Source organism: Andreprevotia sp. IGB-42 (genome assembly GCF_009848685.1).
Taxonomy (GTDB): Bacteria; Pseudomonadota; Gammaproteobacteria; order Burkholderiales; family Chitinibacteraceae; genus Andreprevotia.
In genome coordinates this window covers 228710-341330 of sequence record NZ_WXTX01000003.1, presented here as the reverse complement: position 1 = coordinate 341330, position 112621 = coordinate 228710, and the positions used below count along the sequence as shown (strand labels likewise).

General features: G+C 61.1%; 116 protein-coding genes (1 of these 116 only partly in view). 95 read left to right on the top strand and 21 right to left on the bottom strand.

From position 1 onward, the window contains the following. The 4 genes from IGB42_RS06575 to IGB42_RS06560 form a co-directional block, all read left to right on the top strand. Nucleotides 1-390, top strand: partial view of a response regulator transcription factor gene (locus IGB42_RS06575; protein ID WP_159668753.1) — the 3' portion only. 294 nt of this gene lie to the left of the window's left edge; only the last 390 of its 684 coding nucleotides appear in the window; the start codon falls outside the window, past its left edge; it ends in the stop codon at nt 388-390. Next, entirely contained in the window at nt 387-1748 is a 1362-nt protein-coding gene (locus IGB42_RS06570; protein ID WP_159668750.1) for an ATP-binding protein, read from the top strand. The genes IGB42_RS06575 and IGB42_RS06570 overlap by 4 nt, the downstream gene beginning before the upstream one ends. 253 nt (nt 1749-2001) lie before the next feature. Further along, nucleotides 2002-2652, top strand: a complete 651-nt coding sequence (locus IGB42_RS06565) for an energy transducer TonB (RefSeq protein WP_159668747.1) — start codon at nt 2002-2004, stop codon at nt 2650-2652. A gap of 98 nt (nt 2653-2750) precedes the next feature. Next, complete coding sequence (locus IGB42_RS06560) at nt 2751-3233, top strand: hypothetical protein (protein ID WP_159668744.1); 483 nt, start codon at nt 2751-2753, stop codon at nt 3231-3233. 52 nt (nt 3234-3285) lie between these two features. Here the strand turns inward: IGB42_RS06560 and cydX are convergent, their stop codons facing one another. From cydX to IGB42_RS06535, 5 genes are all read right to left on the bottom strand, one after another. Beyond that, nucleotides 3286-3465, bottom strand: coding sequence for a cytochrome bd-I oxidase subunit CydX (gene cydX, locus IGB42_RS22640; RefSeq protein WP_159668741.1), 180 nt, complete (start codon nt 3463-3465; stop codon nt 3286-3288). A gap of 216 nt (nt 3466-3681) precedes the next feature. Continuing rightward, on the bottom strand, nt 3682-4818 hold the full coding sequence (gene cydB, locus IGB42_RS06550; RefSeq protein WP_159668738.1) for a cytochrome d ubiquinol oxidase subunit II: 1137 nt from the start codon (nt 4816-4818) through the stop codon (nt 3682-3684). Between the two features lie 10 nt (nt 4819-4828). Beyond that, complete coding sequence (locus IGB42_RS06545; protein WP_159668735.1) at nt 4829-6436, bottom strand: cytochrome ubiquinol oxidase subunit I; 1608 nt, start codon at nt 6434-6436, stop codon at nt 4829-4831. Further along, entirely contained in the window at nt 6433-6675 is a 243-nt protein-coding gene (locus IGB42_RS06540) for a hypothetical protein (RefSeq protein ID WP_159668732.1), read from the bottom strand. The genes IGB42_RS06545 and IGB42_RS06540 overlap by 4 nt, the downstream gene beginning before the upstream one ends. A gap of 2 nt (nt 6676-6677) precedes the next feature. Then, entirely contained in the window at nt 6678-7229 is a 552-nt protein-coding gene (locus tag IGB42_RS06535) for a GbsR/MarR family transcriptional regulator (protein ID WP_159668729.1), read from the bottom strand. 157 nt (nt 7230-7386) lie between these two features. Here IGB42_RS06535 and IGB42_RS06530 point away from each other — a divergent pair, with 157 nt between their 5' ends. The 4 genes from IGB42_RS06530 to IGB42_RS06515 all read left to right on the top strand — a co-directional run bounded on the left by IGB42_RS06530 (nt 7387) and on the right by IGB42_RS06515 (nt 10879). Next, entirely contained in the window at nt 7387-7689 is a 303-nt protein-coding gene (locus IGB42_RS06530; protein ID WP_308419210.1) for an FmdB family zinc ribbon protein, read from the top strand. Nucleotides 7690-7730: 41 nt separating this feature from the next. Beyond that, nucleotides 7731-8441: a DUF502 domain-containing protein gene (locus IGB42_RS06525; RefSeq protein ID WP_236822511.1), complete on the top strand. Its 711-nt coding sequence runs from the start codon at nt 7731-7733 to the stop codon at nt 8439-8441. An 18-nt stretch (nt 8442-8459) separates the two neighbouring features. Beyond that, a complete protein-coding gene (gene aspS / locus IGB42_RS06520; RefSeq protein ID WP_159668722.1) occupies nt 8460-10262 on the top strand; it encodes an aspartate--tRNA ligase in 1803 nt (600 codons plus the stop codon). 134 nt (nt 10263-10396) lie between these two features. Next, complete coding sequence (locus IGB42_RS06515; RefSeq protein WP_159668719.1) at nt 10397-10879, top strand: hypothetical protein; 483 nt, start codon at nt 10397-10399, stop codon at nt 10877-10879. A 117-nt stretch (nt 10880-10996) separates the two neighbouring features. Here IGB42_RS06515 and glnE read toward each other — a convergent pair whose 3' ends face one another. Next, nucleotides 10997-13723 carry a bifunctional [glutamate--ammonia ligase]-adenylyl-L-tyrosine phosphorylase/[glutamate--ammonia-ligase] adenylyltransferase gene (gene glnE, locus IGB42_RS06510; protein WP_159668716.1) on the bottom strand — a complete coding sequence of 909 codons (2727 nt, stop codon included), beginning with the start codon at nt 13721-13723 and terminating at the stop codon, nt 10997-10999. 157 nt (nt 13724-13880) lie between these two features. Between glnE and IGB42_RS06505 the strand changes: the two genes are divergently transcribed. From IGB42_RS06505 to IGB42_RS06470, 8 genes are all read left to right on the top strand, one after another. Next, complete coding sequence (locus IGB42_RS06505; protein WP_159668713.1) at nt 13881-17714, top strand: YhdP family protein; 3834 nt, start codon at nt 13881-13883, stop codon at nt 17712-17714. 8 nt (nt 17715-17722) lie between these two features. After that, entirely contained in the window at nt 17723-18523 is an 801-nt protein-coding gene (locus IGB42_RS06500) for a carbon-nitrogen hydrolase family protein (protein ID WP_159668710.1), read from the top strand. 227 nt (nt 18524-18750) lie between these two features. Then, nucleotides 18751-20190, top strand: a complete 1440-nt coding sequence (gene tldD, locus IGB42_RS06495; protein ID WP_159668708.1) for a metalloprotease TldD — start codon at nt 18751-18753, stop codon at nt 20188-20190. Nucleotides 20191-20357: 167 nt separating this feature from the next. Next, nucleotides 20358-21431 carry an enoyl-CoA hydratase/isomerase family protein gene (locus tag IGB42_RS06490; RefSeq protein ID WP_159668705.1) on the top strand — a complete coding sequence of 358 codons (1074 nt, stop codon included), beginning with the start codon at nt 20358-20360 and terminating at the stop codon, nt 21429-21431. Nucleotides 21432-21576: 145 nt separating this feature from the next. Then, complete coding sequence (locus IGB42_RS06485; protein ID WP_159668702.1) at nt 21577-22017, top strand: hypothetical protein; 441 nt, start codon at nt 21577-21579, stop codon at nt 22015-22017. Between the two features lie 97 nt (nt 22018-22114). Next, complete coding sequence (locus IGB42_RS06480) at nt 22115-22864, top strand: Bax inhibitor-1/YccA family protein (RefSeq protein WP_236822510.1); 750 nt, start codon at nt 22115-22117, stop codon at nt 22862-22864. 109 nt (nt 22865-22973) lie between these two features. Further along, complete coding sequence (locus IGB42_RS06475) at nt 22974-25265, top strand: PAS domain S-box protein (RefSeq protein WP_159668699.1); 2292 nt, start codon at nt 22974-22976, stop codon at nt 25263-25265. After that, nucleotides 25265-25879, top strand: a complete 615-nt coding sequence (locus tag IGB42_RS06470) for a response regulator transcription factor (RefSeq protein ID WP_159668696.1) — start codon at nt 25265-25267, stop codon at nt 25877-25879. The genes IGB42_RS06475 and IGB42_RS06470 overlap by 1 nt, the downstream gene beginning before the upstream one ends. A gap of 66 nt (nt 25880-25945) precedes the next feature. On the opposite strand, the gene gspN is transcribed toward IGB42_RS06470, so the two are convergent. The 4 genes from gspN to trxB form a co-directional block, all read right to left on the bottom strand. After that, nucleotides 25946-26668, bottom strand: a complete 723-nt coding sequence (gene gspN, locus IGB42_RS06465; protein WP_159668693.1) for a type II secretion system protein N — start codon at nt 26666-26668, stop codon at nt 25946-25948. Nucleotide 26669: 1 nt separating this feature from the next. Beyond that, complete coding sequence (gspM, locus tag IGB42_RS06460) at nt 26670-27143, bottom strand: type II secretion system protein GspM (RefSeq protein ID WP_159668690.1); 474 nt, start codon at nt 27141-27143, stop codon at nt 26670-26672. Next, a complete protein-coding gene (gene gspL, locus IGB42_RS06455) occupies nt 27140-28231 on the bottom strand; it encodes a type II secretion system protein GspL (RefSeq protein WP_159668687.1) in 1092 nt (363 codons plus the stop codon). The genes gspM and gspL overlap by 4 nt, the downstream gene beginning before the upstream one ends. A gap of 117 nt (nt 28232-28348) precedes the next feature. Then, a complete protein-coding gene (gene trxB / locus IGB42_RS06450) occupies nt 28349-29302 on the bottom strand; it encodes a thioredoxin-disulfide reductase (RefSeq protein ID WP_159668684.1) in 954 nt (317 codons plus the stop codon). A 294-nt stretch (nt 29303-29596) separates the two neighbouring features. Between trxB and IGB42_RS06445 the strand changes: the two genes are divergently transcribed. The 24 genes from IGB42_RS06445 to IGB42_RS06330 all read left to right on the top strand — a co-directional run bounded on the left by IGB42_RS06445 (nt 29597) and on the right by IGB42_RS06330 (nt 52307). Next, nucleotides 29597-30301, top strand: coding sequence for an ABC transporter permease (locus IGB42_RS06445; protein ID WP_159668681.1), 705 nt, complete (start codon nt 29597-29599; stop codon nt 30299-30301). Further along, entirely contained in the window at nt 30283-30846 is a 564-nt protein-coding gene (locus IGB42_RS06440; RefSeq protein WP_159668678.1) for a hypothetical protein, read from the top strand. Before IGB42_RS06445 ends, IGB42_RS06440 begins: the two co-directional genes overlap by 19 nt. After that, complete coding sequence (locus IGB42_RS06435; RefSeq protein ID WP_159668675.1) at nt 30843-31811, top strand: MlaD family protein; 969 nt, start codon at nt 30843-30845, stop codon at nt 31809-31811. The genes IGB42_RS06440 and IGB42_RS06435 overlap by 4 nt, the downstream gene beginning before the upstream one ends. Before the next feature lie 14 nt (nt 31812-31825). After that, nucleotides 31826-32635, top strand: coding sequence for a hypothetical protein (locus IGB42_RS06430; RefSeq protein ID WP_159668672.1), 810 nt, complete (start codon nt 31826-31828; stop codon nt 32633-32635). 162 nt (nt 32636-32797) lie between these two features. Next, entirely contained in the window at nt 32798-33517 is a 720-nt protein-coding gene (rpsB, locus tag IGB42_RS06425; protein WP_159668669.1) for a 30S ribosomal protein S2, read from the top strand. An 86-nt stretch (nt 33518-33603) separates the two neighbouring features. Then, nucleotides 33604-34482 carry a translation elongation factor Ts gene (gene tsf, locus IGB42_RS06420; RefSeq protein WP_159668667.1) on the top strand — a complete coding sequence of 293 codons (879 nt, stop codon included), beginning with the start codon at nt 33604-33606 and terminating at the stop codon, nt 34480-34482. Nucleotides 34483-34664: 182 nt separating this feature from the next. Beyond that, complete coding sequence (gene pyrH / locus IGB42_RS06415) at nt 34665-35384, top strand: UMP kinase (RefSeq protein WP_159668664.1); 720 nt, start codon at nt 34665-34667, stop codon at nt 35382-35384. Between the two features lie 88 nt (nt 35385-35472). Next, nucleotides 35473-36030, top strand: coding sequence for a ribosome recycling factor (gene frr, locus IGB42_RS06410; protein ID WP_159668661.1), 558 nt, complete (start codon nt 35473-35475; stop codon nt 36028-36030). 34 nt (nt 36031-36064) lie between these two features. Further along, nucleotides 36065-36817 (top strand): polyprenyl diphosphate synthase, encoded by a 753-nt coding sequence (gene uppS, locus IGB42_RS06405; protein WP_159668658.1) that lies wholly within the window; start codon nt 36065-36067, stop codon nt 36815-36817. A 2-nt stretch (nt 36818-36819) separates the two neighbouring features. Then, the gene (locus IGB42_RS06400) at nt 36820-37644 is read left to right on the top strand and encodes a phosphatidate cytidylyltransferase (protein ID WP_159668655.1); all 825 of its coding nucleotides are present in this window, start codon (nt 36820-36822) and stop codon (nt 37642-37644) included. A gap of 29 nt (nt 37645-37673) precedes the next feature. Further along, complete coding sequence (gene ispC / locus IGB42_RS06395) at nt 37674-38873, top strand: 1-deoxy-D-xylulose-5-phosphate reductoisomerase (RefSeq protein ID WP_159668652.1); 1200 nt, start codon at nt 37674-37676, stop codon at nt 38871-38873. A gap of 18 nt (nt 38874-38891) precedes the next feature. Beyond that, nucleotides 38892-40241, top strand: a complete 1350-nt coding sequence (gene rseP, locus IGB42_RS06390) for an RIP metalloprotease RseP (protein WP_159668649.1) — start codon at nt 38892-38894, stop codon at nt 40239-40241. Between the two features lie 31 nt (nt 40242-40272). After that, complete coding sequence (gene bamA, locus IGB42_RS06385) at nt 40273-42558, top strand: outer membrane protein assembly factor BamA (protein WP_159668646.1); 2286 nt, start codon at nt 40273-40275, stop codon at nt 42556-42558. 25 nt (nt 42559-42583) lie between these two features. Then, a complete protein-coding gene (locus tag IGB42_RS06380) occupies nt 42584-43069 on the top strand; it encodes an OmpH family outer membrane protein (protein WP_159668643.1) in 486 nt (161 codons plus the stop codon). Then, nucleotides 43066-44112 carry a UDP-3-O-(3-hydroxymyristoyl)glucosamine N-acyltransferase gene (lpxD, locus tag IGB42_RS06375; RefSeq protein WP_159668640.1) on the top strand — a complete coding sequence of 349 codons (1047 nt, stop codon included), beginning with the start codon at nt 43066-43068 and terminating at the stop codon, nt 44110-44112. Before IGB42_RS06380 ends, lpxD begins: the two co-directional genes overlap by 4 nt. After that, nucleotides 44109-44561, top strand: a complete 453-nt coding sequence (gene fabZ, locus IGB42_RS06370; protein WP_201799843.1) for a 3-hydroxyacyl-ACP dehydratase FabZ — start codon at nt 44109-44111, stop codon at nt 44559-44561. Before lpxD ends, fabZ begins: the two co-directional genes overlap by 4 nt. A 33-nt stretch (nt 44562-44594) precedes the next feature. Next, nucleotides 44595-45371, top strand: coding sequence for an acyl-ACP--UDP-N-acetylglucosamine O-acyltransferase (gene lpxA, locus IGB42_RS06365; protein WP_159668637.1), 777 nt, complete (start codon nt 44595-44597; stop codon nt 45369-45371). A 167-nt stretch (nt 45372-45538) separates the two neighbouring features. Continuing rightward, nucleotides 45539-46720, top strand: a complete 1182-nt coding sequence (gene lpxB / locus IGB42_RS06360; protein ID WP_159668634.1) for a lipid-A-disaccharide synthase — start codon at nt 45539-45541, stop codon at nt 46718-46720. Further along, on the top strand, nt 46711-47289 hold the full coding sequence (rnhB, locus tag IGB42_RS06355) for a ribonuclease HII (protein WP_159668631.1): 579 nt from the start codon (nt 46711-46713) through the stop codon (nt 47287-47289). The genes lpxB and rnhB overlap by 10 nt, the downstream gene beginning before the upstream one ends. A 152-nt stretch (nt 47290-47441) precedes the next feature. Further along, nucleotides 47442-48302 carry a flagellar motor stator protein MotA gene (gene motA, locus IGB42_RS06350; RefSeq protein ID WP_159668628.1) on the top strand — a complete coding sequence of 287 codons (861 nt, stop codon included), beginning with the start codon at nt 47442-47444 and terminating at the stop codon, nt 48300-48302. Between the two features lie 70 nt (nt 48303-48372). Then, the gene (gene motB / locus IGB42_RS06345; RefSeq protein ID WP_159668625.1) at nt 48373-49257 is read left to right on the top strand and encodes a flagellar motor protein MotB; all 885 of its coding nucleotides are present in this window, start codon (nt 48373-48375) and stop codon (nt 49255-49257) included. Beyond that, nucleotides 49257-49970, top strand: a complete 714-nt coding sequence (locus tag IGB42_RS06340; protein ID WP_159668622.1) for a bifunctional 2-polyprenyl-6-hydroxyphenol methylase/3-demethylubiquinol 3-O-methyltransferase UbiG — start codon at nt 49257-49259, stop codon at nt 49968-49970. Before motB ends, IGB42_RS06340 begins: the two co-directional genes overlap by 1 nt. Next, complete coding sequence (locus IGB42_RS06335) at nt 49958-51439, top strand: HDOD domain-containing protein (RefSeq protein WP_159668619.1); 1482 nt, start codon at nt 49958-49960, stop codon at nt 51437-51439. The genes IGB42_RS06340 and IGB42_RS06335 overlap by 13 nt, the downstream gene beginning before the upstream one ends. 97 nt (nt 51440-51536) lie before the next feature. Beyond that, nucleotides 51537-52307 (top strand): RNA methyltransferase, encoded by a 771-nt coding sequence (locus tag IGB42_RS06330; protein WP_159668616.1) that lies wholly within the window; start codon nt 51537-51539, stop codon nt 52305-52307. 21 nt (nt 52308-52328) lie between these two features. On the opposite strand, the gene IGB42_RS06325 is transcribed toward IGB42_RS06330, so the two are convergent. Then, nucleotides 52329-53111, bottom strand: coding sequence for a carbonic anhydrase (locus IGB42_RS06325; RefSeq protein ID WP_159668613.1), 783 nt, complete (start codon nt 53109-53111; stop codon nt 52329-52331). Nucleotides 53112-53216: 105 nt separating this feature from the next. Here IGB42_RS06325 and IGB42_RS06320 point away from each other — a divergent pair, with 105 nt between their 5' ends. The 7 genes from IGB42_RS06320 (at nt 53217) to IGB42_RS06290 (ending at nt 62509) form a co-directional block, all read left to right on the top strand. Next, on the top strand, nt 53217-53699 hold the full coding sequence (locus IGB42_RS06320; protein ID WP_159668610.1) for a PilZ domain-containing protein: 483 nt from the start codon (nt 53217-53219) through the stop codon (nt 53697-53699). Continuing rightward, entirely contained in the window at nt 53699-54379 is a 681-nt protein-coding gene (gene ung, locus IGB42_RS06315; protein ID WP_159668608.1) for a uracil-DNA glycosylase, read from the top strand. Before IGB42_RS06320 ends, ung begins: the two co-directional genes overlap by 1 nt. A gap of 3 nt (nt 54380-54382) precedes the next feature. Continuing rightward, nucleotides 54383-55264 (top strand): ROK family protein, encoded by an 882-nt coding sequence (locus IGB42_RS06310; protein ID WP_159668605.1) that lies wholly within the window; start codon nt 54383-54385, stop codon nt 55262-55264. A gap of 23 nt (nt 55265-55287) precedes the next feature. Next, a complete protein-coding gene (locus IGB42_RS06305; protein WP_159668602.1) occupies nt 55288-57087 on the top strand; it encodes a glycoside hydrolase family 9 protein in 1800 nt (599 codons plus the stop codon). Continuing rightward, complete coding sequence (rfaD, locus tag IGB42_RS06300) at nt 57084-58085, top strand: ADP-glyceromanno-heptose 6-epimerase (RefSeq protein ID WP_159668599.1); 1002 nt, start codon at nt 57084-57086, stop codon at nt 58083-58085. Before IGB42_RS06305 ends, rfaD begins: the two co-directional genes overlap by 4 nt. A 203-nt stretch (nt 58086-58288) precedes the next feature. Next, on the top strand, nt 58289-61024 hold the full coding sequence (locus IGB42_RS06295) for a M16 family metallopeptidase (protein WP_159668596.1): 2736 nt from the start codon (nt 58289-58291) through the stop codon (nt 61022-61024). Between the two features lie 111 nt (nt 61025-61135). Continuing rightward, complete coding sequence (locus tag IGB42_RS06290; protein WP_159668593.1) at nt 61136-62509, top strand: esterase-like activity of phytase family protein; 1374 nt, start codon at nt 61136-61138, stop codon at nt 62507-62509. 132 nt (nt 62510-62641) lie between these two features. Here the strand turns inward: IGB42_RS06290 and IGB42_RS06285 are convergent, their stop codons facing one another. Next, the gene (locus IGB42_RS06285; RefSeq protein ID WP_159668590.1) at nt 62642-63379 is read right to left on the bottom strand and encodes a DUF899 family protein; all 738 of its coding nucleotides are present in this window, start codon (nt 63377-63379) and stop codon (nt 62642-62644) included. 160 nt (nt 63380-63539) lie between these two features. Beyond that, the gene (locus tag IGB42_RS06280; RefSeq protein ID WP_201799842.1) at nt 63540-63962 is read right to left on the bottom strand and encodes a GFA family protein; all 423 of its coding nucleotides are present in this window, start codon (nt 63960-63962) and stop codon (nt 63540-63542) included. A 352-nt stretch (nt 63963-64314) separates the two neighbouring features. On the opposite strand from IGB42_RS06280, the gene IGB42_RS06275 reads away from it, so the two are divergent. From IGB42_RS06275 to IGB42_RS06190, 18 genes are all read left to right on the top strand, one after another. Further along, entirely contained in the window at nt 64315-65250 is a 936-nt protein-coding gene (locus tag IGB42_RS06275) for an NADP-dependent oxidoreductase (protein WP_159668583.1), read from the top strand. A gap of 106 nt (nt 65251-65356) precedes the next feature. Beyond that, nucleotides 65357-65938 (top strand): hypothetical protein, encoded by a 582-nt coding sequence (locus IGB42_RS06270; protein WP_159668580.1) that lies wholly within the window; start codon nt 65357-65359, stop codon nt 65936-65938. Nucleotides 65939-66039: 101 nt separating this feature from the next. After that, on the top strand, nt 66040-66957 hold the full coding sequence (cysM, locus tag IGB42_RS06265; protein ID WP_159668577.1) for a cysteine synthase CysM: 918 nt from the start codon (nt 66040-66042) through the stop codon (nt 66955-66957). Then, nucleotides 66954-67289 (top strand): SemiSWEET transporter, encoded by a 336-nt coding sequence (locus IGB42_RS06260; RefSeq protein ID WP_159668574.1) that lies wholly within the window; start codon nt 66954-66956, stop codon nt 67287-67289. The genes cysM and IGB42_RS06260 overlap by 4 nt, the downstream gene beginning before the upstream one ends. Further along, nucleotides 67286-68128 carry a 3',5'-nucleoside bisphosphate phosphatase gene (locus IGB42_RS06255; protein WP_159668571.1) on the top strand — a complete coding sequence of 281 codons (843 nt, stop codon included), beginning with the start codon at nt 67286-67288 and terminating at the stop codon, nt 68126-68128. The genes IGB42_RS06260 and IGB42_RS06255 overlap by 4 nt, the downstream gene beginning before the upstream one ends. Next, complete coding sequence (locus IGB42_RS06250) at nt 68125-68655, top strand: dihydrofolate reductase family protein (protein ID WP_159668568.1); 531 nt, start codon at nt 68125-68127, stop codon at nt 68653-68655. Before IGB42_RS06255 ends, IGB42_RS06250 begins: the two co-directional genes overlap by 4 nt. Before the next feature lie 18 nt (nt 68656-68673). After that, nucleotides 68674-69297: an L-threonylcarbamoyladenylate synthase gene (locus tag IGB42_RS06245; protein WP_159668565.1), complete on the top strand. Its 624-nt coding sequence runs from the start codon at nt 68674-68676 to the stop codon at nt 69295-69297. Between the two features lie 26 nt (nt 69298-69323). Beyond that, the gene (locus IGB42_RS06240) at nt 69324-69977 is read left to right on the top strand and encodes a site-2 protease family protein (protein ID WP_159668562.1); all 654 of its coding nucleotides are present in this window, start codon (nt 69324-69326) and stop codon (nt 69975-69977) included. 40 nt (nt 69978-70017) lie between these two features. After that, nucleotides 70018-71220: a tryptophan--tRNA ligase gene (locus IGB42_RS06235; protein WP_159668559.1), complete on the top strand. Its 1203-nt coding sequence runs from the start codon at nt 70018-70020 to the stop codon at nt 71218-71220. A gap of 149 nt (nt 71221-71369) precedes the next feature. After that, a complete protein-coding gene (locus IGB42_RS06230) occupies nt 71370-71741 on the top strand; it encodes a hypothetical protein (RefSeq protein ID WP_159668556.1) in 372 nt (123 codons plus the stop codon). Next, entirely contained in the window at nt 71738-72583 is an 846-nt protein-coding gene (locus IGB42_RS06225; protein WP_159668553.1) for a ScpA family protein, read from the top strand. The genes IGB42_RS06230 and IGB42_RS06225 overlap by 4 nt, the downstream gene beginning before the upstream one ends. Then, entirely contained in the window at nt 72580-73149 is a 570-nt protein-coding gene (scpB, locus tag IGB42_RS06220; protein WP_159668550.1) for an SMC-Scp complex subunit ScpB, read from the top strand. The genes IGB42_RS06225 and scpB overlap by 4 nt, the downstream gene beginning before the upstream one ends. Before the next feature lie 297 nt (nt 73150-73446). After that, nucleotides 73447-74043: a hypothetical protein gene (locus tag IGB42_RS06215; RefSeq protein ID WP_201799841.1), complete on the top strand. Its 597-nt coding sequence runs from the start codon at nt 73447-73449 to the stop codon at nt 74041-74043. Nucleotides 74044-74113: 70 nt separating this feature from the next. After that, on the top strand, nt 74114-75112 hold the full coding sequence (locus tag IGB42_RS06210; protein ID WP_159668547.1) for a hypothetical protein: 999 nt from the start codon (nt 74114-74116) through the stop codon (nt 75110-75112). 1 nt (nt 75113) lies between these two features. After that, on the top strand, nt 75114-76811 hold the full coding sequence (gene recJ, locus IGB42_RS06205; RefSeq protein ID WP_159668544.1) for a single-stranded-DNA-specific exonuclease RecJ: 1698 nt from the start codon (nt 75114-75116) through the stop codon (nt 76809-76811). Nucleotides 76812-76986: 175 nt separating this feature from the next. After that, nucleotides 76987-78255, top strand: a complete 1269-nt coding sequence (locus IGB42_RS06200) for a chitinase N-terminal domain-containing protein (RefSeq protein WP_159668540.1) — start codon at nt 76987-76989, stop codon at nt 78253-78255. Then, complete coding sequence (locus IGB42_RS06195) at nt 78252-78620, top strand: gamma-glutamylcyclotransferase (RefSeq protein ID WP_159668537.1); 369 nt, start codon at nt 78252-78254, stop codon at nt 78618-78620. The genes IGB42_RS06200 and IGB42_RS06195 overlap by 4 nt, the downstream gene beginning before the upstream one ends. 104 nt (nt 78621-78724) lie before the next feature. Further along, nucleotides 78725-78955, top strand: a complete 231-nt coding sequence (locus IGB42_RS06190; protein ID WP_159668534.1) for a DUF2789 domain-containing protein — start codon at nt 78725-78727, stop codon at nt 78953-78955. 72 nt (nt 78956-79027) lie between these two features. On the opposite strand, the gene serB is transcribed toward IGB42_RS06190, so the two are convergent. Together serB and IGB42_RS06180 are read right to left on the bottom strand one after the other, a co-directional pair. Then, complete coding sequence (gene serB, locus IGB42_RS06185) at nt 79028-79867, bottom strand: phosphoserine phosphatase SerB (protein ID WP_159668531.1); 840 nt, start codon at nt 79865-79867, stop codon at nt 79028-79030. A gap of 109 nt (nt 79868-79976) precedes the next feature. Further along, a complete protein-coding gene (locus tag IGB42_RS06180; RefSeq protein WP_159668528.1) occupies nt 79977-80768 on the bottom strand; it encodes an SPOR domain-containing protein in 792 nt (263 codons plus the stop codon). 225 nt (nt 80769-80993) lie between these two features. On the opposite strand from IGB42_RS06180, the gene ndk reads away from it, so the two are divergent. The 17 genes from ndk (at nt 80994) to IGB42_RS06095 (ending at nt 97028) form a co-directional block, all read left to right on the top strand. Next, nucleotides 80994-81422: a nucleoside-diphosphate kinase gene (gene ndk, locus IGB42_RS06175; protein WP_159669083.1), complete on the top strand. Its 429-nt coding sequence runs from the start codon at nt 80994-80996 to the stop codon at nt 81420-81422. Between the two features lie 16 nt (nt 81423-81438). Beyond that, entirely contained in the window at nt 81439-82566 is a 1128-nt protein-coding gene (rlmN, locus tag IGB42_RS06170) for a 23S rRNA (adenine(2503)-C(2))-methyltransferase RlmN (RefSeq protein ID WP_159668525.1), read from the top strand. Between the two features lie 12 nt (nt 82567-82578). Continuing rightward, nucleotides 82579-83340, top strand: a complete 762-nt coding sequence (gene pilW, locus IGB42_RS06165) for a type IV pilus biogenesis/stability protein PilW (protein ID WP_159668522.1) — start codon at nt 82579-82581, stop codon at nt 83338-83340. Further along, nucleotides 83337-84269 carry a RodZ domain-containing protein gene (locus IGB42_RS06160; protein WP_159668519.1) on the top strand — a complete coding sequence of 311 codons (933 nt, stop codon included), beginning with the start codon at nt 83337-83339 and terminating at the stop codon, nt 84267-84269. The genes pilW and IGB42_RS06160 overlap by 4 nt, the downstream gene beginning before the upstream one ends. Nucleotides 84270-84292: 23 nt before the next feature. Next, nucleotides 84293-85570 (top strand): flavodoxin-dependent (E)-4-hydroxy-3-methylbut-2-enyl-diphosphate synthase, encoded by a 1278-nt coding sequence (gene ispG, locus IGB42_RS06155; protein ID WP_159668516.1) that lies wholly within the window; start codon nt 84293-84295, stop codon nt 85568-85570. Nucleotides 85571-85618: 48 nt separating this feature from the next. Then, nucleotides 85619-86911 (top strand): histidine--tRNA ligase, encoded by a 1293-nt coding sequence (hisS, locus tag IGB42_RS06150; RefSeq protein WP_159668513.1) that lies wholly within the window; start codon nt 85619-85621, stop codon nt 86909-86911. A 54-nt stretch (nt 86912-86965) separates the two neighbouring features. Further along, entirely contained in the window at nt 86966-87592 is a 627-nt protein-coding gene (locus tag IGB42_RS06145; protein WP_159668510.1) for a tetratricopeptide repeat protein, read from the top strand. Nucleotide 87593: 1 nt separating this feature from the next. Next, the gene (gene bamB, locus IGB42_RS06140; RefSeq protein WP_159668507.1) at nt 87594-88733 is read left to right on the top strand and encodes an outer membrane protein assembly factor BamB; all 1140 of its coding nucleotides are present in this window, start codon (nt 87594-87596) and stop codon (nt 88731-88733) included. A gap of 10 nt (nt 88734-88743) precedes the next feature. Next, nucleotides 88744-90105 (top strand): ribosome biogenesis GTPase Der, encoded by a 1362-nt coding sequence (gene der / locus IGB42_RS06135; RefSeq protein ID WP_159668504.1) that lies wholly within the window; start codon nt 88744-88746, stop codon nt 90103-90105. Between the two features lie 117 nt (nt 90106-90222). Continuing rightward, nucleotides 90223-90486, top strand: a complete 264-nt coding sequence (hfq, locus tag IGB42_RS06130) for an RNA chaperone Hfq (protein ID WP_159668501.1) — start codon at nt 90223-90225, stop codon at nt 90484-90486. Between the two features lie 192 nt (nt 90487-90678). Then, the gene (gene hflX / locus IGB42_RS06125; protein WP_159668498.1) at nt 90679-91791 is read left to right on the top strand and encodes a GTPase HflX; all 1113 of its coding nucleotides are present in this window, start codon (nt 90679-90681) and stop codon (nt 91789-91791) included. Then, nucleotides 91788-92963: an FtsH protease activity modulator HflK gene (hflK, locus tag IGB42_RS06120; protein ID WP_159668494.1), complete on the top strand. Its 1176-nt coding sequence runs from the start codon at nt 91788-91790 to the stop codon at nt 92961-92963. The genes hflX and hflK overlap by 4 nt, the downstream gene beginning before the upstream one ends. 13 nt (nt 92964-92976) lie before the next feature. After that, the gene (gene hflC / locus IGB42_RS06115) at nt 92977-93852 is read left to right on the top strand and encodes a protease modulator HflC (RefSeq protein WP_159668489.1); all 876 of its coding nucleotides are present in this window, start codon (nt 92977-92979) and stop codon (nt 93850-93852) included. Next, the gene (locus IGB42_RS06110; RefSeq protein WP_159668486.1) at nt 93849-94034 is read left to right on the top strand and encodes a DUF2065 domain-containing protein; all 186 of its coding nucleotides are present in this window, start codon (nt 93849-93851) and stop codon (nt 94032-94034) included. The genes hflC and IGB42_RS06110 overlap by 4 nt, the downstream gene beginning before the upstream one ends. Nucleotides 94035-94104: 70 nt before the next feature. Beyond that, nucleotides 94105-95253, top strand: coding sequence for an ATP phosphoribosyltransferase regulatory subunit (locus IGB42_RS06105; protein ID WP_159668483.1), 1149 nt, complete (start codon nt 94105-94107; stop codon nt 95251-95253). A 122-nt stretch (nt 95254-95375) separates the two neighbouring features. Further along, nucleotides 95376-96671 (top strand): adenylosuccinate synthase, encoded by a 1296-nt coding sequence (locus tag IGB42_RS06100; protein ID WP_159668480.1) that lies wholly within the window; start codon nt 95376-95378, stop codon nt 96669-96671. Between the two features lie 150 nt (nt 96672-96821). Beyond that, complete coding sequence (locus IGB42_RS06095) at nt 96822-97028, top strand: bacterioferritin-associated ferredoxin (RefSeq protein WP_159668477.1); 207 nt, start codon at nt 96822-96824, stop codon at nt 97026-97028. 89 nt (nt 97029-97117) lie between these two features. Here IGB42_RS06095 and bfr (IGB42_RS06090) read toward each other — a convergent pair whose 3' ends face one another. Next, nucleotides 97118-97591, bottom strand: coding sequence for a bacterioferritin (gene bfr, locus IGB42_RS06090; RefSeq protein WP_159668474.1), 474 nt, complete (start codon nt 97589-97591; stop codon nt 97118-97120). Nucleotides 97592-97602: 11 nt separating this feature from the next. Further along, nucleotides 97603-98073 (bottom strand): bacterioferritin, encoded by a 471-nt coding sequence (gene bfr, locus IGB42_RS06085; protein ID WP_159668471.1) that lies wholly within the window; start codon nt 98071-98073, stop codon nt 97603-97605. Nucleotides 98074-98300: 227 nt separating this feature from the next. Between bfr (IGB42_RS06085) and IGB42_RS06080 the strand changes: the two genes are divergently transcribed. Both IGB42_RS06080 and IGB42_RS06075 read left to right on the top strand, forming a co-directional pair. Continuing rightward, a complete protein-coding gene (locus tag IGB42_RS06080; protein WP_159668468.1) occupies nt 98301-99083 on the top strand; it encodes an inositol monophosphatase family protein in 783 nt (260 codons plus the stop codon). A gap of 34 nt (nt 99084-99117) precedes the next feature. Continuing rightward, a complete protein-coding gene (locus IGB42_RS06075; RefSeq protein WP_159668465.1) occupies nt 99118-99315 on the top strand; it encodes a DUF3460 family protein in 198 nt (65 codons plus the stop codon). 60 nt (nt 99316-99375) lie between these two features. On the opposite strand, the gene IGB42_RS06070 is transcribed toward IGB42_RS06075, so the two are convergent. Together IGB42_RS06070 and IGB42_RS06065 are read right to left on the bottom strand one after the other, a co-directional pair. Then, nucleotides 99376-101004, bottom strand: coding sequence for a methyl-accepting chemotaxis protein (locus tag IGB42_RS06070; RefSeq protein ID WP_159668463.1), 1629 nt, complete (start codon nt 101002-101004; stop codon nt 99376-99378). A gap of 192 nt (nt 101005-101196) precedes the next feature. Further along, nucleotides 101197-101862: a VIT1/CCC1 transporter family protein gene (locus IGB42_RS06065; protein ID WP_159668460.1), complete on the bottom strand. Its 666-nt coding sequence runs from the start codon at nt 101860-101862 to the stop codon at nt 101197-101199. A 371-nt stretch (nt 101863-102233) separates the two neighbouring features. Between IGB42_RS06065 and purT the strand changes: the two genes are divergently transcribed. Further along, the gene (purT, locus tag IGB42_RS06060; RefSeq protein WP_159668457.1) at nt 102234-103442 is read left to right on the top strand and encodes a formate-dependent phosphoribosylglycinamide formyltransferase; all 1209 of its coding nucleotides are present in this window, start codon (nt 102234-102236) and stop codon (nt 103440-103442) included. Then, nucleotides 103435-103827, top strand: a complete 393-nt coding sequence (locus IGB42_RS06055) for a group II truncated hemoglobin (protein WP_159668455.1) — start codon at nt 103435-103437, stop codon at nt 103825-103827. Before purT ends, IGB42_RS06055 begins: the two co-directional genes overlap by 8 nt. A gap of 68 nt (nt 103828-103895) precedes the next feature. Here the strand turns inward: IGB42_RS06055 and IGB42_RS06050 are convergent, their stop codons facing one another. Both IGB42_RS06050 and IGB42_RS06045 read right to left on the bottom strand, forming a co-directional pair. Further along, nucleotides 103896-104582, bottom strand: a complete 687-nt coding sequence (locus IGB42_RS06050) for a ParB-like protein (RefSeq protein WP_159668452.1) — start codon at nt 104580-104582, stop codon at nt 103896-103898. Nucleotides 104583-104612: 30 nt separating this feature from the next. Beyond that, complete coding sequence (locus IGB42_RS06045; RefSeq protein ID WP_159668449.1) at nt 104613-105077, bottom strand: tRNA (cytidine(34)-2'-O)-methyltransferase; 465 nt, start codon at nt 105075-105077, stop codon at nt 104613-104615. A 100-nt stretch (nt 105078-105177) separates the two neighbouring features. Between IGB42_RS06045 and IGB42_RS06040 the strand changes: the two genes are divergently transcribed. The 9 genes from IGB42_RS06040 to typA all read left to right on the top strand — a co-directional run bounded on the left by IGB42_RS06040 (nt 105178) and on the right by typA (nt 112547). Further along, entirely contained in the window at nt 105178-105420 is a 243-nt protein-coding gene (locus IGB42_RS06040) for a hypothetical protein (RefSeq protein WP_159668446.1), read from the top strand. Between the two features lie 176 nt (nt 105421-105596). Next, on the top strand, nt 105597-106448 hold the full coding sequence (gene purU / locus IGB42_RS06035; protein ID WP_159668443.1) for a formyltetrahydrofolate deformylase: 852 nt from the start codon (nt 105597-105599) through the stop codon (nt 106446-106448). A gap of 12 nt (nt 106449-106460) precedes the next feature. Beyond that, nucleotides 106461-107657: a type II secretion system inner membrane protein GspF gene (gene gspF, locus IGB42_RS06030; RefSeq protein ID WP_159668440.1), complete on the top strand. Its 1197-nt coding sequence runs from the start codon at nt 106461-106463 to the stop codon at nt 107655-107657. 66 nt (nt 107658-107723) lie between these two features. Next, nucleotides 107724-108149 carry a type II secretion system major pseudopilin GspG gene (gspG, locus tag IGB42_RS06025; RefSeq protein WP_159668437.1) on the top strand — a complete coding sequence of 142 codons (426 nt, stop codon included), beginning with the start codon at nt 107724-107726 and terminating at the stop codon, nt 108147-108149. Between the two features lie 9 nt (nt 108150-108158). Next, on the top strand, nt 108159-108644 hold the full coding sequence (locus tag IGB42_RS06020; protein ID WP_159669080.1) for a GspH/FimT family pseudopilin: 486 nt from the start codon (nt 108159-108161) through the stop codon (nt 108642-108644). Beyond that, nucleotides 108641-109015: a type II secretion system minor pseudopilin GspI gene (gene gspI, locus IGB42_RS06015; protein ID WP_159668433.1), complete on the top strand. Its 375-nt coding sequence runs from the start codon at nt 108641-108643 to the stop codon at nt 109013-109015. Before IGB42_RS06020 ends, gspI begins: the two co-directional genes overlap by 4 nt. Next, complete coding sequence (gene gspJ / locus IGB42_RS06010) at nt 109002-109601, top strand: type II secretion system minor pseudopilin GspJ (RefSeq protein ID WP_159668428.1); 600 nt, start codon at nt 109002-109004, stop codon at nt 109599-109601. The genes gspI and gspJ overlap by 14 nt, the downstream gene beginning before the upstream one ends. Continuing rightward, entirely contained in the window at nt 109598-110551 is a 954-nt protein-coding gene (gspK, locus tag IGB42_RS06005; protein WP_159668423.1) for a type II secretion system minor pseudopilin GspK, read from the top strand. The genes gspJ and gspK overlap by 4 nt, the downstream gene beginning before the upstream one ends. A gap of 181 nt (nt 110552-110732) precedes the next feature. After that, nucleotides 110733-112547, top strand: a complete 1815-nt coding sequence (gene typA / locus IGB42_RS06000) for a translational GTPase TypA (protein ID WP_159668418.1) — start codon at nt 110733-110735, stop codon at nt 112545-112547. Nucleotides 112548-112621 lie beyond the last annotated feature (74 nt).

The window sequence follows — 112621 nt, the reverse complement described above, 5'->3', positions numbered from 1 at the left end:
GATTACATCCCCAAACCCTGTATGCCACGCGAGCTGGTAGCACGGCTGCGCGCCATCTTGCGGCGCACGCGCGGCGCCGAGCCCAATCAGCCGCAGCACGCCGGGCCACTGTCCTTGTTTCCGGAATACCGCCGCGCAGAATGGCAGGGGGTACCCCTGGACCTTACCAACTCGGAATTCCAGCTGCTGGAAATCCTCGTTGCAGCCGGTGGCCGGGTGCTGACCAAGAACGAGCTATGCGAGCGCGGTTTGGGCCGTCCGCATACCCGCTATGACCGCAGCGTGGACGTACACATGAGCAATCTGCGCCAGAAACTGGGCAGCTACGAAGACGGCCGCTCGCCCATCCAGACCGTACGCGGCGTGGGTTACCGGCTGGCGGGGGAATGATGGGGCGTCTGTTCTGGAAGATATTGCTGGGTTTCTGGCTGACGCTGATCATTGTCACCGTGGTGGTGGATACCGTCTCCTATCACTACAGCGAGGCGCGCCAGCGTGCGACCAGCGAGGTGGCGCTTGGCGGGCGGGTATCGATGATGACGGTGGCCGCAGCCACTTCGTTGCGTCATGGCGGCCGCCCGGGCTTGCAGGCGCTGTTCGACGGTTGGCCGCGTTTCGTGCGCGACCGGCTGCTGGTGGTGGACGAAGGGGATCACGATCTGTTCGACCGGCCGGTGCCACCCGGCGCACTGGCAGACGCGCGGCGCGTGCTGCGCGATGGCCTCGTCAGCAACCAGAGCGTGATCAGCGAGCCCACACCTGAAGGCGCAGTGCTGTTCTTCGTGCTGGCAGACAATATCCCCCATCGTGGCCCGCCGCCTCAGCGTGGCCTGCCATTACCGTTGCTGTTATGGTTTGGCGTGGGCAGCCTGGCGTTCAGTGCGTTCCTGGCGTGGTATCTGGCGCGGCCGATCCGTGTGCTGAAAAGCGCGTTTGACCGGGTGTCGGAAGGGGATCTGACGGTAAGAGTGGGGCCACGCATCGGCAGCCGCCGCGACGAGATTGCCGATCTCGGCCACGACTTCGACACCATGACCGGCCGGCTGGCGCAACTGGTGTCGTCGCAAAAACAGTTGCTGCACGATGTATCGCACGAACTGCGCTCGCCACTGGCACGCTTGCAGGTGGCAGTGGGGCTGGCGCGGCAGCAGCCGGAGAAAATGGCGGCAACGCTGGATCGCATCGAGCGGGAAACGCAGCGGCTGGATGTGATGGTGGGCGAGCTGCTTACCCTGTCGCGGCTGGAAGCCGGTGCGCAGCAGGATTGGGAGGACTATTTCGATCCGGTGGAGCTGGCGGAGGAAATCGTCGCCGATGCCAGCTTCGAGGCCGATGCATCCGGCGTGCGCATTGCGCTGGTCAGTGATACCGCCAGCCAGCCTGATGCAGTGGTGCATGGCCGTGCCGAGTTGCTGCACCGTGCGCTGGAAAACATCGTGCGCAACGCGGTGCGCTATTCGCAAAGCGGGCAGACGGTAACGGTCAGCATCCTGCGCGACGGCGTGGCGGACCGTTGCCGCATCCAGGTAATGGATGAAGGCCCCGGCGTGCCGGAAGAGCAGTTGGCGCGCATTTTCGAGCCGTTCATTCGCGTGGGCGAGAACAGCAGCGGTTACGGGCTGGGCCTGGCGATTGCGCAGCGTGCCGTGCATGCCCATGGTGGCACCATTGCCGCCAGCAACAGGCCGGGTGGCGGGTTGACGATTTCAATCACCTTGCCGCTGGTACTGACCACCGATAACCTGTGATGGCTCCTGCGTTCATGGCCTGTGCGGTAGCCAGGCTGATGCTTTGGTGCGGCCGGCGAGGTGCGGCCGGCGGAGTGAGGTGTGGCCAGCGTGGCGCAATCCCGAAGGTTTTGTTGGCTTTTCCGCTGCCGTCAGGGTTTTCTTCCGGGTTGGTACAGAACGCCAATTTACAGATGAGAACCTTTCTTATTAAAATGTGAGAATGACTCTCAATACTGCAACAATGCCCTCTCCCCAGTTCACACTTCCCCGCATGGGCACTGTCGCGCTGGTGATCGGCGTGCATGCCGCGCTGCTGCTGGCGATCTGGTCATCGCACAGCGAACCGGAACCGGAGGTGGAAGCGCCTACGCTGGCCTACGTGGAGTTGCCGGTTGCGATACCGGAAAAGCCGGCGCCAGAGCCCAAGCCGCAACCCAAACCGCAGCCCAAGGTGGAAAAAGCCCCGCAAAAGCCGGCGCCCAAGCCGTTGCCCAAGGCCCCGGTGGAATTGCCCAAGAGCGAAACCGCGCCGGTGATCCCGGAGGAAACCGCCAAGCCCAAACCTGAAGTGAAAGAGGTGAAGGAAGTGGCGGCACCGGTCAAGGCACCGGAAGCGCCCGCCGCGCCGGTACAGGAAACGCCAAGCCAGCCTACGGTACAGGCCGGTTATATGTCGATGCCGCGCAGCTACCCGGCGCAATCGCGCATCCTGGGTGAAGAGGGCACGGTGGTGGTCAAAGTGATGGTCAGTGAAGAGGGCAAGCCGATCTCAGCCGAGCTGTTCACCAGCAGCGGTTTCAGCCGGCTGGATGAAGATGCCAGGCGCACGGTGATGAAGTGGCGCTTCAATCCGGCCAAGCGGGATGGCAAGGCAGTGGCATTGTCGGTCAACGTGCCGGTGCGCTACAGCCTGAGCAAGTAAACGTCAGGTGCGCCGCGGGTGCATCTTGAAAAATGCCGATGTATTGCCGATACCTGTGGATGTGATTCACTCATCTTCCATTCCACAGGATCGGCACCATGGCAGCAATGAAACCCCGCAAAAGCGTGTCATTCAGTCTCGCTGACACGCATGTCCGCTATGACCCGCACGACGCACCCAGCGATCGCACCAATACCCAGATCGGCAAGGTAACGACGGCACCGGTACACCGTTTTGGCCCCTTGCCTGATCCGATCAGCAAGCCTGCGCGGGCCGGCAAGGACTTCACGGTCGACATCCCTAACCGGCAGGTCACCAGCACGCATCAGCATGGGGCGTCGCTGACGGTTGATCCGGCAGCTTCGCCATTGACGGGCAAGTACCGCACGCTGCCACAAGGCTCCCCGATCCCGATGGATATGGAACTGCGCGACGACAATCCCTTCGGGAAGCCGGATAGCCACCATGCGCCTGGCCATGTCAGCCTGTTCAACACCACGCCGATGAGTTTCGAAACCTATCAACAGCGCATGGCAACGGTTACCGCGTCGTTTGATGGTGGCGGTACCAAGGCCAAGTGAGCGTAGCCGCTGGCCCGTTATGGTCAGCGGCAACCTCATGGAAGCTGGGTCCTCACCCTGCCTTTTTCGCGCCCGCGCTCTTGCGCCGCTTCTTGCGGTAATCCTCGAAGCGTTTCTGCGTGGCGTCCGCGGTGCGCCCGCCGAACGCATACTGGCTTTCCAGCCACATCACGTTGACCACGCCAAATGCCAGCGCCAGCCCCAAGCCAAGTATCCAGGCGAAATACCACATCGTGTTGTCCTCTCAGTCAAATATCCAGGTTGCAAAGCTGCCTTCGGGCCACTGACGAGCGCAGCGAGGCTCCCTCGCGGCGGCGAGGGCGGGGGGAGATGGCATCAAGCAGGGGAGCGCCGCTGCTTCACCCGCAAAAACCGGTAAGAACCCGGCTTTGCCGGGGTTTTGATGCAGGTGATCCACGGCTAACGTTAGAGGGTGCATGGCAGGCGCTCAGTAGCTATGCGTATCGGTATGGATACGCTTGATGGTGACCGTGCCGCGCATTACCCGGTACACCCAGCTGGTGTAAACCATGATCAGCGGCACGAAGATCGCCACCATCACCAGCATGATGCCCAGCGTTTTCTTGCTCGATACCGCATCCCACAAGGTCAGGCTGGAAGCGGGGTCGATGCTCGATGGCAGCACGAACGGGAACAACGCAATCGCCCCGGTACAGATGATGCCGGTAATGGCGGTGGCGCTACCGGCCAGCGCGGCCCAGCGCCAGCCCATGGCCGCGCCGAATGCCGCACCCAGCGCGGCAAACAGCCCGCCGATCGGTACCAGCCATAGCAGTGGTTGCGCCAGGAAGTTGAGGAACCAGCCTGCGGCATTGCGGGTGACGGTTTTCTGCAGCGGCGTGATGATGCCGTTGAGGTCACCACCGGCATTGGCAAGGTGATAGCCGCCCATGCCGCCGATCAGGAGCGCGCCCAGGCCAAACAGGAAGGCGGTCAGCAGCCCGAAGATCACCGCAGCAGCCCGCGCCCGCGCTGCTACCGCGCCATCGCTGCGCAGGTACAGGAAGGTGGCGCCATGCAGCGTGAACATCGCCACCGACAGCAGGCCGCAATACACGCCGAACACATTGAACAGATCGAGGACGCTGCCGCTGTAGCTCACCCGCATGGTGTCGTCGTAACGGAAGGGCAGGCCGACGAACAGGTTGCCGATTGCCACGCCGAACACCAGCGACGGGAAAATGCCGCCAACGAATAATCCCCAATCCCAGCCATTGCGCCAGCGCGGGTCGGCCAGCTTACTGCGGTAGTCAAAGCCCACCGGCCGAAGGAACAGCGCAAACAGCGTGAAGATCAGCGCCACGTACAGCACCGAGAATGCCGCCGCGTACACCAGTGGCCACGCGGCAAACAATGCCCCGCCAAAGGTGATCAGCCAGGTCTGGTTACCCTCCCAGGTAGGGCCGACGGTGTTGATGGCCACGCGGCGTTCGTCATCGGTCTTGCCTACCCACGGCAACAGCGTGGCGACACCCAGGTCCCAGCCGCCGGTCAGCGCAAAGCCCAGCATCAGCACGATGATGAGGCCCCACCAGATCAGCTTGAGTGTTTCGTAATCGGGCATGTGGTTCTCCTCAGGCGTGGGCCGGGCCGGTTGATTGGGCCGCCAGTGCATCCTCGTGGTGTGCTGCCGGCGTTTCGCCGTGGTAGCGGCCGGTGTGCAGGCTGGCCGGGCCCATGCGGATGTATTTCTGCATCAGGTACATCTCGATCACGAACAGCACGCTGTAGATGGTGCACAGGCCGATCAGGCTGAAGATCACCTGCTTGCCATCCAGCGACGATGCAGACAGGAAGGTGGGCAACACGCCGGATATCGTCCACGGCTGGCGGCCATATTCGGCCACGAACCAGCCGGCAGAGATTGCTACCCACGGTAGCGGGATGCTGAACACGATCAGCTTGAGCAACCAGCGCTGCGGCGCCAGGTTCTTGCGTGCCAGGAACCAGAACGATGCACCGAAGATGAACAGGAACAAAAAGCCCAGGCCCACCATCACACGGAAGCTCCAGAACAGTGGCGCCACCCGCGGGATGGTGTCGTCGGTTGCGGCCTTGATCTGCGCCTCGGTAGCGTCCACCACGTTGGGCGTGTATTTCTTCAGCAGCAGGCCAAAGCCCAGGTCCGCCTTGTGCTCGTCAAACTGCTTTTGCACCGCTGGGTCCTTGTTGCCGGCGCGCAGCTTGACCAGTGCATCGTAGGCCAGCATCCCGCTGCGGATCTGCAGGTCATGCTTGATCTTCAGATCGTGGATGCCGATCACCTGCTTGTCGGTCGAGCGGGTGGAGATCAGCCCCAGCACATAGGGAATCTGGATTGCGTAATCGGTGCGGCCTTCCGACTGATTGGGAATGCCGAACGCAGTGATCGCGGCGGGCGCGGGTGCGGTTTCCCATTCCGCCTCGATGGCGGCGAGCTTCACCTTCTGCACTTCCCCGGTGGTATAGCCCGATTCATCGCCCAGCACGATCACCGAACAGACGGAGGCCAAGCCGAAACCGGCAGCCACGGCGAACGAGCGGATGGCAAAGCCGGTATCACGCGCTTTCAGCAGGTACAGCGCGGAAATCCCCAGCACGAACATCGATGCTGCGACGTAGCCGGCGGCCAGCGTGTGCACGAACTTGGCCTGCGCCACCGGGTTGAAAATCACCTCGGTAATGCTGACGAGTTCCATGCGCATGGTCAGCAGGTTGAACTCCGCGCCTACCGGGTTCTGCATCCAGCCGTTGGCAATCAATATCCACAACGCCGACAGGTTGGAACCCAGCGCCACCAGGAAGGTGACGAACAGATGCTGCACCTTCGACAGGCGATCCCAGCCGAAGAAGAACAGCCCCACGAAGGTCGATTCCAGGAAGAAAGCCATCAATCCTTCAATGGCCAGCGGCACGCCGAAGATATCGCCCACGTAATGCGAGTAATACGCCCAGTTGGTGCCGAACTGGAATTCCAGCGTGATGCCGGTAGTGACGCCCATGGCAAAGTTGATGCCGAACAGCTTGCCCCAGAAGCGGGTCATGTCCTTGTAGACCTGCTGGCCGGTCATCACATAGACCGATTCGCAGATCACCAGGATCCACGACAGGCCCAGCGTGAGCGGCACGAACAGGAAGTGGAACATGGCCGTCAGCCCGAATTGCAGGCGCGACAGTTCCACCACATCGGCGGCGGGGATCATGGTGTTTCTCCAGGGGTGTTGAGTGTTTGGTGTGCAGCGGCCGATGCGGTGGTCACGCCCAGTATCTGCCGGCTGATGGCATCCTGCGAGACCGACATCTGGTGGCTATGCGTGAGCGGCTTCGAGAACCACAATTGCTTGGCGCCCCACAGCAGGCACAGCTTGATGCAGATGATCAGGGTGATTTCCAGCCACAGCGGCAGGCCAGTCTTGAACAGGGAAGCACGCCGCGGGTTCATCGCTAATCGTCCTTGTTGCCACGCAACTTGTCGGCAAAGCCCAGCACTTTCTGTACTTTGGCGCCCAGCTTCATCAGGTTTTCCAGTGTTTCGGGCGACAGCCGGTGCACCTCGTCGAACCAGCCACTGGCGAGCTCCACCAGATCATGCATTTCCCGCATGCGGGCCTGTGCGTGGCGCTCGTTCTCGTTGGCGGGGGTGTCGAGCAATGCATCACGCAACAGCGACAGCGTGGGTTCGATTTCGCGGCGACGCTTTTCCTCGGCCAGCGTGCGGAAGATTTCCCACACATCCTTGGGAGTCTCGAAGTAATCACGCCGGTCGCCAGCCAGATGCACCATTTTCACCAGTCGCCATGACTGCAGCTCTTTCATGCCCATGCTGACATTGGAGCGTGACATGCCCAGTTGCTCGACGATTTCGTCGGCATTCAGCGGTTTGGGGGAAATGAATAGCAGCGCATAGATTTGCCCGACGGTGCGATTGACCCCCCAGCGGCTGCCCATTTCGCCGAAATGCAGTACGAAGCGCTCGTTCAATGGTGAAAGGTTCATGTGTTCTTGTATTTTCAGTAATTATTGAAAATTGTAAATATTCGCTCGTCGCCAGGCAAGTACTTCACGGAAAGTTCATGTAACCCGTTCGCGGCGATGCGGTCGAAGCAACTGATTTCATGGCGGAATATCCTGATGCGTGCGCAAGCGCGCAGCGATGGCGGCTTCCGGTATAATCGAATGTTTTGAAGAGGAGCACGCCATGCCGATTTATGTTTATCGTTGCGCAGCCTGCGGTCATGCAGACGAGCACATGCAGAAGATCGCAGATGCTGCCCTCACCGAATGCCCGGCCTGCCATGCCGATGGCTACCAGAAGCAGGTTACCGCTGCGGGCTTCCAGCTCAAGGGTACCGGCTGGTACGCAACCGATTTCAAAGGCGGCGCTGCGGCGACGTCAGCACCTGCTGCTTCCAGCAGCACACCGGCGTGCCCGGGTGGCGGCTGCGCTTGCCACTAACCACTGAAAGCTCGCAAGAACAAGTCGCTCCAAGGACATCCGTGCTTAGAAAATACCTGTTTACCGGCCTGTTGATCTGGATTCCGCTGGGCATCACCATCTGGGTGATCCAGCTCATCATCGGCACCATGGATCAGATCGGCAGCATCCTGCCGTCTGCGGTGCGCCCGGATTACTGGTTGCTGCAGCATCTGGCCGTGTATGTGCCATGGCTGCAGGACAAACAGCATATTCCCGGCTTTGGCCTGGTGTTTGCATTGTCGGTATTGCTGCTGACCGGTGTGATCGCCCGCAACATGCTGGGCCGCCGCCTGCTGCTGATCGGCGAGCAGTTGCTGAACCGCATCCCCATCGTGCGCTCCATCTACTCCAGCGTGAAGCAGGTATCGGATACGCTGTTTTCCGATTCCGGCCAGGCGTTCCGCAAGGCGGCGCTGGTGCAGTTCCCGCATCAGGGTACCTGGTCGATCGGCTTCATCACCGGTTCGCCGCGTGGCGAGATCAGCGCCAAGCTGTCCGACGATCTGGTCTCCGTTTTCGTGCCCACCACACCCAACCCCACCTCTGGCTTCCTGTTCATGGCAAGGAAGGCCGATGTGCGCGAACTGGACATGAGCGTGGATGAAGCGCTCAAGTATGTGATTTCCATGGGCGTTGTCACGCCGGGCGGCAACGCCCCGGCCAGCGCCCAGATCATTCTTCCCGTATCTACCACTGAAACCGGCGAGCCTGCGCGCGCCGAACATGTCTGAGCAAGGATTGCCTTTAACATGCGTACCGATTACTGCGGCCTGATTGACACCCGTTTCCTGGGCCAAACCGTCACTGTTCAGGGCTGGGCCCACCGTCGCCGTGACCATGGCGGCGTTATCTTCATCGACCTGCGTGACCGTGAAGGCATGGTGCAGGTGGTGGTGGACCCGGATACCCCGGAAGCATTTGCCACTGCGGACAGCAGCCGCTCGGAATTCGTGCTGGAAATCACCGGCATCGTGCGCGCCCGTCCGGAAGGCACCGCCAACAAGAACCTGATCTCCGGCGAGATCGAGTTGCTGGCCAAGGAAATCACCGTACTCAACAGCGCCGTGACCCCGCCGTTCCAGATCGACGATGAAAACCTGTCGGAAAACGTGCGCCTGACCAACCGCGTGATCGATTTGCGCCGCCCGCAAATGCAGAAGAACCTGCGCCTGCGCTACAAGGTGGCGCTGCTGGTGCGCAACTTCCTCGATGCGCAAGGCTTCATCGACATCGAAACGCCGATGCTGACGCGTTCCACCCCGGAAGGCGCACGCGATTACCTGGTGCCTTCGCGCGTGCATGACGGCCAGTTCTTCGCGTTGCCGCAATCGCCACAGCTGTTCAAGCAGCTGCTGATGGTGGCGGGCTTCGACCGTTACTACCAGATCACCAAGTGCTTCCGCGATGAGGACCTGCGTGCAGACCGCCAGCCGGAATTCACCCAGATCGATATCGAGACCTCGTTCCTGAACGAGGACGAGATCATGAGCATCACCGAATCGATGGCCAGACACGTGTTCAAGGAAGCCATCGGCGTCGATCTTGGCGACTTCCCGCGCATGCAGTACGACGACGCGATGTTCTACTACGGTTCCGACAAGCCGGACCTGCGCGTGGACCTCAAGTTTACCGAACTGACCGATCTGATGAAGACCGAGGAATTCAAGGTTTTCCGCGGCGCAGCAGATATGGAAGGTGGCCGCGTGGTGGGCCTGCGCGTACCGGGCGGCGCCGAATTCAGCCGCTCGCTGATCGACGAGTACACCAAGTTCGTCGCCATTTATGGCGCCAAGGGCTTGGCGTACATCAAGGTCAACGACATCTCCAACATCAGCAACGCCGAGGGCTCCGGCCTGCAGGCGCCGATCGTCAAGTTCCTGTCCAACGACGCGCTCAAGGCCATCATCGAGCGCACCGGTGCACAGAACGGCGACATGATTTTCTTCGGTGCCGACAAGCGCAAGGTGGTGGACGAAGCCATCGGCGCGCTGCGCCTGAAAATCGGCCACGAGAAGGGCGAAGCCGGCGGTTACTTCACCAAGTCGTGGAAGCCGCTGTGGGTGGTGGATTTCCCGATGTTCGAATACGACGAGGATGGCAAGCGTTGGAACGCGTGTCACCACCCGTTCACCAGCCCCAAGGTCGAGCATATCGAGTTCCTCAAGACCGATCCGGGCAAATGTAAGGCTCGTGCTTACGACATGGTGCTGAACGGCTGGGAAATGGGTGGCGGTTCGGTACGTATCCACCGGGCCGACATGCAGTCCACCGTGTTCGAAGCGCTGGGGATTGGTGCGGAGGAAGCACAGAACAAGTTCGGCTTCCTGCTCGATAACCTGCAATACGGTGCACCGCCGCATGGCGGCCTGGCCTTTGGCCTGGATCGCCTGGTGACGCTGATGACGGGCGCTGAATCGATCCGCGACGTGATCGCCTTCCCGAAAACCCAGCGGGCGCAGTGCCTGCTGACCAATGCACCGAACGCCGTGGACGAGAAGCAATTGCGTGAACTGCATATCCGTTTGCGTAACACCACGCAGCCTGCTGCGTAGGTTTTACACCTTACACAAATTGGCCGCTTGTCGGTAATTTGTTGTAAACATGGGAGAGGCGCCGTTGGCGCCTTTTCTTATGCCGGTTAATTCATTACCATGAGATCAAGTAAAAATCCTGTCGGGTTTAAGTAATGGACCGCTTCTCGGGCAGCCTCACTCATCGCTGTGGCCATGCATTGGCAGAGCTGGCTGCTGACTTCGATACGCACGAAGCCTATCTCATCCGCGCGGCATTCCGCTGCCCCGGCTGCATTGCCGACATCACGCGCCGCCTGGGCCTCAATACCCGCGTGTACGTAAATTTGCAGCAACTTTCTCCCGGTATGGCCGCCTTCGTGGCGGAAGTGAGTGAAACCGGTGATGAGCTGGATGATCTGCTGGCTGCCGTAGGTTACGGCCGGCGGGGCAAGTCTGGTGACGAACTGCATCCGGGCGTGGAGATTTCCGATCCGGATCAGGGTAGTGTGTGGCGTAAGGAGTTCTGGTTTTCCACCAATGCTGATCCGCGCCACGTGGTCGCGTTGATCGATCACATCAAGCTTGAAATGAGCTGGCTGAGTGCCTATCTGCCGGAAGGAAAAGACGGCATCGAGTTCTGCGCATTTCCCGAGTAAACAACAGTCTGACAACGTGTTGCCGGGGTTATCCAATACCAGAAATGGGTAATGCCAGAGATGACATAAACAAACGGGCCGCTGATGCGGCCCGTTTCAATGCTGGATCAGCCCCGCTTATCGGGCTGTTGCCTCTTCCGCAAACAACTGCTGCCAAAGTGTACGAACCGCCGTCATGTCCTCTGCCAGCGGCGCAAAGGTCTCGGCTGCCAATGCACTGCCATTGAGCCGGCTGGCGTGTTGCAGGCGGCGCAATTCGCGATAGGCGCGTTGCGCGCGTTCAACCAGCGCACGATCAAGCAAGCCTTCTTCTGCAGCAAAGCCCAGCAGTGCGATATTGCCGCGGTTGGCGGTCATGCGTGGGTGGGCGTTGGCATGTGCAAGTATCAGATACTGCACGATGAACTCGATATCGATAATGCCACCGCGGCAGTGCTTGACGTCCGTGGCACGGGCGGGATGGCTTTCCAGCATCTTGTGGCGCATTTCCACCACCGCCTTGGCAAGGTCCGCCGTATTGCGCGGTTGGCAAAGGATTTTCTCGCGGATCGCTTCGAAGGCCGAGCCGATTTCCTTGTCGCCGGCTGCGTAGCGCGCCCGGGTAATCGCCTGGTGCTCCCACACCCATGCTGATTCAAGCTGGTATTCGGCAAAGGCCTCGGTACTGGAAACCAGCAAGCCCGATGCGCCATTGGGGCGCAGGCGCAGGTCGATCTCGTACAGCAGGCCAGCCGCAGTCAGTGTGCTGAGCCAGGTAACGATTTTCTTGGCCAGCCTGGCGTACAGCTCGCTGGCATTGGGGTGATCGTCGTCGTACAGGTAAACCAGGTCCAGGTCCGATGCGTAGCCCAGTTCCTTGCCACCGAGCTTGCCATAGCCGATCACCGCAAAGCGCGGTATAGGCCGGTGGCGGCCAGGTATTTCCTGCCACGCCTGTTCCAGCGTCACTGCCAGGATCAGGTCGGCCAGATCTGACAGATGATCGGACAGTGTCTCCAGTGGCAACAGACCAGCCAGATCCTGTGATACCAGGCGGAAGACCTGTGTGTGCTGGAAATGCCGCAGGCAATCCATCTTGGCTTCAACGTCGTCTTCCAGATCGCCCAGTTCCTGGCGCAGGATCAGCCCCAGTTTCTTCCAGTCCGGGCTCTGGTAGAGCAGGCGTACATCCAGCAATTCGTCCAGCAAGATGGGATGGCGCGTCAGGTAATCGGATACCCATGGGCTGGCACTGTACAGGCCGGCCAGACGCTTGAGTGTTTGCGGGTGCTCGGCCAGCAAGGCCAGATAGGATTCGCGCCGGCCGATTGCCGCCAGCAGGTCGACGATGCGCAGCAGCGTATCGTCGGGGTTGGGGAAACCGGCAGCTACTTCGATCAATGGCGGCAAAATGGCATCCACACGCTTGCGGCAACGGTCGGGCATTTGCTGGTAGGCGCTGCCGGATGCAAATGCGGTCAGCCTGCGCTGGATTTCTGCCGGTTGGTGATAGCCCAGCTTGCCCAGGTCATTGCTGCCGGCGTCCTGCTCGGCGCTGTCTTCTGCAGGCTGCGCCTGCTGGTTTTGCTGCATCTGCTGCCACAGCGCCGCCTGCGGATGATTTTCGTCCTGGTTGGGTGGCAGCACGAACACTTGTTCGAAATGTCGGGTAACCCGGCCGCGCTGTTTCTCCAGCTCCACCAGAAAAATCGCCCAATCGGCAAAGCCCATGCTCAGTGCAATGCGCCGCTTGTCTTCGTCATTGACGGGCAGATTCTGCGTCTGCGCGTCGTCCAGATACATCAACCGGTGTTCCAGGTTGCGCAGGAATGCATACGCTTCCTGCAACTCGCTGACCGCATCGGGTGGCAGCAAGCCCAGCCGGCCCAATTCATCCAGTATGGCGCGGGTTGGCCGCTGTTGCAGGCTGCGTGTGCGTCCGCCGCGGATCAGCTGGAAGACCTGGCCAATGAACTCGATCTCGCGGATGCCACCCGGCCCCAGCTTGATGTTGTCGGCGCGATCCTTGCGCTCCACTTCGCGGCGGATCTGGCTGTGCAGTTCGCGCATCGAGTGATAGGCGCCGTAATCGAGGTACTTGCGGTATACGAAGGGGGTGACCACCTGCATCAGCCCCTCTGCATCGCCGGTCAGTGCGCGGCCCTTGATCCATGCGTAGCGTTCCCATTCGCGCCCCTGCGTGAGCAGGTAATTTTCCAGCGCGGCGAATGAGCAGGCCAGCGGGCCGGCATCGCCGAACGGGCGCAAGCGCATGTCCACGCGGAACACGAAGCCGTTTTCATCGGTATCGGCAATCAGGTTGATCAGCTTCTTGCCGACCTTGGCAAAATACTCGTGATTGGTGATGTGGCGTGGCCCATCGGTGACGCCATCTTCTGGATAGACAAAAATCAGGTCGATGTCGCTGGAGACATTCAGTTCGCAACCACCGAGCTTGCCCATGCCGACCACGATCAGCTCCTGCGCAGCACCGCTGTCCTCGCCGATGGGAATGCCGATGCGCTCTTCCGGTTGCATGGCCCACGCCAGCGCCTGCTGGACCGCTACCTCTGCCAGATCGCTGACGGTGTGCATGGCCTCGGTCAGCGAGGCCAGGCCCTCGAGCTCGCGCGCAATCAGCCGTGCCATTACCGCCTGGCGCAGTGTGCGCAGCTGGCGGCGAAACGTGGCTTCATCGGCTGCCGGGTGCTTGAGCAGGCGCAACTCCATTTCCGAGCGTGCAAACGGGTGGTAGAGATGGGCTGCCGTTTCATCGGCCAGCGCCGGATCGCGCAGGAACAGGCGTTCCAGATATCGGCTATGGGCTAAGGCGGGGGCGAGGCTGGTGGACAGTAACTCGGTCATAAGCGAAGGTGGGGAATCCGGTAGAATTGGCAACTTAACTACACGCTAGCACAAGCTGGCCGGTTGCCGCGTGGCGATTGGCGCCAAATTGCCCGATGATGTTTTTCTTTTGCGATTACCCAACACCTGTGACATTACCCGCAGCCAAGGCAGGGCAATGACCTTCGGTAGCCGTGCGCGTCGCGCCGGGCGGATCATCCTGGCAGTGCTTGCCTGGCACTCACGCCTGCTGTTGCGTTTACTGCTGGCGGTGCTGGCCATTTTCGTGATCCTGGCGCTGGTTTGGCAGTTCTACCTGTTGCCCAGGCTGGACCAGTATCGGCCAGGCATCGTGGCAGCCATCGCCAAAGCCAGCGGCAGCAATTTATCCGTGGCGCACCTGACCGGGGGCTGGGCCGGCATTTTTCCGCGGCTGAAAATCGACGGTGTGACGGTCAGGGATGCCGGTGGCCAGGTGGCTGTGGAACTGGCATCGATCGATGCGGAAGTGTCGTGGTCGTCGCTACTGGCGTTCGAGCCGCATTTTCATAAACTGGCGCTGACCGCACCCAGATTGGCAGTGGTACGTGATCAGCAGGGTGTGTGGCATCTGGGCGGTTTTGCGCTGCGTGAAGGGCACGGCAAGGACAATCACTTCATTGACTGGCTACTGGCGCAAGGCGAGCTGTCGCTGAGTGGCGGCGAAATCACCTGGCACGACATGTCCAGCGGTGAGGCGCCGCAAACGCTGAGCGATGTGCGCATCAGCATCAGCAAGTTGTTCAGCCGGCATCGTTTTTCGTTGGCTGTTACGCCACCGTCCCAGTTGGCTTCGCCGTTGCTGGTCGATGGCAACTGGTACGGCAACGAAGTGGCCGAGTGGCGGGAGTGGCGCGGTGTGGTGAACGCCAGGATGAGCCGTTTCGACCTCACCAGGCTGGCGCGCTGGTTGCCTGCTGCACTGCAGGGGCCGGTGGCCTGGCAGGGGCAGGGTGGCGGCGAGTTTTCGCTCTCGTTTGCCGCTGGCAAGGCTGAGCAGATGCGCATGGCGCTCAAGGGCAAGAACTGGCAAGGCGATTTCCAGGGGCGCGCGATCAGACTGGCGGAAGTCGATGCCCGCATGAACTGGCGTCAGCAGGCAGGTCAGCAGCGCTTCGAGTTGCAGGCAACCCGCATCGATACCGGTGCCGGGCCGTTCTGCCGCGACTGCAGCCTGACGCTCAAACAGGACAACAAACAGGGCGCCGCCCGGGGCTGGACGCTGGAAGCCCGCGATTGGCAGCTTGCGCCGCTGACGGCGTTCGTGCCGCTGCTGCCTTCACCGTGGAAGGAGCGCTTGGTCAATCTCAGCCTCAAGGGGGATCTCAAGCAGATCCGCTTGCGCAAGCAGGGGGGCCAGTTTGACGGCGAGGGCGAGGTTGAAGCCGCCAGCATTGCCGGTTATCCGGGCTGGCCTGCAGCAAGCGGGATGGATGTGTCGCTGCGCTTCGATGCGCGCGGTGGCCAGTTGCAGGTTGCCAGCGAGCAGTTTCGCCTCGCTGCGCCAGACTGGTTTACCGATGACCTGAACTTCAAGGTGCTGAAGTTCGATACCGACTGGCAAAGGGATCCGCAGGGCTGGCATGCCAACATGAAGCGGCTGCAATTGCAGAACGATGATGTGACCACCAGCCTGAGCGCGCACTACACCGCCAGTCCTGATGGCCCCGGCTTTCTGGACCTGACGGGCGAAATTCCACGATTGAGTGCCAGCCGGGTCAGCACTTACCTGCCGCGCGAGGTGGGTGCCGATACGCTGGCCTGGCTCAGGCAGGCGTTGACCACTGGCGAGGCCTACGATGGCAAGGTGGTGGTCAAGGGTGATCTGGCGCACTTCCCTTTTGCTGGCGACAAGGGGGGGCTGTTCCGCATTACTGCAAAGGCCAGGGACACCGCGCTCAAATACGCGGAAGGCTGGCCGGCCATCGAGGCCATCAATGGCGAGCTGGATTTTCACGGTACGCGCATGGAAATCCATGGCCGCGATGCGGGCCTGTTCGGCACGCGGCTGAGCGCGGTCAGCGCGATCATTCCGGACCTCGATACCACCACGCCTGTGCTGCAGATCGATGGCCAGGCACGCGGCCCCACGCGCGAGTTCCTGCGCTTCCTGAAAGCCAGCCCCATCCGTGAGCGCACCGACAGCTACCTGGGTGACCTCAAGGCCGAGGGCGATGGTGATCTGCAGCTCAAGCTGGATTTGCCGCTGGCCAATATCGAGGCCGCGCGCATTGCCGGTCAGTATCGGTTTGTGGATAACCAGTTCGACTTTGGCGCCAGCGTACCCAGGTTTGCCAATGCGCGTGGGCGTGTGGCCTTTACCGAGAAGCAGATGCAGATCAGTGATGCCACCGCGCAGGCGCTGGGTGGCCCTTTGCGCATTGCCGGTGGTACCGATGCAACTGGCGGGCTCCGGATCGCATTCAATGGCCAGGCGCAGCTTGCGGAGGTGGCAAAGCGTTTCGAGTTGCCGCTGGCCAGCCGCGTGCGCGGTGCTGCCGTATATCAGGGGACGCTCAGCGGCGGTGCGGACAGCTTCGAACTGGCATTGCAATCACCGCTGACGGGCGTACTGCTCGATCTGCCTGCGCCGCTGGGCAAGCTGCCAGCCGACGCTCGTCCGTTGCGCCTGAAAATTACCGGCAGCAAGGCACAGAACCAGTTCGAATTCGCCTACGACAAATTGTTGCAGGGCCTCCTCATCCAGCGCGACAACACAGTGAGCGGGCAGATCGGCCTGAACCGCGTGCCGGGCACGCCGGCACAGCCCGGCGTCACCTTGGTCGGTGGCTGGCGCGAAGTGAACCTGGATGGCTGGCGCAAGCTGGCCGATGAAGTCAAAACCGGTGGCGATGCCGCTGCGGGCATCATATCGGCCGATCTTTCTTTCGGCCGCCTGGCGGGCTGGGGCTATGCACTGAATGATGTGGCACTGAAATTACGCATGGATGGCAATGGCTGGCTGGGCGATATCGCCAGCCGTGAAGTGACCGGCAAGGTGGCATGGAACGGGCAGAATCGTGGCAAGCTCTCGGTGGCGCTCGGACGCCTGCTGCTGCCACTGCCCGAGGATGCCGAAACCATCCTGCCCTCCACGCTGCCACGCAGCGTGGCTGCGGTGCCGCAGGCACAACACACGTTGCCGGCGATGGATCTGCATGTGGAGGATTTCCGCTACAAGACGTGGCAACTGGGCAAGCTGGATGTCGATGCGGTACAACAGGGCGATATCTGGCGGCTCAATTCGGTCAGCCTCGTCAACCCGGATGGCAAGCTCAGCATGACCGGCCTGTGGCGGCAGCGCCCCAATCGCTCTCGCGTCGAAGCCAGATTCAACGTCAGCACCGATAGCTTGGGCAAACTGCTGACACGGCTGGATTACCCGGATACGATGAAACGTGCGCCCGGGCAGTTCAGCGGCGATCTGGCGTGGGAAGGCGATCTGTTTCCCCCCGATCTTTCCACGCTGGAGGGCTCGCTCAAACTGGATGTACAGGCGGGGCAATTCAGCAAGATCGCGCCGGGCGCTGCGCGCTTCCTGTCCATTCTCAGTCTGCAATCGTTGACGCGCCGTGTGCAGCTCGATTTCCGCGATGTGTTTTCGGAAGGGTTCGAGTTCGATACGATTACCGGCGAGGCCACCATACAGCGTGGCCAGGCGCATACCGAAAACCTGATCATCAGCGGGCCGGCGGCGCAGGTGCTGTTCCGTGGCGATGCCAATTTCGTGGCCGGCACGCAGAACCTGCGCGTGCGCATCGTGCCGGTCATCGGTGATTCGGTGGCGGTTGCCACCACGCTGATCAACCCGATTGCCGGCGCGGCAGCCTTTTTGCTGCAACGGATACTGAAAGACCCGCTGGGCCAGCTGGTGGCGTATGAGTACGATATCACCGGCACCATGCGTGATCCGCAGATCACTCCCAACAAGCAGACGCTGACCGATCGCCTGCGCGATGTCCGCCCACGATGAGGCTTCCCATGAAGACATTCTCTGCCGCCGCCGTCCAGATGATCTCCACGCCCGACGTGGCCACCAACCTGGCCACCGCCGCGCGGCTGATCGCGCAGGCAGCCGATGGCGGTGCACAACTGGTGGCGTTGCCGGAGTACTTTGCCATCATGGGGGCGGACGCCACCGACAAGCTTGCGGTGCGCGAGGAATTCGGCAGCGGCCCCATCCAGCACATGCTGGCCGGCGCCGCGCAGCGCCATGGCATCTGGCTGGTGGGCGGCACGCTGCCGCTGACCTCCCGTGATCCGGGCCGGGTGCGCAATGCCAGCCTCGTCTACAACCCGCAGGGCGAGTGCGTGGCGCGCTACGACAAGATCCACCTGTTCGGTTTCGATAACGGCACCGAGCGTTATGCGGAGGCCGATACCATCGAATGCGGCGATACGCCGGTTACGTTTGAAACGCCGTTTGGCCATATCGGCGTTGCCGTGTGCTACGACTTGCGCTTTCCCGAGCTGTTCCGTGCACATGAGGTCGATGCATGGGTGTTGCCCGCCGCCTTTACCGCCACCACAGGCCGCGCGCACTGGGAAGTGCTGCTGCGCGCACGCGCGATCGAGAACCAGTGCTTCGTGATCGCGCCAGGGCAAGGCGGCCTGCACCCCACCGGGCGTACCACCTTCGGTCATAGCCTGATTGCCGATCCCTGGGGTGAATTGCTGGCGCTGGTGGAAGAGGGTGAGGGGATCGCCGCAGCGGAGCTCAAGGCCAGCCAGATCGAACGCGTGCGCAAGGTGCTGCCGGCGCTGCAGCATCGGGTGTTGTGATTTTCCCGCCTGTACTGCGCAATCGGGCCGGTTTGCTTGTTTCCATTGCCGCCAGCCTCATATAGTCAGGATATCCGCCGTACGAGCGCCCGATAAGCGACGCCGGCGCATTGTTTTTTCCATTCTGGTCTTTTTAGAATTGCATCGGGGCGCGGTGCGCGATACCTTGCCCCTGTCCCGATTACACGGCCTGTTGCATTGCACGGGCCCAGCCATGAAGCATAACCATGAACGCACCGCTGACCACTGCCCAACAAACCCTGCTGCTGCCGTTCGATCTGGACGAGAGCCGGCTTGAAAGCGTCTTTGGCGAAATGATGCGCCATGACCTCGACTACGCCGACCTTTACTTCCAGTACAGCCGGGCCGAGGCATGGAGCCTGGACGAGGGCATCGTCAAATCCGGCAGCTTCAATATCGACCAGGGCGTGGGCGTGCGCGCCATCTCGGGCGAGAAAACCGCGTTTGCCTACTCGGACGATATCGGCCTCAACCCGCTGCTGGAGGCGGCGCGCGCTACCCGCGCGATCGGCCGGCAGGGCGGCAACGGCACCGCCATCGTCAGCAAGGGGGGCGTGCGCCACAGCCTGTACGCGCCGGTTGATCCGCTGGCCAGCCTGAACGAGGCAGCCAAGGTGGCGCTGCTGGAAAAGCTGGAGCGCGCGGCGCGCAGCATCGACAAGCGCGTGGTGCAGGTGATGGCCAGCCTGGCATCCGAATACGAAGTGATCTTCATTGCCCGCCACGACGGCCACCGCGCCGCCGACGTACGCCCGCTGGTGCGCCTGTCGGTACAGGTGATCGTCGAGGAAAACGGCAAGCGCGAGCAAGGCAGCGCCGGTGGCGGGGGCCGTTTCGACTATGGCTATTTCAGCGATGAAATCATCCACGATTACGCAAGGAAAGCGGTTGATCAGGCGCTGCTCAACCTCAACGCCCGCCCGGCGCCAGCCGGCGAGATGACCGTGGTGCTGGGTTCGGGCTGGCCCGGCATCCTGCTGCATGAAGCCATCGGCCACGGGCTGGAAGGCGATTTCAACCGCAAGGGCTCGTCCGCGTTCTCCGGCCGTATCGGCGAGCGCGTGGCTGCACCGGGTGTGACGGTGATTGATGACGGCACCATCCCGGATCGGCGGGGCTCGCTCAACGTCGACGATGAAGGCAACCCCACGCAGCGCACCGTGCTGATCGAGGATGGCGTGCTCAAGGGCTATCTGCAGGACAGTCTGAACGCACGGCTGATGGGCGCCGCGCTGACCGGCAACGGCCGGCGCGAAAGCTATGCGCACCTGCCCATGCCACGCATGACCAATACCATCATGCTGGCGGGCGACAAAGACCCGGCAGAGATCCTTGCATCGGTGAAGCGTGGCTTGTATGCAATCAACTTCGGTGGCGGTCAGGTCGACATCACCAGCGGCAAGTTCGTGTTCTCCGCAGCGGAAGCGTGGTACGTCGAGGATGGCAAGATGCTGTACCCGGTAAAGGGCGCTACGCTGATCGGCAACGGCCCGGACGTGCTGACCCGTGTATCGATGATGGGTAACGATCTGGCGCTGGATCCGGGCGTGGGCACCTGCGGCAAGGAAGGGCAAAGCGTGCCGGTGGGGGTGGGGCAACCCACATTGCGTATCGACGGTGGCCTGACCGTGGGCGGCACCGGCTGATACCCTGGTGACCGGGGCTGCTGTGTTCAGCCGCGAAGCCGTCAGTAAATCCACCGCTTAGGTGACATCCCCGATCGTCATGACCGCAACGGCAGCTTAGGCTGCCGTTTGCGTTGCCGGCCCGATACAGTAGCGCTGGTTGTCCTCCATCCCGCAAGGAATATGTTTTGGTTCATTTCGACACCCTCGCTGCGCAGAACGGCTTTTCACTCGGCGTGATCACGCTGGACGCGCCCGCCCGCCTGAATGCGCAAAGCCTGCCCATGGTGTGGGCGATGCAGGAGCAGCTTGACCGCTGGCGCGATGATCCTGCTGTGGTGGCCGTGCTGTTGCGTGGCGCAGGCGAGCGCGCCTTCTGCGCCGGCGGCGATATCAAGGCGCTGTACCACGCCATGTGCGATCCGCTGCTGATCGACGAAGCGGATGCGTTCTTCGCACATGAATACACGCTGTGCATGGAACTGCGCCGCTACCCCAAGCCGGTGCTGGCATGGGGCAATGGCGTGGTGATGGGCGGCGGGTTTGGCCTGTTTGCATCCAGCAGCCATCGCGTGGTGACTGAAAACAGCATGCTGGCCATGCCGGAGGTGGCCATCGGCCTGTTCCCGGATGTGGGGGCAAGCCTGTGGCTGCAGTCATTTGCCGATGGTGCAGGCCGCCTGATGGCCTTGTCCGGCATCCGTATCAATGCCGCGGATGCACTGGCCGTGGGTGCCGCAGATGCGGCGCTGGCGGCCAGTACGTGGCCAATGCTGCTGGCCACGCTGGCCGAGCTGCCCTGGAGCGGCGCTGGCAACGGCGATGCATTGCTGCTGCACGGCACGCTCAATGCGCTCTCCAGCGCGCAACCATGCCCGTTGCCGTCCGCGCAGTGGCCGGACGTACAGGATGAGGTGGTGGCGCTGATGGCCGGCAACGATCTGCAGGCAGTTTCGGCACGGCTGTCCGCGTACGCAGGCAGCAATGCCTGGCTTGCCGAAGCCGCCGCGCAGCACCGCGCCGGCTCGCCGCATTCCATTGCGCTGGCATGGACGATGGCAGAGTGCGCTGCCACGGTCAGTGATGTGGCGTTGCTGGTGCTGGAAATTGCCGCTGCACGCCATTGCCTGCGTCATGGTGATTTCCGCGAGGGTGTGCGCGCCAAGCTGATCGATCGTGACGGCTTGCCGCACTGGCGCGCCTGCACGCTGCAGCAGGCGCAGGCTGATGCACAAGCCATGCTGGCCGCGGCGCGCGTCTGAGCAGGCAAGGGTTTGGCCGACGCAGCTTGCGCAAAGCGCCTGCGTGTGAAAGTACCGATTCGCACAGGGTTTCGCTGGCCCGTCCGCTAAGCAGCAGCAGGATGGAAACGTACATTGGGGGCATCCAAACCAGCGGGAGCCTGCCATGCAACGTACCGTTTTCGGCCTGGGTGCCGGCATACTTGCAGTATCCGCAGTGGCATCGACCTTGATGTTCAGCCAGCCGCAGTTCCATCATGCGGGTACTCAGGCACGCATGCCCGATACCGTGGAAATTCTCCGCCCGGTCATCCATGATCAGGCGGCACTTGATGCACTGCCCGAGGTAGGAGGCGTACGTGGCGCAGCGCAGCCGGTGGTTGCGGATGGCGAGCACGCAGAGAACGCGCAGATTGCCAACGCCACAGCGCCCGATCCAGCCCGCATGGCCAGTTTGGGCATCAGCAGTTGCGTGGATGATACCGGCACGCTGGTGTACCAGAATCGCCCGTGCTCGGGCAATCAGCATGCTGCCAGTAGCGACGACGCGCAACCGGACAACGTTGCAGCCGTGCAGGCAGATGACGACGCCCAACAGCAGCTGTAAGCCATTTTTTTTGCCGCGGTGGCGCCATCTTGCGCGCCGCCCGGCCTGCAACGCGATACGAAAAATGCCGCATGAATGAAATCCTTGTGTTTGCTACTTGAAACTTTTCCGTTCCAAGGCCATCTTATTGCTGCGGACCGACCGCAAACATCATTCAGGAGAACATCTCATGCAATTGAACACCGCCACCTACGGCGGCGAATCGCTGGCCGTAGAGCGTAACAAGGTACTGCGCAACACCTATTCGCTGCTCGCCCTCTCGATGTTGCCTACCGCTGCCGGTGCATTGCTGGGGATTTCGATCGGGTTCCACATGACCGGCTGGATGGGCTTGCTGATTTTCATGGCTGTCGCCTTCGGCTCCTTCTATGCCATTGAAAAAACCAAGGAAAGCGCGCTTGGCGTGTTCATCCTGCTGGGCTTTACCGGCTTCATGGGTCTGTGGCTGTCGCAAATGCTGCAGGTCGCGTTGAAGTTCTCGAACGGCGGCGAGATGATCACCATGGCCGCGGTTGGCACTGCGGCGATTTTCTTTTCGCTGTCGGCCGTAGCGACCATCACCAAGAAGGATTTTTCCTTCTTGGGTAAATTCCTGTTCATCGGTCTGGTGATGGTGATCCTGGCTGCGATTGCAAATATCTTCTTCGCCATCCCGGCGCTTTCGCTGGCGATTTCCGCCGTCGCACTGATCATTTTCTCGGCCTACATTTTGTATGACGTAAGCCGTATAGTGAACGGTGGCGAGACCAACTATGTCAGCGCCACGCTGCAACTGTATCTGGACGTGTACAACGTCTTTGTCAGCCTGCTCAACATCCTGATGATGCTGACCGGCCGCCGCGATTGATTGCTGCGCGATACACGCTGTAATGAAAACGCCACCTCCGGGTGGCGTTTTTTCATCCCTTGGTTATTCCGTATGGGGTGGATGCGTGCATCCGCGCTATCCTGCAAGCATGCGCATCAAGCTGCTTCTCAACCGTTATCTTGGCCAGTGGCCCTGGCTGCTTGCGTACGCCGCCATCGCGCTGACACTGGTTGCGCTGGTCGGCTACACCTGGCTGGCCGAGCATCAGGCTCGCGTGCAGCGCGAAAATACCATGATGCAGGATCTGCTCTGGCAGGAGCAGGGCATCCGCCTGTATCTGCAAACCAATCAGAACGCGCTGGAAAACCTCGCCTATGGTCTGGCCGCCGGCGCCATCCGCCCGCCGGATTTCAATGTCCGTGCCGATGCACTGATGAAAGCCAGCCCGGAGCTGGTTGCGGTCGAGCATATCGATCTCACCGGTCGCCGCATGGGTGGCCTGCCGGTGTACAGCGACCGGCCCAGTCGCCTGCCGGCGCTCGATAGCCAGGCAGTGCGCGAAGGCATCGATGGCGCGGCCACGTTGGGTTACCCGATCTACAGCAACATCATCGAAGGCGATACGCCCGCAGCGATGCTGATCGTGCCTTATTTCCACGGCACCGTGTATCAAGGGGCAGTGCTGGCCAGCTACTCGCTGCCGCAGCTATTGCAGCAGCGGATTCCGTGGTGGATGGTGCAGCGTTACGATCTGGCGCTGCTGGATGGCCGTGACGGCGTGATTGCACCGTACGATGCCGTCGAGCCCAGCGGCGCCATCACCCGCAAGATCGCTTTCGATCCGCCCGGCCATGGCTTGTCGTTGCGCGCCAGCGTGCGCGTGCAGCCCACCAGTTGGTCATTGCCGGCGCTCGTGTTTGCCGTCGCCGTGCTGCTGGCACTGTTGCTGTGGGCGCTGTCGCAGGTGCGGCGGCGCATGCGCGAACGGCAGGCGGCCGAAGTGGCGCTGCACGATGAAATCCGCTTCCGCGCCGCAATGGAGCACTCGCTGATCACCGGCTTGCGCGCCATGGATACCGAAGGGCGGCTGATTTACGTGAACCCCGCTTTCTGCAAGATGGTGGGCTGGCGCAGCGAGGAGTTGCTGAATCTGGTGCCGCCATTCCCGTTCTGGCCGCCGGAGGAGCTCACGCGTTGTGCATCGGTGTATCAGGCGATTCTCAATGGCCAGTCGCCATCGAATGGTTTTCAGCTGCGTTTCATGAAAAAGGATGGCGAGCGCTTCGATGTGCGCCTGTACGCCTCCAAGCTGGTGGACGGCCGTGGCGAGCATCGCGGCTGGATGGCATCGCTGTACGACGTTACCGAAGTCAAACGCGAGCGCGAAGCGCTGGCCGCATCGCGCTCGCAGCTGCGCGCCGTGCTGGAGGGGCTGGAGGCGGCGGTATCGGTCACCGATGCGCATACCGGCCAGCTGCTGTACCGCAACCGGCACCACGCCACTACCTTCGTACTGCCGGTGGATGGCGAGTATTGCCTGCTGACGCTGTTGCCGGGCGATGCCCAGTACGCCGAGTGCTGTGATCCGGTGGATGGCCGCTGGTACAGCGTGCAGCGCCGCAGTCTGGATTGGGTGGATGGCCGCTCGGTATGGCTCGATATCGCTACCGACGTTACCGAGATGCGCCTGGCTGCCGAGGAAACCCGCATCCGCAACGAGCGGTTGCAGCACACCGCACGGCTGGTGAGCATGGGCGAACTGGCATCCAGCCTGGCGCACGAGCTCAACCAGCCGCTGGCCGCCATTGCCAGCTATGCGGCCGCGGGCGATGGCTTGCTGGGGGCGGAGCCACCGGCCTTTTCCCGCGCGCGCGAGGTACTCACCAAAATTGGCGATCAGGCGCGCCGTGCCGGGCAGATCATCCGCGGTATCCGCGATTTTGCCGCCAAGCGCGCACCGCGCGAGGAGCGCTGCCAGATCGATGCCTTGCTGGCGGTGCCGCTGCAGCTGCTGGAGCCGCTGGCGCGCAAGGCACACGTACGTATCATCGTCGACCTGCCGGGCGATTTGCCGGTATTCGTCGGCGATAGCGTGATGCTGGAGCAGGTATTGTTCAACCTGCTCAAGAACGGCGTCGAAGCCATGGAAACCATGCCCGGCAAGCGTGAAATCCGCGTTACCGCCGTCCGCGATGGCGATGCGCTGGAAGTCAGCATTGCCGACCGCGGCCCCGGCTTGGCAGAGCCGGGCAATCTGTTCCAGCCGTTCTACAGTACCAAGGCAGAGGGCATGGGTATCGGCCTGAATATCTGCCGCTCGGTACTGGAACAGCACAAAGGTCATTTACGCGCCGAGCCCAACCCGGGCGGCGGTTTGCGTTTTGTTTGCCGGATACCGTTGCCGGCCAAGATTGAAAAAACCGAGAAGGAAGTATACTGATGCGCCCCATTGCCATCATTGATGACGATATTGCCGTACGTGATTCGCTGGCCATGCTGTTTGAAACCCGCCACTGGCCCAGCCTGGGATTCGAATCGGCGGAAGACTTTCTGGGGGCTGCCAATCCGGCGGATTTCGGCTGTCTGGTGGTCGATGTGCGCATGACGGGCATGACCGGGCTGGAGCTGTTTGCCGAACTGAAAACCGCCAGTTACCTGCCGCCTGTCCTTTTTCTGACTGGCCATGGCGATGTGCCGATGGCGGTGGCGGCGATCAAGGATGGCGCTGCGGATTTCCTCGAAAAACCGTTCGACCATCGCGTACTGGTCAGTAAGGTAGAACAATATCTGGAAACGGACCGCATCGAGCGGGGTGACTGGGAAGTGCGCCAGCACCTGGCGGAGCGGCTGTCCAGCCTGACCCCGCGCGAGCGTGACGTGCTGCGCGAGCTGCTGGTCGGCCGGCTCAACAAGCAGATTGCCGATGTGCTCGATATCAGTATCAAGACCGTGGAAGTACACCGTGCCCGCATCTATTCCAAGCTGCGCGTGCGCTCGGGCGTGGAGCTTGCTGCGTTGCTGCGCGATGTGGACTGGGAAAAAGTCGGCGCATGATGTTTCTGCAAGGGCGGGGCGGCCTGCTGGCCCGGCTGTTCATCGCACTTGCAGGGGGTTACCCCGCTACTGGCCACCCAGTTGCAGGGTGTAACCCGCGCTGCTGCCGCCCAGGCTTGCCATCAAAGGTGCAAATAGCGCTTCCTGACCCTTGGCGGGAACGAAATGCAACTGCCCTTGTGGTTTGCCGCCGGGTTTGATGACCCCTTGTCCGTCGATGTGCAGGATGCCCTGCAAAGGGCGCATTTTCCAGGCAATCCCCTCCGGCTTGCGCTGTGTATCCACCCGGTAGCTGCCAAACGGATTGGCCTGAGGGGTCAGCATTGCGTGGGCATCGCTCAGCGTCAATACCACGCCGTCCCAGTCATGCTCACTGGCTGCTTTCGCCTGTATTGCCAGATTGCCGCCTATCTGCAAAGGCGCCATTTTTGCATCCAGCGCCAGCAACGGTGCCAGTGGCAACAATACATCGACGTTTTCAGCCTTCAGCCCGCCCAGTTCAAGGCCGAGCAACGCATGCCCGGTAGTCTGGTTGTGCAGGGTGGAAATCTGCCATGCAAGCTTGCCGCGCAACAGCTCGGCAGCTTGCCAGTCCCAGCGCAGGTCGGAAACCAGCAACTGGCCATTGGCGCCAAACTGCGCGGCTTGTCCATGCCACAGCGTGCCGCGGACGTCTCCCGCCTGCCAGGGCTTGGGCAGGAACCCGATGAACAGGCTGGCTGGCATGCGTACGATCAGGAACAGCATCAGGAATACGCCGCCCAGCCAGAGAATTTTCTTCGTACGCACCTTAGCGCCCCACGATCATGGACAGTTGCAATTGTCCGGCTACACCGGCCAGCCGTGTTTCCTCGAGTCGCAGGCCGGCACCACGCTCCAGCGCGGTAATCAGTTGCAGCGCCTTGGCGCCATCGAGCTGGCCGGCTGCAAGCTTGAGTTTTTCCTGCGGCAGCGCTTGCAGATCCGCCTTGATGCCATAACGGTCCAACTGCGCCTGCACTGTGCTGCGCAAGTCACCATCGTTGTTCTGGCTGCCGCCGCCCTGCGTTTTCAACAATGCGATGCCCTGTTGCAATTCAATCAGGTTGCGCTGTTGCTGCGGCAGCTGTCTTTTCAGTTTGTCCTGGGCGTTGGCCAGCGGTTGCCACAGCACGCCATAGGCGAACGCCACAAGCAGCACCAACGCACAGGCGATCAGCATTTGTCTTTCGCGCGTATCGCGCGCTTGCCAGAAAGTCAGCAGGGTTTGCTTGAGCGCATTCATCGGCTTTTCTCGCTCAGGGTAATCACGTTCTTGCCGCCTTCGTTGGTAAGCGCCGCATTGAAGCCGGCAGCGATCAGTTTGCTGACTGCACTATTGGCTTCGTTGCCATTCAGGGTCAGCCTGAGCGCGCCATCACGGAAATCCAGTGCGCTCAGCTGTATATCGCTATCGAGCGCACCTTCGATACGGGCCAGCCAGTCACTGAGTTTCTGGCTACCGCCATCTTGCGACAAGCCGGCGGCACGCAGCTTGCTCGCAAGCTGCAGCACCGGATCAACAATGGGCTCGCCGGGAAACGCGGCAGCGAAACTCTGGCGTACTTCTCTTTGTAATGCCGTGGTGGTGGAACGCAATTGCCACCATTGCCCCAACTGGGCAAGGTAAAGCACAGCCAGCAGCACGCCGCCCAAGCAGGCCAGGCGACGCAATGGCTTCCAGTCGATATCCATCACTGCGGTACGTCGGGCAAATTCGCCATGCAGCAATTCGATCGGGTTGGGTAGAGGCGTTTGCAGCAAATCTAGCCAGCTCAGTGTTTGCAGTGCAGCGCCGTCTGGTAGCAGCACATGCGCATCGGCATCGTGATCCAGCCGGGCGGCTTCACCATCCGGCGACAACAGCAGGCCCCCGGCGGCCAATGGCAGCCAGCGCCATGCTTGTGTTGCGGGAACCAGGTCGATCAATGCGTAACCGGCAATCACGGTGCGGCCGGCGGCCTGGCAGTGGGCTTGCCAAGTGCGCAGCCAATGCTTGTCACAGCCGTGGACCTGTGTGGCGCCGTCACGCGCCTGACGGGTGGCCAAGTGCAGCGTATCGGTATTGACCAGCATCCGGTCTTCCAGTGCATGGCGTATCAGGGGTAGCAGCTTGTGTTGCGGGCGGCGCGGCAACGTCAGCTGATAGCTTGCCAGCTGTGGTGGTGCCAGCAGCAGCGTGGTGCGCATCGCGGCGGGCAGCGCAGCCAGCGCTGCAAGTCCTTGCTGGTTGCTGTCCGGTGCAAACCATTGCAATGGTTGCTCTATGTCTGCCGATTCGGGCAGCACCACAAAAAGGCGGGGAAAACTGGAGGCGGAAAGGGGCTCGGTCACGGTCCGTCGCAATAGGTAGGCTTGCAGGCAATCATCGGGCGGAAGTATGACACAGCGGGCAGCCCGGATGCCAAGCATCCGGGCCATGCGCACGGCGGGAGGACCGTGCCGGGGTGATTACTTCAGGGTTTGCAGATACTTGTCTGCATCCAGCGCCGCCTGGCAACCGGATGCTGCCGAAGTGACTGCCTGGCGATAGATGTGGTCCTGCACGTCCCCGGCGGCAAACACACCCGGAATACTGGTAGCGGTTGCGCCGCCCTCGCGGCCACCCTTGGTGATGAGGTAACCAGTGCCATCCATCTCCAGTTGGCCCTTGAACAGGTCGGTATTGGGCTTGTGACCGATGGCGATGAATACGCCGGTCAGTGCCAGTTCGCGCGTGCTGCCGTCCACGGTGGACTTCAGGCGGATACCGGTGGCGCCCGTTGCATCGCCCAGCACTTCGTCCAGCGTGCTGTTCAGTGCCAGCGTGATCTTGCCGGCCTCGACCGCTTCTTTCAGGTGATCAACCAGAATCGCTTCCGCGCGGAAGGTTTCGCGGCGATGCACCAGCGTGACGTGACTGGCAATATTCGCCAGATACAACGCTTCTTCGACCGCGGTATTGCCGCCGCCCACCACGGCCACTTTCTGGCCGCGATAGAAGAAACCGTCGCAAGTAGCGCAAGCAGACACACCTTGGCCAGCAAAGGCTTCCTCGGATGGCAGGCCCAGATATTGCGCGGAAGCACCGGTGGCAATGATCAGCGCGTCGCAGGTGTATTCGCCGGAATCGCCGATCAGTTTTTTCGGGGTCGATTGCAGATCCACCGTGTGGATGTGGTCGAAGATCATTTCAGTGCCAAAGCGCTCGGCATGCTTCTGGAAGCGTGCCATCAGCTCCGGGCCTTGCACGCCTTCGGCATCGGCAGGCCAGTTGTCCACGTCCGTGGTGGTCATCAGTTGACCACCTTGTGCCAGGCCGGTTACCAGTGTGGGCTTGAGGTTGGCACGTGCGGCATAAACGGCTGCGGTATAACCGGCGGGGCCGGAGCCAAGAATGAGCAGGCGGGAGTGGGTGGTGGCCATGGTCGATGTCCTGAAAGGTGAGTGAGCGGTTCGCTGGGAATGGCGCATAGTCTAAAACGTCGGCTCCAAGGGTTCTAATCGATTTTCTCTATGAGTGCGATTGCGTCCAGGCCCGCCAGCAAACTGACTGTGCATGTTCCAGAATCTGGTGCTGGTTTGGCACATTTCAACGGATGGCCCGTGATGCCGGGCCGATATCTGCCGCATCCGGTCGGGTCGCTACAGGGACCGGCAGGTTTGCCCTTGCTTGCAGCCATGCGTTAGTCTGAGGGTTGCTGCTGTAAACCATTGCCAATGCCGCCCATCCAACCATTTCATCGCTCGCTGTTACGCACGTTTGCCGATCTCTGGCGGGCGCCGGTGCGGCGCGTGCTGTTCAAGCAGGTGTACTTCACCGGTATCGAAGCGTTGCTGCTGGTGGTCCTGATCGGCTTCGCACTGGGCGGCATCGTGGTCAGCCAGTTACACGATCAATATGGGCAAAGCCGGGAGGCCGCGTTGCGTCTGCTGGCGGTGCTGACCTTCGGCGAGCTGGCGCCCCTGTTCACCGCGCTGTTGCTGGTGGCGCGTTCCTCATCTGCGGTGGCCAGCGAACTGGCTGCAATGAAGGCGCACGGCGAGCTCGACAGCCTCACTGCGCTCGGCATACCGCTGTCTTCGTACCTGATTGCGCCACGCCTGGTGGGCATGACGATATCGTCTGCAGCGCTGGCGCTCTACCTGGCGTTGTCCGCCATGCTGGGCGGCGCTGTACTGTCGTCAGGCTGGGATATCGGCTATCAGGTATTCCAGCTGGACCGCTTTTTGCATCCGGGCATGTTGCTGACCTGTGTGGGCAAGGCGGCGCTGTTTGGTTTCGTGGCGGTTGCAGTGGCCTGCCGCATGGGCCTGAAGGCCAAACCGTATGTCACGGAAATACCCAAGGCATCTTCCCGCGCGGTGATGCGCGGGATGCTGGCTGTATTCATTCTGGATCTGGCATGGTCGCTGCTCAACTAGACCGCCAGCATGCGTTGCTGGCCGCGCTTGACGAGTGCATGATCGGGCAGCGCTATCGGCTGCCCGGGGATGATGCAGACCTGATCGCTGACGCCATTGCTGCGCTGCACGTCCAAAAGCCGGGGCAGGCCACCCGGCTGGATTTCACCACCAGCTTGCTGAGCAACCTGCGGGTGTGGGAAAACCTGATCTTGCCGGCATGGTATCACCGGCTTGCGGAGCTGCCGGAACTGGAGACGCGTGTGCTGGCTGCGCTGCAGCACCTGCAACTGAGCGAAGACGCAGTCAGAACGCTGCTCGACAGCTTGCCGGCTACCCTGGCTGTCACGCGCAAGCAGGAGCTGGTGCTGGTGCGTACGCTGGTGCTGGCGCCACGCTATATATTTGCTGATGCAGACTGGTGTGCGTGGGTGGAGCGCTCACCGTCGGTGACGGCCCTCTGGCAGGCGATATGCGAGCATTCGATCCTCCTGATGCCGGGGGGCGAAGCGGGCTTGGCACTGCCCGATGCCGCTGTGCAGGATATGGAACGGGAGCAAGGATGAAGTACTTGAAAGACAGCGATCCGCGCTTTCGCATGCTGGGGTGGCGCGCAGGCAGTTTTGCCATGCTGGCATTGGGCCTGATGGTGCTGCTGATTGTGGTGCTGGGTATCCGGCAGGGCTATTTTGTTGCCAAGACGCGTCTCAACTTCGTGGCCGAGAATGGTGCCGGGCTGCTGCCGGGCATGCAGGTGCGCCTGTCCGGCTTCAAGATCGGTGTAGTGGATACCGTGTCGCTCAATGAAGCGGCCAAGGTTGATGTCGATATGCTGGTGGAAACGCGCTACATGAAATGGGTGAAGCCCGATTCGCAGGCCATCCTGCAGCAGGATGGTTTTCTCGGCGACCATTTCATCGAGATCGTTGGCGGCTCGCCCACGCTCGCTCCGGCGGAGGATGGCAGCAAGCTCAACTTCGCGCCAGCGCTGGGGCTGGCGGATATCGCTCTCGATTTGCGCCAGCGCATCATCCCCATCATCGATTCCGCGCAGACCACGCTCGATTACGTGAATGACCCGCGCGGTGAAATACGCCAGACGCTGGTCAACCTGAAAGAATTGTCGGGCGAGGTGCGCCAGACGCGTGCCGCACTCGATCAGCTGCTGGGCAAGGTCGATCACGTGGTCGGCAGCGAATTGCCCAGAACCCTGCAGGATGCACAGAAAACACTGCAGCGCGCCGATCAGACACTGGCCGATGTGCAGGTGCGCCTGCCCAGCGTACTTGATCAGGTCGATCAGACACTGGGCCACGCCAACGACGCCGCCAGCGAGGCCGCTGCATTGATGGGCACTGCGCGCCGCGCGATGGACGAAGCCGCGCCGCGGCTGCCCAGCCTGATCCGTAATGGTGATAGCGTGGTGCGCACAGGTCGCGAGCTGCTGGATGGGGCAGCGCAGAGCTGGCCGCTGAAAAACTGGATGACGCCGCCTTCTGCATCCGCGCCACTGCCTGACAGTCGGCAATAGCCCCGAGTGCAACAATGAAAAGTCTGTTTACATTGATCCTGTCTGCTGCTGCACTGGCGTTGCTGTCCGGCTGCGCCGCGACGCCAGCAGCACCCAAGCCGGTGCGCGTGCAGGCGGCCGAAGCTGCAGTGCTTGCTGCCAACCGCGCCAGTCAGGCCGGTGCTTATGCGGACGCAACGGCGTTCTGGCGCGAGGCCGGTGTTGCCTATGCCAGCATCGACGATTGGGCCGGGCAGGGTGAAGCTGCATTGGGCTTGGCGCAAAGCCTGGTGCGCAGCGGTGAGCGCGATGAAGCAGTGCGTATCCTTTCCGGGCTGCGTGGCGATACGCTTTATCCGGCAATGGTGCGTGCGCGCGCTGCTTATCAGCAGGCGTTGTTGCAGGTGGCTACGCCGGATGTGGCCACGCAGAGCCTGGCAGAGGCACGTGCGTTGTGTGGCGTTGCATGCCCGTGGCGCAGTCGCTTCGATAACCTGGCAGCACGGCTGGCCATGCAGGCTGGCGCCTACCCGCAGGCCGCTGCATTGCTGGCGGGGGTGCTGGCCAGTGATGACCTGCCGCAGGGCGAGCGCGCCCACGCGTTGCGCCTGTCTGCAGAGCTGGCGCTGCAAGGCGGAGACCTTGCCCGCGCCCGCCAGTACATCGACGCCGCCATTGCCATCGACCGGCAATTGGCCGAGCCCGCCTACCTGATCGATGACTACGCATTCCTTCGCCGTTATGCAGGTGCTGCCGGGGATGACGTATTGGCAGGCGAGGCTGGCAGGCGCCTTCAGTCGCTGTGCGCCGCCTCCCCCGATGCCGCCGCCTGCCGCGCAGACTGAAACGTGGCTTGAGCATGTGGGCATAGTTCCGCTATAATCTTGCGTCCTGTGTCCGGATGTCCGGCTCAGGCAATCTTCCCGGTTCGCCCCTTAAGGGTGCTCTGTCTGAAAACAGGGTGTCGCGCGGATCGGTAGGCCATAACCCTTATTGGAGTTTTAGCAATGTCCATCAGCATGCGTGAAATGCTTGAAGCCGGTTGCCACTTTGGCCACCAGACCCGTTACTGGCACCCGAAGATGGGTCAATACATCTTTGGTGCACGCAACAAGATCCATATCATCAACCTCGAAAAGACACTGCCGCTGTTCGAAGACGCGCTGAAGTTCGTGCGTCGTCTGTCGGCCAACAAGGGCACCGTGCTGTTCGTGGGTACCAAGCGCCAAGCGCGCGAAATCGTTGCTGAAGAAGCGCAACGCGCCGGTTCGCCGTTCGTTGATCACCGCTGGCTCGGCGGTATGCTGACCAACTTCAAGACGGTCAAGCAATCGATCAAGCGCATGGAAGAAATCCAGGCTGTGCTGGCTGACGACAACAGCGGCTACGGCAAGAAAGAACTGCTGGACATGCAGCGCGAAGCTGAAAAGCTCGAGCGCTCGCTGGGCGGCATCAAGGACATGAAGGGTCTGCCGGACGCGATCTTCGTGATCGATACCGGTTACCAGCATGGCACCATCGTTGAAGCCAAGAAGCTGGGTATCCCGGTCATCGGCGTGGTTGATACCAACAACGACCCGCAAGGCATCGACTACATCATTCCGGGTAACGACGACTCGTCCCGCGCAATCCGCCTGTACGCCCGCGGTGTTGCAGATGCAGTGCTGGAAGGCCGCAATCAGGCTGTCCAGGAAATCGTTGCTGCAGCAGCAAGCGCAGAAGCGTAATCCGGACGCACTAGCATCCATCGAAAAAGGGGCGAACGCGCCCCTTTTTCGTAACTGACATATTTGAATGAATTCAGGAGACTGACATGGCTGAAATTACCGCAAAGATGGTTGCCGAACTGCGCGAAGCAACCGGCCTTGGCATGATGGAGTGCAAGAAGGCACTGGTCGAAACCGAAGGCGATGTAAAAAAGGCTGAAGAGCTGCTGCGCATCAAATCCGGCAACAAGGCTTCCAAGATGGCTGGCCGTACCGCCGCCGAAGGCGTGGTTGTTGCCTACATCACCGATGACAAGAAAACTGGCGCCATCGTTGAGGTGAACTGTGAAACCGACTTCGTGGGCAAGGACGAAGGCTTTGCCGCGTTCGCTCGCGCTGTTGCCAAGGCAGTGGTTGAAAGCAACCCGGCCGATGTGGAAGCACTGGCTGCCGCACCAACCGATTCGGGCGAAACCGTTGAAGACCTGCGCAAGGCCATCATTGCCAAGCTGGGCGAGAACATGACCCTGCGCCGCTTCCAGCGTTACGAAACCGCTGGCCAGCTGGCTGCCTACCTGCACGGCGCCAAGATCGGCGTGCTGGTTGACTACACCGGTGGCGACGAGCAGCTGGGCAAGGATCTGGCCATGCACATCGCTGCAGCCAAGCCGAAGGCGCTGGATGCATCGGGCGTGGATGCCGAGCTGATCGAAACCGAGCGTCGCGTTGCCATCGAGCGCGCCAAGGAAGCCGGCAAGAAAGAAGAAATGCTGGACAAGATCGCTGAAGGCACCGTGCAGAAGTTCCTGAAGGAAGTCACGCTGCTGAACCAGCCGTTCGTCAAGGACGACAAGGTCACCATCGAGCAACTGGTCAAGTCCAAATCGGCCAGCGTGAACCGCTTTGCAATGCTGGTGGTTGGCGAAGGCATCGAGAAGAAAGTGGTGGACTACGCTGCTGAAGTGGCTGCTGCAGCCCAGCTGTAAGCCTGCCGCAGGCATCGCAGCCTGCATGCAATACCCGGAACGCCGCGCGGAGACGCGCGGCGTTTCTGCGCCTGATTCCTGTCCCTGATCCTGTTCCATTCTGCAATGGCCTGCACGGATGCGCTGCCGCGCGAACCATTACACAATTGAATACTCCAACCGCCTGCTATAAGGAACCCCATATGAGCCAAGCACCCAAGTACAAACGCATTTTGCTGAAACTCTCCGGTGAAGCCCTGATGGGGGATGACAGCTACGGGATCAACCGCGCCACGATAGGTCGTATCGTCGGTGAAGTGAAAGACGTGGTTGACCTGGGCGTACAGGTTGCCATCGTGATCGGTGGCGGCAATATCTTCCGTGGCGTTGCCCCGGCTGCTGCCGGCATGGACCGCGCCACTGCGGATTACATGGGCATGCTTGCCACGGTGATGAACGCGCTGGCGCTGCAGGATGCCATGCGCCACGCCGGCATCGTCAGTCGCGTGCAGTCTGCGCTGACCATCCAGCAAGTGGCTGAACCGTATGTGCGCGGCAAGGCCATCCGCTACCTGGAAGAAAACAAGGTGGTGATCTTCGGCGCCGGTACCGGCAACCCGTTCTTCACCACCGATACCGCTGCGGCGCTGCGCGGCATGGAAATGAGTGCGGACATCGTACTCAAGGCCACCAAGGTCGATGGCGTGTATACCGATGATCCCAAGAAGAACCCGGATGCGGTACGCTATCAGACCGTCACCTTCGACGAGGCCATCGGCCGCAACCTGAAAGTGATGGATGCCACAGCATTTGCATTGTGCCGCGATCAGAAAATGAATATTTCGGTGTTCAGCATCTTCAAACCGGGTGCGCTCAAGCGCGTGGTACTTGGGGAAGACGAAGGCACGCTGGTACACTGCTAAGGTTTTCGTAGCGGCATGCCCTGTGTGGCGTGCCGGTAAACAGGCGGAAGAACCCGCCTGTTTTGTTTTGCCGCAAGGAGTTTTCCGTATGACCGCTGAAATCAGAAAAACTGCAGAATCCAAGATGCAGAAAAGCATCGAATCTTTGAAGGTCAGCCTGACCAAGGTGCGTACCGGCCGTGCGCATACCGGCTTGCTTGATCACGTGATGGTCGATTACTACGGTAATCCCACACCGATCGGCCAGGTTGCCAATATCTCGCTGATCGATTCGCGCACCATCGGCGTGCAGGCATGGGAAAAGCCCATGGTTGCCAAGGTGGAAAAAGCCATCCGTGATTCGGACCTGGGTCTGAACCCGGCTTCGATGGGCGATGTGATCCGCGTGCCGATGCCCATGCTGACCGAAGAGCGCCGCAAGGAACTGACCAAGGTCGTGCGCGTCGAGGCGGAAGACGCCCGCGTGGCAGTGCGCAACGTGCGCCGCGATGCCAACGACCAGATGAAGCGCAAGCTGAAAGACAAGGAAATTTCCGAGGACGACGAGCGTCGTGGCCAGGAAGAAATCCAGAAGTTGACCGACAGATACATCGTCGAGATCGACAAGATCTATGCCGAGAAAGAAAAAGAGCTGATGACGGTTTAAGGCCGCTGTTGCCCAGGAATCACGTCGAGCCCTTATGTTCAAAAGTTCCACTGAAGCCGTTCCCGATCAGGTCAAGGATGTGCCCCGGCACGTTGCCGTCATCATGGATGGCAATGGTCGCTGGGCCAAGCAGCGCTTCATGCCGCGCATCTTTGGCCACAAGCGCGGCGTTGATGCGTTGCGAGAAACGATCAAGGCATGTGATGCACTGGGCGTGGAATTCCTGACCGTCTTCGCCTTCAGCAGTGAAAACTGGCGGCGCCCGCCGGATGAAGTGACCTTCCTGATGGGCTTGTTCATCAAGGTGCTGGGTTCGGAAATCGAGCGCATGCATGCCAACCAGATCCGCTTGCGCATTGTCGGCAATCGTTCGCGTTTCACGCCTGATTTGCTGGCGCTGATCGAAGCGGCTGAAGCCAGTACCGCCGGCAATACCGGGCTGACTCTGAGCGTAGCGGTGGACTACGGTGGCCGCTGGGATGTGATCCAGGCCACACAGGCCATGCTGGCCGATCATCCCGATCTTGCACAAAGCTTTGACGAAGCAGACCTCGCACCTTATCTGGCGATGAGTTACGCGCCTGAGCCGGATCTGTTCATCCGCACCGGTGGCGAACAGCGCATCAGCAACTTCCTGCTGTGGCAGCTTGCCTATACAGAGCTTTATTTCACTGATCTGCTCTGGCCTGATTTTGGCCGGCCCGCACTCGAGGCTGCCATAGACTGGTATGCGGGGCGTGAGCGCCGCTTTGGCCGGATCAGCGAACAAGTCAAACCGGCGTCCTGAACATGCTGAAAACCCGGGTTCTCACCGCGCTGTTCCTGATTCCGCTGATTCTGGCGGGATTGTTCTACTTTCCGCCCTATGCGTGGCTGGCGCTGGTGGCAGTCATTGTCGGGTTGGGGGCGTGGGAGTGGACACGGCTTGCCGGTCTTGGTGGCGTACTGCAAGTGGCCTACCCGCTGCTGAGCGCATCGGGCCTGGTATTGTTGGTATTGTTGGTGCCTTTGAGCATGGCGTACGGCTTGATGCTGGGTGCCTGCGTGTTCTGGCTGGTGATTGCGCCGCTATGGTTGCGCTATCGCTGGCCGCTTGCCAAAGCGGGCAAGCTCAATCTGCTGCTGGGCTGGGCGATCTTGCTGCCCGCCGGCGAGGCCATGGTGCTGCTGCGTAGCGGCGGGCAGGGCGGCTGGGTGCTGCTCAGTATCCTGGCCATTGCCTGGGTGGCCGATTCCTTTGCCTATTTCAGCGGCAAGGCCTTTGGCCGCCACAAGCTGGCGCCGGCGATCAGCCCCGGTAAAAGTTGGGAGGGCGCCATTGGCGGCGCAGTTGCCGTAGCCATCTATGTGGCGGTGTTGCCCAAAAGCCTGTATCCGCATGCGGCGGCGTTGCCGCTGTGGGCGTGGCTGCTGCTCGGAGTGTTGCTGACCGCGGCAAGCATCGTCGGCGACCTGCTCGAATCACTATTCAAGCGCCAGGCGGGCCTCAAGGATAGCAGCAAGCTGTTGCCGGGCCACGGTGGCGTACTGGATCGCATCGACAGCCTGTTGGCCATCCTGCCGATAGCAACCGCATTTTATTTTTTCCCCATCATTTTCCCGGCCCTGCTCTGACAGCCCGTCCGGCGAACGCGAGACCGGCCATGACTTCCCTGCATCACACCCTCACGATACTCGGCGCGACCGGCAGCATCGGCGTAAGCACGCTCGATGTCGTTGCCCGCTATCCGGAGCGCTTCAGCGTCTACGCGCTGACGGGGGCCAGCCAGATCGACAAGCTGTTCGAGCAATCTCTGCAGTTCAAGCCACGCTATGCGGTGGTGCTGGATGATCTGGCCGCTGAATCGCTGCGGGCACGCTTGCACGCTGCCGGTAGCCAGACCGAAGTGCGGTGTGGCGAGGCTGCACTGATTGAAGTATCCACGGCACCGGAAGTAACCGCCGTGATGGCCGCCATCGTCGGCGCTGCCGGCATGCCACCTACGCTGGCAGCTGCGCGGGCCGGCAAGCGCGTTCTGCTGGCCAACAAGGAAACACTGGTGCTGGCTGGCCAGTTGTTCATGGATGCGGTCAATGCCAGCGGTGCCGAGTTGCTGCCTATCGATAGCGAGCACAACGCCATTTTCCAGGTGCTGCCGCGCGCGCACCGTGAACATCCGTATGCGCAAACGTTGCAGGACGTCGGCGTGCGGCGCATTCTGCTTACCGCATCCGGTGGCCCGTTCCGCACCCGCCCCATTGAAACCTTCGATGCCATCACGCCGGCGGAGGCAGTCAAACATCCGAAATGGTCGATGGGCCGCAAGATTTCCGTCGATTCCGCCAGCCTGATGAACAAGGGGCTCGAGGTGATCGAGGCGCGCTGGTTGTTCAACGCGCGGCTTGATGAAATTTCCGTGGTGGTGCACCCGCAGAGCATCGTGCATTCCATGGTTGAATACACGGATGGCTCGGTGCTGGCGCAACTGGGTGAGCCGGATATGCGTACGCCGATCGCCTATGGCCTGGCCTATCCGGAGCGGGTGGATGCTGGCGTCAGGGCGCTTGACCTGTTTGCCGCAGGCCGGCTTGATTTCGAGGCGCCCGATTACGATCGTTTTCCCTGTTTGCGTCTCGCTTTTGATGCATTGCGCGCCGGTGGTGCTGCGCCAGCGGTACTCAATGCCGCCAACGAAATCGCGGTGGCGGCATTCCTGGACGGAAAACTGCCTTTCAACGGCATTCCGGTATTGATCGAAGCGGTATTGGCAGATTGCGTCACCGACTGTCGTGCCGAAACGCTGGCAGACCTGCTTGCTGCAGACACCTTGGCGCGCGAATGCGCCACACGCCGGCTGACGTAATCAGTTGCTGGAGACACCATGCATATCCTGATTACCATTGCTGCTTTCATCGTCACACTGGGCATCCTCGTTACCATCCACGAGTACGGCCACTACTGGGTGGCGCGGCGTTGCGGCATCAAGGTGCTGACGTTTTCGGTCGGCTTCGGCAAGCCGTTGCTCACCTGGCAGCGTGGCGATACGCAATGGCAGATCGCCATGATCCCGCTGGGTGGCTACGTCAAGATGCTGGATGAGCGGGAGGCGCCAGTCAGCGATGCCGAGCGCTCGGTGGCATTCAACAACCAGCACCCGCTGAAGAAAATGGGGGTGGTGGCTGCCGGGCCGCTGGCCAACCTGTTGCTGGCCATCGTGCTCACTGCCGGTGTCTATGCCTACGGCGTGCAGACCATCAAGCCGGTGCTCGGCCTCGTCAGCGCGGATTCGGTGGCGGCCAGGGCCGGCTTGCAGGCTGGCAACGAAGTGCTGACGGTGGATGGCGAACCCGTATCCAGCTGGGATGCGTTCTTCCTGGAGATGCTGGGTACCATCGGGCAGGATACGGCCATGCTCGAGGTTGCCAGTGGATCAGGCGCCCGCCGCGTGGTTACGCTGCCGCTCGATAGTCTCGGCAAATCCGCGTTCGGCCCCGGCATGCTCGGCCTGCTGGGCATGTCGCCATACCCGCTTACCCTCACCGTGGGCGATATCGCACCGGGCCAGCCGGCGGACCGGGCTGGCCTCAAGGTGGGCGATCGCCTGCTGGCGCTGGATGGCAAACCGCTGAGCGACTGGACGCAGATTCCACGCGCGCTGGCCGCTGGGCAGGGCAAAAAGGTGGACTTGCTGGTGGCGCGACAGTCGCAACAATTCACCTTGCACGTGCAGCCCACGCTCGTCACGCAGGGTGATGTACGGATCGGCAAGATCGGCGTCGGCCCGGCAGTGGATGAGGCACGCTGGCAGGCGCAACGCTTTACGGAGCAGTACGGTGCGGTGGATGCCATTGGCGTAGCGGTGCATAAACTCTGGGCGCAGACGCGGATTACCTTCCTTGCCTTCGGTCACATGTTTACTGGTCGGGCCCCGCTTGACCAGATCAGTGGCCCGCTGACAATCGCCAAGTTCGCCGGTGACAGTGCATCGCTGGGCCTGGTGGCATTCATCCAGTTTCTTTCGGTGATCAGCCTGAGCCTTGCCGTACTGAACCTGTTGCCCGTGCCGGTGCTGGATGGGGGGCATTTGATGTATCATACCGCCGAACTCCTGACAGGGCGGCCCGTGCCGGCCCGTATCGAGGAAATAGGTCAACGCGTTGGGCTTGCTTTGCTGCTGGGTCTGATGGCGCTGGCCTTGTTCAACGATTTCCATCGATTCTTACCCGGCTGATCGCGCTGCGGTCAGCCTCCGAACCGAGACAATGACACTCAAACCGCTTTCCTTGCTGCTTGCTGCAGCACTCGGCTCCGTCAGTCTGCATGCCTTTGCCGTTGATTCGTTCACGGTTCGGGATATCCGGGTTGAAGGTCTTCAGCGCACCGATGCCGGCGCGGTTTTCAACTATCTGCCCATCAAGGTTGGCGATTCGTTCGACGACAGCAAGGCCAGCGAGGCCATCAAGGCGCTGTTTGCCACCGGCTTCTTCAATGATGTCCGTGTCGAATCGGAAGGCGACGTACTGATCGTGACCGTGGAAGAGCGGCCGACGATTGCGCAGATCAACGTCTCCGGCTCCAAGCTGATGGAGAAAGACGAGATCAAGAAAGCGCTGAAGATGCAGAACTTCAGCGAAGGGCGCATTTTCGATCAGGCACAGCTGGATCAGGCGGTACAGGAACTCAAGCAACAGTATTACGCGCGTGGCCGTTACTCGGTCATCATCAAGCCCACGGTCACCAAGCTCGAACGCAACCGCGTCGGTGTCGAACTGGAAATTTCCGAAGGTGAAGTGGCGCGCATCCAGCAGATCAATATCGTCGGCAACAAGGTGTTCTCGGATAGCGATCTGATTGGTGAACTCAGCCTGACTACTGGCGGCTGGATGACGTGGTACACCCGCTCGGACCAGTATTCCAAGACCAAGTTTGCCGCTGACCTGGAAAAGCTGCGCTCGTATTATCTCGACCGCGGCTATCTGGAATTCAATATCGATTCCACCCAGGTTGCCGTATCGGAAAATCGTGAAGACATGTTCCTCACGATCAACGTGACCGAAGGGCCGCAATACAAGGTGGGCGAAGTCAAGGTTGTGGGCGATACCATTTTGCCGCACGACGAACTGGCCGCATTTGTCGAGATGGCACAGGGCGACATTTTCTCCCGTGAAAAACTCAACAAGTCCACCGCAGCGATTTCCGAGCGCCTTGCCCAGGAAGGCTATGCGTTTTCCAACGTGAACGCGGTGCCCGAGCTCGACAAGGACACCCAGGTTGCCAGTTTCACGTTCTATGTTGATCCGGGCCGCAAGATCTACGTGCGCCGCATCAATATTTCCGGCAACAACCGCACCCGTGATGAGGTCATCCGTCGTGAACTGCGTCAGGTTGAATCGGCCCAGTACGATGGCGCCAAGATCAAGCGCTCCAAACAGCGCCTGGATCAGCTCGATTTCTTCACCGAAGTCAGCATCGATACCCCCATCGTGCCGGAAGCGACCGATCAGGTAGATCTCAATGTCAATGTGGCGGAGAAGAAAACCGGTTCGTTCAATGTCGGTATCGGTTACGGCCAGACCGATGGCATCGTGTTCGTGATGTCGTTGTCGCAAAACAACTTCCTCGGTAGCGGCAAGCAATTCACTGCCGAGCTCAATACCAGCCAGGCCAGCAAGGCGTTGTCGTTCTCGCTGGTGAACCCTTACTTCACGCCGGACGGTATTTCGATGGGCTATAACGCCTATCTGCGTGACAGCGATGCGTCCGAACTGGATACCGGCGACTACTCGACCTCATCATGGGGCCTTGGCCTGCTGACCGGACTGCCGATCTCGGAAACGAACCGGATCAACTTTGGCGCCAACTACGAAAACATGACGATCAAGGCCAACAAGCAATCGCCATTGCGGGTGCTTGATTTCGTGAAGCAATACGGTGACAACGTACAGACCTATTCGCTGGGCAGTGCATTCGCGCGTGATTCCCGCAATAGCGCCACTTACCCCACCGATGGCATGTACAGCCATGCGGCGATTGAATTTGCGCTCCCCAATTCGACGGTCGATTTTTACAAGGTAACCGCACAGAACCAGCTGTTCTGGTCACCGATCAAGCCCTTCACGCTGATGTGGGACCTTGAGGGTGGCTATGGTGCTGGCTATGGGGATTCCAGCTTTCCGTTTTACAAGAATTTCTATGTCGGCGGTGTGAACAGCCTGCGTGGTTTCAAGTACGGCACGGTTGGCCCGAAAGATGAAAATGGCGATGGTTCCGGTGGCAGCAAATACCTGACCAGCAGCGTGGAGCTGTTCTTCCCCATGCCGGGCATGAAGGATGACAAATCCATCCGCCTGAGCATGTTCGTTGACAGCGGTGCCGCCTGGGCCGATGGCGATCCGGCCGATTTTGCCGATATGCGCTATTCAGCGGGTGCAGCATTTACCTGGACGTCCCCGGTCGGCCCGATCAAGCTCAGCTATGCCCGGCCGTTCAAGGAACAGACGGGCGACAAGATCGAGAAATTCCAGTTCCAGATGGGACGGGTATTCTGATCCGGTCTGATCGGAAGAGGGTGTGATGAAAAAAATTCTGCTTGTACTGTTGTTGAGCGCAGCGGCATCGCTGTCGTTTGCCGAAACCAGGATCGGGTTTGTCGATACCGAGCGCATCCTGCGTGAATCCACGCCGGCACAGAAGGCGGCGAAAAAGCTCGAGCGCGAATTCGATGTGCGGCGTGTCGAAGTGCAGAAGATGTCGCAGCAGGGCAAATCGCTGCAGCAGCAACTGGACCGGGGCGGGCTGGGCGAGGAAGACCGTAAATCCAAGGAACGCGAGCTGATCCGCCTGAACCAGGATTTCCAGCGCATGCAGCGCGAGCTGAACGAAGACCTGAACGCGCGGCGCAACGAAGAGTTGGCCGGATTGCGGGAACGTGTCGACAACGCGATCCAGCTGATCGCCACCAGCGAAAAATACGATCTGATTTTGCAGGAAGCGGCCTATCGCAATCCCAAGATCGACATTACCGACAAGGTGCTGAAACTCCTGTCGGACAAGCAATGACCACCTACCTGCTCTCGGCCCTGGCTGAGCGCTTGGGCGGGGAGCTGCGTGGCGCCGATGTGAGCATCAGTCACGTGGCCTCGCTGGAATCGGCGGGGCAGGGCGCGTTGGCCTTTCTGGGTAATCCACGATTCAAGGCGCAACTGGCCGCCAGCGCTGCCGAAGCGGTGGTGCTCAAGGCTGCGGATGCCGAAGCGCTTGCCCGCCCGCATGTGATTGCCAAAGATCCCCATCTGTTTTTTGCCCGTGCTGCGCGGTTGTTGCATCCCGGGCGTGCCGCGCAGCCGGGTATCGATGCTGCTGCCACGATCAGCCCGGCCGCCCATGTTGATGCCAGCGCCCAGATCGGCCCCGGTGTGGTGGTTGAGGCAGGCGCCAGCGTGGGGCGCAATGCCGTCTTGCTGGCCAATGTGTACGTTGGCCGCAATACGCAGATCGGCGACGATGCGCTGCTTTATCCGAATGTCTGCGTGATGGATGATTGCCTGATCGGCGCGCGGGTGATCCTGCATCCGGGCGCGGTGATCGGTGCAGATGGCTTCGGTAACGCTTGGGCAAGCGACCATTGGGAAAAAATTCCGCAACTCGGCAAGGTCATCATCGGGGATGATGTCGAGATCGGTTCCTGCACGACCATAGACCGCGGCGCGCTGGAAAATACCGTGATCGGGCGGGGCGCAAGGCTGGATAACCTGATCCAGGTGGCCCACAACGTCAGTGTCGGCGAACACACCGCCATGGCTGCTTGCGTGGGTATTGCCGGTTCGACCCGCATTGGTGCCCGTTGCCAGATCGGTGGCGCGGCCATGATCAGCGGACATCTGGAAATCTGCGATAGCGTGGTGGTGCTGGGTGGCACGCTGGTTGCGAAGACCATCCATCAGCCGGGCGTCTATTCCGGCTCGTATCCGATGCAGGAACATGGGGACTGGCTGAAAAATGCCGCCCAGTTACGCCACTTGAATGAACTGGTGCAACGGGTAAAACAACTCGAAAAACAAGTGGCGGCGCTGCAGGCACCGTCCGGAGAGGAAAAGCAATGAGCGAGCAAATGGACGTGATGGAGATCATGAAGTATCTCCCGCATCGTTACCCCTTCCTGCTGGTGGATCGCGTGCTGGCGCTGGTACCGGGCAAGACCATCACCGCGCTGAAAAATGTAACGATGAACGAACCGTTTTTCCAGGGGCATTTCCCCGGCTATCCCGTGATGCCAGGCGTACTGATCCTGGAGGCGCTGGCGCAGGCCGCCGGGGTGTTGTCGTTCAAGACGGTGACTGAAAAACCATCGGAAGATACCTTGTATTTCTTTGCCGGCATCGACAATGCGCGTTTCAAGCGCCAGGTCGTGCCGGGTGACCAGCTGACTTTGCAGGTTGAAATCGTCGCGCACAAACGCGGTATCTGGAAATACAAGGCGCAGGCCTTTGTTGGTGACGAACTGGCTGCCGAGGCAGACCTGATGTGCGCTCAACGCGAAGTGAAGCGCTGATCCACGTTTTTGCATGAATGATTCCGGGCCGCCATGACACTGATACACCCATCCGCCATCGTTGATTCCAGAGCCGAACTCGCGCCTGACGTGCAGGTCGGGCCGTTTTCGGTGATCGGCCCGGGTGTACGTATCGGTGCAGGCACTGTTGTCGGTCCACACGTGGTGATCGATGGTGAAACCACCATCGGCACCAACAACCGCTTCCACCCGTTTGCACATATCGGTTGCCAGCCGCAGGACAAGAAATATGCTGGCGAGCCTACCGGCCTCGTCATTGGCGATGGCAATACCTTCTTCCAGTCGGTGACGCTGTCGACCGGCACCGCACAGGACGAAGGCATCACCCGCGTCGGCAACGATAACTGGGTGATGGCCTATGTGCACATCGCGCATGATTGCCAGATCGGCAGCCATTGCATTTTTGCCAACAATGCCACGCTGGCCGGGCATGTGCACATCGGCGACTGGGTTTTTCTGGGCGGTTTCACCACCATCCACCAATTCTGCAAGGTGGGCTCGCATGCGATGAGTGCATTTACTGCCGCCATTTCGCAGGATGTGCCGCCGTATGTGACAGCGGCTGGCAATCGTGCGGTGCCGGCCGGTATCAATAGCGAAGGGCTGCGCCGTCGCGGCTTCAGTGGCGAGCAGATCACCGTGATCAAGCGTGCCTACAAGACGCTGTACCGGCAGAACCTGCCATTCGATGATGCACGTGCACAAATCGAAGCTGCAGCGCAGGATGCGCCGGAACTGCAGGCTTTCGTCGACTTCTTCGCCACCAGCACACGCGGGCTGATACGCTGATTGCAGCATACGCGCTGCCGGCACAGCAGCTTTTCAGCGCGCATCCGGCATACTCAAGTATCATTCAGCGCTGATGCGGCCTGCCGCGATGGCGCCGGGTAACCGGCGCTGGCAGCACACCGCAAGCAAGTTTCCCCAAAACCCTCTTCAAAAGAATGATCGAGCCGATGACGTATCGACTCTTCGAGCCCGGTGGCAGCGGCCCACGCATTGTGATCGTGGCCGGTGAATCCTCCGGTGACCTCCTTGGCGCGCAACTGATCGACGCGCTGAAGCTGCGCTATCCGAACGCCCGTTTTGCCGGCATTGCCGGCCCCAGGATGTTGTCCGCCGGTGCATCCACCGTGGTCGACATGGATACGCTGGCGGTGCGCGGCTACGCTGAAGTGATCCGCCACCTGCCGCGGCTGCTGAAGCTGCGCAGCAAGCTGAAAGCCGCCATCCTGGCCGAAAAACCGGACATGGTGATCGGCATCGATGCGCCCGATTTCAACCTCAATCTGGAAGCCGCTGCGAAAGCCGCGGGCATTCCCGCCGTCCATTACGTCGGCCCGTCGGTATGGGCGTGGCGGCCGGAGCGGCTGAAGAAAATCGGCCAGGCGGTTTCGCACGTGCTGTTGCTGTTCCCGTTCGAAGAGGCCATTTACCGCGAGGCCGGCATTCCCGCCACCTATGTAGGTCACCCGTTGGCCGACATGATGCCGCGGGTGCCCAACCAGGCCGAAGTGCGCGAGGTGCTGGGCGTACCCGATGGCAAGACGGTATTCGCCATGCTGCCGGGCAGCCGCCAGAGCGAGTTGGACATGCATGCCACGCTGTTCGTGCAGACCGCGCAGAAGTTGTACGCGCAGTATCCGAACGCGGTTTTCCTGGTGCCGCTGATCACGCGTGAAACGCGCCTGCAGTTCGAAACCGAAATGTGGAAGCAGGGCGCGCAGGAGCTGCCATTCCGGCTGCTGTTCGGCCATGCGCATGAGGCGATGCAGGCGGCGGATGCCATCCTGGTTGCATCAGGCACTGCGGCGCTAGAAGCGATGCTGGCCAAGCGTCCCACGGTGGTGACCTATCGCTTGTCGAATACCACCTACCGCATGGTGAAGAAGAAAATCCGCCTGCCGTATGTGAGCTTGCCCAATGTGCTGGATGGGCAATTCCTGGTGCCCGAATTGCTGCAGCATGATGCGACGGTGGATAACCTGGTGCAGGCATTGAGCAACTTCATCGGTGACAAGGGCTTTGTGGCTGAACTCGTCGCCCGCTTCAGCACGCACCACGATGCGTTGCGTTGTGGTGCAGCGGCACGTGCGGCAGAGGCTGTCGCCGGCATACTGGGGCAAAAATGGCGCTGATCTGCGGGGTGGACGAGGCCGGGCGTGGCCCGCTGGTGGGCTCGGTGTTTGCGGCTGCGGTCATCCTGCCGGATGGGCACGGCATCATCGGCCTGGCGGATTCGAAGAAACTCAGTGCACAGAAGCGCGAACTGCTGGCGGTGGAAATCCGCCAGCACGCTATCGCCTGGGCAGTGGCCAGCGCCAGTGCCAGCGAAATAGACAGCATCAATATCCTGCAGGCCACCATGCTGGCCATGCAACGCGCAGTGGCCGCGCTGGCCGTGCAGCCGGAGCTTGCGCAGGTGGACGGCAACCGGGCTCCCAGCTTGCCCATGGCGGTGGAAACCATCGTCAAGGGCGATGCCAAGGTGCAGGCAATCTCCGCCGCATCCATCCTGGCCAAGGTGGCGCGCGATGCCGAAGCGGGCGAACTGGATATCCGTTACCCCGGTTACGCGTTTGCCAAGCACAAGGGCTATGGTACTGCAGAGCACCTGGCGGCTTTGGCGAAGCTGGGGCCGTGTCCGCAGCACCGCATGAGTTTTGCGCCCGTGCGCGCAGCGCACGCACAGGCTACGCTTTGGTAATTGGTGGCGTGCTTGCAACCAAAGGCGCAATAAGGCGCCGCCGGGTTGTCGCTGTCATGACCAGCCACTAAGATACTAGGGCGTATTAGAACAATTCACGTGTGCGCAGCCCCGCGCGGGGTTCAGCCACCGGCCAACAGGAATTCCGGCGCATGTTCGTCATCATCGGTTATGTATTCATGTGTGCGTGCATCCTGGGCGCATACGCTTTCCACGGCGGCCACCTTGGCGTGCTGTGGCAGCCCTCGGAAGTGGTGATCATTTTTGGCGGCGCGCTGGGCGGCATGATTGCCGGCTACGGCGGCAAACCGCTGAAAGCGACATTGAAGGCCTTTCCCACCATCTTCAAGGGCTCGAAATACAGCAAGGCCTTTTACATGGACCTGTTTGCGCTGATGTTCGAGATGCTTTCCAAGGTGCGCAAGGAAGGTCTGATGTCCATCGAAGCCGACGTGGAAGACCCCCATTCCAGCGCTGTATTCTCCAAATACGAAAAGATTTCCCACGATCACCATGTGGTCGAGTTCATTTGCGATTACCTGCGCCTGATGGTGGGGGGCAATCTCAATGCATTCGAAATCGAAAACCTGATGGATGTCGAAATCGATACCCATCACCACGAATCCGAAGTGCCCGCCACGGTGATCGCCAAGCTGGCTGACGGCCTGCCGGCGTTCGGTATCGTGGCCGCGGTGATGGGCGTGGTGCACACCATGGGCTCGCTGCATCTGCCGCCAGCACAACTGGGCGAGCTGATCGGGGCGGCGCTGGTGGGTACCTTCATGGGTATCTGGCTGGCGTACGGTTTTGTCGGCCCGCTGGCCAGTTCGCTGGAAACCAAGGCGGCCGAAGGCACGCAAGTGTTCCAGACCATCAAGGTGACCTTGCTTGCCAGCCTGAATGGCTATGCGCCACAAGTAGCGGTCGAGTTCGGCCGCAAGGCGCTCAATTCCACCGAGCGCCCGTCGTTCAAGGAACTGGAAGAGCACGTCAAGAACGCCAAGGGCAAGTAAGCGTGCCGATGCATCGGCGGCACGTTAGAGCAACGCATAACCACCATCTGTATCCGGCAGGCCCCAGAACATGAGCGATGATTCGCAGCGCCCCATAGTCGTCAAGAAGATCAAGAAAGGTGGCCATGGCCACCACGGTGGCGCTTGGAAAATTGCCTATGCCGACTTCGTGACCGCGATGATGGCGTTCTTCCTGCTGATGTGGCTGCTGGGTTCTGTTTCCAAGGGTAACCTCAAGGGCATTTCGGATTACTTCTCGAACCCGCTCAAGGTGGCAGCCAGCGGTGGCGAAGGCGCCGGCGATGCCACTTCGCTAATCAAGGGTGGCGGCAACGACATCACCAAGCAGGCCGGCCAGGTGAACAAGGGCAGCCCGGCAGCGCAGGAAGCCGCGCGCGACAAACGCCGCCTGTCCGACCTGAAGAAGAAGTTCGAAGCGCTGATGGATGACAAGGCGCAGCAGAACAGCAAGCTCGCGCAATACAAGAGCCAGCTCAAGCTCGACATGGTGGCCGAAGGGCTGCGCATCCAGATCGTCGACGAGCAGAACCGCCCGATGTTCAAATCCGGCAGCAGCGAGCTGGAAGTGTACGCGCGTGACATCCTGGCCGAGATCGGCAAGCTGCTCAACGATGTACCCAACGATCTTTCCGTATCCGGCCATACCGATGCCGCGCCGTTTGCCGGCGGGCAGAACGGCTACAGCAACTGGGAGTTATCCAGCGACCGCGCCAATGCCGCGCGGCGCCAGATGATCGGTGGTGGCGGCATGGATGCGAAGAAGGTGCTGCGTGTGAACGGCTTCTCTGATGAGGTGCCGATCGACAAGGACAATATCTACAACCCGGTGAACCGCCGCATCAGCATCGTGGTGCTCAACAAGGAAGCCGAACAGGATATCCGTGATCAGGTAGGCGCGGCCGAGGCTGCTTCGGCAACCGCCGCCGCACACTGATGCTGCGTTTCCTGCTGATCCAAGTGCTGGCATTTGGCTTGGCTTGTGCACTGGCTTTCCTGCTGGGCTGGCCGGCGCTGGCCGGGGCGCTGCTGGCAGCGCCGATGGCGGTGGGGTTTGCGCACTGCCTGCGCCAGCGCGACTGGTGGCAACGGGTGTTGCATGCGCTGTTTCCGCTGGCGCTGCTGGCCGGCATGCAATTGCAGTTGCCCGGCTGGATCTGGCTGCTGGCATTCGTATCGTGCTGGCTGGTTTACGCGGGCGCCATCCGCAACCGGGTACCGCTCTACTTGAGTAATGCACATGCGCTGCGTTTGCTGTCCGCACAGATTCCCCCGCAGGCACGCTTTGTCGACCTGGGTGCCGGTACCGGTACCGTGCTGGCGTGGCTGGCGCGGTACCGGCCCGACGTGATCGCGCATGGCGTGGAGTTTGCGTGGTTGCCTTGCCTGATCGGACGGCTGCGCCTTTGGCGCACGGCAGCACATTTGCAGCGCGGCGACCTGTTCGCCGTTTCACTGGCCGACTACGATGTGGTGTATGCATACCTGTCGCCGGAACCCATGGCGCAGTTATGGGAAAAAGCGCGCGCGGAAATGAAACCGGGCGCAATCCTGATCAGCAACAGTTTTGGCATCCCCGGCCTGTCGCCCGACTGGATCGGGCCGGTGCAGGACTGGAAAGAAAGTGAGCTGTTGTTATGGCGACTGTGAGCGCCCCGTCCACTGCCGGCAATGCCTGGCTCGGTTACTGGAATGCCCGGCCCTGGCCCGTACTGCGGGAAACCCGCGAACGGCTGCTGCCGATGCTGCGCCGTGCCGAGCGTATCAAGGCCGACGAAGTGGCCGAGGTGGTGCTGGCAGACCCGTTGCTGTGCGCGCAGGTGCTCAAGCTCGTCAACCAGCGTGAAAAGAGCAGCCTTGCCGCTGATGTGGTGACGATGGAAAGCGCCATCATGCTGTATGGGCTGAGCGCATTCCTTGAGCGCTTCGGGCGCGGTGTAACGGTGGAAGATGTGCTGCAGTCGCACCCGGCTACGCTGGCTTTACTCCACGCGGAAATGACCCAGACCGTGGTGATGGCGCGGCTGGCGCGCGATTTTGCCAACCAGCGTATCGATTCCCGGCTGGAAGAAATCTATCTGGCTGCCTGCCTGGCGCGCGTGCCGCAGATACTGGCGCTGCTGGCCAGTGCAGACCCGGCCGCGCCGGCCGCGCAAGGCGGCAGCCTTGCGCTGATTGATGGCTGGAAGCTGCCGGATGCATTGCGCAAGCTGAACGATTTCAGTGGCGACATGCCGGCACGCGTGGCCATGCAGGCAGCGATCGTGCAAGGTTTGCCCGCATTTGCCGATGGCTGGTGGCAGCCACAACCGCAGCACGCCATTGCCAAGATCGCCGAAGTACTGAATGTGCCGGCGGAGGAAATTTGGGCGCCGGTGCGTGATCGCCTGCTCAATGCCGCGCGTTCCGCTACGGCAATACCGCCGTGGCCCGCTGCCCGCTGGCTGCCGATGCTGCCGGGGGATTGGCCGCCACCGCCGGTGGCGAAACCGGTCAGCGTACCGGCGCCCAAGACCGTCCCGCTTCCGGCACCGGCCGCGGTGTCCGCACCGCCAGTCACCCCGGCGCCTGCCCCCGTCGCTGCCAGACCAGCGGCCGCCCCGCTGCTTGCCAAGCCGGCTGATGCCTTCCAGCAAGCGATGCAGGCACTGCAGCTTGCCGGACAGCAGGGCGCGCAGACCAATCAGGTGATGCAACTGGCATTCAAGGCGCTGATCAATGGCCTGGGCATGCGCCGGGTGATGCTCAGCCTGCTCGACAGCGACAAGATCACGCTCAAGGCCCGCTTCACGCACAGCGCTGCCAGTGATGATCCGCTGCGGACATTCTCGCTGGCGCTCGATCCGCCGCACCTGATCACCAAGCTGATGAGCAAGCAGCAAAGCATCTGGCTGAATGCGCAAACCCGCGCCGAGCTGGCCGGGCGCTTGCCACCGCTGTTCCTGCGCCAGGCAGGGGATGGCGACTTCTGTGCGATGTCGCTGTTCGTTGGCCCGCGTGCGGTGGGGCTGATCTACGCGGACCGCAGTGCGGACCATCCGCTGGACGATCACGCCTACCAGCACTTCAAGCAGATTTGCGTGCTGGTGAGCAAGGCGCTGGCGGAACGCGCGCACTAAAGCACATGCGTGCCCGCCAGCACGCGCTGCGCGCATTGCAGCTTGTTGCCGGCTCATGCACCATGTCGCGCCCCGTCTTTGCTTCGGAACACCGGTCATGGATCAGATCCAGTCATTGCAGAACCCGTATTACAAGCTTGCGCACAAGCTGGCCAGCCAGCGGCGTGAACGCCTCAAGCAAGGGTTGATGCTGCTTGATGGTCCGCACCTGATTGCCGCCGCACTCGATGCCGGGCATGCATTGCAGCACATCCTGCTGACACCCGCGGCCATCAATGATGGCGAATGTGCGGCGCTGCTCGGGCGTACCGGGGCCAGCGTGCACGTGGTCGCCGACAACCTGTTTGCAGAGTTGAGCGAGCTGCCCAGCCCGACCGGCATCCTGGCCATTGCGCCCTTCCCGGAAGGGGCTATACCGTTGCGCAATGGCGCGGTATTGGCGCTTGATGGCGTGCAGGACCCGGGCAACGTGGGGTCAATCTTGCGCACGGCGCTGGCAGCGGGCATTGATCAGGTGTGGTTGTCTGCCGGCTGTGCAGATGTGTGGTCTCCCAAGGTGTTGCGTGCAGGCATGGGTGCGCATTTTGCGCTGAGCGTGATTGAACGTGCCGACCTGCCCGAGCTGCTGGCGCCATTTGCCGGGACGGTGGCGGCAACGTTGCTGGATGGCGCCGTCGATCTGTATGCGGCAGATTTGCGCGGTGACCTGGCGCTGGTGCTGGGGGCCGAGGGACAGGGCGTCAGCGTCGAGGTCGCCGGGCTGGCTACGCTGAGATTGAAAATCCCCATGGCACCGGCTATCGAATCGCTCAATGTCGGTGCTGCAGCAGCCATCTGCCTTTACGAGCGAGTGCGGCAGCTCAGATAGCACCGTCAGTCAGCGTTGCAGTTACCAGCTACCTTGCGCATCCAGAATGGCACGCTGGTGCAGTGGCTGTATCGGCCGTGCATTCATCGGGTAGATTTTCCTGAACTGCGCCAGTTGCCGTGCGGACAGCGTGATCGGGGTCTTCAGGATCAGCCAGCGCACGCCTTCGCTGCAGGGCGGCGTGGTCAGCGAGCCCATCAACGTCCAGTACGCCAGGTTGCCTGGCATCAGTGCTTGCGGATTGAGCATCAGGTGTTCGTCCCGCGTGGTTTCGTTGGCGGCCGGCAGCTTTTTCCACAATGAGCGGATCAGCCGCTGGTCTTCCTTGCCTTCCTTCAGGAAGACCGCGATCACCGCCAACTGGCCGGCATCGTTCTTGTGCACGAAGTGCGCCACCATCGGGTAGCGCCGCCCGGCGACGGCTTCCTCGCTGGGCGAGTGGAAATGGAATTGCAGCAATTGGTAGCGATCGCCGCCGATTTCCAGGAAGCTGCCCGGCTCGATATTGTGCTGGATGGTATGCCCGTTGTTCACCGTGCTGATCAGCCCCGGCAGATAGCGCAGGCTCAGCGGCTCCAGTTTTTGCCCATAGGTCACGCTGATATCGATGGGGGATTGCTGCTGGCCGCTGCGGCAGAGCGCATTGGCCGGATCCATATCGGCCCAGTAGCCCGGCCCGGTGCCACCCTCGTAGGTCCAGTGCTTGGGATCGGCCGATGCATGCGCTTCTTTTGCCGCATGCGGTGTTGCTGCGCTGCCGGAAGCAGCCAGGATGGAAAGGACCAGGCAGGCAAGAAGGCGCATGGAATGTGTATCAAAAAGAGGCAGACCTTCCGAGCTTAGCCGTACGGCGCGAAAACACCAATCCGACACGGTATAATCCGGGTTTTCCCTCAGCGCGTGTGCCGTATGGCCGAGTTTCTCGACGGTGTCCATTTTTCTGCCAGCCTGCCACTGTGCTGGCAGGATGCCCCGTTGCAGTCTGCATTCGAGGCCAGCCGTTACTTCGAGGTGCTGAACGCGTTCGAGCAAACCGAAGAGCGCAGCGTGGACGATGCCAAGCTCGACCTGCAGCTGCTGTGGCTGGCGCGGGTGCTGACACCGGCGCTGCCGGCACCCTGCACGCTTACCGTGGGCCTGGAGCACGTGGAATGGCTGGCGACAACGCAGCCAGCCATGCAGGCGGGCTGGCTGGCGCTGTGCTTCAGCAGCACCTTTCCCTACCTCGTCAGCCTGCAGGCGCAAATCGAATCGACGCTGGCCGTGGCTGATGGCTGGCGGTGTACCGCCAGGTGGCGCATCGAGGACGATGCGCTGCGCACCGCCTTCGAGCGCACGGTTTTCCGCCGCCATCGTGAACAGATACGCCGCCAGCACACCCAGGAACATTGATGCCTGTTTTTGAAGAAATCCCGCCAGCTTGGCGCGCGCTGCTGGCTGAAGAGACAGCCAGCCCGCGTTTTGCCGGCCTCCAGCAATTCATCGCGGCCGAAACCGCTGCCGGCAAGGTGATCTACCCGCCGCGAGAACAGCGCTTTGCCGCGCTGGCTGCGGTTGCACCGCAGGACGTCAAGGTGGTGATCCTCGGGCAGGATCCGTATCACGGGGCCGGCGAAGCACACGGTCTGGCTTTTTCAGTACCGCTTGGCGTGAAAACGCCGCCCTCGCTACGCAACATCTGGCAGGAAATCGCCCGTGACCTGGGCATCACGCCGCCGCAGCACGGCAACCTGGCAGGTTGGGTCCGGCAGGGTGTGTTGTTGCTCAACACCTCGCTGACGGTCGAGGCCGACTGCGCCGGCAGTCATGCCAAGCGTGGCTGGGAACAATTTACCGATGCGGTGATCCATGCGTTGTCATCCCGTTACGCGGGCATCGTCTTCCTGCTGTGGGGTGCGCATGCACAAAAGAAAACAGCACTGATCGATACTGCAAGGCATTGCGTGCTGGCTTCACCGCACCCGTCGCCGCTGTCCGCGCACCGTGGCTTCATCGGCAACGGGCACTTTTCTGCTGCCAATGCCTATCTGCAATCCGAACATAAAGCGCCCATCAACTGGGCGGATGCCTGATCCATGAACCTGCTCGCATTCGATATTGGCGGTACCCACATCAAGTACGGCCTGGTGGCCGATACCGGCGCAGTGCTCGATACCACGCTGTGCGATACCGAAGGCGCGCTGGGCGGCAAGTCGCTGCTGGAGAAACTGGTGGCGCTGGCGCGCCCGCTGGTGGCCGCCCACCAGCCGGCCGGCATTGCCGTCAGCTCGCTGGGTTTGATCGAGCCGCATACCGGTAGCGTGCTGGGCGCTGCGGAGGCTGTGCCCGGCTACACGGGCCTGTCGGTACAGGCGGCGTTCGAGGCGGCGTTCGGTGTGCCCGTCACCGTGGAGAACGACGTCAATTGCGTGGCACTGGCGGAAGGCTGGGTGGGCGCTGCGCAAGGCGTGGCACACTATCTGGCGGTCGCTGTCGGCACGGGCATCGGTGGCGGTATCGTTACCGATGGCCGCTTGTACCGCGGCCACAAGTCTGCGGCAGGCGAATGGGGCTATATGCGCATCGCCGGCAAGGTGTGGGAAGACCATGCATCGATGCGCGGGCTGGTACACAGTGTCGCCGCCGCCACGGCCACGAGCGGCTGGGATGGCCGCAAGATTTTTGCCGCGTACGATCAGGGCGATGCGCAGATCCGCGCACTGGTGGATGAGTGGATGGCACTGCTGGCCACCGGCATCGCCAACCTCATCTACGCATTCAACCCGGAGCGCGTGGTGATCGGCGGCGGCATTGCCGGGCGCGGCGAAGCGTTCCGCAGTGCGCTGGACGCCGCAGTACGCAACGAGCTGCAAGCCGATTTCCGCGATATGAGCCAGATTGTGCTCGCCAGTGCCGGCAACCATGCCGGTATGATCGGCGCTGCGCGCAACTGGTTTTTGACCAAACGTTTCTTCTGATATATCCGGCCAGGAGCCCCGAATTGAAAATATTGCTGAATCACGTCGGCTTTGAACCCGGTACCCGCAAACAGGCCATCGTCGAAGCGCCGGCCGGTTTTACCGCCGCAGGCTTCACCGTGTACAACGCCGCCACGCGTGAAACGGTTTACAAGGGCGAACTGGGCGATGCAAAAACAGTCGCCAACTGGGGCGTGGCCGACGGGGCACGCAAGCACTACCGCAGCGCGGATTTTTCCCGGCTCGATAGCGAGGGTGACTATTTCATCGCCATCGACGGCGTCAGCCCGCCGCTGGTTTCGCATACCTTCGGCATCCGCCCGCGCATCCTGGGTGAATTGCTGATTTCGGATATCGTGCATTACATCAAGGGCCAGCGTTGCACCGGCATTTTCGACATTGCCGATCGCTCGCGCCCGCTGTGGGGCAGCAAGGAAGCCGGCCAGGAAATCCGCCGCGATGTACGCGGTGGCTGGTACGACGCCTCCGGCGATGTTTCCAAATACCTGTCACACCTGTCGTATTCGCAGTTCATGAACCCGCAGCAAACGCCCATGGTGGTGTGGAATCTGCTGGAAAGCCTGCAGCAACTGCCATCGCGCCCGAGCTGGGTGACGGAAGTGATGGCCGAAACCGAAGGCGAAGAGGCCGAGAAACACATCGCCTTCTTCTGCAAATGGTTCAACGAGCGCTTTACCGACGAAGCCCTGCATGGCGCGGATTTCCTCATGCGCCTGCAAGACCCGGCCGGCTTCTTCTACATGACCGTGTTCGATAAATGGAGCAAGGACGAAAACGCCCGCGACATCTGCGAATACAAGCAGGGCGGCGAAAAATTCGCCAGCTACCAGGCTGCGTACCGGCAGGGCGGCGGCATCACCATCGCCGCGCTGGCGCGTGCATCGCAACTGGGCCGTGATGGTGAAACCTTCACCCGCGCCGAATACCTTGCTGCAGCCACGAAAGGCTTCGCGCACCTCGAAGCGCACAACGTCGAATACCTGGAAAACGGCGTCGAGAACATCATCGATGACTATTGCGCGTTGCTGGCCGCAACCGAGCTGCTGGCCATTAGCGGCGATGGCGATCATGCCGATGCCGCCACGCGCCGCGTGCTGAACCTGCTGGAGCGCCAGACCGAACAAGGCTGGTTCAATGCGGATTCCAGTGGCGAGCGCAGCTATTTCCACGCTGCCGAGGCCGGCCTTGTCTACCTTGCGCTGCTGCGCTACCTGGAAGTGGTGCCAGCATCGCCGCTGGCTGGGCGTATCCGCGATGCATTGCGCCGTGGTTATGCATTCGAGCTGGCTGCGACCAACGAAGTCAGCAACCCGTTCGGCTACCCGCGCCAGTACGTGAAGCATGCCGGCAAGCCGGGCAAGACGCAGTTCTTCATCCCGCATGACAACGAAACCCGGTACTGGTGGCAGGGCGAAAATGCCCGCCTGGGCTCGATTGCTGCCGCAGCTACACGCGCTGCCGCATTCTTTGCCGACGAAGAGGCAACGTTTGCAGCGGCCATCGCACAATACGGCGACAACGCATTGCACTGGATACTGGGTGCCAATCCGTTCGATGCCTGCATGCTGCAAGGCTGGGGCCGCAACAACCCGCGTTACGAAGCCGGTTTCTTCAACGCGCCGGGTGGCGTATGCAATGGCATTACCGGTGGCTTCGACGATGATGAAGACATCGCCTTCCCGCTCACAAAGGTGGCCACCATGGCCAACAGCTGGCGCTTTACCGAACAATGGATGCCGCACGGCGCCTGGCTACTGCTGGCGCTGTGCACCCGCTTGAACCAACAGGAGCTTGCAGCATGACGATCGTGGTTACCGGCGCTGCCGGCTTTATCGGTTCCAACCTCGTCAAGGCGCTGAACGAGCGCGGCGAAACCGACATCATCGCGGTGGACAACCTCTCCAAGGGCGACAAGTTCCATAACCTGGTCGATCTGGCGATCACGCATTACATCGACAAGCAGGATTTCATCGAGGAGCTGGCGGCCGGCACCTACGACGGCCAGATCACCGCCATCCTGCATCAGGGCGCATGTTCGGACACCATGGAGCATGATGGCCGCTACATGATGGACAACAACTACCAGTACACGCTGGCGCTGTTCGAATGGGCACAGGAACAGCAGGTGCAGTTCATCTATGCATCGTCCGCCGCCACTTACGGCAACGGCAGCAACGGTTTTGTCGAAACGCCCGATTGCGAAAAACCGCTGAACGTTTACGGCTATTCCAAGCTGCTGTTCGACCAGATCCTGCGTCGCCGCATGGAAGATGAGCGCATCACCGCGCAGGTGGCCGGTTTCCGTTACTTCAACGTGTATGGCCCGCGTGAGCAGCACAAGGGCCGCATGGCTTCGGTGGCATTCCACAACTTCAACCAGTACCGCGAAACCGGCAAGGTGAAGCTGTTCGGTGAATACGGTGGCTACGAAGCCGGTGGTCATACCCGTGATTTTGTCTCGGTCGAGGACATCGTCAAGGTCAACCTGTGGTTCCTGGATAATCCGGAAGTGTGCGGCATCTACAACGTGGGCACCGGCCGCGCGCAGCCATTCAACGACATTGCCGTCACCGTGGTGAACACCTGCCGCGCAGCAGAAGGCAAACCGGCGCTCAGCCGCGAAGAACTGCTGGCGCAAGGCCTGCTGGAGTACACCGACTTCCCCGATGCGCTCAAGGGCAAGTACCAGTGCTTTACCGAGGCCGACCTGACCTTGCTGCGCGAGGCCGGCTACGAAGACGCATTCCTCACCGTGGAGCAGGGCGTGCAGCGCTACGTGCAGGCGCTGTTGCGAAAGTAAGCGCCGCACCATCGCGGTCAGTGTCAGGCTGAACGCGATCCATGAAAAAGCCGGCTTGTGCCGGCTTTTTCATGCTGCTGGCGCAGCTGCCATGCGCTTGCACCATTTTGTGCTTACTTATTGCTTGCCATCTGGTTTATGATGTGTTGACATTTTATGTCGAACTGTGTTCATGCACGGGCAATTGCACATCAGGGATATCCATGCTTCGCTATGTACTTGCAGCCACGCTCTGCCTTGCCAGTATTTTTGCATTCGCTACCGACGACCAGAAATCGGGCCAACTGGAAAATGGCCTGCACTATGTGATCGAACACAATGCCAATCCTGCCGGCAAGGTGGAATTGCGCCTGGTAGTGAAAACCGGCTCGCGCGATGAGCTGGACGATGAGCGCGGTATCGCCCATCTGGTGGAGCATATGGCATTCCGCCGCACCACACACTTTGGCGAGGGCGAGATCAACCGTTTCCTCAATAGTCAGGGCATGCGCTGGGGCAATGACAGCAATGCGTGGACATCGTGGGAAGACACCACCTATATGCTGTCCACCGGCAAGGATGGGCTGCAGCAAGGCGTGCAGTTGATGGCGGATTGGGCCGGCGGGGTGACATTCCATGCGGTAGATCTGGCGCTGGAGCGTCGTATCGTGCAGGACGAAATGCGCTTGCGCTCTGCCGACACACGCCTCCTCATGGACTGGAGCGACGCGATCTATCCGGAGCGCGAATATAGCAACCGCATGCCGATCGGCGAGGAAGCGTCGATCAATGGCTTGCCGCTGGACCGGGTGGCGGCGTTTTACCGCCGCAATTATGTGGCACCGCGCATGACCATGATCGTGGTTGGCGATATCGAACCGGCTCAGGTGGAAGAACTGGTGCGGGCCCAATTTGCCGGCGTGGCTGCGGGGCCATTGCCCGCTCCGTGGCCGGTGGCGGTACCGCAAAAAGGGACAGCACTCTTTACCAATGACCAGGCACGCGCGCTTCAGCGTTCGCAAGTGGGCTGGTACTGGATCGAATACTGGGACGGCATCGCCACCGAGGCCGGCATGCAGCGTGATTGGCAACACCAGTTGCTGCTGGTCTTGCTGCAACGCCGTTTGCAAAGCCAGACCTTTGCCAGTTTCGACAATCCGCGCTGGATGAGCGATAACAATGTGTCGCATGCGCAGTTGCGTGGCCTGCAAGTGGACCCCAAGCCCGGGCAGACATTGGCGGCGCTGGAAGCGCTCAGAACCGAAATCGAGCGTGCACGGCGCATCGGTTTTTCCAGCGAGGAGGTGGCCGAAGCACAGCGCGTGCTGACCGGCCTGCTCGAAACCCAGGTTCGCCAGCCGCAGCAGCAGGCAGCGCGTGCGCAGGCATTGGCAGCGTCTGCCGGGTCTGGTGTGGTCGCCGATACGCCAGCGCAAAGCCTGGCCCGCTTCAAACGCTATTTGCCCCTGCTGGATGCAGAGCGCGAAAAACAATTGCTGGACGCAACGCTGATGCATGCCGCGCAACTGGTTACCGCCTTGCACTCGGTGGATGATGCTGCGGCTGATTTTGGCGTCGTCACCGATAGCGATATCAGCGCGATTGAAAACAGGGTACGCATCGCCACGCTGGCTGGCGGCCACAGGCAGCTCAAAGCGGCAAAATTGATGGCGGTCTTGCCCGAACCCGGGCACATCGTCAAAACAGACCTCCTTCCCGGTGGCGGCATCTGGACGCTGGGCAATGGCATGCAGGTGCGCTGGCAGGCGCCGCGCAACAGTAATGAAATGATCGGTATCGCCGCGATCGGCATCGGCGGGCTGGATGCATTGCCGAAAGACTTGCGGCTGGCCGGCGCAGCGTTGTCCGGTTATGACGTCAGGGTTGGTGCGGGCAAGCTGACTCGCCTGCAACTGGACGATGTGCTGGTCACTACATCGGTCAGTCTTGTGCTCAACGTGAACACGGATACGCACGGCTATCAGGGCAATACCGCGCCGGCCGAACTGGAAACCGCGCTGCAATTGCTCAACCTGCACATGCAGCCACTGCCGGAGGATACCGGCGCACGCTATGCGGCAGTTGGCAACGTGGCGAACAAGATGCAGCTGCGTGTTGATCATGCCGATATGCAGGCCTTTGGCGAAAACTGGCCATGGCGCAACTGGGAGGAATCTGACCTTAAAGCGCTGACCACCCGGCAGATTGCCGATGCGCAACGCGCGTTGTTCGGCAATCCGGCCGCGATCAGGGTCACGCTGACGGGGGTTGCCGATCCGGCTATTGTGGCACCGCTGGTTGCGCGCTACCTGGGTAGCCTGACTGCGGACACTGCCCGCCCGGCCTTGCTGCCCGTCAAGGCATCACCGGCTACCGGTGCGCATGTGGCCAGCTACGGCAGCGACAGTGAAGCGCGCTTCAACTGGCGCTTCGTGCAACCGCAGGCTGTGGACGCAGTTGCTTCCTGGCAGGCCGGCGCGCTGGCCGACATCATGCAGCAACGGCTGCTGTCCGCGCTGCGCTTTGACAGTGGCCATGCCTACACGCTGCTTGCCGGGGATGACGTGAGCCAGCAACGCGGCATGGTGCTGTCGGTATTTCATACCGGGCCGGTTTCGCAATGCCGCACCCTGGCGACCAGGGTGCTGGGCGAAATGCAGCGGCTGCAGCAGGAGGGTGTGACCGAGGCGGAAGTTATCGCCGCCCGGCAACGCATGCATCGCAGCGTGGCCGACGCACAGCAGGAGCCGGGCGCCTACGCACGCATGCTTGCCTTCCAGTGGCGCTACATGCCGGAGCGGTCCGCACCATGGCCGGATTTCGACCAGATCATCACACAGGACAGCATGCAGGCAGCGGCGCGCCGCTGGCTGGGGATCGATGGCAGCTACCTTGCCACGCGTGGTTGCGAGAAGTTCTGGGGCGATGACGGACTGAAAGGCCTGCTGGCCGGCAAGTAGCACGATTTTGCCGGCGGCCGTTTGCGCGTTGGCGTGCGCGGACATGTCACGCAGTTTTCATCTGCGGTTTTTATAGTGCCTGCTTTCCGAGCATTCCGAGAGCACCACGCCATGTCCGTTCCCAACCCGTTCAAACTGCTGCCTGCCCTCGTGCTGATCGCTGGTGGAGCCCAGGCCGCCAAGCCGTATTCGATCAAGCCGGTCGAGCATGCGGCAGTAGCCATGGTGGAGCGCTACGAGCTGCAGGTGCCGGCAAGCGAAAACGTGGCGTACAGCGGTGCATTCAAGAGCGCGTTCCCGGCGGGATTTCCGTATGCACCGGGTTCCGGCCTGGCTTTCCGCAAGGTGGACAAGGACGGCAGCCTGATTTTCTGGGGTGTGGGTGATCGTGGTCCCAACGGTGATGCGCCCAAGGTCCGGGCCGCTGACAAGAGCAGCATCGCCAAGGTATTCCCCAGCCCGGATTACGCACCCAGGCTGGCGGAAATCCGCGTGCAGCTGGCAGACAGGGTCAGTGTGGTGCGCAGCCTGCCTTTGCTGATCGATGGCGAAAAAGCCAGCGGCCTGCCGCTGACGCCTGGCAGCACCGGCGCGACTGGTGAAGTGGCGCTGTCCGATACGCTGGGCATGCTGGGCTACAACGCCCGCGGTATCGATCCGGAAGGGCTGGCGCTGGACAAGGCGGGCAACCTCTGGCTGGTGGATGAGTACGGCCCTTTCCTGGCCTACGTGGAAACGGCAACCGGCAAGGTCAGCAAGAAGCTGGCGCCAGGTGCGGGCCTGCCGGATATCCTCAGGTACCGCCAGCCCAACCGTGGCTTCGAGGGCGTGGCCGTCACACCCAATGGCAAGGTGTATGCGATGGTGCAATCCACGCTGGACGTGAATGGTGAAACGCGCAACCTGGCGCGCTTTACCCGTATCGTCGAGCTGGACCCGGCCAGCGGCGCCACGCGCCAGTTTGCCTACCCGATCGATGCGGATGTCTACAAGAAAACCGGTGATGCCAAGCTGGGCGATATCGTTGCCATCGACGACACGCACCTGCTGCTGATCGAACAGGGCAAGGGTGCGGACAAGAAGCTGCGCAACGTGCTGTACGTGATCGACATCGCCGGTGCGGACGACATCAGCGAGCGCAAGACCGCCGATGGCAAAGCGCTGGAATACGCAAAAGCCGATGAGCTGGCGGCCGTGAAGCTGATCCGCAAGCAGCGCGTGCTGGACCTGCGTGAGCTGGGCTGGCAGCCGGAGAAATCCGAAGGCCTGGCGCTGTTCGAGGGCGGCATCGCGGTGATCAACGACAACGATTTCGGCCTGAAGGCCAGCGTGGAAGGTGGCAGCGAGAAAGACCCGGAAGACAATACCGTCGAGGGCAGCAAATTGATTGGTGGTGGCAATTACGTGCTCAAGGCCAGCCAGGAGCCAACCGAGTTGTGGCTGCTGCACCTGAAGCAGCCGCTGAAGGCCTATTTCCCCAAATAAGCCCGACCACGGCCTGGCTGGCAGGTGCTTGCCGCACCGGTTCAGCCAGCAATTGCGTCAATTGCGCCATCAATCGTTGCTGCCGGCCCAGGTCATCGGGTAGCCCGGCCGGCATGGCTTGCCGGGTGCCTGTCAGCTGCTGTGCGCGCAGCCGTCCGTTGCCTTGGCGTACTCCAGCTTGGGATACCAACCGGTACCGCGGCCCTGCGGTGTGAGGTCCAGGAGGTTCCACAGCGGCATCGGGTCTGGCGCGCCACGTGGGTCCTGGCCGGGGTCGGCCGTGTACATGGCCATTTCTTCTCCCCAGAAATGCCGGATCACCCCGTCTTCGTCGCGGGTGAATACATTCAGTGCCGGCACGTCTTCGCCATCCGGGTGTTCATCGGCGTAATCTTGGTTGAAGCGGTTGCCTTCCGATGAATACAGCGGCAGGTGCAGCCAGCCACGTTCGCGTTTGAAGGCGGTCTGCCGCTCTATCGGAGCTCTGCCGATGACCGCGAAGCCCACCCGCTGCAGGATATCCGGTGCTTCGCCATCCCAGGCGGCCAGCAGGCAGGTGCACATCGGGCACGGCCGCTCCCGCCCGGGGCCGAACATCCAGTTGTAGGCGACCAGCGTGGGGTGATCGCCAAACAGCTGCGACAGCCGCACGGGGCCGTGCTCGCCCTGGAACAGGTAATCTTCCGGCACCACGCCACCGGGCGGCATCGTGCGCCGCTGTGCAGCAACACGTTCCAGTTGCCGCCGCAGTTCAATTTCCTGTTCCAGCAAGGCATTGCGCGCGGCGCGGTAGGCCGGGCTTTCACCCGGAAAACGGCGCGGCGATTGCGCCAGCTGATGTGCGGGTATCAATGCAGGTGCGTCACTCATGGGAAACCTCCTTGGTGGTGCTTGCAACGGTGGGGTGAAAGCGCAAGATGGGCCTTGGCGCGCGGCCTGCCGTGAACGCAGGGGATGGCGGTTCGAGGAGGCCGGGGCGCGCAGCGTTCCATCGCCTGGCCAGGCGGCGTGTTGCCAACTGATCCGCTGTTCAATCCTTGCCCGAGAACAAGCCGTGGCGGCGATGCCAGTCCGCCAGCGATTCGTCCGGCCACTTCTGGCAATGCACATGGCCTGCGCCATCCGGCACGTCCACCCACGGTGCCACGTAGGCCAGCGCCGCTTCGACCACCTCCGGCGGCCTGGGTAGCGGGGTATCGATCGCGGATGCGTGCGGGTGCACCAGCTCGGGCCAGCGTGGATCCCACAACCACAGTGCGCTGCCGCACAGGCTGCAGAAATGCCGCTCCGCCGGCGAGCGGGTGGCGCGCTTGCCCGGCTCGCGCATCACCGCGTGGTAGATGGCCAGGTGTTTTTTGCCACGCACTTTCAGCGTGGTGGCGTCTGCCCCCAGGTTGATGGCATAGCCACCGCCGCCGGCTGTCTTGCGGCAGATGCTGCAGTGGCAATGCATGAAAGGCACCGGGGATGATGCCTCCACGCTGAAGTGAACCGCGCCGCAATGGCAAGAACCTTCCAGATGCATGATCGCTACCTGAGGAAACCGGGGGTGACGATGATGCTACTGCGCAGCCGATGGCATGTCGATTTACCGGCGGCGCGATTGCGCGTGCATTTTCCCCTCGGATTTTGGCGTAGCTGGTTTATATGCCGCGGCAGCACAAGACGGTGTTTGCGCGGGCCTCCAGCTGCGCCGGCCGTGTCTTGCAGGGGCAATAAGCACAACGCGGGCCGCTACAAAGTAGGCAGCGTGCCGGCACCGGGCGCTCTAAGCTGCAACAAAGCCCCTTCAGGAGAGAAAACCCATGAAAGCCGTGCGCATACATGAATATGGTGACCGCAGCGTGTTGCAGGTGGAAGAAGCCGTACTGCCGGAAATCGGTGCCGATGATGTGCTGATCCGCGTGGTGGCCACCTCGGTCAACCCGGTGGACTGGAAAATCCGCGAAGGGCATCTGAAAGAGATGATCCCCTACGAATTGCCGCTGACGCTGGGCTGGGATGTATCCGGCGTGATCGAGGCCGTGGGCGAGAATGCCACGCAGTTTGCCGTGGGCGAGGCGGTGTTCTCGCGCCCGGACATCAAGCGCAACGGCACCTACGCGGAATACGTGGCAGTGCGCGCCAGTGAAATCGCACTCAAGCCCCGCACCATTTCGCATGTGGAAGCGGCATCGCTACCGCTGGCGGGTATTGCCGCGTGGGATGCCATCATCAAGGTGGGCAAGGTGACTGCAGGGCAGCGGGTGTTGATCCATGCGGCATCTGGCGGCGTGGGATCGCTGGCAGTGCAACTGGCCAAGGTACGTGGCGCGCATGTGATTGCCACCACCTCCGCGGCCAATGTGAACCTGGTGACCAGCCTGGGCGCGGACGAGGTGATCGATTACCGCAGTACCGCCTTCCAGGAGGTGGTGCGCGATATCGATCTGGTCTTCGATACGCTGGGGGGCGAAGTGCAGCAGCATTCATGGTCGGTACTCAAGCCCGGCGGCCTGCTTGTATCCATCTACAGCCCGCCGTCGGCGGAACTGGCTGCACAGCACGGCGTGCGCAGCGCTTTCATATTCATCGAGCCCGATGCCGCGGTATTGGCCGAGTTGGCCGCATTGGTGGATAACGGTCACCTGCGCCCGGTGGTCGGCGCCGAATTCGCGTTGAAGGACCTGGCTGCGGCACACGAATATTCCGAATCCGGCCGGGCCATCGGCAAGATCGCCATCTACGTCGGGCAGCCCTAGCAAATGTACTTGTCAGCCGCTAAGGGATAGCAGCAGCTTTCATCTGTCATGACTTGCGGCTATCTTGTAAGGGCTGCTCATCATCTTTGCCCAACTGGAGTAACACATGCACAAACCGTTTGTCATTTCCGCACTGCTGGCCGCCATGCTCGCCGCTGCACCTGCCATCGCTGCCGATGCCGCCAAGGCACCCGATGAAGTGATCGCCGTCGCCGACGGCGCCAAGATCTCCGCCAAGATCGAATCGATCGATCCGGCTACGCGCGTGGTTACGCTGGTGCAGCCCAACGGCGAAATCCTCGAAGCGCAGATCGACAAGAAGGTAAAGAACTTCGACCAGCTCAAAGTGGGCGACGTGGTTTCGGTGAAGGTCAACCAGGCTGTTGCCGTTGCGCTGCTCAAGGGCCAGGCCGGTATCCGCAAGAGCGTGGAAGGTGAAGGCACCACCAAGGCTGGCGCAGGTGAAAGCCCGTCCACCACCAAGGTGCAGACTGAAACCATCACCGCTGACGTGCTGGGCGTGGACAAGCAAAAGGGCCTGCTGAAGGTCAAGGGCCCGAAAAACCGCATCGTGACCACCAAGGTGAAGAACAAGGCCTTGCTCAAGGATGTGGAAGTGGGCGACCAGATCCAGGTCAGCTACCGCCGTGCGGTTGCGGTCTGGGTTGAAGTGCCTGCCGCCAAGTAAGCACATTGCGTGGCCGGCAGCCGCCTGCGCTGCCGATGCATGACTGCAACGGCAGCGATGTGAATCGCTGCCGTTTGTCTACCCGGCGTATAATCCGCCACATGAATCCGCCTATCCCTGTTTCCGCACCGCCGGTGCCCGAATTCAAGACGCTGGAAGATTTTGTGGGCAACACGCCGCTGGTCAAGCTCAAGCGTCTGCCCGGCAATACTTCCAATACCATCCTCGTCAAGCTCGAAGGCAACAATCCTGCGGGTTCGGTGAAAGACCGGCCTGCGCTGAGCATGATCCGCCATGCCGAAGCGCGCGGCACCATCAAGCCCGGTGATACGCTGATCGAGGCCACCAGTGGCAATACCGGCATCGCGCTCGCCATGGCTGCTTCGATGATGGGTTACCGCATGGTGTTGATCATGCCGGCCAATTCCAGCCTGGAACGCGTGCAGACCATGAAGGCGTTTGGTGCCGAGGTGATCCTGGTCGAGGGCATGGAAGTAGCGCGTGATCTGGCCGAAACCATGGTGAAAGAAGGCAAGGGCACGGTGCTCGATCAGTTTGCCAACCCGGATAACCCGCTCGCGCATTACGAAACCACCGGCCCGGAAATCTGGCGCGATACCGCCGGCACCATCACGCATTTCGTTTCCAGCATGGGCACTACCGGCACCATCATGGGCACCGGGCGCTACCTGAAGGAAGTGAAGCCCGCAGTGGAAATCGTCGGTGTGCAACCGATGGATGGCGCCAGCATTCCCGGCATCCGCAAGTGGCCGGCAGAGTATGTGCCCAGCATCTGCGATTTCAGCAAGATAGACCGCGTGCTGGAAGTGAACCAGCAGGACGCCGAGGAAATGACCCGGCGCCTGGCACGTGAAGAAGGCATTTTTGCCGGTATTTCATCCGGTGGCGCACTGGCGGCGGCGCTTGAATTGTCGAAGCAGGTCGAGAATGCGGTGATCGTGTCCATCGTCTGCGACCGTGGCGACCGTTATCTGTCCACCGGCGTCTTCCCGGCATGACCCTGATCGACCTGCTGGGTCTGGCTGCCGGGGTGTGCACCACGGCGGCGTTTGTACCGCAGGTGCTGATGGTGTGGCGCACGCGCTCGGCGCGGGATATTTCGCTGGGCATGTACGGGCTGTTTGTAACCGGTGTGGCATTGTGGCTGGTTTATGGTGTGCTGGCCGGCGCCATGCCGGTGATGGTCGCCAACGGCGTCACGCTGCTGCTGGCCAGCGCAGTGCTGCTGATGAAGTTGCGCTTTGACCGCGCTGCCCGGTTGCTGGAGGCGGAAATGCAGCAGCTCACCGCCAGGGTGGCAGACACTTTTGAAACGGACCGAGCGCCATGACCCCGGTAGACCTGCATTGCCATTCCAATGTTTCCGATGGCCTGTTGCCGCCACGCGAGGTCGTGCGCGTGGCCGCCGAACGCGGCTGCAAGATGCTGGCGCTGACTGATCACGACGATACACGCGGCCTGGCCGATGCCGAGGATGAGGCCACCCGGCGCGGCGTACAGTTCATCAATGGTGTCGAGGTATCGGTCAGCTGGGGCAAGCACACCCTGCATATCGTCGGCCTGGGGTTCGATCGTGATCACCCGGCCATGGTGGCAGGGCTGTCGACCGTGCGCGCCGGCCGCTTCGAGCGTGCAGAGCGCATGAGTGCTTCGCTGGCCAAGGTGGGCATAGAGGGTGCGCTCGAAGGCGCGCAAAAGCACGCGGACAACCCGGAAATCCTCAGCCGCACGCACTTTGCGCGCTTCCTGGTGGAAACCGGCCGCGCCAAGGATACCAAGAGCGTGTTCCACAAATTCCTGATCCGCGGCAAGCCCGGCTACGTGGAGCATGAATGGGCGCGCCTGCACGACGCAGTGGACTGGATACGCGCGGCCGGCGGGGTGGCGGTGCTGGCCCATCCGGCGCGCTACGATATGGGCAATGAAACCATGCGCGTGCTGCTGACCGAGTTCAAACGGCTGGGGGGCGAGGCCATCGAGGTCGTTTCCGGCGTGCACGGTGTGCACGAAGCGGCACGATTTGGCCGGCTGGCCGAAGAGTTCGGCTATCTGGCGTCCAGCGGTACCGATTTTCACGCAACCGGCGAGGGCGCGCGCGACCCTGGCCTGAATCCCGATCTGCCCATGGGCTGTACGCCCGTATGGCAACGCTGGCTGGAGGCCGCATGACACGTCCCTTCGTGAGTTTGTACATCGCCACCTCGCTGGATGGCCAGATTGCCGGCCGCGATGGCGGGCTGGACTGGTTGCCGCAAGTGGCGGCAAACGGTGAGGACTATGGCTACAACGCCTTCTACGCCGGCGTGGATGCGCTGGTGATGGGGCGCTCCACCTACGTGCAGGCGGCCGGCATGGGCGATTGGCCGTATGCGGGCAAACCGTCTTATGTGTATACGCACAAGGAAATCAACACCGGCCGCGACGATATCTTCTGCACCGATGTGCCGGCTGCGCAACTGCTCGACGAGTTGCAGGCTGCTGGCCACCGCAAAGTGTGGCTGGTGGGCGGTGCGAATACCGCGCGGCAATGGCTGCAGGCACGGCTGGTGGATGAAATCATCCTGACCCTGGTACCGGTGATCCTGGGCGAGGGCATTCCGCTGTTTTCCAGTTTGCCGCCGCTGCGGCTCAAGCTGGCGGACAGCCGTGCCTACCCGGACGGCCTGGTGCAGCTGCATTACCTGAAACCTGACTGAAACCCGGAGGGGCATCGTTTGTCGCAGTTTTTTGCCATACACCCGGAAACCCCGCAGGCCCGGCTGATCAAGCAGGCGGTGGAGATCATCCGCAAGGGCGGGCTGGTGGTTTACCCGACCGACTCCTGTTATGCGCTGGGCTGCCAGCTGGACAACAAGGACGCGCTCGAGCGTATCAAGCGCATCCGCAAGCTGGACGACAAGCACCATTTCACGCTGGTCTGCCACGATCTGTCGCAGCTTGGCCAGTACGCACAGGTGGATAACCGCACCTATCGCATGCTCAAGGCCGCCACGCCCGGCAGCTATACCTTCATCCTGCGTGCCACCAAGGATGTGCCACGCCGCGTGTGGCACCCGAAGAAACAGACCGTCGGCCTGCGCGTGCCCGATCACCCGGTGGTGCTGGCGTTGCTGGAAGAGCTGGGTGAGCCTTTGCTGTCGAGCACGCTGTTGCTGCCCGATGAAACCGACCCGCTGACCGATGCGTGGAGCATCCGCGAGCGGCTGGAGCATGAGGTTGATCTGGTGATCGACGGCGGCTTCTGTGGTGTGGACCCCACCACGGTGGTGGATCTGTCCGAAGATTACCCGCATGTATTGCGTCAGGGCTGTGGCTCGCTCGCGCCATTCGGCCTTTGACCCCGAACACTGAAACAGGAAGCAATATGGGTGGTTTTGACCTGAGTACTTTCATCCAGACTGTGTGCATCTGGGCGCTGCCGGTGATTTTTGCCATTACCGTGCATGAAGCTGCACACGGTTATGTGGCACGTTATTTCGGCGACGATACCGCCTGGAAAATGGGCCGCATTTCGCTCAATCCGCTCAGGCATATCGATCCGATCGGAACCGTTGCGTTGCCGCTGTTTTTGCTGGCCGTTGGTGGGTTCCTGTTTGGCTACGCGAAGCCGGTGCCGGTGAATTTCGGTCGTTTACGCAATCCCAAACGGGACGGCATGTGGGTAGCGGCAGCAGGGCCTGCCTCGAACTTCGTGATGGCGGTGATCTGGGTTTTGTTGATCCGTCTCGCGATTTCGATGGACGGGTTTGAATTGCAGCAGGCAATGGTGAAGATGGGGCAGGCCGGTGTTTCCATCAATCTGTCGCTGATGGTGCTCAACCTGTTGCCCCTGCCACCGCTGGATGGCAGCAAGATATTGATGTCGTTGCTGCCTTACAAACAGGCTGTTGCGTTATCGCGCATAGAACCGTATGGCTTCTTTATACTGTTGGCACTATTGGCAACCGGGGTGCTGGAAGTCATCATGTCGCCGCTCTTGCAGATTGCCGCAACGCCACTGGCCTGGTTGCTGGGCTGAACCTCATACTACTTACAAGAAATAATCAAGGATTAACACCATGTTCCCCGATCGCGTTCTCTCCGGCATGCGCCCGACCGGCAAGCTGCACCTCGGTCACTATCACGGCGTACTGAAGAACTGGGTCAAGCTGCAAAGCGAATACGAGTGCCTGTTCATGGTGGCCGACTGGCATGCGCTTACCACCAGCTATGACGATGTGAGCATCATCGAGAAAAGCGTGTGGGACATGGTGATCGACTGGGTGGCCGCCGGGGTGGACCCGGCACAATCGGCGATCTTCATCCAGAGCCGCGTGCCCGAGCACGCTGAGCTGCACCTGTTGCTGTCGATGATGACGCCGCTGTCGTGGCTCGAGCGCGTGCCCACCTACAAGGACCAGATCGACAAGCTGTCGCACAAGGATCTGGGCATGTACGGCTTCCTGGGCTACCCGGTGCTGATGAGCGCAGACATCCTGCTGTATCGCGGCAATCTGGTGCCGGTGGGCGAGGATCAGGTGCCGCATCTGGAAATCACCCGTGAAATTGCCCGGCGCTTCAACCACCTGTACGGCAAGGAAGTGGGTTTTGAAGACAAGGCCCAGGCTGCGATCAAGAAAATGGGTGGCAAGAAGGGCAAGCTTTACCAGGAGCTGCGCACGCGCTATCAGCAGGGTGGTGATGTGGAAGCGCTGGAAGCCGGCCGTGCATTGCTGGCTGACGCGCAGAATCTCAGCCACGGTGATACCGAGCGCCTGTTTGGCTACTTGGAAGGCGGCGGCAAGATGATCCTGCCGGAATGCCAGCCGCTGCTGACTGCCGCATCGCGCATGCCGGGGCTGGATGGGCAGAAGATGTCCAAGTCCTATGGCAACACGATTTCGCTGCGTGAAGACGCCGATACCGTCGCCAAGAAAATCAAGGTGATGCCGACCGACCCGGCACGCGTGCGCCGCAACGATCCGGGTGATCCGGAAAAATGCCCGGTATGGCAGCTGCACCAGGTGTATTCGGACGACAGCACCCGCAACTGGGTGGTAGAAGGCTGCAAGACCGCCGGTATCGGCTGTATAGAGTGCAAGACACCGGTAATCGAAGCGGTGCTTGCAGAGCAGAAGCCGATGTTCGAACGTGCGCAGCCCTACCTGGAAGACCCGACGCTGATCAAGAACATCGTGGCTGATGGCTGTGAGCGCGCGCGCGAGCTGGCGCGCGAAACCATGCGCGACGTGCGCGAGGCGATGGGGCTGGGTTACAACTGATCCCCGCATTGATCCGGTATGGATGCGATACGGGCCGGGGGTGCTGCAATGGCGCCCCCGGCGCGCGCCGGTTAATAATGCCTGTTCGCTGCGTCGGCGCCGCTTTACCATCCAGTCATGTTTGACACCGGCATTTCCAGGAGTACGTGATGCGTGACACCTTGTTTCCGATTGCCCTGATCGTGGTCGGCGCCGGTTGGCTGGTCAGTGAACTGCATTTGCTGCCCGAAGCCAACTGGATCGTCATTTTCGGCCTGATTGCGGCTGGCCTTGGCGTGCTGGCCGTGGAGGGTATCAACCGCTCCAGCATCGTGACCGGCCCGCTGCTGATCGCTGGTGGCGTGCTCACTTTCGTGCACGAGCGCACTGGTGCCGGCTGGAGCGTGCTGATCCCGGTGCTGCTGATGCTGTGGGGGTTGCTGCTGCTGGTTGCCCGCCTGCCGGCCATTCCGGAGCGCAGCCGCGCCAAGCGGGGGCCACTGCCCGGGCGCTGGGCCGACGATGACCGCAACGACGCATGAGCGAACTGGCCGAGCCGCTGGCTGAAGCCAGCCCGGCGGTGCCGGCCATCCTTGCCCATGTGCTGGGCGAGCCGGTCAGCGAGCTGCCCCTCGACCTGTATATCCCGCCCGATGCCCTGCGGGTACTGCTCGAATCTTTCGAGGGCCCGCTGGACCTGCTGCTCTACCTGATCCGCAAGCAGAATCTCGATATCCTCGATATCCCCATGGCGGAGGTCACCCGTCAGTACATGGTGTACGTGGAGGCGATGAAAACCAGCCAGCTGGAACTCGCCGCCGAATACCTGCTGATGGCGGCGGTGCTGATCGAGATCAAATCGCGGCTGCTGCTGCCGCGCCCTACCCACGCGCAGGATGACGAGCACGATCCGCGTGCCGAGCTGGTGCGCCGCCTGCTCGAATACGAGCAGATCAAGCTGGCCGCGTTCGAGCTGGATCAGCTGCCGCAGGCCGGGCGTGATTTCCAGCTGGTGGCGGTGCTGTTCGAGCGCGACATGATCGTGCAATTGCCGGAAGTGAAAGCGGCCGATCTGCGCGCCGCGTGGCAGGCCATCCTGGCACGCGCCAAGCGCAACCAGCACCACAAGATTGCCACCAGCGCGCTATCGGTACGCGAGCAGATGTCGTCGATTCTGAAGCTGTTGAAAGACGGCCGCTTTGCACGCTTCGAAACGCTGTTCGACCTCACGCAGGGGGTACCGCTGCTGGTGGTTACCTTCAGTGCGGTGCTCGAACTGGTGAAGGAAAAATACATCATCGTCAGCCAGGATGAGGGCTTCGTACCCATCTACGTGCGGCTGACGAGCGCCGAAGAATCCATTGAAGCCATTCCGCTGCCATGAGTGACGCCAAATATACCGACCGCGAGCTTGCACATATCCGCAAGGTGATCGAAACCGCGTTGCTCACCGCGCAGGATGCGTTACCGGTGATCACCCTCAAGCGGCTGTTTGCCGACGAGCCGCCGGCCAGCGTACTCAATGATCAGCTGGAAGCGCTGCAGGGCGAGTGGGGCGGCAAGGGCGTGGAACTGGTGCGGCTGGCCTCCGGCTGGCGTTTCCGCGCGCGGCTGGAAATGCAGCCCTACCTGGACCGGCTGCAGCCGGAAAAGCCGCCGCGCTATTCGCGCGCGGTGATGGAAACGCTGGCCATCGTGGCCTACCGCCAGCCGGTAACGCGTGGCGAGATCGAGGAAATCCGCGGGGTGACGGTATCGAGCGCCATCGTGCAGACCTTGAAAGAGCGCGGCTGGCTGGAGGTGCTGGGCCACAAGGATGTGCCGGGCCGGCCGGAACTGCTGGGCACCACCGCGCAATTCCTTGATGACCTGGGCCTGGCAAAGCTGGGCGAATTGCCGCCGCTGATGGAATTGCAGGGGCTGGTCTTGCCTGAAACAGCGACGGAATAAGCCATTTGCAGGGCTATGTGAATTTATAAGAATTTTCTTTTGTATCAGGCGTTTGTCTGATCGTAGCAACAGCTTGCTGACGGCCGTCAGCATTGAAGTGTGCAATTGTGCCATTGCGCTAGAATCCATCTGCTTGACCATGTTTGGGTGACGTAAATTACTGCAATGCAGCAATTTGCCGCTTATTTCGTCTGGTCCACCAAACCTGCTCGGGTAATTCAAAAAATGCGGCGCGAAGCGGTCCTACACCGTTCATCGTTACCGTCAAAAAAGATGATGGAAGAGGAGATTGGCGGCATGTTGAAATTGATCGTGGTTTATATCCATTTGCTCACCACCTGTATTGCACTGGCAGCCGTGCTGAAAGCGGACCGGCGCTTGTGGCACTGGCGCGAGAAAGCGCTGGATGGCCCGCGGCTGGCCTATATCCGTACCACGCAGGGCACCGCTTCATTTACATTGGGCATACTCTGGATTACCGGTGCGGCGTTGATTGCTTTGGGCTGTATTCAGGATGGCATGCATTACCTCGATAACCCCAAGCTATGGATGAAAGTGACGGTGGTGATTGCATTGACTGCCAACGGCTGGCTATTGCATTCGGTGGCGTTTCCACATCTGCAAAGGCGCATTGCATTTGTGGATCTGCCATTGCCTGATCGCGCCAAGCTGGCAGTAATGGGCGGTGTATCGGCAACGTGCTGGCTTTTTGCCGCTTTCCTGGGTATTGCCCGCTCGTGGAACCAGGTGCTGCCTTATTCACAGATACTGCTGATTTTTGCCAGCCTGCTGTCCTTGGCGACATGCGGCGCGCTGCTGGTGGCCGTTGTGATCGGTCGCAAGGCCAATGTGGAGTGGTTGTCGCAAGGCGAAACGGCAAGCGGCGGCATCTGAACCCGGTCGGTGAATGTTAGACAGATGTTTCGTTGAGGGGTGACCGGGTGGCTGCGGTAAAATGCGCGGCATGAACCTTCATCTTGTCATCCCCCACGCAGACTGGCCCGATCATGCAACACGTGCTGCCATCGTCAAGGTGCTGGCTGCCCCGGCGCTGAACCGCTTGCTGGGCCGTGGTGCTGCGCGCAGGTCTGCGCCTGCCACCCCCCATGCAGTACTGGCGCGTGATTTTGCCGTCGCCGAACTGGCTGTGGCGCCGCTGACGCTGCAACTGGATGCCCCTGCCGAGGAGGCCGGTTACTGGCTGCGTGCCGATCCCGTGCACCTGCGGCCGGACCGCGATCAACTGGTGATGCTCGACTCACGCGCGTTCGAACTTACGCAGGCAGAAGCGGATGGCCTGTGTGATGGCCTCAACCACATCTTTGCCGAAGACGGTTTCCGTTTTCTGGCGGCCACGCCGTATCGCTGGTATCTGCGCCTGCCCGCCGATCCGCACCTGCTGTTCACGCCGTTCGACGATGCGCTGGGCCGCGATATCGATAGCCTGCTGCCGCAAGGCGCCACAGCGCTACGTTGGCACAAGTTGCTCAATGAAATGCAGATGTGCATGTACGGCCACAAGGTGAATGATGCGCGGGTGGCAGCGGGCAAAACCGCGGTCAACAGCGTGTGGCCCTGGGGTGGCGGCATGTTTCCGCCTGCAGCGCGGGCTGTAGCCCCGCAAGCACGGGTTTACGCCGATGATGCGGTGCTGGCGGCATTGACGCAGATGGCTGGTGCAGCGGTGCAGCCATTGCCGGCATCCATCGCGGATGTGCAGCAGGATGCCTATGTGCTGCTGCCGCAGCTGCGTAGCGGTGCGCTGTATGGTGATGCGCAGGCCTGGTACGCCGGCTGGCAGCAACTGGAAACCGATTGGCTGGCGCCGGCGCTTGCCATGCTGCAATCGGGCAGGCTGGCCAGCCTGCGGCTGAGTTTTCCGGAACTGGGGCGTGATGTCACGGTGACCAAAGGCCAGCTATGGCATTTCTGGCGTGGCAACCGCTGGCCGTGGGAGATTTGACATGTCGATGATACGCAGCCGCAACGTGCCGGCAGAATTGAACCGGCAACTGATGGCATCCGGGCTGTCGGCGCTGGAAGCGCGGCTGTATGCCGCACGCGGCATTGCATCGCCCACCGAGCTGGAGCACGAACTCAAGCACCTGATTCCGCCCGACCAGATGAAGGGCGCCGCTGCGGCGGCAATCCGCCTTGCCGATGCCATTGCCGCGAGCGAGCGCATCCTGATCGTGGCCGACTACGATGCGGATGGCGCTACCGCGTGTTCCGTGGCGATGAAGGGCCTGGGCATGCTGGGCGCCACCGTCGATTTCGTGGTGCCCAACCGCTTTGAATATGGCTACGGGCTGACGCCGGAAATCGTGGCACTGGCAGCACAGAAATCGCCAGACCTGATCGTGACGGTGGATAACGGCATTGCCAGCGTGGCTGGTGTGGCAGCGGCGAAGGCGCGCGGCATCGAGGTGCTGGTGACCGATCACCATTTGCCCGGCGATACCTTGCCCGATTGCCTGATCGTCAACCCCAACCAGCCAGGCTGCACCTTCCCCAGCAAGAACCTGGCTGGCTGCGGCGTGATGTTCTACGTGTTGCTGGCATTGCGCGCCGAGCTGCGCCGTCGCGATGCTTTTGCCGGCCAGGCCGAACCCAACCTTGCCGTGCTGCTGGATCTGGTTGCGCTGGGCACGGTGGCCGATGTGGTCAGGCTGGACAGCAATAACCGCATCCTGGTCGAGCAGGGCTTGAAGCGCATGCGCGCCGGCCGCGCCAGCCCCGGCGTGGCCGCGTTGTTTACCGCTGCGGGGCGCAATGCCGCCAAGGCCAGTTGCTTTGACCTGGGCTTCACGCTGGGCCCGCGGCTCAATGCCGCAGGCCGGCTCGATGACATGAGCCTAGGCATTGCCTGCCTGCTGTCCGGCAGCGAAGAGGCGGCAATGCCGCTGGCGCGCGAGCTGGACCAGATGAACCGCGCACGCCGCGAGATCGAAGCCGGCATGCGCGAGGAAGCCGAAACCGCGCTGTTGTCGATTGCGGTCGATGATTGCTTCAGCATTGCGCTGTACCGCGCCGACTGGCACCAGGGCGTGGTGGGCATCGTGGCATCGCGGGTGAAGGACAAATTCCATCGGCCCACCATCGTGTTTGCCGATGGCGGCGAGGATGAAATCAAGGGCTCGGGGCGCTCTATTCCCGGCCTGCACCTGCGCGATGCGCTTGATCTGGTATCCAAGCGCCACCCCGATCTGATCGCGAAGTTTGGGGGGCATGCAATGGCCGCCGGCCTGAGCTTGCGCAGCGCGGACTTCGCCCGCTTCCAGCGTGCATTCGAAGCCGTGTGCCGCGAGTTGATGGACGAAGCCGCACTTACGCACGTGATCGAGACGGATGGCGAATTGCCAGCGGATGCGCTCAGCTTTGCCACCGCCGAGCGCATCGAGTCGCAGGTATGGGGGCAGGGCTTCCCGGCGCCACGCTTCGAGGGCACTTTCCGCGTGCTGGAGCAGCGCATCGTGGGCGAGCGCCACCTGCGGCTGAAGCTTGCCAACGAGTTTGGCCAGCAGATCGCCGCAATGCGTTTCCAACATGCCGATCCGCTGCCCGCCACCATCCGCGCGGTGTACAGCCTTGGCATCAATGAATTCCGCGGCGAGCGCGCATTGCAGTTGCTGATCGATTATTGCGACGACAAGGCGGCGTGAAGCACCCCGCTGGCTGGACTGCACGGGCAAGCGCGGCGGTGTTTTTTGCCGTGGCGGGTACGACTTAATGCCAACGTGCTGCCAGCAGTCATCTGCGCAGTGTACAGTCAGCATATCGACAAGCCATGGCGGCGCATCGGCGCTGACCGTGGCGATATAAAAAGAGAGGACGACAATGCGCTGGATGATCTTGCCGGGCATGCTGCTTGCGGGTGCTGCCCACGCAGCCTTGCTGACCCCTACAGAGGCGGAAGCGCTGGGTGATCGCGTCTGCAAGCCGGCGCAGCACGGCATGCTCGATTGCCAGACGGTGGCGCCGCCACAGGTGGCGGAACCCAATCCGTCCGATCCCAAGCAATTGAAGCCGACCGACTTCGGTGAAAGCATCCCTGCCACATCGATGGTGGCGGATGCACCGATGAAACCCACCATGGATGCAATCCCGGAAAAGCTGGCCGGCAATAGCGTGAAGATCGGCTGGGACATGGGCTACGGCACCACCGCCGAATACTGGGAAGTCTGGGATAACGGCGTGATGCGGCTGCGCAGCCAGGACTTTACCCAACGGCCGCTGGCCGATGGGGGTGTGGGCGGCGTCAAGATCATGGCGACCCAGAGTGGCGTGGCCACCATCGATGAGTTGACCGCCGGTCGGCACGCACTGCTGGTGCGCTTGTGCAATACCATCACCCCGCAGGGCAAGCGCAGCGACAAACCGGCATGTACCAGCATCAGCGGGCAAACCTGGGTGGCAGGCCAAGGCGCGGATGCCGAGGGCAACAAGCCGGATGCGCCACAGATCGACTGGTTGCCCAGCGTGACCACTGGCGAAGCCATCGATCTGGCGTGGAACATGTGGTGGGGCAACCCGGGGCGCTACTGGCAGGTGCTGGATAACGGTGCCGTGCTGCTGGAATCTGCAGCGTTCGAGGTGAGCGATGCGCATAGCCAGTCCGGCCGCGTGAGTGTGGCCGGCCTGATGCCGGGCAAGCATGCGCTGAGCATCAAACTGTGTACCGCGCTCGATTGCGCAGAGAGTGCGGCCGGCAATGTGGAAGTCATCATCCCCAACAGCACGCCGCTGCCGCCCAATCTGGCACTGCAAGCCACTACCGTGGACGGCTGGGTGGTGGGCTGGAGTCTGCCGCGCTATGCCAGCAGCAAGAAACCCGGCCATTGGCAATGGCTTGATCCTGAATCCGGCGCAGCATTCGGCAAGGTGCAAACAGCGATTCGCGAATGCATGGCGCCTGATGCGATCACGCCCAAAACCCGCGTGGCCAGCTGGTGTGGTGAAGGGCGCGTCGCAAGGCTGGATCTTGCCGGGGATTTGGCGGTGCGCGTTTGCCAGGGGGAAGTCTGCACGGAAAGCACCGGTTTTTCGCCGGATGAAGCAGAGGCGGCGGCCAGCCAGCCCAAGGGCGATACGCTGAGCCGGCAATGACCCGGCAGGTATTTGTCTATGGCACGCTCAAGCGTGGCTATAGCAATCATCACTGGCTGGAGGGTGCGCATTTCCTCGGGCATGCGCACACCACGGCACGTTATGCGCTGTACGCGGTGAGCTACCCGTTCTTGTCCGATGATCTGGCGCTATATCCGGTCGAGGGCGAGCTGTATGCGGTGAGCGATGCCGGCTTGCTGCGGCTGGATGTGCTCGAGCAACATCCGGACGATTATTGCCGTCGGGAAATTACCGTGCAGCTCGCCAGCGGCGATCAGGCGGTCGCCTGGGCATATTTCCATCCGGCCCCGCAGGGCAAACTGCTGGCAGCAGGGGTGTATCTGGAAGAGAGGACAGCAATCTGAGCGCAGCACCCATCGTGTCAGCCGGAACCGGATGGCTGATGTGCGTGATCTGATCTAAGTTTGACCCATATCGGGCCAGCAGGCCCAGCGCCAAGGAGAACCACATGGATACCAGCAAGCACGATTTGCCCGCATTGTTCGGCCAGCTTGGCCTCGCCAACGATCCGGCAGAGATCGCCCTTTTCCTGCATGAGCACCGCATCGGGCCGGGCGATGATCTGGCACAGGCACCGTTCTGGAGTGATCACCAGGCAGCTTTTCTTGCCGAAGGGGTGGACAAGGATGCGGAGTGGGCCGAAGTGATCGACGAACTGGCCGCACGCCTGTCGCATTGAAGCGCCATCCATCTCGCCAAACATGAACAGCCCCGCAAGGGGCTGTTTTCACAACGCTGATGCGCAGCGGTGTTACAGGAAATAGTTGAGCACGCCTTCGAGGCCAACCTGGTTGATGCTGTACGGCGCTTCTGCCCGCACTAGCGGCTTGGCATGGCAGGCCACGCCGTAGCCGGCTTCGAACAGCATGGGCAGGTCGTTGGCCCCATCACCGATGGCTACCACCTGATCACGCCGCAGGCCCAGTTCCTCGCGGTAGGCAATCAGCTCGGCCTTCTTGCGTTCGGCATCGATAATGTCGCCATTCACCTGGCCGGTGAGCTTGCCGTTGCTGATTTCCAGCACGTTGGCAATGGCGCGGCTCAGATCAAGCTTGTTCTGCAGCCGTTCGGTAAAGAAGGTGAAACCACCGGAAATCAGTAGCGTCCTGGCGCCAGCCTGCTGGAAACCCTTGAGCATTTTCTCCGCGCCGGCCATCAATTGCAGGCGCTCGTCGTACACGCGTGCCAGCGCGCTTTCTTCCAGCCCGGCCAGCAGCGCTACGCGCCGTGTGAGGCTGGCCTTGAAATCCAGTTCGCCGCGCATGGCAGCGGCGGTGATTTCCGCTACCTGCGGCTTGATGCCCACCATGTCGGCAATCTCGTCGATGCACTCGATGGTGATCAGCGTGGAATCCATATCCATGACCACCAGGCCGATATCGTTCACGGCGACGTCTTCGGGGATGAAGGCGTAATCGAGCTGGTTGCTCTCGCAGAAGTCGGCCACGGCCTCGTCATTGTCGATATGCGCGCCCAGCAGCCGGAATGCCTGCTGGTTGATCGCATCGATCTGGTACGCATCGGACAAGCGGGCGAGCTGCTTGAGGTCCTGCGTGGCGATGTTGGGGGCTTGGATGACGAGGCGGTGCATGGCTGGATACTTGAGGCAAAAGAGCGATTATATCGGAGCGGCAGGCTCGCTGTGCTGAGCGGGTGGCGCAGGCGCCGCCCGGCAGCTGCCGGGCCAGCCGTGGCAAAACTCAGTTGTTCTTGAGCACCGGCTCCACGCCGATGGCCCGTAGCCTGGCGGCGGCGGCATCGGCCTCCGCCTTGTTCTTGAACGGACCGATCTGCACGCGTGTTTCCAGGTAGGCGGGAATGCCGGCGGCCTGTACGCGCTTGAGCAGTTTTTCCGCGTTGTCCGAATGCAGGAACACGCCGGCCTGCACGGTATAGCCATTGGGGCCGCGCACCGCGTCCGCCGCTGCGGGCCCCGCCAGCAGATTCTGGGGTTGCAACAGCGTTTCCGCCTGGCTGTTGCGGCGGGGAGCGGCTTGTGCTGTGGCGGTGGCACGCGGTGGCGTGTTGACTGGCTGTGCTGCGGCTGGTGTGGCTGGCTGCGTGGGCGCCACAGTCTGCAGGCTGGCTGCAGGAGGGGGCGCTACGGTTGCCGTGCGCGCAGGAACTTTGCCGGAAATCGGCTTCGAAGTAGGGGGTGGCGTACTGGAGGTAGCCGCTGTCGGCGTTGGGGCGGCGCTTGGCGCCGGGCTGGCGGCAGCGGGTACCGATGCCGGGGCGCTGGCAGTGGCAGGCTCACTGGCCTGAGCTGCGGGCTGCTCGGTGGGCGGTACGGGTTCCTCGCTGATCTGCGGCGCGATACGTGGCGTGGTCGGGGTTTCCAGCTGCGGTTTTTCGTCCGGCCGGTCCAGCAGGTAGATACCGCCCAGCACCACCGCAATCAGGCCGGCAGCAATGCCCAGGCGCCATAACACTTGTTCGCGCAAACGGCGTTGTTCGGCCTGTTGCAGTATCGGGTCGAATCCGTCGCTCATGGGCGTTAAAGGCGCTTTAATCCGGTTGTAAGGCAGAGATGGTACAGATTTGCTATCATGTCCGGCTATCTAGCCTGGCTGGGTGCCGGATCGGGATGCACAAACGTGCATTGAGGCTACCCAAAGCAGCCGGGCTTGTAAATGAATTCGACGCCGGATTCCCGGTTTCCGGAATCCCGCTTTCGCATGAATCCGTATCTATTAACCTGTCTTTCTGGAGTGAACATGGCTATTGAACGCACGCTGTCGATCGTTAAACCGGATGCCGTTGCCAAGAACGTCATCGGCAAAATCTACGACCGTTTTGAAACAGCTGGCCTGAAAGTGGTTGCTGCCAAGCTCAAGCAACTGTCCCGCGCCGAAGCCGAAGGCTTCTATGCTGTACATAAGGAACGCCCTTTCTTCAATGATCTGGTGACCTTCATGATCTCCGGCCCGGTAATGATCCAGGCGCTGGAAGGCGAAGGCGCCATCCTGAAGAACCGTGACCTGATGGGCGCGACCGATCCGAAGAAGGCAGAGGCAGGCACCATCCGCGCTGATTTCGCAGAATCGATCGATGCCAATGCAGTGCATGGCTCTGATTCGGCTGAAAATGCCGCAATTGAAATTGCCTACTTCTTCGCTTCCAGCGAAGTGTACGCAGGCCGCTAAGGCCGGGAAGGATACGATGTCGGTCAATCTGCTCAACTACGATGCGGACGGCCTTGCCGAACTGATGATCCAGTACGGCGAGAAGCCATTCCGCGCCAAGCAACTGATGAAATGGATTCATCAGCGCGGCGAGGCGGATTTCGCGCAGATGACCGATATCGCCAAGACATTCCGCGAAAAGCTGGTGGCGGGCGCACAGGTTGCTGCCCCTGCCATGCTGGCGGAACAGATTGCTACGGACGGCACTACCAAGTGGCTGCTGGACGTGAATGTAGGCAACGGCATCGAAACCGTGTTCATTCCGGAAGATGACCGTGGCACGCTGTGCATTTCCAGCCAGGTTGGCTGTGCACTCGATTGCGGGTTCTGCTCGACTGCCAAGCAGGGCTTCAATCGCAACCTCAGCGTGGGCGAAATCATCGGCCAGCTGTGGTGGGCGGAAAACCGCCTGACGGCCGAACAGGCGCGTATCGGCGATGTGCCGCTGGAGCCGGGCGGTCGTATCGTCACCAATGTGGTGATGATGGGCATGGGCGAGCCACTGGCCAATTTCGAAAATGTTGTGGCTGCGCTACGCCTGATGCTCGATGACAACGCCTATGGGCTCAGCCGCCGCCGCGTCACGCTGTCCACCTCCGGCATCGTGCCGGCAATGGACCGTTTGCGTGATGCCTGTCCGGTGTCGCTGGCGGTGTCGTTGCATGCACCCAATGACGCGATCCGCGACGAAATCGTGCCGATCAACAAGAAATACCCGCTCAAAGAGCTGCTGGCGGCGTGCAACCGCTACTTGGAAAAAGCGCCGCGCGACTTCATCACTTTCGAGTACGTGATGCTGGCCGGCGTGAATGACCAGCCAGAGCATGCGCGCCAGCTGGCAGTGCTGGTACGCGACGTGCCATGCAAGATCAATCTCATTCCCTGGAATCCTTTCCCGGGTGCGGACTACAACCGATCGGGCCGGGATGCTATCCTCGCATTCCGGGATATCCTCAACGAAGCCGGCTATGTGGCAACGGTGCGGAAAACACGGGGAGATGACATCGACGCCGCCTGTGGTCAACTGGCAGGTCAGGTCAAGGACAAGACCCGTCGTGCAGCCCGGCATGCGATGGAAACAAAACCGATAATATTTCGCCCCTGACACGAGGATTCAATGACGCCCAAGCCCATCGCTTTACTGCTATCGATACTGCTGATTGCAAGCGCCATGGCAAGGGCCGAGACGTTGCCGCCCGCAACAAACCGCGCCAGCATCTATACACAGCTGGCTGCCGAATATTTCCGGCGTGGCCAGGTTGGCGTAGCGCTGGAAGATGTGCAAAAGGCGATCGATGCCGACCCCAAGTATGCGCCGGCACACAATATTGCCGGTCTGATCTACAACCAGCTGCAGGATAATGTGGCTGCACAGCGGCATTTCCAGGAGGCATTGCGCCTGGCGCCGGATGATGCCGACATCAACCACAATTACGGCTGGTATCTGTGTGAACACAATCAGCGCCAGGAAGGCATCCGTTACTATGTGCTGGCTGCCAGGAACCCGTTGTACAGCACGCCGGAGAAGTCGCTGATCAATGCCGGTGAATGCGCGGCTGACAGTGATGACCTGGATGGCGCGCGCAGCTTCTATCTGCAGGCGTTGAAAGCACGCGTCAGCAGCGCGCAGGCGCGGCAAAGGCTGATTGAAGTGGATCTGCGGCGCAAGGACTTTGACGAGGCCAAGCGTTATCTGGCAGAGCTGCAGAAGCTGGTGCAACCCAGTGCTACACTCGCCTGGTTGTCGTTGCGTGTCGAGCGCGGCCTTGGCAACAAGGATGGCGAGGCCCGCTACGCAGATCTGCTGCGCAAGCAATATCCGGATTCGATCGAAACCTCCCGCCTTCTGGCCAATAAGTACGACAGCGCTGCCGAATGACCCCACCAGAGCAAGAAACTACCCCGTTGCGGGATCGTGCCACGACTGTCAGTGTTGGCGCGCGCCTCAAAGCCCGCCGCGAGCAGATGGGCCTGACCATAGAACAGGCGGCCCAGCAGCTGAAGCTGACGAAAACGCAGGTGAGTGCCATCGAGCGCGATGCGTTCGACAGCCTGCCCGGCAATACTTTTGCACGCGGCTTTGTGCGCAACTATGCCCGTCTGCTGGAAATTGACCCGGCCCCCATTCTGGAAGACCTGTCTGCATGGCTGCCGGCCGAGCGCGTGCAGACCGCATTGCCCAAGGTACACGAGGAAGAATCTTTCTCGCTGGGGAGTGGCACGGGCCGCGCAATCCAGCTGTGGCTGGTGATCCTGGTCGGCTTGATCATAGGTGCAGGCGCGGTATTCTGGTTTTTGCAGCAGCCGGTATCGCCGCAACTGGATGTGCCGCAAGTGGCGTCTGCCGCTTCTGCGGTCGTGGCGGTGGCCGAGGTGGCCAGCGAGGCGGCAACCATCAGCATGGATGATAATGACAACGCCAGCGCTGCTTCAGCCGCACCGGTGGTGGGGGCGTCGGCGGTTGCCGAAGCCAGCGCCGCTTCCGCAGTGGTTGCCGTCAGGGCGGTAGCCAGCAGCGCCAGCGCAGCCCGGGCCAGTGCGCCCAAGGCCGCCGCTTCTGCGGTGGTGGGCAATGGCGAGTTGCGCCTGCAGGCCGAGGCGGATTCCTGGGTGCAGATTTTTGATGCCAATGGCACCAAGCTGGTCTCCGAAATCGTCAAGCAGGGCGAAAGCCGTGTGGTGGGTGGCGTGCCACCTTACCGGGTAAAAATCGGCAACGCGCCCAAAACCCGTCTTTACCTGCGGGGCCAGCAAGTTGACCTCACCACCTATACCAAGACCGACGTGGCGACGTTGGAACTGAAATAAGCAGCCATTGAAGCCCTATTGCCATGAGTGACCTCATTATTCCGCGCCGCCAGACCCGCCAGGTCCAGGTCGGCAATGTCTGGGTTGGCAGCGATCATCCGGTGATGATCCAGTCGATGACCAACACCGATACCGTCGATGCCGAAGGCACCGCGCGGCAGATCTTCGAGCTGTGGCGAGCGGGATCGGAAGCTGTACGCATTACCGTGAACAGCCCGGAGGCGGCCGCGCAGGTGGCCACCATCAAGTCCAAGCTGGAGAACTGGGGCTGCAAGGTGCCCATCGTCGGCGATTTCCACTACAACGGCGATCGGCTGCTGCGCGATTACCCGGACTGCGCCGAGGCGCTGGCCAAATACCGCATCAACCCCGGTAACGTGGGCAAGGGCAGCAAGCGCGACGAAAAATTCGCCTACATGATCGAAAAGGCCATCGAATACAACAAGCCGGTACGCATCGGCGTGAACTGGGGCTCACTCGATCAGGCCATGGCCACCCGGTTGATGGATGAAAACGCCAGGCGCGCACAGCCGCTGCCGGTGGAGGCCATCATGCGCGAAGCACTGATCCTGTCTGCGCTGGAATCGGCCGAGCAGGCCATCGGCTGGGGCCTGTCTGCCGACAAGATCATCCTGTCGTGCAAGGTCTCGCATGTGCAGGACCTGATCGCGGTGTACCGCGATCTGGCTGCACGTTGCGATTTTCCGCTGCACCTGGGGCTGACCGAGGCCGGCATGGGGTCCAAGGGCATCGTGGCATCCAGCGCCGCACTGGCCGTGCTGCTGCAGGAAGGCATCGGCGATACCATCCGCATCTCGCTCACGCCAGAGCCGGGTGGCGATCGCACCAAGGAAGTGATCGTTGGCCAGGAACTGCTGCAGACCATGGGCTTGCGCAGCTTTACCCCGCTGGTGACGGCGTGTCCGGGCTGTGGCCGTACCACCTCGACCGTATTCCAGGAACTGGCACGCGATATCCAGGATTTCCTGCGGGTGCAGATGCCGATCTGGCGTGAGGCGTATCCGGGCGTCGAGGAAATGAAAGTGGCGGTGATGGGCTGTGTGGTGAATGGCCCGGGCGAATCCAAGCTGGCTGATATCGGCATCAGCCTGCCGGGCACGGGTGAGGTACCGGTGTGTCCGGTGTATGTGGACGGCCAGAAGACCGTGACGCTCAAGGGCGAGCAGGTGGCCGTCGAGTTCCAGGCGCTGGTCGAGGACTACGTCAAGACGAATTATGGGGCAGCGGGCGCCAAGCGCCGCGATGTCGCCAGCAAGACCATTCCATTGAAAGTCGTGTAGACGGGCGGTATTGCACCGGCCGTTTTCAATTCCAACAGGTTCAGATCAATGAGTAAAACCATCCAGAGCATCAAGGGTATGAATGATGCTCTGCCCATTGCAAGCAAGGCAGCACCGATTCCCACGCCTGTCTGGCTGCATTTTGAAGCGATCGCGCGCGACTGGTTGGCCAGTTACGGATATGAGCAATTGCGTACCCCGATTCTGGAGTTCACGTCGTTGTTCGTGCGCGGCGTTGGCGAACATACCGACATCGTTGAAAAGGAAATGTACGCGTTCGAGGACAGCCTGAATGGTGATCAACTGGTGCTGCGCCCCGAGGGTACCGCCGGTTGCGTGCGCGCCTGCATCGAGCATGGCCTGCTGTATAACCAGACACAACGGCTATGGTATACGGGCCCGATGTTCCGGCATGAACGGCCACAGAAGGGCCGTTATCGCCAGTTCCATCAGGTAGGCGTGGAGGCATTCGGTTTTGCCGGTCCGGAAGTGGATGCCGAGCTGATCGCCATGCTGGCCGATCTGTGGCAGCGTCTTGGCCTGACTGGCCTCAAGCTGGAGCTCAATTCGCTGGGCGATACCGCCGAGCGTGCCGCACACCGTGCCGAGCTGATCGCTTATCTGGAAAAATTCGTGGATATCCTGGATGAAGACGGCAAGCGCCGCCTGCATACCAACCCGCTGCGCGTGCTCGATACCAAGAACCCGGCACTGCAGGAAATGGCGGAAAATGCACCGCGACTGGCCGACTTCCTTGGTGAGGAAACACGCGCGCATTTCGATCGTGTGCGTACCTTGCTGGATGATGCCGGTATTGCCTACACGCTGAATGACCGGCTGGTGCGCGGCCTCGATTATTACAACCGCACCGTGTTCGAGTGGACCACCACCGAGTTGGGTGCGCAGGCAACAGTGGCTGCCGGGGGGCGTTACGATGGCCTGGTCGAGCAACTGGGTGGCAAGCCCTGCCCGGGTGTCGGCTTCGGTATCGGCCTCGAGCGCCTGCTGCTGTTGCTGGAAGCGCAGGCCATTGCTGTTCCGGTCAATGCCCCCGATGTCTACCTGATCAACGACGGCGATGCAGCCAGCCGGGCGGCATTTGCCGTGGCACGCATGCTGCGCGCTGCAGGGCTCAAAGTGGTCATGCACGCCGGTGGCGGCAGTTTCAAGTCACAATTCAAGAAGGCCGATGCTTCAGGTGCGCGTTTTGCCGTAGTGATCGGCGAGTCGGAAGCGGAGGCTGGCAGCGCCAATCTCAAACGCTTGACCGGCGAAAACGGTGGTGAACAAATTACCTTGCCGCAAGCGGAGCTGGCGGCGCAAATCCTCGCTGCGGCATAATCCGGCAGCATTCCACTTCAATGCGTTGCCTCAAGGCCGCAAGGATCACGAAAAATGGCATTCGATCTGCAAGAACAAGAACAAATCGCCGAGCTCAAGGCGTGGTGGCAAGACTGGGGCAAGTATCTGGCCGCAGTCGTTGTAGCGGGCCTCGTCGGCTATGCCGGCTACGCTGGCTGGAACGCTTATCAGTCCAGTGAGGCGGAAGCCGCTGCGGAAATCTACGCTAAGGCTGAACTGATGGCGGATGATCTGCCCAAGTTGCGTGCCGAGGTCGAGAAATTGCAAAGCCAATACGGAGGTACAGGCTATGCCGCGCGGGCCACGTTGCTGGCCGCCAAGGTTGCTGCCAGCTCGGGTGACTTCAAATCCGCGCAAACGCAATTGCAATGGGTACTGGGCCACGGCAACGAAGCGGGCTTGCGCGATGCCGCGCGCCTGCGTCTGGCTGCCGTCAATCTGGACATGAAGCAATACGATGCAGCACTGGCTGCATTGCAAGGCCGTGAAGAAGAGGCATCCACGGCGTTGTTCGCCGAAGCTCGTGGTGATGTGCTGGTTGAAAAAGGTGATGCCGCTGGCGCCCGCGATGCCTACAAGCAGGCCATTGCCAAGCTGGAAAAGAGCGCTCCCAGCTATCAGTACCTGGAAGTGAAACTCGCAGCACTGGGGAACGGTTGATATGAGCAAGATGCGATCTGCATGGCGTACCGGGCTGGTTGCCGTTGCGCTCGGTCTGGCGGGTTGCGGCACGGTCAGCAACGCGCCGGTGCCGTCGCCGCTGCCGGTTGTTCAGAATACGGTCAGTGCCAATGTGCTGTGGCACAGTTCGGTAGGGGGAGGGACCCAATACCGTTTCCTGCCCGCGCGCTTGGGTGATGACAAGCTGGTGGTTGCCGGTGCCAAGAATACGCTGGCGCTGTTGCGGCTGAGCACTGGCGCACGCGACTGGCAGGTTCAGCTCGATAGCGACATTGCCGGTGGCGTTGGCGCGGGTGATGGCCTGATTGCGGTTGGTACGCTCAAGGGTGAGTTGCTGACGTTTGCTACGGATGGCAAGCCGCGCTGGAAAATCCAGCTCTCCAGCGAAATCATCGCGCCGCCTGCGATTGCCCAGAATACCGTGATGGTGCGCACTGGTGATGGCCGTATTACCGGCCTGTCCAGCAGCGACGGTACCAAGGTCTGGCAGTTCCAGCGCCAGTTGCCGGCGCTGACCTTGCGCAACTTCGCGCCATTGACTGTGGTGGAAGGTACTGCATTGGCCGGGCTGGCAGGTGGACGCCTGGTTGCGCTGGGCGTGGCTGATGGCCGTGTGTTGTGGGATAGCCCGGTATCGCTGCCACGCGGCGCCACCGAACTGGAGCGCGTATCGGATGTGGTTGCCGCCCCGGCAGTCAACGGCAATGTCACCTGCGCAGCGGCTTATCAGGGCCGGGTGAGTTGTTTCAACGTACTGAACGGCAGCCTGATCTGGTCGCGCGAAGCGTCCAGCTTTTCCGGCGTGGCAATGGATGAAGCGCGCGTTTATCTCGTGGCTGCCGACGGCGCCATACAGGCATTCGAGCGTACCAGTGGCCGCAGCCTGTGGCGTCAGGACAAACTGGCCGCGCGCGGCGTAGGTACGCCTGCTGTCATCAATGGCCAGGTTGCCGTTGCTGATTACCAAGGCTATGTGCACCTGCTCAACCCCGAGGACGGCAGCTTTGTCAGTCAGCTTGCCACCGACGGCAGTCGCATTGCTGCCGCACCGCAAGTGCTGGACGGCAAGCTGCTCGTTCAAACCCAATCCGGCAATGTATACGCCTTGAAAGTGAAGTAAGAGTAGAAAAATGAAACCCACAATTGCATTGGTCGGACGCCCCAACGTCGGCAAATCGACGTTGTTCAACCGGCTGACCAAGACGCGCGATGCGCTGGTGGCCGACCAGCCGGGCCTGACCCGGGATCGCCACTATGGCCATGGCCGGGTGGGCGAAAAGCCGTACTTTGTCGTCGATACCGGCGGTTTCGAGCCGGTAGTCGACGAAGGCATCATGTTCGAAATGGCCCGCCAGACGCTGCAAGCGGTGGACGAGGCCGATGCCATCGTGTTCATCGTTGATGGCCGCGTCGGCATCACCCCGCAGGACAAGATCATCGCGCAGCGCTTGCGCCAGATCGATCGCCCGGTATGGGTGGCGGTCAACAAGGTCGAAGGCATGCAGCGCGCCGTCGTTACCGCGGATTTCTACGAGCTGGGCCTGGGCGATCCGGTTGCCATTTCCGCCAGTCATGGCGAAGGCGTACGCGACCTGTTCAACGAGGTGCTGGAACGCTTCGAAGTGCCCGAGGATGATGGCGAATCCGATCACCCCAAGTTTGCCATCGTCGGCCGCCCCAACGTGGGCAAGTCCACGCTGGTGAATGCGGTGCTGGGCGAAGAGCGCGTGATTGCATTCGACCAGCCGGGCACCACGCGCGATTCGGTGTATATCGATTTCGAGCATGGCGAAAAGCCGTACACCATCATCGATACCGCTGGCGTGCGCAAGCGCGGCAAGGTCACCGAGATGATCGAGAAATTCTCGGTGATCAAGACCATGCAGGCGATCGAGGATGCCAATGTGGCGGTGCTGGTGCTCGATGCTACGCAGGAGGTCTCGGATCAGGACGCGCGCGTAGCCAGCTTCGTGCTGGAAACCGGCCGCGCGCTCGTGGTGGCGGTCAACAAATGGGATGCGGCCAACCAAGAGCAGCGTGATCGCATCAAGCGTGAAATCGATCGCAAACTGAGCTTTCTGGATTTCGCCAAATTCCACTATATTTCAGCGTTGCGTGGTGCGGGCGTCACTGATCTGTTCAAGTCCATTGATCAGGCCTATACCGCTGCAATGATCAAGATTGCCACACCGAAACTGACCAATGCGCTGCAACTGGCCATCGAACGCCAGCAGCCGCCGCTGATCGGCAAGGTCCGCCCGAAAATGCGCTATGCGCACCAGGGGGGCAGCAACCCGCCGGTGGTGATCGTGCATGGCAATGCGCTGGAGAAAGTGCCTGCTTCGTATTGGCGTTACCTGGAGCACACGTTCATGAAAATGTTCAAGCTGCAGGGTACGCCGCTACGTGTTCAGTACAAGCTCAGTGGCAATCCGTACGACGACAAGAAGGTGCCGCGCAAGATGGTCCACCCGGGCCGGCGCGAGAAATGATCCAGCAGCATCGCTTAGCGCATCGGTAATCCTGCCTATTGGCAGGGTTCGGGATTTATACTATAAGCGTAAGCGTGCTGCTGTCTTACCAATAACAATGCATCGGAGAACAACAATATGAGTGCCAAGGGGCAAATGCTGCAGGATCCATTCCTGAATGTGCTGCGTAAAGAGCACGTGCCGGTCTACATCTATCTCGTCAATGGCATCAAGCTGCAAGGCCAGATCGAGTCGTTCGACCAATACGTGGTGCTGTTGCGCAACAACGTAACCCAGATGGTCTACAAACATGCCATTTCTACCGTGGTGCCTTCGCGCCCGGTCACGATCCCGCATGAAAACCCGCAGCACGCCAGTGTCGCGCCGGAAGGCGAAGCCTGATCCGCAAGCCTGTTGCGTGAAAACCCCGGCAGTAATGCCGGGGTTTTCTATTGATGCCCGTGCAACGCCGCGCTGCCAGCCTCTCTTGTGATCCGGAGATTCTGCCTCATCTATACCTTGCCCGGCGTCACTGCTGCAATGCCAGCCCGGCCTTGTGCCAGCCGCCAAAGATTCCCGAGAAAAGAGTAATGCATGTTTGAACGCCACAAAGGTGGTGATGCCGCGGTGCTGGTCTGTCTCGATTTCAACGAGCCGGATTATCGCGATGGTGTCGATGAATTCGTACAACTGGTGGAAAGTGCCGGCGTGGCACCGCTGGCCATTGTGGAGGGCAAGCGCGCCCGTCCCGATCCAGCCTATTTTGCCGGTTCAGGCAAGGTGGATGAGATCGGCGAAGTAGTGCGGGCGCATGGTGCGGACATGGTGATTTTCAATCACCAGCTGTCACCGGCGCAAGAGCGCAACCTGGAGCGCAAGTTGCAATGCCGCGTGCTCGACCGCACCACGCTGATCTTGGATATCTTTGCCCAGCGTGCACGCACGGCGGAGGGCAAGCTGCAGGTGGAGCTGGCGCAGCTCGCGCATATCCAGACGCGCTTGATCCGTGGCTGGACCCACCTGGAGCGGCAGAAAGGCGGTGTCGGCATGCGCGGCCCGGGTGAAACCCAGCTGGAAACCGACCGCCGGCTGATCGGTATCCGCGTGAAGCGGTTGCGCGAGCAACTGGTGATTGCGCAAAAGCAGCGTGCCACCCAGCGCAAGGCGCGGGTGCGGCGCGGTGAATACAGCGTTTCCATTGTCGGTTATACCAATGCCGGTAAATCGACATTGTTTAATGCGCTGACCAAAGCCAAGATATATGCAGCGGATCAGTTATTTGCCACGCTCGATACCACGTCACGCAAATTGTTTCTGGATGCCGAGCATTCGGTGGTGATATCCGATACCGTCGGGTTTATCCGCAATCTGCCTCATACCCTGGTGGCGGCGTTTCGCGCCACCCTTGAAGAAACCATCCATGCGGATCTGCTTTTGCATGTGGTGGATGTGAATCATCCGATGCGTGAAGCACAGGTTGAAGCTGTAAATTACGTACTGGGTGAAATTGATGCGGAACGGATTCCGCAATTGATGGTCTGGAACAAGATTGACCTGAAGGACGGGCAGCCCGCAGTAGAGCGGGATGAGTATGGTAAAATCCATGCCGTGCGTGTCAGCGCTATGCGTGGGGAAGGACTAGACTTGCTGCGCGCCGCTCTGGTCGAAGCAATGAGCCAATCCAGCGAGGAAAACGAGACTACATGAGCCAGAACGATCCGCAGTGGGGTGGCCGCCGTAATGGCCCACCGGACCTCGACGATATCTTCCGTAACGTCAAAAACAAACTTTCCGGCCTGTTTGGCAGCAATGGCAATAACAACCCGCAGCCTGATCGCGGCAATGCCGGTGCTGCGGGCGCAGGTATCGTCGTTGGTGTGCTGGTGGTGCTTTGGGCCGCTTCTGGCTTTTACGTGGTTGATGAGCGTGAAAACGCCGTGATCACGCGCTTTGGCAGTTATGCAGGCACGGTGGAAAATTCTGGCCTGCACTGGCATCTGCCTTGGCCGATCGAGCGCCGCGAAATCGTCAACGTTACTGAAATCCGTAGCCTGGAAGTGGGCACCGCCGCCCAGGCGGGTGCTGGCCAGGATGAAGCGATGATGCTGACGGGTGACCAGAACCTGATCGAGATCCAGCTGGAAATCCAGTACACGCTCAAATCCGCCAAGGACTTCCTGTTCAACAACCGCAGCATCGAGCAGACGCGCGAGACGCTGGGTAACGATCTGGTGAAGCAGGCGGCGGAAACGTCGATCCGTGAAGTGGTTGGCAAGAACAAGGTGGACTTCGTGCTGAACGAAGGCCGCGGCAAGATCGGTGAAGACACCAAGGAGTTGATGCAGGAGTTGCTGGATAAATATGGCACCGGCATCCAGATTGCCCGGGTCAACATTTCCGATGTGCAGCCCCCCAACGATGTGCAGGCGTCGTTCTCCGACGCGGTCAAGGCGCGTCAGGACAAGGCACGTCTGATCAACGAAGGCACAGCCTATGCCAACGACGTGGTACCGCGCGCCAGCGGTATGGCCGCACGTCTGAACGAAGAGGCACTGGGCTACAAGCAGCAGGTCGTGGCGCGTGCCGAAGGTGATGCTTCCCGCTTCAAGCAGGTGGCCGAGCAGTATGCGAAGGCGCCGCAGGTCACGCGTGATCGCATGTATCTCGACACCATGCAGCAGGTGTTCCAGAACACCACCAAGTTGCTGGTTGACCAGAAAGCCGGTGGCAACCTGTTGTACCTGCCGCTGGACAAGCTGATGCAGGCCAATGCCGCAACAGCGCCCGAAGCACCCAAGACCGTTGCGCAGGAAGCTGCCGCTGCGCCTGTGATCCCTGCCAACCCGATTCCTTCGCGCTCCGAGCGCGATAGCCGCTAAGGAGGAAAGCACCATGAACCGCATTCTTCCTACTCTTGCTGTCATCCTGGTGGTGCTGTTTGTATTGAGCCTGTCGTTCTTTACCGTCGACCAGCGCCAGTCCGCAGTGATCTTCCAGTTTTCTGAAGCCAAGCGCGTGATCAAGACGCCGGGTTTCAATTTCAAGGTGCCGCTGCTGCAGGAGGTACGTTATTTCGATAACCGTATCCAGACCATCGATGCGCAAAGCCCCGCCCGCATCCAGACCATCGAGAAGATGAACGTCAAGGCGGACAGCTTCATCAAATGGCAGATCATCGATGTGGAGCGCTACTACAAGGCGGTTGGCGTCAACGAGGCCAAGGCGATTGACCGCTTGCGCAACACCGTCAACAACATGCTGCGTGACGAGTTCGGCAAGCGCACCGTACAGGACGTGATCAGTGGCAAGCGCGATGAAGTGATGGCCAAGGTGCGTGCAGTGGCGGATGCCGATGCCGCGCGTATCGGCGTGAAGGTGATCGATGTACGCATCAAGCGCGTCGAACTCGAAGACAGCACGCTGACGTCCGTTTATGAGCGCATGCAGTCCGAGCGCAAGGCAGTGGCCAACCAGTTGCGCGCCGAAGGCAGTGCGGAGGCAGAAAAGATCAAGGCCGATGCCGACAGGCAGCGTGAAGTGATCCTGGCTGATGCATACAATACCGCCCAGCAGCTCAAGGGTGAGGGCGATGGCAAGGCTGCCGCGATCTATGCCGATGCCTATGGCCGCAACCCGGAGTTTTACGCGTTCTACAAGAGCCTGGATGCCTACAAGCAGAGCTTTTCCAAGAAAAGCGATGTGCTGGTGGTGGACCCGAGCTCTGACTTCTTCAAGTACATGAAGAACCCCAAGGGCAATGGCAAGTGACTGACAGCCTGATTCTGGCACTGGCCCTCGTGCTGGTGCTGGAAGGTATCCTGCCGTTTGCCGTGCCGGGTTTGTGGCGCCGTACCATGGGCCGCCTGGCCATGATGAGCAACAAGCAGGTGCGCATTGTCGGCTTCGTCTCGATGATGGTTGGCTTGCTGATCGCGCTTATCTTGCTTTAATCCGTTAAAATGATGACTTCCGCCCGTCCGGCCTTGGCCGGCGGGCTTTTGGTTTGAATAGAAAGAAAAAATGCGAAACTGGATCCTGCCCGAGAACATTGCCGACGTGCTGCCGCGCGAAGCGCGCCAGACTGAAACGCTGCGCCGCAGCCTGCTCGATCTGTTTGGCCGTTACGGCTACGAGCTGGTGATGCCGCCGTTGATCGAATACGTCGAATCACTGTTCGTGCTGGATGACCCGGCGCTGAATCTCAAGACCTTCAAACTGGTGGATGAATTATCCGGCCGCCAGATGGGGGTGCGCGCCGATATCACGCCGCAAGTGGCGCGTATCGATGCGCACATCCTCAACCGGCAGGGCGTGGCGCGGTTATGCTATGCCGATTCGGTGGTGCACAGCCGGCCGGACGGTATCCTGTCCAGCCGTGAGCCGCGCCAGATCGGCGCGGAAATCTACGGCCATGTCGGCATTGCCGCCGACGTGGAAGTGATCGAACTGCTGGTGGAAAGCCTGCAACTTGCCGGACTGGCGCAGATCTCGCTGGATATCGGCCATATCGGCCTGTTCCACGCGCTGGCCAATGCCGCCGGGCTGAAGGGTGATGCACGTGATGCGGTATTCGACGCGCTGCAGCAGAAAGACCTGCCCACATTGCGTGAAACCACCGCCGGCATTGACGCAGTGATCGTGGCCGGCCTGCTGGCATTGCCGACACTGTATGGCGGTGCAGGCGTGATCGAGCGCGCGCGCAGCGTGCTGCCGCTGCAGATTGCCGGTGTGAGCGAGGCATTGACCGCCTTGCAGGCACTCGCCGATGCATTGACTGCGCGCGGTATCGGCTACCGTTTTGACCTGGCTGAAGTGAAAAGCAGCGATTACCATACCGGCCTGGTGTTTGCCGCGTATACCGCCGGCTTTGCCAACGCGATTGCCCGCGGTGGCCGCTATGACAGCGTGGGTGAAAAGTTTGGCCGCTCGCGCCCGGCCACCGGTTTCAGCCTGGACCTGCGTGCGCTCACGCACTTGCCATTCCCCGCTGCGCCACCCGCCATCCTGGCGCCGGCCGGCGATGAACCGAGTTTGATTGCTGCCATCCGCGCGCTGCGCGCTGCCGGCGAGACCGTACTGGTGGATCTGGATGTACGCCTGGATGAGTCGCCATGCGATCGCGTGCTGCAACTGATCGGCACGCAATGGCAAGTGGTGGCGCTGAGCTGATTTTTTCCGTCCGGCCCGTGCTTTTGACGTGGGCCGGCCAAGCGCGTAGGCTGCCGCCGCGGCTGCGCGCCCGGGCTAAACGCCCAGTACTAATTTGATTTGTTTTTCGATTGAGGTTTTACATGAGCAGAAACGTGGTCGTGATCGGCACCCAATGGGGTGACGAGGGCAAGGGCAAGATCGTCGACTGGTTGACCGATCAGGCCCAGGGCGTGGTGCGCTTTCAGGGCGGCCACAACGCCGGCCACACGCTGGTGGTGGGTGGCAAGAAGACGGTGTTGCGTCTGATCCCTTCCGGCATCCTGCACGCAGGCAAGGCCTGCTTCATCGGCAACGGCGTGGTGATCTCGCCCGAGGCGCTGCTGAAGGAAATCGACGAACTGGACGCTGCCGGCATCGACGTCGCCAGTCGCCTGATCATTTCCGAAGCCTGCCCGCTGATCCTGCCGTACCACATTGCTATCGACCAGGCGCGCGAAGCCGCCAAGGGCGACAAGAAGATCGGTACTACCGGTCGCGGCATCGGCCCGGCCTACGAAGACAAGATCGCGCGCCGCTCGATCCGTCTGCAGGACATCTATCATCCAGAGCGTTTTGCCGCCAAGCTGCTGGAAAACCTCGATTGGTACAACTTTGCGCTGAAGCATTACTTCAAGGCAGACACCATCGACTTCCAGAAAGTGTACGACGCCACGCTGGCCTATGCAGAACGCATCAAGCCGATGGTGGGCGACGTATCGCGCACGCTGTATGAAATGAACAAGGCCGGCCAGCCGTTGCTGTTCGAAGGCGCGCAAGGCACCTTGCTCGATATCGACCATGGTACCTATCCGTTCGTGACCTCCAGCAACTGTGTGGCCGGTGCGGCCGCACCGGGTGCCGGCGTGGCACCGCAGATGCTGCAATACGTGCTGGGCATCGTGAAGGCCTATACCACCCGCGTAGGTTCCGGTCCGTTCCCGACCGAGCTGTTCGATGATGTGGGCGCGGGCCTCGCCAAGCGCGGCAACGAGTTCGGCTCGGTGACTGGTCGTCCGCGTCGTTGCGGCTGGTTCGATGCGGCTGCACTCAAGCGTTCGATCCAGATCAATGGTGTATCCGGCCTGTGCGTGACCAAGCTCGACGTGATGGACGGCATTGAAACCATCAACCTGTGCACCGGCTACCAGCTCGATGGCAAGCTGGTGGACATCCTGCCGATCGGCGCTGAAGAAATCGCCCGCTGCGAACCGGTTTACGAAGAAATGCCGGGCTGGAGCGAGTCGACTTTCGGCGTGAAGCGCTGGGAAGACCTGCCGGCCAATGCACGTGCTTATCTGGAGCGCATCGCAGAAATCTGCGAAGCCCCGGTGGACATCATTTCCACCGGCCCGGATCGTGAAGAAACCATCGTGCTGCGCCATCCATATCACGGCTGATATGCCGCCAGATGAAAAACCCGCAGCGATGCGGGTTTTTTTGCCGTTTGTCGGTGCATGCAGGCTGCATGCGGATTGAGAGTCGTTCGCACTTGGCAGGGTGGCAAGTTTTCTGGATAATGAGAACGCTTATCAATGAGTGGGCTCTCCATGTACGTATGTGTTTGCAATGGCGTAACTGACCGTGACATCCGCAAGGCGGTAAATGGTGGCGTGCGCACGTTCAAACAGCTGCAACAAGCCACCGAAGTGGCAAGCTGCTGCGGCAAGTGCGCCAGTTGCGCGCGCGACGTGATGGATGAAGCGCTCGACAAGCAACGCCAGCCGGCGTGGCAGATTGCGCTGGTGCCTGCCTGAGTGCAAGGTACGCCCGCATAACGAAAACGGGGCTTGTGCCCCGTTTCTGTTTGCCGTGTTGAATGGTGGTAGCAGTAACCCGCGCGGGCTCAGTCTGCCGCTTTGAGCTGCAGATAGTTGGGCAGGCCGATGGCGTTGATGAGTCCCAGTTGCTGTTCCAGCCAGTGCGCATGATCCTGCTCGGTATCGTCCAATAGTTGCAGCAGGATGTTGCGGGTGACGTAATCCTGCACCGATTCAGCCAGTGCCATGGTCTTTTTCAGCAGCGCAGCCACTTCGTATTCGGTGTCCAGATCGTTCTTGAGCATGCCCGGCACATCGCTACCCAGGCGTAGTGCGGTGCGCGCTGCCACATTGGGCAGGCCCCCCAGAAACAGGATGCGTTCGATCAGGCGCGTGGCATGGCCGATTTCATCGCCCCGTTCGTGATCGATGCGCTCGAACAGCTTGTGATAGCCCCAATTGTGATACATCTGGCTATGCACGAAATACTGGTCGATGGAGGTGAGTTCGGCGGCCAGCAACAGATTGAGCGCGTCGATGATCAGTGTATTGCCTTTCATGCGTGCACTCCTTATTCGCCGGTCTGTGATTGCAGGTAATTGGGCAGGCCCATCGATACCTGCAGCTCTGCCTGGGTTTCCAGCCAGTCGAGGTATTCTTCGCCTTCTTCCAGCAGATCTTCCAGCAGATCACGCGATACGTAATCCTGCAGGGTTTCACACAAGGCAATCGCTTCGCGCAGCACCGGCAGGTGCAGATTGACGAGTTTGACGTCACAATCGAGCATCTCGCTCACCTGCTCGCCGATGAAGAGCTTGCCCAACTGCTGCAGATTGGGTAACCCTTCCAGGAACAGGATGCGTTCGATCAACTTGTCTGCGCGCTTCATCGCATCGATCGATTCGTGGTATGCGCGGTCGTTCAGGCGCTTGTAGCCCCAGTTCTTGAACATGCGCGCATGCAGGAAATACTGGTTGATTGCGGTCAATTCATTGCCGAGTACGCCGTTAAGCGCTTTGAGCACTTTCTTGTCGCCTTGCATGATGCATGCTCCGCTTATTTCGAATAAGCAATATTTTATCGGGTTTATGGGGTGATTTGAATTGATTTGATTAAATAAACCTAATTGACTATGAATTTGATATTCATTCGCAATTAATTGAAATAACCATTCTCATTTATTGAAGTAAGAAAATCGTCACGCGCTGCGGTAGTTGCGCTGCTGCTGACGTGATAGCCTCCTGCACGTCTAGACCTTTGGAGTACCCGATGACTTCCGCAAGCCCTGCCCAGATTGCACTGGCCCAGCAATTGGCCGATGCCAGTGCCGCCGTGATCCGTGGCTATTACCGCAGCCCGCTGTCGATAGACGACAAGCTTGATGCCAGCCCGGTCACCCAGGCAGATCGTGAAGCAGAGCGGGTGATGCGCAACCTGATTGCCGCCAGCCGACCAACGGACGGCATCATCGGCGAAGAGTACGGTGAAGAAAACGCCGATGCCGATTGGGTATGGGTGCTGGACCCGGTGGATGGCACCAAGTCGTTCACCGTAGGGCGGCCGTTGTTCGTCACGCTGATCGGCCTGCTGTACAAGGGCGTGCCGGTGCTCGGCGTGATCAACCAGCCGATTACCGAAGACCGCTGGATGGGTGGCGTAGGCGTGCCGGCAACGCTCAATGGCCAGCCGCTGCACAGCAGCGAGATTGGCGAGATTGCCGCCGCACGTATCGGTACCACCGGCCCGGAATACCTGGATGTGGCCAAGCCGGTATTCGATGCGCTGGTCAAGGCGTGCCGTTATCCGATTTACGGTGGCGATGGTTATCTGTATGCACAGGTAGCCAGTGGCTGGCTGGAACTGGTGATCGAGGAAGGGCTCAAGCTGCACGATTTTGCGGCGCTGGCACCAGTAGTGCAGGCTGCAGGTGGGGTGATGAGCGATTGGCAGGGCAAGCCACTGGTGCTGGGGAGCGAGGGCAGGGTGGTTGCATCCGCCAATCCGGCAATACATGCACAAGTGCTGCCGCAACTGGCAGCACTGCCGGTATAATCACGTTATCGATTGATTATCTGGCGCCAGCACCATGTTCAAGAATACGTCTTATGTCTCCGAGTACACCCAGTTCATGGAGCAATTCCTGAAAGACCAGCCCGAGGTGGCCAAGGGCCAGCTGGAAGGCCGCGCGCTGCTGTGGGACAAGGCGCCCATCAATCTGGACGAACGCTCACGCGAGGGCGCATCCAGCGTCGCGCAGAAGCCTTATCCTTACCAAGCCGACTGATAGCCAGTCAGCAAAAGAAAACCGGGCGTATGCCCGGTTTTTTGTTTTGTAGATTGCGGGTTAGTGAAAACGGCTGATCGAGCGCTGCACATCGTCTGCCAGCCGTTTGAGCTGGATGGACAGGTCGCTGGTGCTGGCCGCTGCTGCATGGTTTTCCTCGCTGGCCTGCGCGATGCGCTCCACGTTGCGGGCAATATCCTGGCTGGCCTGGCTTTGTTCCTGCATGGCGGTGGCCATATGCGTGATGTTGCCCACCGTTTGCTGTGCAAGCGTATCGATCTCCCCCAGTGCGCGGGCAACGCTTTGCGTGCTGGTTACGCCGCTTTCCATCATGCGGCTGGCCTGGTTCATGCCCGCGGCCGCCCGGCCGGTGTCCTGCTGTACCGCGCTGATCTTGCTGGTGATCTCTGCGGTGGCCTGCGTGGTGCGCTCGGCCAGTTTGCGTACTTCATCCGCTACCACGGCAAAACCGCGGCCCAGATCGCCGGCGCGGGCCGCCTCGATGGCGGCGTTCAGCGCCAGCAGATTGGTCTGGTCGGCAATGTCCTTGATCACCATGGCAATGCTGCCGATCTCGTCCGAACGCAGGTTGAGCTGGGTGATCACATCTGCGGACTGGCTGATCGAGGTGGCCACCTGGCGGATTTCCGAGGAGGTTTGATCTGCAATCGCCACGCCTTCGGTGGCGGTGCTGGAGGTGCGGCGGGCTTCGTTTTCCAGCCCCTGCGCATTGTCCGAAATCATGTTGACGCTGACCGTCATCTCCTCGATGGCAGCGGCGGTGGCACTGGCGGCTTCGGATTGGGTCTGTGATGCTTCGGTCACCTGGCTGGCGGCTTGCGCCAGCGTATCCGCTGCGCGGGTGAGTTCGACGGCGCTCTGGTTGGCCTCGCTGATCACCTGCCCCATATTGCCCAGCAAGTTGTTCACCGCTGTGGAGGTGGCGCTGATTTCGTCACGGCCGCTTACCGGCATGCGCAGATTGAGCTGGCCGGTGCGGGCAATTTCTTCCACCATGGTCTGCATCGCGGACAGCGGGCGGCGCACCCCGTTGATGATCACCCACGCAAACACCACAGCTACGCTGATGGCGAACAGCAGCAGTATCGCCGTCAAGGTGGCAGCCTTGCCGCCGATACGTGCCACGGTGGCATCCAGTGCTTCCACGCGCTGGATGGAACGCTCGGCCAGCTTGCCCAGCGCTTCTTCCATATTGCGGACCGGATCCTTGTATTTGCCGAACGCCTGGTTGATTTCCGGCGCGCCGGCAAATTGCCCGGCTTTGACTGCTGCCAATACCGTGGCATAGCCATCACCATAGATTTTCAGGTTTTCGTTCAGTTGCTTGAGGTCTGCCGCATCGCCGTCGGCTTGCAGTGCATTGGCCTTTTCCAGCGCTTTGCCGGCCCCCTCGTAGGACTTTTGCCACTTTTCCTCGTATTCCTTTACCTTTTCGGCATGCTGGAAATTGAGGAAGCTGTCTTTCTCGTAACGGCGCATGTTGCCGACGTTGTAGCGGGTATCGACCAGCGCCGCGTGATAGGCGAGATCCTGCTTCAGGAGCTTTTCCACCTCGCCCTGCAGCTGGCTGATGCCCATGTAGCCCACCAGGCCGATGGCGATCATCAGCACGATCAGCAGGCCGAAGCCCGCAGCAATACGCGCTGCAACGGTCATGTTTTTGAGCATTTCAGCCTCCATTCAGACGGCCCGGCTGTGGCACCGAAGCGGTGCCGTGCAACCAATTAAACTTGAAGCGAAAGTGATGCCAGCCTAACCAAGCGACAGCAATCTACGGTGCCCGCTTACTATGGCATCAAAAGGACGACACAGTCATGTTGACGTCCTGGAGGAAACACTTGCCAAAAATATCGTCATCTTTCAACCGCCTAGCGCCATGATCGCAGTCATCAATAATGTGCCTATGACCGCCATTGCGACACCCCACAGCAGTGGACGTCCACCGGAGTAGCGCGCCAATACCCACCCGGCAATAAAAAGGATGCCCAGTGCGACCAAATTGGAAACACGCAGCGCAATTGCAACTTGATCCAGCAGCATGAATGGTATGACGACCGGAAATGTTGCAAGTACAACCAGCAGAAAAACGCCCGATGCACCTTTTAAATCGTTCCAGCTCAAGCGACGTTGTTCGACCTGAGCAGATCGGGATAGCAGGCTGAGTCGCAGCATTCCAAGGATTTCAGCGTTTGCGGCAACCGATAAGCGCGCCGGAAGTGCTTCTGCAATGAGGGCCTGTCCCGTTTTTGCATCGGTTTTGCCAAGCCGCGCAAGCAATGTCTGGCTACGGGTTCGTTCAACCACGGCGCGGATGAGATACATGACGGCATCTGCCAAGCCCCAGGCCAGATTGCATCCGAGTGCTGCGAGCTGCATTGTGTGCACCGCCTCTTGTCCGGCGGTGGCAACACTGAGAGATCCGATAAATGTCATTGCCATGAGCAGGCCGAAGATCACTTCCGTCGCCCGATCCACCGGATCAAGTACGCGTGCAGGTGATTCGGGGCTCAATTCGTCGGCTTGCATCAAGTCGTTCCCTCAAAAATCTTAGAATAGCCATAGCCAGGTAATACGGTTCTGTCCGACCAGCGGAACAGTCACGATTAACCATCGTCTTGGCCTGTATGCCGTAGCGCAGTGCATGATGCTTTTCATTACCTGGCGCCCGCAGCACCTGGTATCTGGGCCGTTCAAGGATGACAAGGCCGTTTTTGAAGAACCGCCAGGATCAGCGTCGCCTGGCTTCAGCTTCCGATTCTTCGTCTTGGAATCAATGCCCCGGGTGCACGCTTGCCCGATGGGGCACTGGCCGCGTTCAGCTATAATTTATGGCAGAGGCACAACCCTCGCGAGAGGCATGTACTGATGCTAGACCATATTTTGTAAGGAATAAGCAAATGCGTATCGGAACCCCGCTGAGCAGCAGCGCAACGCGCGTGATGCTGCTGGGCAGCGGCGAATTGGGCAAGGAAGTGGTCATTGCACTGCAGCGCCTGGGCGTTGAAGTGATCGCCGTGGACCGTTACGCCAACGCGCCGGGCATGCAGGTGGCGCACCGCAGCCACGTGATCAACATGGCGGATGCTGCCGCATTGCGGGCGCTGGTGGAGGCCGAGCGCCCGCACCTGATCGTGCCGGAGATCGAGGCGATTGCCACCGAGGAACTGTTGCGCATCGAGGCCGATGGCCTGGCAGAAGTGATCCCGACCGCGCGCGCCGCCAACCTGACGATGAACCGCGAAGGCATACGCCGGCTCGCCGCGGAAACGCTGGGCCTGCCCACCTCGCCATACCGTTTTGCCGATAGCCTGGATGAGCTGCAAGCGGCAATCGACGAAATCGGCTACCCATGCCTGGTGAAGCCGGTGATGTCGTCGTCCGGCAAGGGCCAGTCCACATTGCGCACCGGTGCCGATGTGGCGGCAGCATGGGAATACGCGGCCAGCGGTAGCCGCGTCAACCAAGGCCGCGTGATCGTGGAAGGCTTCATCGATTTTGATTATGAAATCACCTTGCTGACCGTGCGTGCACAGGGCAAATCAGGTGAAGTGGAAACGCATTTCTGCGAGCCGGTTGGTCATATCCAGGTCAAGGGTGATTATGTGGAAAGCTGGCAGCCGCAACTGATGCATGCAGCCGCGCTGCAGAAAGCCCGCGACATCGCCAGGGCGGTGACGGATAATCTGGGCGGCCGCGGTCTGTATGGCGTCGAGCTGTTCGTCAAGGGTGAGCAGGTATGGTTTTCCGAAGTCAGCCCGCGCCCGCACGATACCGGGCTGGTAACGTTGATGAGCCAGCGCTTTTCCGAGTTCGAACTGCATGCGCGTGCCATCCTCAAGCTGCCGGTGGATACGCAGATGCGCGAGCCTGCCGCCAGTGCGGTGATCTATGGCGATATGGACGAAGCCGGTATCGCATTCGACGGCGTTGCTGCCGCGCTGGCGGTGCCGCGTGCCGATGTGAAGCTGTTCGGCAAGCCTGAGGCATTCATGCGTCGCCGTATGGGCGTGGCGCTGGCCGCCGGGCCGGATGTGGGCATTGCACGCGAGCGCGCCAAGCACGCGGCCAATCTGGTCAAACCGGTGAAGAGTCAGCAAGATGAGTGAAGTACAGGAAATGACGCCTTACCACCTGCTGGGTGGCGAAGCGGTATTGCGCCAGCTGGTGGACCGTTTCTACGACATCATGGCTACCGATCCGGTGGCTGCGGATATCCATGCAATGCACGCGGCCGATACTACGGAAATCCGCCAGAAGTTCTTCGAGTTCCTGTCCGGTTGGATGGGTGGGCCGCAGCTGTTCGTCGAGAAATATGGCCACCCGCGCCTGCGCATGCGGCATATGCCGTTTGCCATCGGCGAGACCGAACGTGATCAATGGCTGTACTGCATGTTCAAGGCCATGGACGACGTGCCGATGGATGGCGCGCTGTATGAACATCTGCAGGAATCGTTTTACCGCACTGCAGATTTCATGCGGAATCAGGGTTAGCAGCGCTGGCTCCCGGTGCGATTGCGGGACAACACTGCGATCCCTCTGCACCGGGCATCTGGCGGCCCTCAATCCACCTTGCAATCATCCTTGTATCCGGGCAACGGTTGCGCTGCGGGCAGGCAGGCCAGCCTTTGCGCGTCTTTCAGCGCGGCGGGCAGGTTGCTGCGGTCCAGGACCCGCCATTGCATCTGCTCGCCAAAGTAGCGCGCCCAGGCAAACTCGACGAAGTACGCGCGTTCGGCCTTGTTGTAGTAGTGCGCGCCCTGCGCGTAACCGGCCAGCGCGCGGTACGGATCGTCTTTCAGACTGGCGAGGTTGCGGGGCAACTGCGTGGGCGGCAACGGCGCACCGTGCTGGTCGTACAGCCATGCCCAGTGGCGCGCCTGCATCTGCGGCCAGAAGTTGCTGGCGTCATCGAGCTTGCCGATGACCTTGACGGTGGCTTGCGGCACCTTCAAGCGCCATAGCGCCGAGCTCAGGTGGTGGCGGTCAGTGAGGTAGAAGCCGCCATCCGGGCCGATCACCACCGGGATTTCCTTCTTGCGCATCAGCTTGATGTATTGCTTGCGGCTTTGTCCCGCATACGCTTTGACTTCGTCCTCCACCTGCATCAGGCCGATGGCGGGTTGCGTGGGATGCAGCGCATTGAAATCGATTTCGCAATAGCTGCCTACCGGTGTGTTGCTGGCGCAGGGTGCGGCCAGCAGCGGGGCACTGGCCAGCAGGCAGAGCAATACGGGCAGATACTTCATGCGGTGTCCTTTCCGGTTGCGGATTGCTGATCAGGCGCCGCCGGCGTAACCGAGCTGGCGCCAGCCTTCGAACACGGTGATTGCTACCGCGTTGGAGAGGTTGAGGCTGCGCTGCCCGGCACGCATCGGCAGGCGGATGCGGTGTGCAGCATCGAACTGCAGCAGCACCTCGTCCGGCAGGCCGCGCGTTTCCTGGCCGAAGATGAGCACGTCGCCCGCTTTGAACTGTAGCGTATCGAAACGGCTGCTGCCCTTGGTGGTCATCGCAAACATGCGCCGCCCGGGCAAGGCCGCCTGCAGCGCCTGCCAGTTGTCGTGCACGTGCACGGCGGCATATTCGTGGTAATCCAGCCCGGCGCGCTTGAGCTTGCTGTCTTCCAGTGCGAAGCCCAGCGGCTTGACCAGATGCAGCGTACAGCCGGTATTGGCGGCAAGGCGGATCACGTTGCCGGTATTGGGGGGGATTTCAGGTTGGAACAGGACGATATCGAACATGGAATACGCTGAAGATGGAGTCGGTCGGTTTTGAAAAAGCATTTGCCAGCATTTTGGAGAGCTCGCTAAAGTGCAGATGCACCGCACCAAGGAGCGCACCATGGAACTGGCTCCCGCTGAAATGCTGATTGCCGCCGCACAGATGGCGATGCGCGATCATCTTACCCCGAGCCAGACCATGGCCGTGATTTTGCGTGCGCTGGATCATGATCTGCAGGCACCCGATGGCAAGGCATTCAATCCTGTACGCACACCGGGGATTGGCGAGGCAATCTATGCCGCAATGTTCGGTTATCCGCTGGCGATTGTTGTCGATGCATCGCCGCAGCGGGGCTGGCGCTGACATCCGAACTGCCGCCGCATGGCTACAACAGCACCTTTCAGCAGATTTTTATCGATGCGATGGTGCACGTGGGCGAAGTTCGCCGGCAGCGGGTGGTGACGACGCTCTGAATGTCACTCGCCCGGAGTCCGGGCAGGCTGCTAGAATCGGCGGCTGGTTTTGCCACGGACAAGTGCATGAATACCGCCACACTGCTGATCAGCTGCCCGGACCAAAAAGGGCTCTCGGCCGCGATCGCCAATTTTCTCTACACGTACAACGCCAACATCGTTCACTCGGATCAGCACCAGGACATCAGCGAAAACCTGTTCCTGATGCGCGTGGAGTGGGATCTGACCGATTTCACGCTGGATATGGCCGCGTTTACCCCGGCATTCCAGCCCATTGCCGATCGTTTCGACATGCAATGGCAGGTGGCACTATCGGCACAGCGACCGAAAATGGCGATTTTCGTGTCGAAGTACGATCACTGCCTGGTCGACCTGCTGCACCGCCACCAGAGTGGCGAGCTGCATTGCGATATCCCGCTGATCATTTCCAACCACGAAGATTGCCGGGCACTGGCCAATTTCTACGGCATTCCCTATCACGTGGTGGAAGTGAACAAGGACAACAAGGCCGAGGCCGAGGCACGGCAGCGTGCGTTGCTGGTGGAACATGACGTCAGCCTGATCGTGCTGGCGCGCTACATGCAGGTGCTCAGCCACGAATTCACCGGCGCGTATCCGCAGCAGGTGATCAATATCCACCACAGCTTCCTGCCGGCCTTCGACGGGGCCAAGCCTTATCACCGCGCGTTTGCGCGTGGCGTGAAGCTGATTGGCGCCACCAGCCACTACGTGACCGAAGTACTGGATGACGGCCCGATCATCGAGCAGGACGTGATCCGCATCTCGCACCGCGATGATGTGGAAGAGCTGGTGCTCAAGGGCCGTGACCTGGAGCGCATCGTGCTGTCGCGCGCGGTGAAGTGGCACCTGGAGCACCGTGTGCTGGTGTATTCGAACAAGACGGTGATCTTTGCTTAAGCGCCGCGCAGCATGACCGCTTTCCGTTATCGCGCCGTCGATGCCGCAGGGGCCAACCAGCGTGGCACGCTGGAGGCCGATTCACTGCGCCAGGCACGCCAGCAATTGCGCGAGCAGGGGCTGTGGGTCAGCGAGCTGATCGAGCTCAATGCCACCAGTGGCCAGCGCGGCCCCAAGCTCAGTACCGCGCAGCTGGCGATGCTCACCCGGCAGTTCGCCACCTTGCTCGATGCCGGCCTCAATATCGAGCAGGCACTGGTGGTGCTGGGCGAGCAAAGCGAGAACGACAAGGAAAAACGCCTGGTGGCGGCGCTGCGCAGTGAAATCCTTGCCGGGGTATCGCTGTCGAGCGCGCTGTCACGCCATCCGGCTGCCTTCCCGGAGCTGTACCGCACCATCGTGGCGGCGGGAGAGGAATCGGGCAAGGCATCCGCGGTGATGGAGCGGCTGGCCGATTACCTGGAGGCCCGCGCCGCGCTGGGCGCCAAGGTGATGCTGGCGTTCATCTATCCCATCGTGGTGATGGTGGTGTCCGCGCTGGTCATCGTGGGCCTGCTTACCTGGGTGGTGCCGCAGATGGTGACGGTATTCCAGAGCGCCAAGCAGACGCTGCCTTTCCTCACGCGCGCGCTGCTGTGGATCAGCGGCTTTGTGCGGGACTGGGGCGCCATCGTGCTGGTGGTGCTGGTGCTGGCGGGCTTCGGTGCGTGGCGCGCATTGAAAGACCCGGCAGTGAAACGCCGTTTTCATGCGTGGAAGTTAAGATTGCCGCTTTTTGGCCGCTTCGAGCTGGCTGGCAATACCGCACGGCTGGCATCCACGCTGGCCATCCTGGTGGGCAGTGGCGTGCCGTTGCTGACCGCATTGCAGGCTGCGGGTGGCGTGCTGTCCAACCTGCCGCTGCGCGATGCGGTGATGGAAGCCAGCAAGCAGGTGCGCGAGGGCTCGGTACTGTCGCGTGCGCTGGGGCAGTCCAAACTTTTCCCGCCGGTGCTGATCCATCTGATCGGCAGCGGCGAAGCCACCGGCCGGCTGGAGCACATGCTGGACAAGGCAGCATCGCAGCAATCGCAGGAGCTGGAAAACCGCGTGGCCACCTTCACCAGTTTGCTCGGCCCGCTGATGGTGCTGCTGATGGGCGGTGTGGTATTGCTGATCGTGCTGGCTATCCTGTTGCCGGTGTTCGAAATGAATCAATTGGTCAAATAGCTGACGGCTGCATGCCATGCCCGCACGGGCGGATGTGGCCGTTGCAAGTAGACAAGGAAAACAACGATGAAAAAGCTGCAACGCGGGTTTACGCTGATCGAAATCCTGGTGGTGATCACCATTCTGGCCATTCTGGGCGCGCTGATCGTGCCCAAGATCATGGACAGGCCCAATGATGCGCGCGTGACTGCGGCCAAGCAGGATATCGGTTCGGTGATGCAGGCGCTCAAGCTCTACAAACTCGACAACGGTCGTTACCCCACAACGGAGCAGGGCCTGAAAGCGCTGGTGGTCAAGCCAGGCAATCCGCCAGTACCCGGCAACTGGAAAACCGGTGGCTACCTGGAAAAGCTGCCCAAGGATCCGTGGGGCAATGATTACCTGTTCCTGAACCCGGGCCTGAAAGGCGAAATCGACGTGATGAGCTACGGTGCGGATGGCCAGCAGGGTGGCGAGGGCTACGATGCTGACCTCGGCTCGTGGATGCTTTGATTTCCTGATATGCGCGATGCAGGCTTCACCCTGATTGAAATCCTCGTCACGCTGGCGGTCATCGCCATCGTGATGGGCATTGCCGTGGTGCAATTGGGTGAGTCTGACGGCCGGGTAGCCGGTCGCGAAGCCGAGCGGCTGTCGTTGCTGCTCGATGCTGCGCGGGACGAAGCCATCAATGGTGGCCGACCGCTGGCGTGGAGCACCGATGGCCATGGCTACCAGTTCTGGTTGCAGGATGATCAGAACAACTGGCAGGTGTTGAGTACGCAGGAAGAGTTCCGCCAGCGCAGCCTGCCGGAAGGGCTGCAGATTACCCGGCAAAGCACCAATCTGCGTCAGCAGCCGATTGGCGAGCGCATCGTGTTTGAACCATCGGGCGTGAATGCGCTGTTCCAGCTGGATATGGCGCTGGGCGAACAGCACTGGCGGGTGGACGGCGATGTCACCGGTCAGGTGCATGCCACGCAGGTCGAAGCGGATGCGGGCAAATGAAACCCGGGCCGCGCGGTTTTACGTTGATCGAGGTGCTGATTGCGCTGGCGGTGCTGGCGATTGCGCTGGCGGCCGCCATCAAGGCCACCAGCGGTAGCGTGACTACGGCGGAAAGCTACCGCATGCATACGTTGGCGGGGTGGGTGGCGCAAAATCGGCTGAACGAAATGACGGCACGCGGTGACTTCCCTGAAATCGGCCGCCAGGAAGGCTCGGCAGAACAGGCGGGGCATGCATTTACCTGGCGGGTGGAAACCAGCGCGTCGCCCAACCTGAGTTTCCGCCGGCTGGAAATCACCGTGTATGACGGTAATAACAGCCAGTATGCGCTGGCCACGCTTGTGAGCTACCTTGCCAATGCGCCGCGCTGAGCAACGCGGCTTCACGCTGCTGGAAGTACTGGTGGCGCTGATCGTGTTCGCCATCCTCACGCTGGTGGCGTACCAGGGTTTGTCGCGCATTGCCGATACCAAGCTGCGGCTGGATGAAGAAGCACGCCAATGGCGCGAACTCTCGCTGGTGCTCGACCGCTTTGAAGAGGACGTCAGCCAGGTGGCAAACCGGCCATGGCGCGATACCGGCGGCACATTGCAGCCACCTGTGCGTGGCGGTGCGGAGATGGCCAATGCCGGCCAGCCGGGGCTGGCGCTGATACGCAGTGCGCGGGACCGCGATCCCTTCCATGTGGCGTACCGGCTGAAAGACGGCAAACTGGAAATGCTGCTGTGGGATAGTCTGGATCTGGCACCCCGTGCGATACCCCAGGTATTCACGCTGATGCCTGACGTCGACAGCTTCACCGTATGGTTTCTGGATGCAGATAATGTATGGCAGGCCAACTGGCCCAACAAACAGCCGGGTACCACCACGGTGAGCATGACGCCACCGCGCGGCATCCGCGTGCAACTGGCCCGCAAGGGTGGGCAGCAGATCGAAAGAGTGTACGCACTGCCATGACGCAACGATCCGGTACGCGCACGCGCGCCAGCAGGCACCGGCAGGCCGGGATTGCCATCATCACTGCGGTGCTGACCGCTGCGCTGGTGGCGGCGCTGGTAGCCTGGATGGCATGGCGCCAGCAGCTGTGGTTCCGGCAGATTGAAAACCAGTTCGACCAGGCGCAGGCGCGCGGTGTGGCGCGCGCCGCCATCCAGATGGCGCGGCTGACCATGCGTGACGATGCGCGGCATAATCAGGTGGATAACCTGCTGGAACCATGGAATATCCCCATCCCCTCCATACCGGTGGAAAAAGGCCGTGTCGGCGGACGGGTGCTGGAGCAGCAGGGCCGTTTCAACCTCAACAACATCGCTCCCATCGGTACGGTTGATCCGGTGGCCGTGGCTGCCGCAGAGCGGCTGTTCAAATCGGTGGGGGTGCCTGTGGAGCTCGTCAACGCGCTGGCAGACTGGGAAGATGGCGATAGCGAAACCCGCTACCCCGGTGGAGCGGAAGATCTGGAATACCTGAACCAGACACCGCCTTATCGGGCAGCCAACCGGCCGCTTGCCGATATCGAAAGCTTGGCAAGGGTACAGGGCTTTACGCGCGAGCTGATCGCGAAACTGGCGCCCCATGTGGCGGTATTGCCGCAGGCATCACCGGTGAACGTGAATTTTGCCAGTGCTGAAGTCCTGGCCGCTGTCATTCCCGACCTGACGCTGGCCGAGGCGCAGGCGGTGGTTTCGAAACGCGCCGGCAAGTATTTTGAAACGCTGCAGGATTTTTCCGATGCCTTGCCGGAGCGGGTGCGAGCCAATGTGGTTGCCGGCTCGCTGAGCATACAGAGCCGCTACTTCATCAACGAAGTGGATGCCCAGTTCGGCCGGGTGACCGTGCGCTATGCGGCGCTGCTGGAGCGCAACGGTAACGATGCACCACGCATCGTCTGGCTTAAACGCCGTTAGCTCACCGCTGGCCGGGCTGCTCGGTCATTGGTTGTGTAGCGCACGAACCCGTGCTGCAGCGGCAGGGAGTCGCTGCAGCATCTGGCCGGGCGGGCAAGCGATTGTCGGCAGCATTCAGCGAATTGCCACAATCGCGTGCTACAATCGCCGGTTACCGATTAACCAAAGCATCGACACCCTCATGACGCGCGCGCTCCGCAACATTGCTATCATCGCCCACGTTGACCACGGCAAAACAACGCTGGTTGACCAACTTCTCCGCCAGTCCGGCACTTTCCGCGAAAACCAGCAGGTTGACGAGCGCGTGATGGACTCCAACGATCTTGAAAAAGAACGTGGCATCACGATTCTGGCCAAGAACACCGCCATCGATTACGAAGGCACCCATATCAACATCGTCGACACCCCGGGTCACGCCGACTTCGGTGGTGAAGTCGAACGCGTGCTGGGCATGGTAGACGGCGTGCTGCTGCTGGTCGATGCCGTTGAAGGCCCGATGCCGCAAACGCGCTTCGTGACCAAGAAAGCACTGGCACTGGGCCTCAAGCCCATCGTCGTGATCAACAAGGTTGACCGTCCGGGCGCACGTCCTGACTGGGTGCTGGACCAGACGTTCGACCTGTTCGACAAGCTGGGTGCAACCGACGAACAACTCGATTTCCCCATCATCTACGCATCGGGCCTGAACGGCTTTGCCAAGCTCGAGCTGGAAGAAGAGTCGGACAATATGCGTCCGCTGTTCGAAACCGTGCTGAAGCACGTTCCGTCCCCTCCGGGTGATGCTGATGCGCCGTTGCAGCTGCAACTGGCCGCGCTGGATTACTCTACCTACACCGGTCGTCTGGGCGTAGGCAAGGTGGTGAACGGCCGCATCAAGCCGGGCCAGCAGGTTGTGGTGATGAACCATGACGAACAGGTGGCCAGCGGCCGCATCAACCAGGTGCTGGGTTTCCAGGGCCTGGACCGCGTGCCGGTTGAAGGCGCCGAAGCGGGCGACATCATCATCATCTCCGGCCTCGACGATATCGGTATCGGTGTCACCATCTGTGACAAGGAAAACCCGGTTGGCCTGCCGGTGCTGGGTGTGGATGAACCGACGCTGAACATGGACTTCATGGTCAATACCTCGCCGCTGGCTGGTACCGAAGGCAAGTTTGTGACCTCGCGCCAGATCCGCGATCGCCTGACCAAGGAGCTGCTGACCAACGTTGCGCTGCGCGTTGAAGACACCGGCGATGCCGATATCTTTCGCGTATCCGGCCGTGGTGAACTGCACCTGACGATCCTGCTGGAAAGCATGCGTCGTGAGGGTTTCGAAATGGCCGTGGCCAAGCCGCGTGTCGTTTACAAGGAAATCAACGGCCAGAAGTGCGAGCCGTATGAAAACCTGACCATCGACCTGGAAGATGAACACCAGGGCGGCATCATGGAAGAAATCGGTCGCCGCCGTGGCGAGCTGACCAATATGGAATCCGACGGCCAGGGCCGTACCCGCCTCGAATACCATATCCCGGCACGTGGCCTGATCGGCTTCCAGTCGGACTTCATGACCATGACCCGTGGTACCGGCCTGATGAGCCACGTGTTCGACGACTATGCACCGGTGAAGCCGGATATGCCCGGCCGTCACAACGGCGTGCTGATCTCGCAGGATAACGGCGAAGCCGTGGCCTACGCACTGTGGAAGCTGGAAGATCGCGGCCGCATGTTCGTAAGCCCGGGCGACAAGCTGTATGAAGGCATGATCATCGGTATCCACAGCCGCGACAACGATCTGGTTGTGAACCCGATCAAGGGCAAGCAGCTGACCAACGTGCGTGCATCCGGTACCGACGAAGCGGTGCGCCTGACGACGCCGATCAAGCTGTCGCTGGAATCGGCGGTGGAGTTCATCGATGATGATGAACTGGTGGAAATCACCCCGGTGTCGATCCGTATCCGCAAGCGTCACCTGCAGGAACACGAGCGTCGCCGTGCATCCAAGTCCGAAGGCTGATCGCCGCGGATCTGGAAAGCAGCAAAAGAAAACGGGGCCTTGTGCCCCGTTTTTGTTATGTTATCGGGCAACTT

Bases quoted from the DNA above. Each gene is read 5' to 3' on its own strand.
- IGB42_RS06570 (WP_159668750.1), top strand. From the start codon at position 387: ATGATGGGGCGTCTGTTCTGGAAGATATTGCTGGGTTTCTGGCTGACG.
- IGB42_RS06565 (WP_159668747.1), top strand. From the start codon at position 2,002: ATGGGCACTGTCGCGCTGGTGATCGGCGTGCATGCCGCGCTGCTGCTG.
- IGB42_RS06560 (WP_159668744.1), top strand. From the start codon at position 2,751: ATGGCAGCAATGAAACCCCGCAAAAGCGTGTCATTCAGTCTCGCTGAC.
- cydX (WP_159668741.1), bottom strand. From the start codon at position 3,465: ATGTGGTATTTCGCCTGGATACTTGGCTTGGGGCTGGCGCTGGCATTT.
- cydB (WP_159668738.1), bottom strand. From the start codon at position 4,818: ATGCCCGATTACGAAACACTCAAGCTGATCTGGTGGGGCCTCATCATC.
- IGB42_RS06545 (WP_159668735.1), bottom strand. From the start codon at position 6,436: ATGATCCCCGCCGCCGATGTGGTGGAACTGTCGCGCCTGCAATTCGGG.
- IGB42_RS06540 (WP_159668732.1), bottom strand. From the start codon at position 6,675: ATGAACCCGCGGCGTGCTTCCCTGTTCAAGACTGGCCTGCCGCTGTGG.
- IGB42_RS06535 (WP_159668729.1), bottom strand. From the start codon at position 7,229: ATGAACCTTTCACCATTGAACGAGCGCTTCGTACTGCATTTCGGCGAA.
- IGB42_RS06530 (WP_308419210.1), top strand. From the start codon at position 7,387: ATGGCGGCTTCCGGTATAATCGAATGTTTTGAAGAGGAGCACGCCATG.
- aspS (WP_159668722.1), top strand. From the start codon at position 8,460: ATGCGTACCGATTACTGCGGCCTGATTGACACCCGTTTCCTGGGCCAA.
- IGB42_RS06515 (WP_159668719.1), top strand. From the start codon at position 10,397: ATGGACCGCTTCTCGGGCAGCCTCACTCATCGCTGTGGCCATGCATTG.
- glnE (WP_159668716.1), bottom strand. From the start codon at position 13,723: ATGACCGAGTTACTGTCCACCAGCCTCGCCCCCGCCTTAGCCCATAGC.
- IGB42_RS06505 (WP_159668713.1), top strand. From the start codon at position 13,881: ATGACCTTCGGTAGCCGTGCGCGTCGCGCCGGGCGGATCATCCTGGCA.
- IGB42_RS06500 (WP_159668710.1), top strand. From the start codon at position 17,723: ATGAAGACATTCTCTGCCGCCGCCGTCCAGATGATCTCCACGCCCGAC.
- tldD (WP_159668708.1), top strand. From the start codon at position 18,751: ATGAACGCACCGCTGACCACTGCCCAACAAACCCTGCTGCTGCCGTTC.
- IGB42_RS06485 (WP_159668702.1), top strand. From the start codon at position 21,577: ATGCAACGTACCGTTTTCGGCCTGGGTGCCGGCATACTTGCAGTATCC.
- IGB42_RS06475 (WP_159668699.1), top strand. From the start codon at position 22,974: ATGCGCATCAAGCTGCTTCTCAACCGTTATCTTGGCCAGTGGCCCTGG.
- IGB42_RS06470 (WP_159668696.1), top strand. From the start codon at position 25,265: ATGCGCCCCATTGCCATCATTGATGACGATATTGCCGTACGTGATTCG.
- gspM (WP_159668690.1), bottom strand. From the start codon at position 27,143: ATGAATGCGCTCAAGCAAACCCTGCTGACTTTCTGGCAAGCGCGCGAT.
- trxB (WP_159668684.1), bottom strand. From the start codon at position 29,302: ATGGCCACCACCCACTCCCGCCTGCTCATTCTTGGCTCCGGCCCCGCC.
- IGB42_RS06445 (WP_159668681.1), top strand. From the start codon at position 29,597: ATGCCGCCCATCCAACCATTTCATCGCTCGCTGTTACGCACGTTTGCC.
- IGB42_RS06440 (WP_159668678.1), top strand. From the start codon at position 30,283: ATGGTCGCTGCTCAACTAGACCGCCAGCATGCGTTGCTGGCCGCGCTT.
- IGB42_RS06435 (WP_159668675.1), top strand. From the start codon at position 30,843: ATGAAGTACTTGAAAGACAGCGATCCGCGCTTTCGCATGCTGGGGTGG.
- IGB42_RS06430 (WP_159668672.1), top strand. From the start codon at position 31,826: ATGAAAAGTCTGTTTACATTGATCCTGTCTGCTGCTGCACTGGCGTTG.
- rpsB (WP_159668669.1), top strand. From the start codon at position 32,798: ATGTCCATCAGCATGCGTGAAATGCTTGAAGCCGGTTGCCACTTTGGC.
- tsf (WP_159668667.1), top strand. From the start codon at position 33,604: ATGGCTGAAATTACCGCAAAGATGGTTGCCGAACTGCGCGAAGCAACC.
- pyrH (WP_159668664.1), top strand. From the start codon at position 34,665: ATGAGCCAAGCACCCAAGTACAAACGCATTTTGCTGAAACTCTCCGGT.
- frr (WP_159668661.1), top strand. From the start codon at position 35,473: ATGACCGCTGAAATCAGAAAAACTGCAGAATCCAAGATGCAGAAAAGC.
- uppS (WP_159668658.1), top strand. From the start codon at position 36,065: ATGTTCAAAAGTTCCACTGAAGCCGTTCCCGATCAGGTCAAGGATGTG.
- IGB42_RS06400 (WP_159668655.1), top strand. From the start codon at position 36,820: ATGCTGAAAACCCGGGTTCTCACCGCGCTGTTCCTGATTCCGCTGATT.
- ispC (WP_159668652.1), top strand. From the start codon at position 37,674: ATGACTTCCCTGCATCACACCCTCACGATACTCGGCGCGACCGGCAGC.
- rseP (WP_159668649.1), top strand. From the start codon at position 38,892: ATGCATATCCTGATTACCATTGCTGCTTTCATCGTCACACTGGGCATC.
- bamA (WP_159668646.1), top strand. From the start codon at position 40,273: ATGACACTCAAACCGCTTTCCTTGCTGCTTGCTGCAGCACTCGGCTCC.
- IGB42_RS06380 (WP_159668643.1), top strand. From the start codon at position 42,584: ATGAAAAAAATTCTGCTTGTACTGTTGTTGAGCGCAGCGGCATCGCTG.
- lpxD (WP_159668640.1), top strand. From the start codon at position 43,066: ATGACCACCTACCTGCTCTCGGCCCTGGCTGAGCGCTTGGGCGGGGAG.
- fabZ (WP_201799843.1), top strand. From the start codon at position 44,109: ATGAGCGAGCAAATGGACGTGATGGAGATCATGAAGTATCTCCCGCAT.
- lpxA (WP_159668637.1), top strand. From the start codon at position 44,595: ATGACACTGATACACCCATCCGCCATCGTTGATTCCAGAGCCGAACTC.
- lpxB (WP_159668634.1), top strand. From the start codon at position 45,539: ATGACGTATCGACTCTTCGAGCCCGGTGGCAGCGGCCCACGCATTGTG.
- rnhB (WP_159668631.1), top strand. From the start codon at position 46,711: ATGGCGCTGATCTGCGGGGTGGACGAGGCCGGGCGTGGCCCGCTGGTG.
- motA (WP_159668628.1), top strand. From the start codon at position 47,442: ATGTTCGTCATCATCGGTTATGTATTCATGTGTGCGTGCATCCTGGGC.
- motB (WP_159668625.1), top strand. From the start codon at position 48,373: ATGAGCGATGATTCGCAGCGCCCCATAGTCGTCAAGAAGATCAAGAAA.
- IGB42_RS06340 (WP_159668622.1), top strand. From the start codon at position 49,257: ATGCTGCGTTTCCTGCTGATCCAAGTGCTGGCATTTGGCTTGGCTTGT.
- IGB42_RS06335 (WP_159668619.1), top strand. From the start codon at position 49,958: ATGGCGACTGTGAGCGCCCCGTCCACTGCCGGCAATGCCTGGCTCGGT.
- IGB42_RS06330 (WP_159668616.1), top strand. From the start codon at position 51,537: ATGGATCAGATCCAGTCATTGCAGAACCCGTATTACAAGCTTGCGCAC.
- IGB42_RS06325 (WP_159668613.1), bottom strand. From the start codon at position 53,111: ATGCGCCTTCTTGCCTGCCTGGTCCTTTCCATCCTGGCTGCTTCCGGC.
- IGB42_RS06320 (WP_159668610.1), top strand. From the start codon at position 53,217: ATGGCCGAGTTTCTCGACGGTGTCCATTTTTCTGCCAGCCTGCCACTG.
- ung (WP_159668608.1), top strand. From the start codon at position 53,699: ATGCCTGTTTTTGAAGAAATCCCGCCAGCTTGGCGCGCGCTGCTGGCT.
- IGB42_RS06310 (WP_159668605.1), top strand. From the start codon at position 54,383: ATGAACCTGCTCGCATTCGATATTGGCGGTACCCACATCAAGTACGGC.
- rfaD (WP_159668599.1), top strand. From the start codon at position 57,084: ATGACGATCGTGGTTACCGGCGCTGCCGGCTTTATCGGTTCCAACCTC.
- IGB42_RS06295 (WP_159668596.1), top strand. From the start codon at position 58,289: ATGCTTCGCTATGTACTTGCAGCCACGCTCTGCCTTGCCAGTATTTTT.
- IGB42_RS06290 (WP_159668593.1), top strand. From the start codon at position 61,136: ATGTCCGTTCCCAACCCGTTCAAACTGCTGCCTGCCCTCGTGCTGATC.
- IGB42_RS06285 (WP_159668590.1), bottom strand. From the start codon at position 63,379: ATGAGTGACGCACCTGCATTGATACCCGCACATCAGCTGGCGCAATCG.
- IGB42_RS06280 (WP_201799842.1), bottom strand. From the start codon at position 63,962: ATGCATTGCCACTGCAGCATCTGCCGCAAGACAGCCGGCGGCGGTGGC.
- IGB42_RS06275 (WP_159668583.1), top strand. From the start codon at position 64,315: ATGAAAGCCGTGCGCATACATGAATATGGTGACCGCAGCGTGTTGCAG.
- IGB42_RS06270 (WP_159668580.1), top strand. From the start codon at position 65,357: ATGCACAAACCGTTTGTCATTTCCGCACTGCTGGCCGCCATGCTCGCC.
- cysM (WP_159668577.1), top strand. From the start codon at position 66,040: ATGAATCCGCCTATCCCTGTTTCCGCACCGCCGGTGCCCGAATTCAAG.
- IGB42_RS06260 (WP_159668574.1), top strand. From the start codon at position 66,954: ATGACCCTGATCGACCTGCTGGGTCTGGCTGCCGGGGTGTGCACCACG.
- IGB42_RS06255 (WP_159668571.1), top strand. From the start codon at position 67,286: ATGACCCCGGTAGACCTGCATTGCCATTCCAATGTTTCCGATGGCCTG.
- IGB42_RS06250 (WP_159668568.1), top strand. From the start codon at position 68,125: ATGACACGTCCCTTCGTGAGTTTGTACATCGCCACCTCGCTGGATGGC.
- IGB42_RS06240 (WP_159668562.1), top strand. From the start codon at position 69,324: ATGGGTGGTTTTGACCTGAGTACTTTCATCCAGACTGTGTGCATCTGG.
- IGB42_RS06235 (WP_159668559.1), top strand. From the start codon at position 70,018: ATGTTCCCCGATCGCGTTCTCTCCGGCATGCGCCCGACCGGCAAGCTG.
- IGB42_RS06230 (WP_159668556.1), top strand. From the start codon at position 71,370: ATGCGTGACACCTTGTTTCCGATTGCCCTGATCGTGGTCGGCGCCGGT.
- IGB42_RS06225 (WP_159668553.1), top strand. From the start codon at position 71,738: ATGAGCGAACTGGCCGAGCCGCTGGCTGAAGCCAGCCCGGCGGTGCCG.
- scpB (WP_159668550.1), top strand. From the start codon at position 72,580: ATGAGTGACGCCAAATATACCGACCGCGAGCTTGCACATATCCGCAAG.
- IGB42_RS06215 (WP_201799841.1), top strand. From the start codon at position 73,447: ATGTTGAAATTGATCGTGGTTTATATCCATTTGCTCACCACCTGTATT.
- IGB42_RS06210 (WP_159668547.1), top strand. From the start codon at position 74,114: ATGAACCTTCATCTTGTCATCCCCCACGCAGACTGGCCCGATCATGCA.
- recJ (WP_159668544.1), top strand. From the start codon at position 75,114: ATGTCGATGATACGCAGCCGCAACGTGCCGGCAGAATTGAACCGGCAA.
- IGB42_RS06200 (WP_159668540.1), top strand. From the start codon at position 76,987: ATGCGCTGGATGATCTTGCCGGGCATGCTGCTTGCGGGTGCTGCCCAC.
- IGB42_RS06195 (WP_159668537.1), top strand. From the start codon at position 78,252: ATGACCCGGCAGGTATTTGTCTATGGCACGCTCAAGCGTGGCTATAGC.
- IGB42_RS06190 (WP_159668534.1), top strand. From the start codon at position 78,725: ATGGATACCAGCAAGCACGATTTGCCCGCATTGTTCGGCCAGCTTGGC.
- serB (WP_159668531.1), bottom strand. From the start codon at position 79,867: ATGCACCGCCTCGTCATCCAAGCCCCCAACATCGCCACGCAGGACCTC.
- IGB42_RS06180 (WP_159668528.1), bottom strand. From the start codon at position 80,768: ATGAGCGACGGATTCGACCCGATACTGCAACAGGCCGAACAACGCCGT.
- ndk (WP_159669083.1), top strand. From the start codon at position 80,994: ATGGCTATTGAACGCACGCTGTCGATCGTTAAACCGGATGCCGTTGCC.
- rlmN (WP_159668525.1), top strand. From the start codon at position 81,439: ATGTCGGTCAATCTGCTCAACTACGATGCGGACGGCCTTGCCGAACTG.
- pilW (WP_159668522.1), top strand. From the start codon at position 82,579: ATGACGCCCAAGCCCATCGCTTTACTGCTATCGATACTGCTGATTGCA.
- IGB42_RS06160 (WP_159668519.1), top strand. From the start codon at position 83,337: ATGACCCCACCAGAGCAAGAAACTACCCCGTTGCGGGATCGTGCCACG.
- ispG (WP_159668516.1), top strand. From the start codon at position 84,293: ATGAGTGACCTCATTATTCCGCGCCGCCAGACCCGCCAGGTCCAGGTC.
- hisS (WP_159668513.1), top strand. From the start codon at position 85,619: ATGAGTAAAACCATCCAGAGCATCAAGGGTATGAATGATGCTCTGCCC.
- IGB42_RS06145 (WP_159668510.1), top strand. From the start codon at position 86,966: ATGGCATTCGATCTGCAAGAACAAGAACAAATCGCCGAGCTCAAGGCG.
- bamB (WP_159668507.1), top strand. From the start codon at position 87,594: ATGAGCAAGATGCGATCTGCATGGCGTACCGGGCTGGTTGCCGTTGCG.
- der (WP_159668504.1), top strand. From the start codon at position 88,744: ATGAAACCCACAATTGCATTGGTCGGACGCCCCAACGTCGGCAAATCG.
- hfq (WP_159668501.1), top strand. From the start codon at position 90,223: ATGAGTGCCAAGGGGCAAATGCTGCAGGATCCATTCCTGAATGTGCTG.
- hflX (WP_159668498.1), top strand. From the start codon at position 90,679: ATGTTTGAACGCCACAAAGGTGGTGATGCCGCGGTGCTGGTCTGTCTC.
- hflK (WP_159668494.1), top strand. From the start codon at position 91,788: ATGAGCCAGAACGATCCGCAGTGGGGTGGCCGCCGTAATGGCCCACCG.
- hflC (WP_159668489.1), top strand. From the start codon at position 92,977: ATGAACCGCATTCTTCCTACTCTTGCTGTCATCCTGGTGGTGCTGTTT.
- IGB42_RS06105 (WP_159668483.1), top strand. From the start codon at position 94,105: ATGCGAAACTGGATCCTGCCCGAGAACATTGCCGACGTGCTGCCGCGC.
- IGB42_RS06100 (WP_159668480.1), top strand. From the start codon at position 95,376: ATGAGCAGAAACGTGGTCGTGATCGGCACCCAATGGGGTGACGAGGGC.
- IGB42_RS06095 (WP_159668477.1), top strand. From the start codon at position 96,822: ATGTACGTATGTGTTTGCAATGGCGTAACTGACCGTGACATCCGCAAG.
- bfr (WP_159668474.1), bottom strand. From the start codon at position 97,591: ATGAAAGGCAATACACTGATCATCGACGCGCTCAATCTGTTGCTGGCC.
- bfr (WP_159668471.1), bottom strand. From the start codon at position 98,073: ATGCAAGGCGACAAGAAAGTGCTCAAAGCGCTTAACGGCGTACTCGGC.
- IGB42_RS06080 (WP_159668468.1), top strand. From the start codon at position 98,301: ATGACTTCCGCAAGCCCTGCCCAGATTGCACTGGCCCAGCAATTGGCC.
- IGB42_RS06075 (WP_159668465.1), top strand. From the start codon at position 99,118: ATGTTCAAGAATACGTCTTATGTCTCCGAGTACACCCAGTTCATGGAG.
- IGB42_RS06070 (WP_159668463.1), bottom strand. From the start codon at position 101,004: ATGCTCAAAAACATGACCGTTGCAGCGCGTATTGCTGCGGGCTTCGGC.
- IGB42_RS06065 (WP_159668460.1), bottom strand. From the start codon at position 101,862: ATGCAAGCCGACGAATTGAGCCCCGAATCACCTGCACGCGTACTTGAT.
- purT (WP_159668457.1), top strand. From the start codon at position 102,234: ATGCGTATCGGAACCCCGCTGAGCAGCAGCGCAACGCGCGTGATGCTG.
- IGB42_RS06055 (WP_159668455.1), top strand. From the start codon at position 103,435: ATGAGTGAAGTACAGGAAATGACGCCTTACCACCTGCTGGGTGGCGAA.
- IGB42_RS06050 (WP_159668452.1), bottom strand. From the start codon at position 104,582: ATGAAGTATCTGCCCGTATTGCTCTGCCTGCTGGCCAGTGCCCCGCTG.
- IGB42_RS06045 (WP_159668449.1), bottom strand. From the start codon at position 105,077: ATGTTCGATATCGTCCTGTTCCAACCTGAAATCCCCCCCAATACCGGC.
- IGB42_RS06040 (WP_159668446.1), top strand. From the start codon at position 105,178: ATGGAACTGGCTCCCGCTGAAATGCTGATTGCCGCCGCACAGATGGCG.
- purU (WP_159668443.1), top strand. From the start codon at position 105,597: ATGAATACCGCCACACTGCTGATCAGCTGCCCGGACCAAAAAGGGCTC.
- gspF (WP_159668440.1), top strand. From the start codon at position 106,461: ATGACCGCTTTCCGTTATCGCGCCGTCGATGCCGCAGGGGCCAACCAG.
- gspG (WP_159668437.1), top strand. From the start codon at position 107,724: ATGAAAAAGCTGCAACGCGGGTTTACGCTGATCGAAATCCTGGTGGTG.
- IGB42_RS06020 (WP_159669080.1), top strand. From the start codon at position 108,159: ATGCGCGATGCAGGCTTCACCCTGATTGAAATCCTCGTCACGCTGGCG.
- gspI (WP_159668433.1), top strand. From the start codon at position 108,641: ATGAAACCCGGGCCGCGCGGTTTTACGTTGATCGAGGTGCTGATTGCG.
- gspJ (WP_159668428.1), top strand. From the start codon at position 109,002: ATGCGCCGCGCTGAGCAACGCGGCTTCACGCTGCTGGAAGTACTGGTG.
- gspK (WP_159668423.1), top strand. From the start codon at position 109,598: ATGACGCAACGATCCGGTACGCGCACGCGCGCCAGCAGGCACCGGCAG.
- typA (WP_159668418.1), top strand. From the start codon at position 110,733: ATGACGCGCGCGCTCCGCAACATTGCTATCATCGCCCACGTTGACCAC.